Origin of the sequence: Cohnella sp. GCM10012308 (genome assembly GCF_042649185.1) — a bacterium.
Lineage (GTDB): Bacteria > Bacillota > Bacilli > Paenibacillales > Paenibacillaceae > Cohnella.
Window position 1 is genome coordinate 1 of the sequence record NZ_JBHRYU010000017.1, and the last position, 115,343, is coordinate 115,343.

General features: G+C 59.9%; 89 protein-coding genes and 1 pseudogene (1 of these 90 running past the window's edge). 15 read left to right on the forward strand and 75 right to left on the reverse strand.

Features of this window, described 5'->3' with window-relative positions; translation table 11 throughout:
* Positions 1-232: pseudogene (locus tag ACFOTD_RS18340) on the forward strand (transposase); the annotation flags it as partial.
* Between the two features lie 257 nt (positions 233-489).
* On the opposite strand, the gene ACFOTD_RS18345 reads toward ACFOTD_RS18340, so the two are convergent.
* From ACFOTD_RS18345 to metH, 13 genes are all read right to left on the reverse strand, one after another.
* Complete coding sequence (locus tag ACFOTD_RS18345; protein WP_378121274.1) at positions 490-1,839, reverse strand: sensor histidine kinase; 1,350 nt, start codon at positions 1,837-1,839, stop codon at positions 490-492.
* On the reverse strand, positions 1,836-2,531 hold the full coding sequence (locus tag ACFOTD_RS18350; RefSeq protein WP_282908547.1) for a response regulator transcription factor: 696 nt from the start codon (positions 2,529-2,531) through the stop codon (positions 1,836-1,838). The genes ACFOTD_RS18345 and ACFOTD_RS18350 overlap by 4 nt, the downstream gene beginning before the upstream one ends.
* A 175-nt stretch (positions 2,532-2,706) precedes the next feature.
* A complete protein-coding gene (locus tag ACFOTD_RS18355) occupies positions 2,707-4,320 on the reverse strand; it encodes a serine/threonine-protein kinase (RefSeq protein ID WP_378121275.1) in 1,614 nt (537 codons plus the stop codon).
* 203 nt (positions 4,321-4,523) lie between these two features.
* Complete coding sequence (locus tag ACFOTD_RS18360) at positions 4,524-5,543, reverse strand: 23S rRNA (cytidine(2498)-2'-O)-methyltransferase RlmM (protein WP_378121277.1); 1,020 nt, start codon at positions 5,541-5,543, stop codon at positions 4,524-4,526.
* A gap of 1 nt (position 5,544) precedes the next feature.
* The gene (locus ACFOTD_RS18365; RefSeq protein WP_378121278.1) at positions 5,545-6,318 is read right to left on the reverse strand and encodes an ABC transporter ATP-binding protein; all 774 of its coding nucleotides are present in this window, start codon (positions 6,316-6,318) and stop codon (positions 5,545-5,547) included.
* Positions 6,305-6,646 carry a thioredoxin family protein gene (locus tag ACFOTD_RS18370; RefSeq protein ID WP_378121280.1) on the reverse strand — a complete coding sequence of 114 codons (342 nt, stop codon included), beginning with the start codon at positions 6,644-6,646 and terminating at the stop codon, positions 6,305-6,307. Before ACFOTD_RS18370 ends, ACFOTD_RS18365 begins: the two co-directional genes overlap by 14 nt.
* Entirely contained in the window at positions 6,643-7,002 is a 360-nt protein-coding gene (locus tag ACFOTD_RS18375; RefSeq protein ID WP_378121282.1) for a cyclic-phosphate processing receiver domain-containing protein, read from the reverse strand. Before ACFOTD_RS18375 ends, ACFOTD_RS18370 begins: the two co-directional genes overlap by 4 nt.
* Positions 6,995-7,846 (reverse strand): deoxyribonuclease IV, encoded by an 852-nt coding sequence (locus ACFOTD_RS18380; protein ID WP_378121284.1) that lies wholly within the window; start codon positions 7,844-7,846, stop codon positions 6,995-6,997. Before ACFOTD_RS18380 ends, ACFOTD_RS18375 begins: the two co-directional genes overlap by 8 nt.
* Position 7,847: 1 nt before the next feature.
* Positions 7,848-8,666, reverse strand: coding sequence for an Fpg/Nei family DNA glycosylase (locus tag ACFOTD_RS18385; RefSeq protein WP_378121286.1), 819 nt, complete (start codon positions 8,664-8,666; stop codon positions 7,848-7,850).
* Positions 8,667-8,759: 93 nt separating this feature from the next.
* Positions 8,760-9,620 carry an HAD-IIA family hydrolase gene (locus ACFOTD_RS18390; RefSeq protein ID WP_378121288.1) on the reverse strand — a complete coding sequence of 287 codons (861 nt, stop codon included), beginning with the start codon at positions 9,618-9,620 and terminating at the stop codon, positions 8,760-8,762.
* Positions 9,621-9,752: 132 nt separating this feature from the next.
* Positions 9,753-11,222: a ribonuclease H-like domain-containing protein gene (locus tag ACFOTD_RS18395; RefSeq protein ID WP_378121289.1), complete on the reverse strand. Its 1,470-nt coding sequence runs from the start codon at positions 11,220-11,222 to the stop codon at positions 9,753-9,755.
* Positions 11,219-13,513, reverse strand: coding sequence for a DEAD/DEAH box helicase (locus ACFOTD_RS18400; RefSeq protein ID WP_378121291.1), 2,295 nt, complete (start codon positions 13,511-13,513; stop codon positions 11,219-11,221). Before ACFOTD_RS18400 ends, ACFOTD_RS18395 begins: the two co-directional genes overlap by 4 nt.
* 396 nt (positions 13,514-13,909) lie before the next feature.
* On the reverse strand, positions 13,910-17,359 hold the full coding sequence (gene metH / locus ACFOTD_RS18405) for a methionine synthase (RefSeq protein WP_378121293.1): 3,450 nt from the start codon (positions 17,357-17,359) through the stop codon (positions 13,910-13,912).
* 176 nt (positions 17,360-17,535) lie between these two features.
* Here metH and ACFOTD_RS18410 point away from each other — a divergent pair, with 176 nt between their 5' ends.
* Positions 17,536-18,075: a cupin domain-containing protein gene (locus tag ACFOTD_RS18410; protein ID WP_378121295.1), complete on the forward strand. Its 540-nt coding sequence runs from the start codon at positions 17,536-17,538 to the stop codon at positions 18,073-18,075.
* A 55-nt stretch (positions 18,076-18,130) separates the two neighbouring features.
* Here the strand turns inward: ACFOTD_RS18410 and ACFOTD_RS18415 are convergent, their stop codons facing one another.
* From ACFOTD_RS18415 to ACFOTD_RS18430, 4 genes are all read right to left on the reverse strand, one after another.
* Positions 18,131-18,931 (reverse strand): HAD family hydrolase, encoded by an 801-nt coding sequence (locus tag ACFOTD_RS18415; RefSeq protein WP_378121297.1) that lies wholly within the window; start codon positions 18,929-18,931, stop codon positions 18,131-18,133.
* Positions 18,932-19,026: 95 nt separating this feature from the next.
* Positions 19,027-19,545: a hypothetical protein gene (locus tag ACFOTD_RS18420; RefSeq protein ID WP_378121298.1), complete on the reverse strand. Its 519-nt coding sequence runs from the start codon at positions 19,543-19,545 to the stop codon at positions 19,027-19,029.
* 121 nt (positions 19,546-19,666) lie between these two features.
* Positions 19,667-19,864, reverse strand: coding sequence for a DUF896 domain-containing protein (locus tag ACFOTD_RS18425; protein ID WP_378121300.1), 198 nt, complete (start codon positions 19,862-19,864; stop codon positions 19,667-19,669).
* Between the two features lie 161 nt (positions 19,865-20,025).
* On the reverse strand, positions 20,026-20,475 hold the full coding sequence (locus ACFOTD_RS18430) for a LysM peptidoglycan-binding domain-containing protein (RefSeq protein WP_378121302.1): 450 nt from the start codon (positions 20,473-20,475) through the stop codon (positions 20,026-20,028).
* Positions 20,476-20,639: 164 nt separating this feature from the next.
* Here ACFOTD_RS18430 and lexA point away from each other — a divergent pair, with 164 nt between their 5' ends.
* Positions 20,640-21,263 (forward strand): transcriptional repressor LexA, encoded by a 624-nt coding sequence (gene lexA / locus ACFOTD_RS18435; protein ID WP_378121304.1) that lies wholly within the window; start codon positions 20,640-20,642, stop codon positions 21,261-21,263.
* Between the two features lie 87 nt (positions 21,264-21,350).
* Here lexA and glnA read toward each other — a convergent pair whose 3' ends face one another.
* The 30 genes from glnA to ACFOTD_RS18585 all read right to left on the reverse strand — a co-directional run bounded on the left by glnA (position 21,351) and on the right by ACFOTD_RS18585 (position 62,483).
* A complete protein-coding gene (glnA, locus tag ACFOTD_RS18440; RefSeq protein WP_378121306.1) occupies positions 21,351-22,679 on the reverse strand; it encodes a type I glutamate--ammonia ligase in 1,329 nt (442 codons plus the stop codon).
* Between the two features lie 33 nt (positions 22,680-22,712).
* The gene (locus ACFOTD_RS18445) at positions 22,713-23,132 is read right to left on the reverse strand and encodes a MerR family transcriptional regulator (protein ID WP_378121308.1); all 420 of its coding nucleotides are present in this window, start codon (positions 23,130-23,132) and stop codon (positions 22,713-22,715) included.
* A 126-nt stretch (positions 23,133-23,258) separates the two neighbouring features.
* A complete protein-coding gene (locus ACFOTD_RS18450) occupies positions 23,259-24,563 on the reverse strand; it encodes a methionine gamma-lyase family protein (RefSeq protein ID WP_378121310.1) in 1,305 nt (434 codons plus the stop codon).
* 40 nt (positions 24,564-24,603) lie between these two features.
* Positions 24,604-25,905 carry a GTPase HflX gene (gene hflX, locus ACFOTD_RS18455; protein ID WP_378121311.1) on the reverse strand — a complete coding sequence of 434 codons (1,302 nt, stop codon included), beginning with the start codon at positions 25,903-25,905 and terminating at the stop codon, positions 24,604-24,606.
* Positions 25,906-25,968: 63 nt separating this feature from the next.
* Complete coding sequence (locus tag ACFOTD_RS18460; protein ID WP_378121313.1) at positions 25,969-26,988, reverse strand: AAA family ATPase; 1,020 nt, start codon at positions 26,986-26,988, stop codon at positions 25,969-25,971.
* 89 nt (positions 26,989-27,077) lie between these two features.
* The gene (locus tag ACFOTD_RS18465) at positions 27,078-27,734 is read right to left on the reverse strand and encodes a YdcF family protein (protein WP_378121315.1); all 657 of its coding nucleotides are present in this window, start codon (positions 27,732-27,734) and stop codon (positions 27,078-27,080) included.
* Positions 27,731-28,291 carry a ribonuclease FAU-1 family protein gene (locus ACFOTD_RS18470; RefSeq protein ID WP_090112617.1) on the reverse strand — a complete coding sequence of 187 codons (561 nt, stop codon included), beginning with the start codon at positions 28,289-28,291 and terminating at the stop codon, positions 27,731-27,733. Before ACFOTD_RS18470 ends, ACFOTD_RS18465 begins: the two co-directional genes overlap by 4 nt.
* 121 nt (positions 28,292-28,412) lie before the next feature.
* A complete protein-coding gene (locus ACFOTD_RS18475) occupies positions 28,413-28,853 on the reverse strand; it encodes a GNAT family N-acetyltransferase (protein ID WP_378121317.1) in 441 nt (146 codons plus the stop codon).
* Between the two features lie 100 nt (positions 28,854-28,953).
* A complete protein-coding gene (locus ACFOTD_RS18480; protein WP_378121319.1) occupies positions 28,954-31,584 on the reverse strand; it encodes a transglycosylase domain-containing protein in 2,631 nt (876 codons plus the stop codon).
* A 159-nt stretch (positions 31,585-31,743) separates the two neighbouring features.
* On the reverse strand, positions 31,744-31,986 hold the full coding sequence (gene hfq, locus ACFOTD_RS18485; RefSeq protein ID WP_340513656.1) for an RNA chaperone Hfq: 243 nt from the start codon (positions 31,984-31,986) through the stop codon (positions 31,744-31,746).
* A 52-nt stretch (positions 31,987-32,038) separates the two neighbouring features.
* Positions 32,039-32,992 carry a tRNA (adenosine(37)-N6)-dimethylallyltransferase MiaA gene (gene miaA, locus ACFOTD_RS18490; protein WP_378121322.1) on the reverse strand — a complete coding sequence of 318 codons (954 nt, stop codon included), beginning with the start codon at positions 32,990-32,992 and terminating at the stop codon, positions 32,039-32,041.
* A complete protein-coding gene (locus ACFOTD_RS18495; RefSeq protein ID WP_378121324.1) occupies positions 32,989-33,771 on the reverse strand; it encodes a class I SAM-dependent methyltransferase in 783 nt (260 codons plus the stop codon). The genes miaA and ACFOTD_RS18495 overlap by 4 nt, the downstream gene beginning before the upstream one ends.
* Positions 33,768-35,873 carry a DNA mismatch repair endonuclease MutL gene (mutL, locus tag ACFOTD_RS18500; RefSeq protein ID WP_378121326.1) on the reverse strand — a complete coding sequence of 702 codons (2,106 nt, stop codon included), beginning with the start codon at positions 35,871-35,873 and terminating at the stop codon, positions 33,768-33,770. Before mutL ends, ACFOTD_RS18495 begins: the two co-directional genes overlap by 4 nt.
* 36 nt (positions 35,874-35,909) lie before the next feature.
* The gene (locus ACFOTD_RS18505; protein ID WP_378121328.1) at positions 35,910-37,346 is read right to left on the reverse strand and encodes a S41 family peptidase; all 1,437 of its coding nucleotides are present in this window, start codon (positions 37,344-37,346) and stop codon (positions 35,910-35,912) included.
* A 2-nt stretch (positions 37,347-37,348) separates the two neighbouring features.
* Positions 37,349-40,099 carry a DNA mismatch repair protein MutS gene (gene mutS / locus ACFOTD_RS18510; protein ID WP_378121330.1) on the reverse strand — a complete coding sequence of 917 codons (2,751 nt, stop codon included), beginning with the start codon at positions 40,097-40,099 and terminating at the stop codon, positions 37,349-37,351.
* A 288-nt stretch (positions 40,100-40,387) separates the two neighbouring features.
* Positions 40,388-40,630, reverse strand: a complete 243-nt coding sequence (locus tag ACFOTD_RS18515) for a hypothetical protein (RefSeq protein WP_378121332.1) — start codon at positions 40,628-40,630, stop codon at positions 40,388-40,390.
* Positions 40,631-40,732: 102 nt separating this feature from the next.
* Complete coding sequence (locus tag ACFOTD_RS18520) at positions 40,733-42,262, reverse strand: putative amidoligase domain-containing protein (protein ID WP_378121334.1); 1,530 nt, start codon at positions 42,260-42,262, stop codon at positions 40,733-40,735.
* A 249-nt stretch (positions 42,263-42,511) separates the two neighbouring features.
* Positions 42,512-43,069 (reverse strand): outer spore coat protein CotE, encoded by a 558-nt coding sequence (locus tag ACFOTD_RS18525; RefSeq protein WP_090112635.1) that lies wholly within the window; start codon positions 43,067-43,069, stop codon positions 42,512-42,514.
* A 119-nt stretch (positions 43,070-43,188) separates the two neighbouring features.
* Positions 43,189-44,178 carry an aromatic acid exporter family protein gene (locus tag ACFOTD_RS18530; RefSeq protein WP_378121336.1) on the reverse strand — a complete coding sequence of 330 codons (990 nt, stop codon included), beginning with the start codon at positions 44,176-44,178 and terminating at the stop codon, positions 43,189-43,191.
* 221 nt (positions 44,179-44,399) lie between these two features.
* A complete protein-coding gene (locus ACFOTD_RS18535; RefSeq protein WP_378121338.1) occupies positions 44,400-45,461 on the reverse strand; it encodes a Gfo/Idh/MocA family protein in 1,062 nt (353 codons plus the stop codon).
* A 69-nt stretch (positions 45,462-45,530) separates the two neighbouring features.
* Positions 45,531-49,346 carry a malectin domain-containing carbohydrate-binding protein gene (locus ACFOTD_RS18540; RefSeq protein ID WP_378121340.1) on the reverse strand — a complete coding sequence of 1,272 codons (3,816 nt, stop codon included), beginning with the start codon at positions 49,344-49,346 and terminating at the stop codon, positions 45,531-45,533.
* 33 nt (positions 49,347-49,379) lie between these two features.
* Positions 49,380-50,369, reverse strand: coding sequence for a Gfo/Idh/MocA family protein (locus ACFOTD_RS18545; RefSeq protein WP_378121342.1), 990 nt, complete (start codon positions 50,367-50,369; stop codon positions 49,380-49,382).
* 15 nt (positions 50,370-50,384) lie between these two features.
* Positions 50,385-52,034: an extracellular solute-binding protein gene (locus ACFOTD_RS18550; protein ID WP_378121344.1), complete on the reverse strand. Its 1,650-nt coding sequence runs from the start codon at positions 52,032-52,034 to the stop codon at positions 50,385-50,387.
* Between the two features lie 46 nt (positions 52,035-52,080).
* Complete coding sequence (locus ACFOTD_RS18555; RefSeq protein ID WP_378121346.1) at positions 52,081-52,971, reverse strand: carbohydrate ABC transporter permease; 891 nt, start codon at positions 52,969-52,971, stop codon at positions 52,081-52,083.
* A 33-nt stretch (positions 52,972-53,004) separates the two neighbouring features.
* Positions 53,005-53,904, reverse strand: coding sequence for an ABC transporter permease (locus ACFOTD_RS18560; protein ID WP_378121348.1), 900 nt, complete (start codon positions 53,902-53,904; stop codon positions 53,005-53,007).
* Between the two features lie 300 nt (positions 53,905-54,204).
* Positions 54,205-56,031: a cache domain-containing sensor histidine kinase gene (locus ACFOTD_RS18565; RefSeq protein WP_378121350.1), complete on the reverse strand. Its 1,827-nt coding sequence runs from the start codon at positions 56,029-56,031 to the stop codon at positions 54,205-54,207.
* Positions 56,028-57,284: a response regulator transcription factor gene (locus ACFOTD_RS18570; protein WP_378121352.1), complete on the reverse strand. Its 1,257-nt coding sequence runs from the start codon at positions 57,282-57,284 to the stop codon at positions 56,028-56,030. Before ACFOTD_RS18570 ends, ACFOTD_RS18565 begins: the two co-directional genes overlap by 4 nt.
* Positions 57,285-57,373: 89 nt before the next feature.
* A complete protein-coding gene (locus ACFOTD_RS18575) occupies positions 57,374-60,154 on the reverse strand; it encodes a glycoside hydrolase family 38 N-terminal domain-containing protein (protein WP_378121354.1) in 2,781 nt (926 codons plus the stop codon).
* A 221-nt stretch (positions 60,155-60,375) separates the two neighbouring features.
* On the reverse strand, positions 60,376-61,557 hold the full coding sequence (locus ACFOTD_RS18580) for a GntR family transcriptional regulator (protein ID WP_378121355.1): 1,182 nt from the start codon (positions 61,555-61,557) through the stop codon (positions 60,376-60,378).
* A gap of 152 nt (positions 61,558-61,709) precedes the next feature.
* The gene (locus tag ACFOTD_RS18585; RefSeq protein WP_378121511.1) at positions 61,710-62,483 is read right to left on the reverse strand and encodes a phytanoyl-CoA dioxygenase family protein; all 774 of its coding nucleotides are present in this window, start codon (positions 62,481-62,483) and stop codon (positions 61,710-61,712) included.
* Between the two features lie 128 nt (positions 62,484-62,611).
* Here ACFOTD_RS18585 and ACFOTD_RS18590 point away from each other — a divergent pair, with 128 nt between their 5' ends.
* A complete protein-coding gene (locus ACFOTD_RS18590) occupies positions 62,612-63,505 on the forward strand; it encodes a helix-turn-helix domain-containing protein (protein ID WP_378121357.1) in 894 nt (297 codons plus the stop codon).
* A gap of 81 nt (positions 63,506-63,586) precedes the next feature.
* On the opposite strand, the gene ACFOTD_RS18595 is transcribed toward ACFOTD_RS18590, so the two are convergent.
* Positions 63,587-65,116, reverse strand: coding sequence for a carboxypeptidase M32 (locus tag ACFOTD_RS18595; RefSeq protein ID WP_378121359.1), 1,530 nt, complete (start codon positions 65,114-65,116; stop codon positions 63,587-63,589).
* 114 nt (positions 65,117-65,230) lie between these two features.
* On the opposite strand from ACFOTD_RS18595, the gene ACFOTD_RS18600 reads away from it, so the two are divergent.
* Both ACFOTD_RS18600 and ACFOTD_RS18605 read left to right on the forward strand, forming a co-directional pair.
* Positions 65,231-65,578 (forward strand): iron-sulfur cluster biosynthesis family protein, encoded by a 348-nt coding sequence (locus ACFOTD_RS18600; protein WP_378121361.1) that lies wholly within the window; start codon positions 65,231-65,233, stop codon positions 65,576-65,578.
* Positions 65,579-65,593: 15 nt separating this feature from the next.
* Positions 65,594-66,193: a beta-class carbonic anhydrase gene (locus tag ACFOTD_RS18605; RefSeq protein ID WP_378121363.1), complete on the forward strand. Its 600-nt coding sequence runs from the start codon at positions 65,594-65,596 to the stop codon at positions 66,191-66,193.
* Here ACFOTD_RS18605 and ACFOTD_RS18610 read toward each other — a convergent pair.
* Positions 66,190-66,744: a DUF309 domain-containing protein gene (locus tag ACFOTD_RS18610; RefSeq protein WP_378121365.1), complete on the reverse strand. Its 555-nt coding sequence runs from the start codon at positions 66,742-66,744 to the stop codon at positions 66,190-66,192. The genes ACFOTD_RS18605 and ACFOTD_RS18610 overlap by 4 nt on opposite strands.
* A 144-nt stretch (positions 66,745-66,888) precedes the next feature.
* Here ACFOTD_RS18610 and ACFOTD_RS18615 point away from each other — a divergent pair, with 144 nt between their 5' ends.
* Complete coding sequence (locus ACFOTD_RS18615) at positions 66,889-67,335, forward strand: hypothetical protein (RefSeq protein WP_378121367.1); 447 nt, start codon at positions 66,889-66,891, stop codon at positions 67,333-67,335.
* 6 nt (positions 67,336-67,341) lie between these two features.
* On the forward strand, positions 67,342-67,632 hold the full coding sequence (locus ACFOTD_RS18620) for a DUF2653 family protein (RefSeq protein ID WP_378121368.1): 291 nt from the start codon (positions 67,342-67,344) through the stop codon (positions 67,630-67,632).
* 55 nt (positions 67,633-67,687) lie between these two features.
* On the opposite strand, the gene ACFOTD_RS18625 is transcribed toward ACFOTD_RS18620, so the two are convergent.
* From ACFOTD_RS18625 to fur, 3 genes are all read right to left on the reverse strand, one after another.
* Positions 67,688-70,135 (reverse strand): EAL domain-containing protein, encoded by a 2,448-nt coding sequence (locus ACFOTD_RS18625; protein ID WP_378121370.1) that lies wholly within the window; start codon positions 70,133-70,135, stop codon positions 67,688-67,690.
* A gap of 207 nt (positions 70,136-70,342) precedes the next feature.
* Positions 70,343-71,320 carry an aldo/keto reductase gene (locus ACFOTD_RS18630; RefSeq protein WP_378121372.1) on the reverse strand — a complete coding sequence of 326 codons (978 nt, stop codon included), beginning with the start codon at positions 71,318-71,320 and terminating at the stop codon, positions 70,343-70,345.
* 361 nt (positions 71,321-71,681) lie between these two features.
* On the reverse strand, positions 71,682-72,161 hold the full coding sequence (gene fur / locus ACFOTD_RS18635; RefSeq protein ID WP_378121374.1) for a ferric iron uptake transcriptional regulator: 480 nt from the start codon (positions 72,159-72,161) through the stop codon (positions 71,682-71,684).
* A gap of 187 nt (positions 72,162-72,348) precedes the next feature.
* Here fur and ACFOTD_RS18640 point away from each other — a divergent pair, with 187 nt between their 5' ends.
* Positions 72,349-72,711, forward strand: coding sequence for a helix-turn-helix domain-containing protein (locus ACFOTD_RS18640; RefSeq protein ID WP_378121375.1), 363 nt, complete (start codon positions 72,349-72,351; stop codon positions 72,709-72,711).
* Here the strand turns inward: ACFOTD_RS18640 and ACFOTD_RS18645 are convergent.
* The gene (locus tag ACFOTD_RS18645; protein ID WP_378121377.1) at positions 72,683-73,309 is read right to left on the reverse strand and encodes a phosphatase PAP2 family protein; all 627 of its coding nucleotides are present in this window, start codon (positions 73,307-73,309) and stop codon (positions 72,683-72,685) included. The two genes, ACFOTD_RS18640 and ACFOTD_RS18645, sit on opposite strands and share 29 nt — an antisense overlap.
* Complete coding sequence (locus ACFOTD_RS18650; protein WP_378121379.1) at positions 73,306-75,366, reverse strand: sensor histidine kinase; 2,061 nt, start codon at positions 75,364-75,366, stop codon at positions 73,306-73,308. The genes ACFOTD_RS18645 and ACFOTD_RS18650 overlap by 4 nt, the downstream gene beginning before the upstream one ends.
* A 120-nt stretch (positions 75,367-75,486) precedes the next feature.
* Here ACFOTD_RS18650 and ACFOTD_RS18655 point away from each other — a divergent pair, with 120 nt between their 5' ends.
* Positions 75,487-76,224, forward strand: a complete 738-nt coding sequence (locus ACFOTD_RS18655) for a response regulator transcription factor (protein ID WP_378121381.1) — start codon at positions 75,487-75,489, stop codon at positions 76,222-76,224.
* Positions 76,225-76,260: 36 nt separating this feature from the next.
* Positions 76,261-77,130 (forward strand): class I SAM-dependent methyltransferase, encoded by an 870-nt coding sequence (locus ACFOTD_RS18660; protein WP_378121383.1) that lies wholly within the window; start codon positions 76,261-76,263, stop codon positions 77,128-77,130.
* A gap of 56 nt (positions 77,131-77,186) precedes the next feature.
* On the opposite strand, the gene ACFOTD_RS18665 is transcribed toward ACFOTD_RS18660, so the two are convergent.
* From ACFOTD_RS18665 to ACFOTD_RS18695, 7 genes are all read right to left on the reverse strand, one after another.
* Positions 77,187-78,122 (reverse strand): MBL fold metallo-hydrolase, encoded by a 936-nt coding sequence (locus ACFOTD_RS18665; RefSeq protein WP_378121384.1) that lies wholly within the window; start codon positions 78,120-78,122, stop codon positions 77,187-77,189.
* 724 nt (positions 78,123-78,846) lie between these two features.
* On the reverse strand, positions 78,847-80,076 hold the full coding sequence (locus tag ACFOTD_RS18670; protein WP_378121386.1) for a VWA domain-containing protein: 1,230 nt from the start codon (positions 80,074-80,076) through the stop codon (positions 78,847-78,849).
* 3 nt (positions 80,077-80,079) lie between these two features.
* Complete coding sequence (locus ACFOTD_RS18675; RefSeq protein WP_378121388.1) at positions 80,080-82,458, reverse strand: DUF5682 family protein; 2,379 nt, start codon at positions 82,456-82,458, stop codon at positions 80,080-80,082.
* Positions 82,455-83,546, reverse strand: a complete 1,092-nt coding sequence (locus ACFOTD_RS18680) for an ATP-binding protein (RefSeq protein WP_378121390.1) — start codon at positions 83,544-83,546, stop codon at positions 82,455-82,457. The genes ACFOTD_RS18675 and ACFOTD_RS18680 overlap by 4 nt, the downstream gene beginning before the upstream one ends.
* Positions 83,522-85,339 (reverse strand): HEAT repeat domain-containing protein, encoded by a 1,818-nt coding sequence (locus tag ACFOTD_RS18685; RefSeq protein WP_378121392.1) that lies wholly within the window; start codon positions 85,337-85,339, stop codon positions 83,522-83,524. Before ACFOTD_RS18685 ends, ACFOTD_RS18680 begins: the two co-directional genes overlap by 25 nt.
* 13 nt (positions 85,340-85,352) lie before the next feature.
* Complete coding sequence (locus tag ACFOTD_RS18690; RefSeq protein ID WP_378121394.1) at positions 85,353-86,795, reverse strand: SWIM zinc finger family protein; 1,443 nt, start codon at positions 86,793-86,795, stop codon at positions 85,353-85,355.
* A 276-nt stretch (positions 86,796-87,071) separates the two neighbouring features.
* Positions 87,072-87,539, reverse strand: coding sequence for a MarR family winged helix-turn-helix transcriptional regulator (locus ACFOTD_RS18695; RefSeq protein ID WP_378121396.1), 468 nt, complete (start codon positions 87,537-87,539; stop codon positions 87,072-87,074).
* 212 nt (positions 87,540-87,751) lie between these two features.
* Here ACFOTD_RS18695 and ACFOTD_RS18700 point away from each other — a divergent pair, with 212 nt between their 5' ends.
* Positions 87,752-87,928: a hypothetical protein gene (locus ACFOTD_RS18700; protein ID WP_282908478.1), complete on the forward strand. Its 177-nt coding sequence runs from the start codon at positions 87,752-87,754 to the stop codon at positions 87,926-87,928.
* Between the two features lie 168 nt (positions 87,929-88,096).
* On the opposite strand, the gene gyrA is transcribed toward ACFOTD_RS18700, so the two are convergent.
* The 13 genes from gyrA to leuC all read right to left on the reverse strand — a co-directional run bounded on the left by gyrA (position 88,097) and on the right by leuC (position 111,447).
* Positions 88,097-90,574, reverse strand: coding sequence for a DNA gyrase subunit A (gyrA, locus tag ACFOTD_RS18705; protein ID WP_378121398.1), 2,478 nt, complete (start codon positions 90,572-90,574; stop codon positions 88,097-88,099).
* Positions 90,575-90,590: 16 nt separating this feature from the next.
* Positions 90,591-92,564, reverse strand: a complete 1,974-nt coding sequence (gene parE, locus ACFOTD_RS18710) for a DNA topoisomerase IV subunit B (protein WP_378121400.1) — start codon at positions 92,562-92,564, stop codon at positions 90,591-90,593.
* A gap of 238 nt (positions 92,565-92,802) precedes the next feature.
* On the reverse strand, positions 92,803-93,789 hold the full coding sequence (locus tag ACFOTD_RS18715) for an ABC transporter permease (RefSeq protein WP_378121402.1): 987 nt from the start codon (positions 93,787-93,789) through the stop codon (positions 92,803-92,805).
* The gene (locus tag ACFOTD_RS18720) at positions 93,773-94,816 is read right to left on the reverse strand and encodes an ABC transporter ATP-binding protein (RefSeq protein WP_378121404.1); all 1,044 of its coding nucleotides are present in this window, start codon (positions 94,814-94,816) and stop codon (positions 93,773-93,775) included. The genes ACFOTD_RS18715 and ACFOTD_RS18720 overlap by 17 nt, the downstream gene beginning before the upstream one ends.
* Before the next feature lie 17 nt (positions 94,817-94,833).
* The gene (locus tag ACFOTD_RS18725; RefSeq protein ID WP_378121406.1) at positions 94,834-95,658 is read right to left on the reverse strand and encodes a GDSL-type esterase/lipase family protein; all 825 of its coding nucleotides are present in this window, start codon (positions 95,656-95,658) and stop codon (positions 94,834-94,836) included.
* Between the two features lie 195 nt (positions 95,659-95,853).
* Entirely contained in the window at positions 95,854-97,653 is a 1,800-nt protein-coding gene (locus ACFOTD_RS18730) for an ABC transporter ATP-binding protein (protein WP_378121408.1), read from the reverse strand.
* The gene (locus ACFOTD_RS18735) at positions 97,650-99,434 is read right to left on the reverse strand and encodes an ABC transporter ATP-binding protein (protein WP_378121410.1); all 1,785 of its coding nucleotides are present in this window, start codon (positions 99,432-99,434) and stop codon (positions 97,650-97,652) included. Before ACFOTD_RS18735 ends, ACFOTD_RS18730 begins: the two co-directional genes overlap by 4 nt.
* Before the next feature lie 284 nt (positions 99,435-99,718).
* Positions 99,719-103,420 (reverse strand): dynamin family protein, encoded by a 3,702-nt coding sequence (locus ACFOTD_RS18740; RefSeq protein ID WP_378121412.1) that lies wholly within the window; start codon positions 103,418-103,420, stop codon positions 99,719-99,721.
* A complete protein-coding gene (nth, locus tag ACFOTD_RS18745) occupies positions 103,417-104,091 on the reverse strand; it encodes an endonuclease III (protein WP_378121414.1) in 675 nt (224 codons plus the stop codon). Before nth ends, ACFOTD_RS18740 begins: the two co-directional genes overlap by 4 nt.
* Before the next feature lie 801 nt (positions 104,092-104,892).
* Positions 104,893-107,601 carry an S-layer homology domain-containing protein gene (locus tag ACFOTD_RS18750; RefSeq protein ID WP_378121416.1) on the reverse strand — a complete coding sequence of 903 codons (2,709 nt, stop codon included), beginning with the start codon at positions 107,599-107,601 and terminating at the stop codon, positions 104,893-104,895.
* 44 nt (positions 107,602-107,645) lie between these two features.
* Positions 107,646-109,175 carry an N-acetylmuramoyl-L-alanine amidase gene (locus ACFOTD_RS18755; RefSeq protein ID WP_378121418.1) on the reverse strand — a complete coding sequence of 510 codons (1,530 nt, stop codon included), beginning with the start codon at positions 109,173-109,175 and terminating at the stop codon, positions 107,646-107,648.
* Between the two features lie 223 nt (positions 109,176-109,398).
* A complete protein-coding gene (gene leuD, locus ACFOTD_RS18760) occupies positions 109,399-110,007 on the reverse strand; it encodes a 3-isopropylmalate dehydratase small subunit (protein ID WP_378121420.1) in 609 nt (202 codons plus the stop codon).
* 18 nt (positions 110,008-110,025) lie between these two features.
* Positions 110,026-111,447, reverse strand: coding sequence for a 3-isopropylmalate dehydratase large subunit (gene leuC, locus ACFOTD_RS18765; RefSeq protein WP_378121422.1), 1,422 nt, complete (start codon positions 111,445-111,447; stop codon positions 110,026-110,028).
* A 123-nt stretch (positions 111,448-111,570) separates the two neighbouring features.
* Here leuC and ACFOTD_RS18770 point away from each other — a divergent pair, with 123 nt between their 5' ends.
* Complete coding sequence (locus ACFOTD_RS18770) at positions 111,571-112,473, forward strand: LysR family transcriptional regulator (protein WP_378121424.1); 903 nt, start codon at positions 111,571-111,573, stop codon at positions 112,471-112,473.
* 32 nt (positions 112,474-112,505) lie between these two features.
* Here the strand turns inward: ACFOTD_RS18770 and ACFOTD_RS18775 are convergent, their stop codons facing one another.
* Positions 112,506-113,309: a carbon-nitrogen family hydrolase gene (locus ACFOTD_RS18775; protein WP_378121426.1), complete on the reverse strand. Its 804-nt coding sequence runs from the start codon at positions 113,307-113,309 to the stop codon at positions 112,506-112,508.
* A gap of 217 nt (positions 113,310-113,526) precedes the next feature.
* On the opposite strand from ACFOTD_RS18775, the gene ACFOTD_RS18780 reads away from it, so the two are divergent.
* Positions 113,527-114,705, forward strand: coding sequence for a pyridoxal phosphate-dependent aminotransferase (locus tag ACFOTD_RS18780; protein WP_378121428.1), 1,179 nt, complete (start codon positions 113,527-113,529; stop codon positions 114,703-114,705).
* Between the two features lie 410 nt (positions 114,706-115,115).
* Positions 115,116-115,343: the 5' end (the start) of a glutamate 5-kinase gene (proB, locus tag ACFOTD_RS18785; RefSeq protein ID WP_378121430.1), read on the forward strand. Its footprint extends 891 nt past the window's final position; 228 of the gene's 1,119 nt are visible here — the first part of the coding sequence; the start codon lies at positions 115,116-115,118; its stop codon lies off the right edge, out of view.

A 115,343-nucleotide genomic window follows, 5' to 3' on the forward strand; every position in this document is an offset into this window, starting at 1 on the left:
ATACACTGCACCTGGGCGAGGCAGTGAAAAGTTCCATCAATTATTTAAACAGCGGACCGCGGTTGAGCGTGTCTTTGCCTATTTAAAACTTTATCTGGAATTAGGCACGACGCGAAAGCTTAAAAGATGTGCATTCGTAGATATGGACTTAAGTTGTCTCACATACAATGTATGCAAACTTGCAATAGACAAATTAAACAAGCGCATCCGCGAAGCAAAACCAGCCGCTTAACCTCAAAAAAAGCACTTCCCCAACATTGGCCTCATGCTTGGCTCCATGACCAAATTAATTATGAAATTGACTTTATATGCAGGTTTTGAGGGTCCGCCAACCATCCGAAAAGCCCCCGAACGCCGAATGCGCGCCTAACCGGTCGCGGATCGCCGCCGATTTTGTAGGTTCTTTCATAGGAACAAAGCCTTCGGTCTCCGCCCCGCGCGGAAACACGAAGGCTTTGTTGCGCGACCTTTCGGCAACGGCGGAAGCGCTCACTTGTACGGAAGCGCAATCGCGATGGTCGTGCCGCTGCCGGGCTTACTGAACACTTCGACCGTCCCGCCATGCAGATCGATAATTCGCTTGGCAATGGACAGGCCGAGGCCGCTGCCGCCCGTCGCGCGATGCCGAGCCTCGTCGACGCGGTAGAAACGTTCGAACAGGTATGGAATCTCGTTCTCCGAAATGCCGATGCCGTAGTCCGTCACTTCGATGCGAACCGTGTTTTTCTCCGACCGGACGCGTACGTCGATCGGTTCCTTGCTGTATTTGATTGCATTGTCCAGGAAAATCAGGATCATCTGGCGGATCTTGTCCTTGTCTCCGACCATTAGAACCGTATTCGAGCCTGCATGAACCCGGATATGCCGCAGGAACGTAGCGCGCAGCACGCCGGACAGATCGTTGACGATCGACACGATATCGAACCGGCTCTTATTCAGCCAATCGTCCTGCTCGGCCTCCGCCAGCGTCAGCATCGAGAGCGTCAGCTTCTTGAGCCGTTCGGTCTCGCGCGCGATAGCCTCGATTGCCTCGTCGCGCACGGTGACGTCGTCCCGGCCCCAGCGCTTGAGCATGTCCGCATAGCTGCCGATGACGGTGAGCGGCGTCTTGAGCTCATGCGAGGCGTCCGCTACGAATTGCTTCTGCCGCTCGATCGTCCGATCCAGCCGGTCGATCATCTGGTTGAACGCGCGAATGAGCTGCTGGAGCTCCACCGATTCCTCCCGGCCCATCTTCACCCGCTGTAGCTTGCCGCTCCGGTCGATCTCCCGCATCGTCTGAACCATCTGCCCGATCGGTCCCGTCAGCCGGGACGTGAACCAGTAGGTGCCGAGGATGGCGAAAATGATCGCGCCGACGCTGGTCACGCTAAGTGCGCCGAGCAAGATCTGCAGGTAGCCGTCGAGCGCGGTCAAATAGCGCGCGCTGTCAATCTGCCCGATCAGACGATGATTGTCGTAGATCGGCACGGACCAGGTCAGTACGCGGTGACCGTCCACCTTGATCGTGTCCGAATGCGAGACCGTGCGGACTTCTTTGGGCAGAGCGAGCAGCTGCTTGTCTACCCCGACCGAATTCACGACCCGCGAATCCGGCGTGACGATGCGCATCATCTCATTGACGTTGTACATGTCCTTGAGCAGCGCAGCGTCGTCGATGCCGGCCATCTCGTTTTTGCGGAGCGTCTCCATGACGAGATCGGCCTTGCTGGATAGCAGCTGCAGCTCGCCGCGCGTCGTCACCTTAATGACGAAGTAATAGACGAACACATTGTACAGAATCAGTATGAAAATCAACCAAAAAACGGTAAAAAGCGTGAAGCGAAGCCTCAGCGTCATACTTCGGGCTCCTTGAGCATGTAGCCTACGCCGCGCACGGTGTGAAGCAGCTTATGCCTATACCCCTTGTCCATTTTTTGGCGCAAATAACGGATATACACGTCGACGACATTCGTATCCCCGATATATTCGTAGCCCCATACGTCCGACAAAATCTCGTCCCGCGTCTTCTCCGTGCCCTTGTGCCGCGCCAAATAAAGCAGAAGCTCGAACTCTCGCGGCGTCAGGTCGATGCCGTGGTCCTTGCGATACACCTTGCGCGTGATCAATTCGATCGTCAGGTCCCCGATCTTGAGCGCATCCTCGCTCTCTCCCTCGCGCGAAGCCTTGAAAATCCGCAGCAGGTTCCGCACGCGAGCGAGCAGCTCTTCCATTGCGAAGGGCTTGGTCACATAGTCGTTGGCGCCATGCTCGAAGCCGCTGACCTTGTCCGGAACGGTGTCACGGGCCGTCAGCAGGATGACGGGTACCGCGTTGTCGTTTTGCCTGAACCTGCGGAGCACCTCGACGCCGTTCAAGCCGGGCAGCATCACGTCCAGCAGAAGAAGGTCCCATTCGCCGCTCAGCGCCATCTCCAGGCCCGTGCGGCCGTCGGCCGCGCGGCCGACTTCATAGCCTTCATGCTTGAGCTCGAGCTCTAATATGCGCGCAATGCCGTCTTCGTCCTCTATGATCAATATACGTTCGCTCATGATCGTCCACCTCTGTCTATACGTACTACGGAATCTGGAATAAGCGTCTGAATCCGCTGACATCTATTGTACCATGACGACCTTGCGAGATCGAATGGATGAAGCATACATTCCCGGAAACCGCTGGTCCGACGCCCCATTAAGCGGCGCGGCACCTCAAATGTCGGCTGGCGGTTCAGGCCAGCAGTCGGGCGCAAAAAGCATCCGCAGCGGCCGCGAAATGCCGCGGCAGCGCGACATCGCCGCCTTGCCACAGCCACGCAACCGCGTCAGCAGGCGGCAAGTGCGGCACCGCGAGCACCGGCCGCTCCGGAAACAGACCGAGCCATTCGCCGCGCCCGGGAAAGTCCATGTCGCGGTTCGCGATCCAACCCGTCGCCGCGCCGGCGCTCGACGCAGCCGCCAGCAGCTCCGCGCAGCCATGCTGCCGTCGCTCCGTCCACTTGACCGGCAGCGGATCGGCCACCGCGAATAACGCATCGGCATGCATCGCTAGCCAGGCCGACACCCGCGCATCCTGCCAAGCGCCGGATACGTCGAGCAGCACGAGCGGCACGCCGATCGCGCCCAGCCAGGCGGCGAAGCCCGGCTCCGGCGCTCCGCCAGGCGGCTCGTCCGGACGAAGCGGGTAATATTCGGCATGCCCCTCGCGCCATGACGGAGACACGGAGCGAGCGCCGGACGGATCTGCGAAAGCCGCTCGGCCCGGCATGCGCCGCCCGCCGTCCAGCCAGCGGTACAGCTCGGGCTCGACGCCCGGGCTCTCCGTCAAGGCGTGCGCGACGCCGAGACCGTTTAGCCTGGACGACAGCAGCCGCGCCAGAAATGTCGCGCCCGCGCCGGGGTAGGCCGACAAGATCGCAGCGATCCGGACCGCTGTGCCCCGGCGGCCGGTTGCAGCGTTCCGGCTTGCTTGAGCATGACGTTCTTGCTGTCTTGTCGACGGCCCGCCCAGCGCATGCGCTTCCGCGGAGGCGGCATAATCCTCCCAATCGCGAACGACGTCAGACGCGCTGTCCGGCCGAGCTTCGGGGCGCTCGGACAGCAGCCGCTCAACGGACGCGACGAATCCCGGCGGCGCGTCGCGCTGCCAGATCGGCCGCCTGCTTGCGCCCTTACGGTCGCAAAAGCCGCCCCCCGTCAGCAAATAATAGGCAATGGCGCCGAGCCCGTACAGATCCGTCCGGGCGTCGCTTTGCTCGCCCCGCAGCTGCTCCGGCGCCGCGAACGCGGGCGTGCCGAGCATCAGCGTATCCTTCGCCGCGCCGGGCTTGAACTCCCTGGCGATGCCGAAGTCGATCAGAATCGCGTCGTCCCTGCTGTCGATCATGACATTCGCCGGCTTCAGGTCCCGGAAAACGACGAGCGGACGCTGCGCATGCAAATATTGCAGCGTCCGCGCCAGCTGCAGCAAATAGCGCAGCGCCTTCCCGAACGGCAGCCGCATCCCGTGCTTGCGCATGCGATCGGCGAGCGTCTCGCCTTCGACATAGGTCATGACGATCAGCGCCAGCCCCCGTTCGTCCGGCGGCTCGTAATCGACGATCTCCGGCAGCCCCGGATGGCGCAAGGCGCTCAGCAGCCTCGCCTCGTCGATAAATCGCTGGGCATCGTCGTAAGTGCGCGTCAGCTTGAGCGCCAGCAGCCTCCCGCCAAGCTTCAAGTCCTCGGCCAGATAGACGCGGGCCATTCCGCCCCGGCCCAGTCCGCCGGCGATTCTGTACCGGTTCGATACGAGCTGGCCCAGCTCGAATATAGGCAGCGGATGTCGCTCTTGTTCTCCATTCATGCCCCGTTCCTCCCTTCGCTGCAAACGCGCGGACGCAATAAAAACAAAAAAACGCGCCAAAACCGGTAATCCCAAAGGGATTCGGTTCGGCGCGGGATGCTTTCCCGTGCTATGTCGATCATATCGGTCCGATTATAGCATGCTGCGATCGCTAATGGAAGGCTGATCTTAATTCCTGACCGCGAAGCAACCCGCAAACGCGGCTACTTGCGCATCCAGACCGTCGCTTCGTCCCGGTTGTGGAACAGCTGCTTGACCCTTCGGATATCGAAGGTCTCCTCGTACGACCCGAGCAGGTCGGCGATCGTCTGCATCGGCTTTTTATACATGAGCTTGAGCGTGACGATGACGGATGCGCCTGCAGACAGCGCCGGCGCCAGCTGTTTCACGATCCGGGCCGTATGGTGCGGGTCCCAGCTCATGTCGCACACGAGCAGGTCGAACGTCCCCGGCGGGAAAGAAATGTCCGCCGCGTTCTGACGCATGTGACGCAGCCTCGGATGTCCTGCGAGCGACTCGTCCATCTCCGCAGGATCGACCGCCGTCACGCGAAGGCCGCGCTCCAGAAGCACGGACGCCCAGCCGCCAGGCGCGGCGCCGAGGTCAAGCGCGTTCGTAAATCGTTCGAACGGCAGGTCGAACGTCTGCTCCGCTTCGAGCAGCTTGAAGGCCGCGCGGGAGATGAGTCCTTCCTCTCGGCGGAAACGTACGGCGCCTCCCGGCCAATCGGACAGGTTGTCTGCCGGCGCGGACAAGCCGAGATAAAGAGTCCGCTTCGCCGCGTATACGGATACGATCCACTTCGCTCCTCGGGACACGGTCTCCGCTCCAGATTCCAGCAGCGCCGGCACCATGAGGTCGCGGGCTTCGGCCGACGAAAAGGGGAACGGACTGTCCTGGGACTTGCGTACCTGAACCGCGACCTTGACGCCTTTGACTTCGTCGGCCAGCGAACCGGCGAAGCGGACGAGGGAGGATGCGACCTCCTCCGCGTGCTGCGGAATGTCGAGCTCCTCGCGCACCGGAAACAGGTGACGCAAGAAGATAGGTTCGTCCATACGAAGTTGGCGGACCAGCTCGCGATCTTCCGTGCCGGCGACGACAAGCTTGAAGGTCTCGCCGGGCGCGAGGCCCGACAAGGAAACGTCCGGCCAGCGCCTACGCATCTCTTCCATCGCGAAAGGCGCAAACCCGGGGTTGCTCGTTCCTATGAATGCCGACACGTTACCCCTCCTTTTCAACCGTGATCCACGGTCTGTCTTCGACCCAGCGTACGTTGACCGGCACCTCGTAGGCGTCGCGCAGCAGCTCCGCCGTCAGCACCTCTCGCTTGGGACCGGCGGCGATGATGCGACCATCGGCCATAAGCGCCACATGCGTAAACAAAGGCACGATCTCTTCGATATGATGCGTCACGTACAACATGCCCTCGACGCGCCTGGACAGCGATTCGAGCGAATCCAGAAACTTTTCCCGCTCGAAAAGGTCAAGTCCGGCGCAGGGCTCGTCCATGATCAAAAGCTGCGGATCGGCCATCATCGTCCGGGCGAGCAGCGCCTTTTTGCGTTCGCCCTGGGACAGCGTCCCGAACGGCTGCTCGGCGCGCGAGCCGAGCCCGACTCGATCGAGCTCCGCCAGCGCTCTTTCCTTTATTTCGTCGGATATTTCCTCGTAAATACGCAAGTAAGCGTTCATCCCGCCGACGATGATCTCCCATACCGGGTCGCGGGGGATGAGCTTTTCGATGAGTGACGGTCCGATATTCCCGATTCTTTTGCGCACTTCGCGCACGTCGACGCGTCCGTATCGGTTGCCGAGAACGTCGATCGTGCCGCTCGTCGGGAATAAATAGCCCGTAATCATTTCGAGCAGCGTAGATTTGCCGCAGCCGTTGCGGCCGAGCAGCACCCAGCGCTCCCCGGCTTTGACCGTCAGATCGACGCCGCGCAAAATCTCCCGATCTTCGCGGCGCCATACGATATTTTTAAGTTCGATCATGATCGTTTCCCTCTCCCCTGAACGATTCGACGAGCCGCGTCCTGACCTCCACGACCGATCCGAATCGGTATACCTTGTTCCACGAGCCGTCCGCCCTCCGCATTAGCAAGCAGGGAACGCTCTCGATCTGAAAAGTTTCCGCGAGACCCGGCATTAAATTGATGTTAGCCGAGGCGATTCGAACGTCCGTAAGCGACGCCTCGGCCACCTCGAGCATTCGCCTCGCGAGCGCGCAAGTGCCGCAAAGCGGCGTATATACGAACAATGCGAGCGCGCCATCCGTCTCTTCGATTTCTCGCCGCCAGGTCCTGGCTTCCCATTCGGTCACGGCGTTTCGTCCTTCTCTCCGCCGGCGCCTTTGGCCGCCGCCTCGAGCACCGCCGCCGGCATCGGACCGTCATGCACGATCAGGCCGGCGATGCCGGCATCGCGCAGCCCTTTTACCATCTGGGCGCGGCCCATCATGCTGGAGGAATGAACGTACACCTCTCTCGGATGCGTGCCCGCGGCGATGAGTCCGGCCACGACGGCAAACCCGTTGGGCTCCCCGTATCCAAGCTCGTAATCGAGCGACAGGATATCCACTTCGTATTCGCGGAGCAGCAGCAGGCATTGCTCTGCAGTATGTGCCGCGACAAAGCCGGCGGGACAAGGCCGCACATCGTCCAAATAAACGTTAATCAAGTGAATCGTCTCCCTCGCGCAGCAGCTTGAGAACACGGGCGATCTGTTTTTCGTGCGTGCCGTCCGCATCGGGCGGCGTCTCCATAACGATGGGCACCCGACGAATCTCGGGCGAGGCGAGCAGCTCTCGAATACTGTCGTCGCCGATATAGCCCTCTCCGATCGGCGCATGCCTATCCCTGCGCGAGCCTGAGGGATAGCGTGAATCGTTCAAATGCACGGCCGCGAGATGCTCCCAGTAGCCGAGCTTCGAAGCCCGCTCTTGAAATAGAGCCCAATCGGCGCCGTTCCACTCTCCGCTGGCGTACAAATGACACGTGTCCAGGCAAAAGCCGATTTTGTCCGGATAGGCGGACAGCGAGCGGATCTGGACCATCTCCTCCGGCGTCTTGCCGGCGTCGCCGTGATTGCCGGCCTGATTCTCCAGCAGCAGCTTCGCCTTCCCTTCCCAGCGGGCCAGCGTTCTGTCCAGCCAGGCGATCATGTCGCGATAGCCCTTAAGCGGATCGTCGCCGCGGATGACGCCGAAGTGAATGACCGTGCCGATCGATCCGCAAGCCTCCGCGATCGCAAGATCGCCCAGCACGCATCGCTCCATCTGGGAGGCGGAGTCGCCCGTCGCGGCTGGATTGATCGCATAGGCGGAATGGCCCAGCGAGACGATGCCAGCTTCCTGGCAGTACGCCGCGCAGCGGGATGCGTCCGCCTCGTCGACCGGCTTGGAGAAGAGCGTGCGCGGATTCGACGGGAAATACTGGAACGCATGGCCGCCCATTCGATTCGCGGCGCGCGCCGCTTCGTACAAACCCCGCCGCGTGCTCACATGGCTGCCTACAGCCGGCATGTCAAGCTTCCTTCTGGCACGCCGGACAATAGAACATTTTTCTTCCCGCCAGCGTTTCCAATACGATCTCGTCTCCTGAGCGGGGGCATGGCTCGCCTCCGCGATCGTAAATCAGCAGCTTGTCCAAAAATCCGCCTGTCGTCTCGTCTTCCGCCGTCAAAGGATGCTCCATGTATCCGCCGCCGTCGGCCGCTTCCGTCAGCACTTTGCGCATGGAAGCGTAAAGCACGGAGATCTGCTCTTCCTTTAGCGCCGAAATTTGCGAGGCAGGGTGGATCATGGCGTCAAAGCAAATCTCGTCCGAATAGCAGTTGCCGATTCCGGCAAGAAACTTCTGATCGGTCAGAACGGGCTTGAGCCTTCCCCTGCGCTTTTTGAGCCGCGCCGCAAACGCGGCTTCGGTAAGGCGCGAATCCATCGGATCCGGTCCCAAATCGTGCAGACGCTCCAGCACCGCTTTGGCGCTCAGACGGTGAAGAAATCCGAGCCTGAGTCCCGCGAAAAACAACCGGTTGCCGTCGTCCAGCGTCAGGATGACTTGATAGTGATCGTCGCTCTTCGGCCCGTCTTGGCCGTAGAACATCCAGCCGCCGAGCATCAAATGCAGCAAAAGCCGGTTGCCGTCGTCCAAGTGGAAGAGCAGGTGCTTGCCTTTGCGCTCTACGAATAATATTCGCTTGCCCTTCAACGCGTCTATGAACGTTTCCGGAGGTTCGTTAATCGTCTTTTCGCGGTTCACGACAACCTCCCGGATCATCTGCCCGCATACGAGCGGCGACAGCAATCTTCGATAGGTGTCCATTTCCGGCCATTCCGGCATGTTCGTCCATCCCTTCTCCAGCCATCTCGCGGATGGTCTGTTCTCGTCTAACGTTCGTCGAGTCCGCAAAGCGTTTATGTATCTGCCGGTTCGTTAAAGAGCTCCAGCCCTCGAAATCAACGCACGTACGTCATCCGGACCCGCGCATACCGCATCCGGCATCGCTCCCGCTTGCTCGCAGCGCCGGCGCCAGTCGACCGGACCGCATATGCCCGTCAGCACCAGCACCGTCGGACAACCGGCCGCAAGGCCCGCAGCGAGATCCGTGTGCGGGTTGTCCCCGACGACCCAGGCTTCAGACGCTTCGATACCCGCCAGGTCCAGCGCATACCGCATCATAATGCCGGACGGCTTGCCGATGACGACCGGCGAGATGTCGCTGGCCGTCTCCAGCAGCGCGGCCAGGCTTCCCGCGCCGGGCAGAAAACCGTCGCCGACGGGCAGCCGTCGATCCGGATTGGTCAGCAAGTAGTCGGCGCCCGACAATAAATAACCGAGCGCCTCGGTTAATTGTCCGTAGTTCAAGCTCCGGTCGAGGCCTTGCACGACAAGATTCACCTTCGCGCCTTGGGCCCGCTCGGCTTCGTCCGGCATCGCGATGCCCGCTTCCGCAAGCGCGCTCTTCAGGCCGTGCTCGCCGATGACGTATGCGACCGCGTCAGGATGGCACTGCTTGGCGTAATGCGCCGCGGCAGCCGCGGACGTAATAACGCGCTCGGCATCGGCCGGGATGCCGAAGCCGCGAAGATGATCGGCTACCTGCTCGGGCGTGCGCGTCGAATTGTTCGTCAAGTACCAGCAGGCGATGCCCGCTCCTTCAAGCTCCCCGACCAACTCCGGAGCGCCGTCGATCGGCGTCTCTCCTCTGTAAAGCGTGCCGTCGAGGTCGAGCAGCACCGCCTTCGGCCGTCCGGCGAAACGGTCTTCGCGGAGCAGCGCGATTTGTTGCGACATTCATTTTCGGCTCCTTTGACGCTGTCTTGCACTTCATGATGCTGCCAGCTTTTATATGAATCACAATACCCTTTTGTCGAGTCGTGTGCAACCATCAAGGCATAGAAAGAAGCGACAGCCCGGCCCGGAATTTTAACCGGGCCGGCCTATCGCTTCGATCTTGCGGCGAAGCCGAGCCATTCGGTGCCTGATCGCATCGAGCTCCGCCCGCATGCGATCGCTCTGGCGCAGCGAAGTTCGCCGCTGCAGTAGCTCAAGCGCGCGCACGGCGTAATCCAGCGCGACGGCCGGCTTCCTGCATCGATGCTCGTAGTGCATCGACAGCTCGATATGCGCTTCCGCGGTCGGCAGCAGCCGAGATTCGGCCAAGCTCGCCGCCCGCTCCCACAGCTCGGCCGCCTCGCCGTGCCGGCCGAGCTTCTTGAGGCGCGCGGCGGCCGGCAGGAGCCACCGGCCGCCTGGCGTGCCCTCCGCGATCAGCGCCGCGAACAGCCGCTCCGCATGCCGCTCGCCGCCGTGATCGGCCAGCCAGGCCGCCGTGCGGAACAGCTCTTCCGGCTCCTCGGGCAGCGCCCACTCGGCGCCGAGCCGACCCTCGAGCACGCCGCCGAAGTGCACGGTCAGGGTGACCAGCGTCAAAATATCCCGTTCGTTGTGAATATAGACGCCGCGCAGATGAGAAGCGTCCCCGTCGCTCAAATACTTCATATACAGCTCCGGCGCGAGCGAGCCCGGCACGTCTTCCCCGCGCACGATACCGAGCCGATCTTCCTCGATGCGGCTTAGCTTGCAGGATGGCAGCGTGTTTTTCCACAATGCGCGGGCAGGATGCAGGAAATCCAGATGCCCCGGCTCGACGCCGCTCGGCCGCCACCCGTTCAGCACGAAGCGGCTCGTCAGCACCGGCCAGTCGAACGAACGTCCGTTGTAGGTGACCAGATGCGTGACCCCCGCGAACTTGCCGAGCAGATAAGCCAGCATCGCCCGCTCCTCGCCCGGATGACGGATCAGCAGCTGCTCCACCGTAAAGGTCCCCGCTCCGCCGTCGGCATAACCGAATCCGATCATAAAGGGCAAATTGCCCGTGCCGACGCCGAGTCCGGTCGTCTCGGTATCAAGGAACAAAAGCCGCTGCGCTTCGATGTTGTCCGGCTCGGATGAGGCGTCTGCCGCATGCGGCCCCCGCTTCCGGTTCTGACGCGCCGTGATCGGCTTCAGCTTGCCGGCGCAGGACATCAGCTCGGACAGCACGTAGTGGCCGTGCCGGTGCTCGAGGGGGTAGACCGCGCGACGCCGCAAAAAGCTGCCGAACTCGCCGTCGACTTCCTCGACGTTAAGCGCGGCGAATGCCGGATGGCGTCCGTTTTTCGCTTCTGCTTCGTCTTGAGGATCGGTGAATGCGGTCTCTTCGCCGGCTAATGCGCGGACGCCGGCTTGTTCGCCGGTAAAGCTGTCCTCCGTCCCCTTGTTCACCCTTAGCGGCTCGGGGCCGCCTTCGATCGTCGCCTCCGCAGCTGCGCCTACGGCCGACGCATCGGCCGTTGCCTTGGACGAAGCCGAATGGGCCCGCAGCCGGGTCAGCCGATCGCGCAGACTGCTCATCCTGCAGCACCTGCCGTTCTTTGCAGCAGCCCGAGCGCCAGGTCTTTGCCGAGCAAGCCGACTTCCTCGATCGGCCCGACGCAGGCCGGACAGCCGCTCAGGCATCCGCATCCCTCGATGAGTCGTCCAGCCTCCGCGAGCAGCTCGTCATGCTTTTCGTACAAGCGCTGGCTAAGGCCGATGCCCCCCGGATAACGGTCGTAAAAGTAAATCGTCGGCTGCTTCGTATGCACGGCCTTCACCTGCGGCACGACGCAGATGTCCATCGGATCGCACATCAGATGCAGCGGCGCGAGATGGACGAGCACGTTGGCGAGCCCCAGCAAGGCGGATTGCATATCGTTCGCGCTGCGGACGGCGGCGGCTTCCTCGGAGAAGGAAAACCAATAGCCGCTCGTATGCAGCTCCTCTTCGGGCAGATGGATCGGACCGGAGCCGATGTTTTCGTGCGTGCGCAATCGCATTTTTTTAAAAATCGTCGGTTTGGCCGTCACCATCAGCTCCCCGTATTGGCGTACGATGGCTCCCCCCGGCGATTCGCGCTCCTTGTCTACGTGCAGCACCTTCAGCTCTACCGCGAGACTCGCGTCCGTGAAGTAGTCCACGTTAACCTCTCGCACGTACGCTTTTTTTTCCGGGTAATCCAGCTTCTCGACCTGATATTGAACGCCCTCGTGCAAATAGATCGCTTCTTCGTGGATAAGCGTCGGCGCGCCGAACCGGTCCACCTCGCCGAGCACGCGATGGCCATCCGTCATATCGATAATGACGAAATTTTCCTGCGCCGCGGAGCGCAGCGAGATGCCGTGCGCCGGAAACGCCTGCTCCATCCAGTACCAGCGGCCGGCATTCTCGTGCAGTACCTTCTCCTCCGCAAGAAATTCGAGCAGGTCGACGAGCTTCTCCCCGCCGAACGTATCTCCCGCCTCGAAAGGCAGCTCGTACGCGGCGCACTTGATGTGATCGAGCAAAATCAGCAGGTTGTCCGGGTGGATGCGCGCTTCCTCCGGCGGACGTCCGAGAAAATACTCCGGGTGCTGGATCAAGTATTGATCGAGCGGGTTGCTGCTGGCCACGAGAAAGGTGACGGAGCTTCCATGCCGGCGTCCCGCTCGTCCCGACTGCTGCCACGTGCTCGCGATCGATCCGGGGTAGCCGTTAAGCACGCAGGCTTGCAGCTGGCCGATGTCGATGCCGAGCTCGAGCGCGTTCGTGCTGACGACGCCGCGAATCTCGCCGCTTCGCAGCCCCTTCTCGATCTCCCGCCGCAGCTTCGGCAGATAACCGCCGCGGTAGCCGCGAATCGACTTAGGCCCGAACTCGCGCCTCGTCAGCTCCTGCAGGTACGTGAGCAAGATCTCTACGCGGACGCGGCTGCGCGCGAAGACGATCGTCTGGATGCCGCTTCGGAGCAGCAGCGCCGCCAACTTTTGCGATTCCAGCACGCTCGAGCGCCGGATGCCGAGCTGCCGGTTGACGACGGGCGGATTATAAAAGACGAGATGCTTTTCCCCGGCCGGCGCGCCGTTGTCGTCGACGAGCGTAAACGGCTCCTCGATCAGCCGCTCGGCATGCTCGCGCGGATTGGCGATCGTAGCGGAAGCGCACAAAAACTGCGGATCGCTGCCGTAAAACCGGCAAATTCGCTTCAGTCTGCGGATGACGTTGGCCACATGGCTGCCGAAAACGCCGCGGTACGCGTGCAGTTCGTCGATCACGATATATTTGAGGTTTTCGAACAGCTTGACCCACTTCGTATGATGCGGCAGGATGGCCGAGTGGAGCATATCCGGGTTCGTCACGACGATATGCCCGGCGTTGCGGATGACCTGGCGGACGGTCGGCGGCGTGTCGCCGTCGTACGTATGCGTCTTGATATCGACCTCCATCGCATCGGCCAGCTCCTGCAGCTCGGCCACCTGGTCCTGGGCGAGCGCCTTCGTAGGGAACAGGTAAAGCGCCCTCGCGCTCGGATCGGTCAAGAGCCGCTGCAAGACCGGCAGGTTGTAGCAGAGCGTCTTGCCCGACGCCGTCGGCGTGACGGTCACGACGTGACGGCCCGCGCGGACCGACTCGAAGGCCAATGCCTGGTGCGTATAGAGCGAAGCGATACTCCTTGCGCCGAGCGCGGCGGACAGCCTCGGGTCGAGCTCCGGCGGAAAAGGCGCGGTCCGCGCGGGACGGGCAGGCTGCGTATGCCAGTAGGTCACGTTTTCCATGATCTCCCGGTTCAGCTTCAGATGCTCCAGCCATTCCTCCATCGTCGCCGCTTTTCCCGTCAAAGGATTCATGCCGCATCGCTCCATTCTTTTGCGTATCGATCGTTTGTGTCTCGTATTCCTCATTGTACAGAATGTACGTTCGTACGGCAACGGCTAGCTCGAACGTACGGCATGATCATTTCTTATTTCCCCGATGCCGGGAAATGGTTGTTGAACCGGTTATGCGATCATTTGTGTGAATTGTCGCGCAATTGCAATAATAGTGTCGAACGAAAGCGCTATCGGCGGAGTGCAGTCGAAATTAGCGCTTAATGCCGTGCGATTCGCGATACTCATTGTCGCATCCTGCGCTTTCCGGGGAAATGATCGTTCATTGCCCGCTGGTTGCGGCAACGAAAAAAGCCGACCCGACCGCAAACGCGACCGGGACAGCTCTTCATTAAAGGCTTGTCGTTCAGGCATGGTTTAAGCCTTGTCCACGTTAAAATACCTGGCGTCCGGATGCGCGAATACCATCGCGGACACCGATGCTTCCGGCTCCATCATGAAGCCTTCGGTCAGTTGGACGCCGATGTCCTCCGGCTTCATCAGTTCGAACAACGGCACTTGGTCCTCCAGGTCCGGACATGCGGGGTAGCCAAACGAAACGCGGATTCCCTGGTACCTGGCGCCGAAGCGCTGCTTCATCGTCATATCGGCCGGGTCCGGGAAGCCCCAATTATCCCGCATGATCTGATGCACCCGCTCCGCCATGCCTTCCGCCACCTCGAGCGCCGTAGCGAGCAGCGCGTGCGAGCGCAGGTAGTCGCCGTTTTCCTTCCACCGCTCCGCCTGCTCGCGCGTGCTGCCTCCCGCCGTCACCACGAGGAAACCTACGGTGTCCATGACGCCGCTCTCTACGGGCTTCAGGAAATCGGCCAGGCACAGGAACGGATCCACCGCCTGCCGCGGAAACGTAAACTTCTTGATCACCGTCTTGCGGTCGGCCGGATCGTAGATCAGGATGTCGTTGCCGTCTCCCTGCGCGGGGAAGTAACGGTACATCGCCTGGGGCTTCAGCCAGCCGTTCGTCTGCGCGTCGGCCATGATGCCGTCGATCGTTTCCTTAAGCTGCGTCGTACGCTCGTCTCCAGCCTTGAGCAGCTCATCGACGTTGCCTTTGAGGCCCAGATGGTGACCCATCAGCATCTGCAGGTTCACGTAAGGCAACACGTGCGCGAGCGGATAATCGCGAAGCACGTGGCGATCGTAATCCGGCGGCGTGAACACGGGCGCGTCCGGCGACACGCTGGCGCTGCGGGCGCGCGTCGGCGCGGGCATCGCAGGCTTCTCCTCCTCGCGCTCGAGCGTGGCGAGCGCGGTCCGATGCTCCTGCTCGATCACGGCCCGCTGGGCGGGATCGCTCAGCTTGTTGGCGATGTCGAGCCCGTCCATCGCGTCCTTGGCGTAGAGCACGACGCCGTCGTATTCGGGCGCGATCCGCGTCTTCGTGAACTTGCGCGTCAGCGCAGCGCCGCCGACGAGAATCGGGGCGTCGATGCCGGCGTTCTTCAAGTCCTGCGCGGTCAGCACCATCTGCTGCGCGCTTTTGACGAGCAGCCCCGACAGTCCGATCGCGTCAGGCTTCTCCTCGCGGAAAGCGGCGATCAACTGGTCCGGCGGAACCTTGATGCCGAGGTTCACGATTTTGTAGCCGTTGTTCGAGAGGATGATCTCGACGAGGTTTTTGCCGATGTCGTGGACGTCGCCTTTGACCGTCGCCAGCATGATCTTGCCCTTTACGGCGGAGTCCGCTTTTTCCATATGAGGCTCCAGATGCGCGACGGACGCCTTCATGACCTCCGCGCTCTGCAGCACCTCGGCGACGATCAGTTCGTTGTTGTTGAACAATCGTCCGACCTCGGACATGCCCGCCATGAGCGGTCCGTTGATGATGTCGAGCGGCGCATACTTCGCCAGCGCTTCGTCGAGATCGGCGTGCAGACCTTCCTTGCTGCCTTCGACGACATAGCCGGCGAGACGCTCTTCCAGCGGCAGGTTGTCGGCCTTGACCTTTTTTTCCACCTTTTTATCCCGGAAAGCGGCGACGAACTCGGCGAGCGTCGCGTCGTTCGTATTGTAGAGCAGCTCTTCGGAAAGTCTGCGTTCATGCTCGGGAATGGAAGCATAGCGCTCGAGCTTTTCCGTGTTGACGATTGCGTAATCGAGTCCCGCCTTCGTGCATTCGTACAGAAATACGGAGTTCAGCACCTCGCGGCCGGACTCGGGCAGACCGAATGAAATGTTGCTGACGCCGAGAATCGTCTGGCACTTCGGCAGTCGCTCCTTGATAAGCCGGATGCCTTCGATCGTCTCCTTGGCGGAGCCGATGTATTGCTCGTCCCCGGTGCCGACGGGAAAAACGAGGGCGTCGAATATCAGATCCTCCGCTTGCAAGCCGTATTTGTTCACCAGTAAATCGTGCGAGCGTATTGCGACCTCGAGCTTGTCTTCCCGCGTGATCGCCTGTCCGCGCTCGTCGATCGTGCCGACCACGACGGCCGCGCCGTACTTGTGAAGGATCGGCACGACCTTTTCGAACTTCTCTTCGCCGTCCTCGAGATTAATGGAGTTAATTAATGTCTTGCCCTGAATATACTTCAGCGACATGTCGATGACATCCGGATCGGTCGTGTCGACCATCAACGGCGCCTTGACCTTTTTCGTGACGAAGTCGAGGAACTTCTTCATGTCCTCCGTCTCGTCGCGGTCGGGATCCTGCAGGCAGACGTCGATGACATGCGCGCCGCTCTTGACCTGGGCGCGCGCGATTTCGGACGCTTCCTCGTACTTGCCCTCGGCGATGAGCCGCTTAAACTTGCGGGAGCCGAGCACATTCGTGCGCTCGCCTACCATATAAGGACGATTCTCGCTCTCGATATAGACTGTCTCGATGCCCGAGACGGCGGGCGGATGCTCGCCGTTCTGAGCGCGCGGCGCGATATCGGCCATCGCGTCCGCGATCGCCTTGATATGAGCCGGCGTCGTGCCGCAGCAGCCGCCCGCGATGTTGATCCAGCCTTGTTCGGCGAAGGCGCGCAGCTTGCGTGCCAGCGATTCGGGCGACTCGTGATAATGTCCGTTTTCGTCAGGCAATCCGGCGTTAGGATAGCAGCTGACGCCTGACTTCGCGATCGCGGACAACGTGCGAATGTGATCCCGCATGAACTCGGGGCCCGTCGCGCAGTTCAATCCGAACGACACCGGGTTCAGGTGCTCGAGCGAGACGTAAAAAGACTCGATATTCTGGCCGGCCAGCGTCGTTCCCATCGGTTCGATCGTGCCGCTGATCATGATCGGCAGCGTCCGTCCCATTAGGTCGAACGCCGCCCGGACGCCGATGCTCGCCGCCTTGACGTTAAGCGTATCCTGGCAAGTCTCGATCAGGATCGCATCCACGCCGCCTTCCATAAGCGCGACGACCTGCTCGCGATAATCCTCGACCAGCTGATCGAACGTTACGCCGCCCGTAACCGACAACGTCTTGGTCGTCGGACCAAGCGCGCCTGCGGCATATCTCGGCTTGTCCGGCGTCGTATACTTGTCGCAAGCTTCTCGGGCGAGCCTTGCGGCGGCCAGGTTGATCTCCCTCGCCTTTTCGGGTATGTCGTACTCTGCCAGCACGACTGAAGTAGAGCCGAACGTATTGGTCTCGATAATGTCGGAACCCGCCGCGAGATATTGCTCATGAATGCCTTGAATGACGTCCGGACGGGTCAGCACGAGCATTTCGTTGCAGCCATCGAGCTCTTCGCCTCCGAAATCGTCCGCGGTCAGGTTCGCCTGCTGAATCATCGTGCCCATAGCGCCGTCGAGGATCAGGATCCGCTTCTTGAGCAGCTCTTGCAATGGGGCTTTCGTATCGGTTAAAGTCATATTTAGACGTATCATCCTTTTCCGGGTAACTTCATGGGTAAAATCATTAACCTCTATAGTAGCAGAATGTTTTATTCACGAAAAGATCAGGTTGGATGTGTCGACAAATGGCGTGGCAACGATTATAATCTAGTCAACTAATACTTAAATTCATAGTGGGAAAGAAGGAATAGCAAATGGCAAAAGTTCGCGTCCGCAATACGAACGAGCTGATCGAAGGAGAAGACAACGTCCGTTCCTTTCTTGACACGCAAGGCGTGCTCTACGAGCACTGGAATCCTTCCAAACTGCCTGAGCGCCTGCAGGAGAACTTCGACCTGAACGCAGACGACAAAGCCGAGATCCTGTCGACCTTCGACGCCGAGATCCGCGACCTTGCCGGACGCCGCGGCTACAAGACCTGGGACATCGTCGTATTGTCGGAGTCCACGCCGAATATCGAAGAGCTGCTTAAGAAGTTCGAGCAGATCCATACCCATACCGAAGACGAAGTCCGGGCGATCACGGCCGGCGAAGGCATCTTTATCATCCGCGGCGACGAAGAGACCGGTTACTTCGACGTCATCCTGAGCGCCGGCGACGTTATCTCCGTGCCGGAGGGCAGCGTTCACTTCTTTACCTTGACCGACTCCAAGAAGGTTGTCGCCGTCCGCCTGTTCATCGAGACCGAAGGCTGGATCGCCCATCCTTTCGAGGATCCGGCATTCGTTAAATAATTTCCTTGAACGCAAAGAAGCGCCGAATCCCGCCATCTGGGATCCGGCGCTTTTGTCATTCCGCGGAAAGCTTGTTAAGGAGCGGCTGCAACTCGGTCAAGCTGGCAATCTCGAAGCTCGGCACGATCTCGTCGCCGCGTACGGCTCCGTGACGGTTGATCCAGATCGAGATCATCCCGACGCCGTTGGCGCCCTTGATGTCGGTCGTCAGCTTGTCGCCGACCATGACGCAAGCCTCCGCCTCGAGTCCGAGGCGCTGCAGCGCGTGAGCGAACAGCCTCGGCGACGGCTTGCCTTCCCCGAACTGTCCGGAGATGACGATCTCGTCGAAATAAGGGATCAACTCCGGCGTCATCGCAAGCTTCTCCTCCTGCAGATCGGGAGACCCGTTCGTCAAGAGCAGCAGCTTGTAATTCCCTTTGAGCGCGTCGAGCACCTCGAACGTTTCTTCATAGGCGAGCGGCAGCTTCCGGCGTTGGGCTGGAAACATCTCGGCAAGCTCGGCCCCCAGCTCCGGATTGTCCACGCCAAGCGTCTTGAGTCCGCGCGTCCATGCTTCGCGCCGATAGTCCGGGACGATGGCTTCCATCCGTCTGAACATTTGATGTTCCCCGGCCTTAAAGTTCCCCCACAAACCCTCGAAGGGGTTGATCCCGATCATTTGCGTAAAAGAAAACGTCTCGTAAGTCTCATAAAGCGCACGCGCCTCGCGTCGAACCGCTTCTTCCAACGCAGCTGTATCGACGCCCGCTTCCCTTGCAGCGTGCTCGCAAGTCGCTTCGAAGGCTTGTTTGACGCTGCGGTCATCCCATAACAGCGTATCGTCCAAATCGAACATTACCGCTTGAATCTTCATCTGACGTCCATCTCTCCCGTGCGCGATAGTTCAAATCCCGAATATCATTGGTTTATCCGCAAAAAACGTACATATAGAAAGCGAAAGTCCGCGGTTTATTTAGCACGCGTTTCCCACTCGATCTGATGCTGCCCGGCAAACTCCTTGAGCCGAACGGACATCGCATCCAGCGGATACCGGTTCATCAGCTTGGAGAACACCCAGTTGCCGCCTTTGATCGTCTCTACGACGATATAGCCGGGCATCTGGACGATTTTGCGAATTTCAAGCGGCTTAAGCGTCTTGTATCCCGCAAATTTGCGCGTCTCCAGCCTGTCCTTCGAGACGGCTAAATAAGGCCGGCGGAGGAAGTAAAATACGGCGAGCAGCACATAACAGCCGACTGTCGCCCAGAACATGCCCGCGCTCTGTTCAAAGCTCGCGGACCATGGTTTAAACAATAGAATGTAAAATACGATCAGAAGCACAAGCGTGAAAGGCATAATAAGGCTCCGGCCTTTGAATCGATCGATCTGCACCGAGGGAGCGGACAAGCTCTGCTTGCCCTCTTTTTTGCGGCGTTTGTTGATTTGCTTCGAATTGCGCTGTACGGCGCGTTCCCATGAACGTGACACTGCATACCCTCCTATGTATAGGCAAAGCCGGCTTTAAGCCGGCTTTGCCGCGTTGCCGCATGAATAAGACCGTTCATACCATCGTTTAGGACATTAATTATCGGACCTGCATCCGGGCAAATCAATGCTTGACCGTATCTTCGGGCGGTTCGTCCGTCCATTCGATCTGATCGAGCTGTTGCCTGAAGTTTCGCTTGAAGTTGTCCAGATAATCCTTGCGCAGCTTTTGCCGTTCGACAGTTTCTTCCTCGGTTAATCCGATCGTTTTGTGCTTATGTGCCAACTCGTTAATCCGAGCGATCAACTTGTCGAATTCCATAGGGTCACCTCCCGTGTTGCCTCTTCTAATTTGACATTATCGCAAGGGGAATGTCAAGGCGAGGCTAAAGCAAAAAAGACCGATATGCATCGGTCGATTAAGGATAGTCTATTCATGAAAGATTCGTAGTGCGAATATTGAACGAACAGGAATGTGTGTTCCTAGTCTGCTTTATCCGATAGCTTGGCCGGCAGGACCAAGCGTTGACCGGAAGCGATGGTGGATGACGTCAGTCCGTTGCGCTTCATGATCAGGTGCACGGCCGCGATCGTCTTCATGCCGGCAGGCTTGGCACCCTCGGCGATCGACCAAAGCGTATCTCCGCTGTCGACCGACACGGTCGCTTCCGATGCAGCAGCCGGACGGACGGAATCGGGCTCGGCCGATGCAGTCATCATGGACAGTCCCGCATAGATCAGCAGTGCGACGATCGGAATCAAAATTAGCCGCAGTCCCTTAAAGGAGACGATCGATTGAAGAATGCCCGTCGACGACGCACTCCTGGTCCGTGCAGACGAAGCGAATGCTCGCCCCGTCCCGCTCTCCATCTTCATATATGTATATTCATTAGCCTTCATGGAATCCGAACCGAGCAGCTGTACTTGTACCATCTCATCCACCCCAAACGTTTGTTCTGATATGAGAATATCACGAACATATGTTTGAGTCAACACTTTTACGAACACAAGTTCCCTAAGAACGAATGTTTGTACGAACTCCGGTTCTGTGTTATAATTTGTCATATGAATTTTTAAGTCAGTAGGAGGGCTTCGAGGTGTCGAAGATGTCCAACCGTCAATCCGCCATATTGGAATTTATTAAGAATGAAGTCAAGGACAAGGGTTATCCCCCATCCGTGCGCGAGATCGGCGAAGCCGTCGGACTCGCTTCGAGCTCTACCGTACACGGTCATCTAGACCGTCTCGAAAAGAAAGGCCTCATTCGCCGCGATCCGACCAAGCCGCGCGCGATCGAGATTACTGACGGCGAACAGGATCCTGTCATTCAGTTCGCGCAGTCCATTCGTCAGGTACCGCTCGTGGGGAAGGTCACGGCAGGCGTGCCGATTACCGCGACGGAGAATATCGAGGAGTACTTCCCGCTTCCCGCCCAGATGGTCGGCGAGCAGACGGTGTTCATGCTTTCCGTCAGAGGCGACAGCATGATCGACGCCGGCATTCATAGCGGCGACTACGTTATCGTGCGCCAGCAGCAGACGGCTACGAACGGCGATATCGTCGTCGCCATGACCGAGGAAGACGAAGCGACGGTCAAGACGTTCTACAAGGAGCGCGACCACATTCGCCTTCAACCGGAGAATACGACGATGGAGCCTTTGCGCTTGAACAACGTCAGCATTTTGGGCAAAGTCATCGGTTTAATCCGCAGCATTCGATAATCGCTTTTTTTCATCAATCGACGGCAACGACAAAGAATCCTCGGCATCGCTTAGCGATCGCCGAGGATTCTTTGTTGTTGCCGAGTATTAATAAGTCGTCAAATACTGATCCCGCTCCCATTGGTGGACCTGGGTGCGATAGATGTCGTATTCGATTTCCTTCATTTCATAGAAATGCGTGAGCGCGTGATCGCCGAGCGCCTCGCATACGATCTCGTCGCGCAGCATCTCGGACAGCGCTTCGCGAAGATTCAGCGGCAGGCTCGGGATGCCTGCGTCGATACGTTCTTCTTCGCTCATCACATAAATATTGCGGTCGACAGGCGCGGGCAGCGCAGTCTTGTTGCGAATGCCGTCGAGGCCCGCCTTCAGCATGACTGCAAGCGCCAGATACGGATTGGCAGCCGGGTCCGGATTGCGGACTTCGACGCGCGTGCTGAGGCCGCGGGACGCAGGAATGCGGATCATCGGACTGCGGTTGCTCGCCGACCAGGCGACATAACAAGGCGCTTCATAGCCGGGAACGAGCCGTTTGAACGAATTGACGGTCGGATTCGTAATGGCCGCCATGCCCCGTGCATGCTGCAGGATTCCCGCCATATAATGACGCGCCACCGTGCTGAGGCCCAGACGGTCGTTCGCATCATAGAACGCATTTTCCGAGCCTTTGAACAGCGACTGATGGCAGTGCATGCCCGAACCGTTCATGCCGTACAGCGGCTTCGGCATAAATGTCGCGTGCAGTCCGTGCTTGCGCGCAATCGTCTTGACGACGAGCTTAAACGTCTGGATCTGGTCGGCCGCCTTGATGGCGTCCGCATATTTGAAGTCGATCTCGTGCTGTCCGGGTGCGACCTCGTGGTGGGATGCTTCGATCTCGAAGCCCATTTCCTCGAGCATAAGCACGATATCGCGACGGCAATTCTCGCCCAGATCGGTCGGCGCAAGGTCGAAGTATCCGCCCTGGTCGTTAAGCTCTGTCGTCGGATTGCCCTTCTCGTCGGTCTGGAACAGGAAAAACTCGGGTTCGGGACCGACATTAAACGACGTATAGCCAAGCTCCTCGGCTTCCTCGAGCGCACGCTTCAAGATACCGCGCGGATCGCCTGCGAACGGCGTGCCGTCAGGCATATAGATGTCGCAGATCAGGCGCGCGACTCGATCTTCCGTGACCCATGGGAAAACGACCCATGTATCGAGATCCGGATACAGATACATGTCGGACTCCTCGATCCGAACGTAGCCTTCGATGGAGGAACCGTCGAACATCATTTTGTTATCCAACGCCTTTTGGAGCTGGCTTACGGGGATTTCCACGTTTTTGATGATGCCCATCAGATCGGTAAATTGCAAACGAATAAAACGTACGTTCTCTTCCTTGGCAATCCGAATGATATCCTCGCGCGAGTAGCTCATGACAGCCTCCTAGAATGGTCGTTGTAGGTACAGCTACTTGTTCTTGTAAAAGCGGGACAGCTCGCCCTGGATGAGCGATACTTGGCCCGGACGCTTGTTGCCCGACATGATCTGCTGCTTGAGCATGCGGTGAAGCTGAGATTCGGACATCTCGCGTCGCTTGACCTCGGACATCTCGTTGATAATCGTTCCGTCGTCCGCGCTCTCTCCGACCGGGTTCATCACCTGCTTGATGCCGGCGATGTTGACGCCCTTCTCGATCAGCGCTTTGATCTCGAGCAGACGCTCGACGTCGTTAAACGAGAAAAGCCGCTGATTGCCCGCCGTCCGGGCGGGTTGAATCAGTTCATGTTGTTCGTAATATCGTATTTGCCGGGCAGTCAGATCGGTCAGCTTCATGACAATGCCAATCGGGAACAGCGCCATATTTCTGCGTATTTCGTCGCCAGCCATAACGTATCAACCTTCCATCTGGGCGCGGAATTTGCAACCACTCCCATTGTAGCCCGGGCCGCAAAACATGTCAAGGAATGTAAGGTTTAATTCCAATGAGCATACGCAGCCATTCGGCAGGCTCGGCTATTGATTCCGCCGAACTGACATCCCGGAGAGCATGCCCCGATCGCGCAGCGACTCCCAAGCTTCCCGCACTGCCAATTTTACGTGCGCATACGTTAATCCGCCCTGCATGTATGCGATATAAGGCTCGCGGATCGGGGCGTCCGCGGACAGCTCCAGACTGCCGCCTTGTATAAAAGTGCCCGCCGCCATGATGACCGGATGCTCGTAGCCGGGCATGTCCCACGGCTCGGGCACGACATGGGCGTCTACCGCGGCCGCGCGCTGCACGGCTTGGACGAAGGCGATCAGCGGCGCTTCCGAGCCGAAGGCAATCGCTTGGATGAGGTCGGTGCGCGGCTCGTCCCAGCCCGGCTTGGTCTCGAAACCAAGCTGTTCGAACACGGCTGCTGCGAATATGCTGCCGCGGACCGCTTGCGAGACGAGCAGCGGCGCCAGAAACAACCCCTGGTAGATCGACCGCGTCGTGCCGAGCATGGCGCCGACTTCCGCCCCGATGCCCGGCGCGGTCATGCGGAAGGCCGCCTGCTCGACGAGCTCCTGCTTGCCCGCGATATATCCGCCGCTGGCAGCGAGCCCGCCGCCCGGATTTTTAATGAGCGAGCCGGCGATCAGATCGACGCCGACTTCGCATGGCTCGCGATCTTCCGTGAACTCGCCGTAGCAATTATCGGCGAAAATGACGGCGTCCGGCTTGATCTGCCGCAAACGGCGGACCATCTCCGCGATCTGGTCGATCGTAAACGAAGACCGCCACTCATACCCCCGGGAGCGCTGGATCGCGAATACCCGCGTACGGGGCGTCGCCGCCGCGGCGACCGCGGCAATATCCACGCTGCCGTCAGACAGCAGCGGGATCGACTTGGCCTGGATCCCCCAGTCGGCAAGCGAACCGATGCCGTCTCCCGGCTTGCCTACGACCTTGCGAAGCGTATCGTACGGTTCGCCTGTCACGAACAGCAGCTCGTCGCCTGGCCGCAGCACGCCGAACAGTGCCGTCGAGATCGTATGCGTGCCCGAAGCAAAATGAGGCCGCACCAGTGCGGCCTCCGCTCCGAATACATCCGCATATACGAGATCCAGCACCTCGCGTCCCCTGTCGTTGTAGCCGTAGCCCGTCGAAGAGGCGAAGTGGTAATCGCTCACTTTATGCTTGCGGAAGGCGCGAATGACCTTCCAGTTATTCCTTTCGCCGATCCGGTCCGTCTCAGCAAAACGGCTGGCAGCGAGCGTCTCCGCCCGTTCGGCCAGCTGCTGCCATTCCAGTTCCGTTGCTTGAATGTCCCTGCCTTCGTTTGCCTTCATGTTTCCCTGCTCCCATTTCCGAACCGGTTCGCGCTAACGATCAGACCGAATTCATGTTTTCTACGAAATAGTTCTCAAGCGATCTCCCGTATTTCTCCAGATCCGCCGGATTGATACGAAGCTTTAACAGCAGGCGGTCCTCGTCCGTGCCTTGCTCCAGCACTTCGCCTACGCGATAGGCGAGCGCGGCCAATTCGCCGCGTTCTGCAGGGAGCGACAACAGCCTTACGTCGCCCAGGAGCTTGTCCTCGATGCGGCGCACGAGCATATCCATGTCCCGTCCGCTAAATGCGCTGACGCGAATCGCGTCCGGGCCGCCTGCAAGCAATCCGATCGCCGCGGGCGGACATTCGTCGATCTTGTTGTAGACGAGCAGCGTCGGCTGGCCGCCCGCACCGAGCTCCGCCAGCACCTCATCGACAACCATCCGCTGCCGGTCCCGCATCGGAGACGAGGCGTCCACAACGTGGAGCAGCAAGTCCGCTTCATTAACCTCTTCGAGCGTCGCCCGGAACGCCGCTACCAGATCGTGCGGGAGGTTCTGGATGAAGCCGACCGTATCGGTGAGAAGCACTTCCTTGCCGCTCGGCAGCGACAGCGCGCGGGAGGTCGGATCGAGCGTGGCGAAAAGCTTGTTCTCCGCGAGAACGTCGGCGCTCGTGAGCTGCCGAAGCAGCGTCGACTTACCGGCATTCGTATAACCGACAAGCGCAACCTGTACGATGCCGTTTTTTTTGCGGCGTTCCCTGTGCAGCTTGCGATGCGCCATCACGCCCTCGAGCTGGCGCTTCAGCTCGGTGATCCGATTGCGGATATGACGGCGGTCCGTCTCAAGCTTCGTCTCGCCCGGTCCGCGCGTTCCGATGCCGCCGCCGAGACGGGACAGATTTTTCCCTTGTCCGGACAGTCTCGGCAGCAGGTACGACAGCTGAGCCAGCTCCACCTGCAGGATGCCTTCCCTCGTCTTGGCCCTGCCCGCGAAAATATCGAGAATCAGCTGGGTGCGGTCGATGATCTTCACGTCCAGCTCTTCTTCGAGATTGCGTACCTGCACGCCGGACAGCTCCTGATCGAAAATGGCCGTCGTCACCGCTTCTTCGGCGATCCTCGCCTTCAGCTCCTGGGCCTTGCCCTTCCCGACGAACCATCTCGTGTCCGGAACGTCCCGGTTTTGCATCATGCGCCCGACGACCTCGACGCCGGCCGTATCCGCGAGATTCGCGAGTTCGTCCATCGAATGCTCCGAATCCGCGCCCGATTGGCGCACGGCGTCGGTAACCAGACTGACGAGCAGCGCGCGCTCGCCGCGGTCTGCCCCCGTATCGTAAGAACTTGGCTTCATCCTCTATCGGCTGCCTCCAGTGCTTCGTATCGTCACCCTATACTATACCCGCTAGAAGGCACTCTAATTGAAGCCCCACCCAAACGCAGGTCCCGTCGGCGCCCCCGCCGCAGGCAACGGCTTCAAATCCTCGGGCCGAATGCCCACCAGCTCCTGTCTTGACGGCGAAGCCGACGGATATTGTTGAAGCAACCGCACCGCCTGGTTGCGAATCGCTCGTTCGAGCATATTGCGCACGTAACGGGCGTTGCTGAACGGATGCGCCGCCGCTTCTTTTTCCTGCAGCACGTTCTGCTTGAGCTTGGCGACCGCCTGGGGCAGCAGCACGTAATCGCGCTCCCTCGCCATTCCCTCGGCGATCTGCAGCAGCTGATCCACGCTGAAGTCCGGAAAATCCATCTGGATCGGGAACCGCGACGGAAGTCCCGGGTTCGTCATCATAAACATGTCGATCTCCATCGGATATCCCGCCAGGATCAGCACGAACTGATTGCGATGGTCCTCCATCGCCTTGACGAGCGTATCGATCGCTTCCTTGCCAAAGTCCTTTTCCCCGCCGCGGGCGAGAGAATACGCCTCGTCGACGAACAGCACGCCGCCGAGCGCCTTCTTCACGAGATCCCGCGTCTTCTGCGCGGTATGGCCGATATATTCGCCGACCAGGTCGGCGCGTTCGACCTCGACCAGATGGCCTTTGGTCAGAAGTCCCATGCTCTGAAAAAGCTTGGCTAGGAGCCTTGCGACCGTCGTCTTGCCCGTGCCCGGATTGCCTCTAAAAATCATATGATAGACGTGCGCCTGGCTATGAAGTCCCGCATCGCCCCGGTACTGGGCGATCTGCAGCAGCGCGTAAATCTCGTATACGAGCTCCTTGACATTATCGAGCCCGACCATGCGCTCCAGCTCCTGCTGCCACATGGCCCAAGGGCCGGAAGACGGCAGGCCGCGGCCGGCGGCCAGCGCCTCCGTGCTGGCTGCCGCGCCGGACGGCGCCGCGTCCTGGTTGCGAAGCACCACGTTGATCTGTCTGGCGGGCCTCGCCGCGGCGGCGCTGTCCCGCTCGCCCTGCGCTCTAGCGTTCATGAATGGCTCACACCCCGCAGACGAAAAGTCGGCGCGAACGCCGCACTATCAGTCTATTCGAGCCAACCGGGCATCATGCAACCGCACGCTCAGAGCCACTTTTGGAGCAGCCACTTGGTGTAGGCAAGCACCTCGCGCGTCCGGTGATAAGCCATGTTCATCACCTTCGAATCCGTCACGCTGACCTGCGGACGCTCGTAATCCAGCGCCTCTGCGATGTCGAGCGATCTTGACCCGTGATATTGATGCGTGACGATTACCGCCGTATGCCATCCGTTCGCCTGCATAATCGCTTTGGAAAATTTCAAGTTTTCGTACGTGCTCGTCGCCTCGGGCTCAATAAAAATCGCCGGAGCAGGCACGCCCCGCTGCAGCAAATAATCGCGCATGCCCTCCGCCTCGGTCAGTACGGCACCACCGGCGTCCAGTCCGCCCGTAACGATAAAACGGCTGAATACGTTCGCCTTATAGAGCGATAAAGCCTGATCGAGGCGCTCCTGTAAGCCCGGACTCGGCTTGTTGTCCCACAAGGACGCGCCAAGCACGATCCCGACATCGGACTGCGCCGGAAGTCCCTTCGCGGGTTCGCCGCCGAATCGTCCGATAACGACAAACAGGCTGCCGCACCAAAGAAAAAGCGCCAGCACGCCGGCGCTAACGATATAGGCGGCCGCCCGAAGACGCCTTCGGCGCAGAAGGACGACAGATTCGGCCGCGCTTGGCCCGGGATTCCGGCCCCCGGTCACGGCGTACCGCTCTCCCAGCCGAGACGCTCGAGAAACAGCTTGCGGTGCTTAAGGCTCATATCGAAATAAGGAAACTTCTTCTGCCGGATCAGAGACAACAGGCGCTGCGCAGTCCGGTGGGCCATCGCAGAGTCGCGCGGCGTGATATGGCCGTCGTCTAAGGCTTCCTCAAGCTCGTCCTCGTCCAGAAGCAGCGTCTCGCCGGTCGGCAATACGACGATGTCGAGATACAAGTCGTCGAACCAGGGCACTTGCTGATCGGTCAATCCCTGCGTTTTGCAAATATCGATGTACCACTGTACGACCTGGCCTCGCTGATCGAACATCGTCGTCACGACAAAATGCTCTCCGCGCGGGTAATGCTGGGTCCACAGATACCCTTTGTCCGCGAGGCACATCCGCTTCCCGTTGTACTCCTTCCATAGCGGGTCGCGCAAGTCTTGAATCCGGTACAACGTCACAAACCCGCGGAAATAAGGTTCGTCCATGGGGATGCAGGCATAGTTTTTTTTCAAGATGCGGCGCCAGTTGGCCCGGTCGGAAAATTTTCGTTTCATAAATCCTCTCTCGTTCACGATAATCAGGTTTACACAAAGCTTACCACAACTTGCCTTCTTGAACCAGTTAAGCCCTCTCTGCGCAACGGCAAACCTCATCCGGCCACGACTGCCGGTAAGTTTATCGCAAGTTCTTGCTCATCCTGACATGCAAAATGCCGGCATCGTAAAACGGTTCAGCAGATATCGTCGCATAGCCCAGCTTCTGGTAAAAGGCTTCCGCGCTGCACTGCGCGTCCAGGATCGCGGATTCGTATCCAAGCTTGGCGGCGTCTTCCTCCATGGCCGATACAATGAGGCGACCGATCGAGCGGCCGCGATAGGGAAGTCTGACGGCGATGCGCTGCAGCTTGGCGATTCCGGGTTCAAAGGTTTTCCAGCGGGCTGCGGCTGCGGGCCTCCCTTCGTCCGTCACCAGGAAGTGTCTGCAGGCAGAAGGGGAAACGTCATATCCGTCCACCTCTTCGTCGGGAGAAACGCCTTGTTCCTGCACGAATACTTCCATGCGCACGGACAATCCCATCTCCAGTTCGCTTTGCTCGGTTACCAGTTTGCATTCCATTCCTATTCCTCCTGCCGATTTCTCTCTATAATGAACCTATTTTGTACAAAAAACGAAAAAAAGACAAGCGCGGATGCGCCTGTCTCTAAGCGAAATTTGATTAAGGAGCGACCGTCTCCGTGGAATCGGCCGCAACCTCTGAATTGGGTTGGTTTTTATTGTTTTTATTGTTTTTATCATTTTTCTTGCCTTTCTGGTCGGCGGCGTCCGTCTGCGTCGGCAGCACGCTCGGCGTGGCCGTCGCGCGCGCGACCGGGCCAGTGGACTCTGTCGATTGGGGAGTCGACGACGGCGTCGGAGACGGGGTCGTCGTCTGCGAAGGCGGCGACGTATCGGTCGGCTGCCCGCCGTCCGGCGTTTGTCCGCCTTGATCTCCGCCGTTTCCGTCGTCCGGTACGTCCGTGCTTTCCGGCGGGAGCGATTCCGTCGGTTCGCCAGGCGTCTCCGAAGGCGTCGGAGTCGGCGTAGGCTCCAGCTCGGAAGTCACCTCTACCGTAACGCGATTGGATTCGGCGCCCTCCGCGTCGGCGTTCGGATCGTACGGCTTCACGTAATATGTGTAAGTCAAGTCGGGCAGGATCGAAAGATCGTCCGCCGTCGGCGTTACGGACTCTACGAGCAGCTTGAACTGACTCTCGTCGCTTCCCTTGCGATAAATCTTGTACGTGATATCGTCTCCCGGCACCGCGGTCCAGTTCAAAGTCACCGACACTTGCTGAGAGTCGTAAACGCCGGTCAGATCCGTAATCGACTGATCCGCCGTCGGCGTCGGAGTCGGCTGCTCCTGCGCCTGATCCGGCACGGGGAACGATTGCTTCTTTTTGCCCTCTAGCGCTTTCGTCATGATCTTGGAGAACAGCGCCGCAGCTTGGCCGCTGCTCTTCTTGACGTAATGATCCTTGTCGGTCTTGTCGTAGCCCATCCAGACGGCTGCGGTATACTCCGGCGTGAAGCCGACGAACCAGACGTCGCGGTTGCCGCTGGAGCTCACGCCTTTGAGCCCGAGCTGCGTCGTCCCCGTCTTGCCGGCTACGGTCCGTCCGCTGATCTGCGCCTTCGTGCCCGTGCCGCCGCTTACGACGCCCTTCATGATCTCGGTCACGTAGTACGCGGTTAATGGCTTGATCACCTGATTGTCGCCGGGCGTTTTAAACGAGTAGACCGTTTTTCCCGAAGCGTCGTTGATCTTGAGTATGGCATGCGCGTCCTGAAGCTGGCCGCCGTTGGCGAAGGCGCCGTAGGCACGGGCCATCTGCACGGGCGTCACGCCGTTAGTCAAGCCGCCGAGCGCGATCGCCAGATTGTGCTTGTCTTCGTCGCCCAGCTCGATGCCCAGCTTGCCGGCGAACTTAACCCCCGTCGAGAGGCCGATCTCGTTAAGCAGCCAGACGGCCGGCTGGTTGCGCGACTCGCGAATCGCTTCCTTCATCGAGACGGCGCCGATATACTTCTTCGCATTGGAATCCGTCGGGCAATACGTGCCGTTGCCGTAACAGGTCTTGTCGTCGCGGAGCGTCGAATCCGGCGTATAATTGCCCGTCTCGAGCGCCGGACCGTACGAGACGATCGGCTTGAACGAGGATCCCGGCTGACGACGGCTTTCCACGCGGTTCAGTCCGCTCTTCTGGTAATCCCGTCCGCCGACCATCGCCTTGAGCGAGCCGTCGTGCTGGTCCATAATGACCATCGCGCCCTGGATCGGCGTATCGTCCTCGCTTTTCTCGAAGTTGGCGTCTTTGGAAAATTCGCTTTCCATCGCGCTTTGGGCGTCCGTATCGATCGTCGTATAGATCGTGTAGCCGCCCGCCAGCAGCTCTTCTTCCGTCAGATTCAGCTTTTGGAGCGCTTCGTCGATCGCATAATCCGTAAAGCTGGCGAACTTGCTCGTGCTTGTCATCGCCATTGTCGGCTTGTAGACGATCTCCGCAGCCGCTGCGCGTTCTTCCTCCGTAATGAGTCCTTGATCCGTCATCAGCCTCAGGACGACGCCGCGGCGTTCCATGGAATTGTCCGGATGCTTGTATGGATTGTAGATACTCGGCCCCTTCGGAATCGCGGCAAGCGTAGCAATCTGCCAGGTCTTCAACTGATCGAGATCGCCGACGCCAAAGTAAAACTTCGCAGCCGTCTTGATGCCGTATTGACCGTTGCCGAAATAGATCCGGTTCAAATACAGCTCTAAAATCTCTTCCTTGGTCTTGTGCCGCTCGAGCGCCAGCGCGATCGACGCCTCCGTGCCTTTGCGGAACCAGGTTTTGTCCGCGTTAAGGAACAAATTGCGGGCAAGCTGCTGGGTAATGGTGCTGGCGCCTTCGACCATGCTGCGGGCGACGACGTCCTTGGCGAGCGCGCGGCCGATACCGAACAGGTCGACGCCGCCATGCTCGTAAAACCGTTTGTCCTCTACCGCGACAAAGGCATCGGCCACGGCTTTGGGAATATCCTTGTATTGCACGTATTCGCGGTTGCCGCCCGCGATCGATATTTTGGCGATCTGATTGCCGTTCGCGTCGGCGACGATCGTCGAACGGTCGAGATCGAGCTTGTTGAGGTTGGCCGACAAAACGCGTTCGCCGTTCAAAATGACGAGCAAGTACGCGACCGCCGCGGCGAGAACGGCCAGGACGGCGAGGCAGATGATCCAAATGAGCGCGACTTTGCCGCGCCCGCGCTTGCGCGGCGGCTTGCCGCCTTTCCCGCTGCGGGACGATTTCGGTGCTGACTGAGCCAATGGCTTTCTCCCCTTTTACAGTACGTTTTTTCTCTGTCTATACCATACCCGCTCAAAAGAAGAACAACCCAAGTCTTGGGTTGCCCTGTGGCCTGGCTATTCAATTAGACGCTTAAGGGGGGTGAAAGGTTTCGTTTTGGAGCTACGCGCGCCTAAGCGTCAAGCGTTGGCCCCGGTGTCCTGCTGCTGAAGGGATACGTTGCGCTGCGGCATAAACGTGCTGATGGCATGCTTGTAAACCATCTGCTGCCGGCCGTCGCTGTCGATGACGATCGTAAAGTTGTCGAAGGCGCGGACGACGCCGCGGATCTGAAAACCGTTGGTCAAGTAGACGGTGACGGGCACGCTATCCTTGCGCAATTGATTCAGAAACGTATCCTGGATGTTTATGGACTTGTTCATTACCGGTATCCCCCATCGCCATTAATTTCTTTTATAAGCTTATATTCAAAGCTCATTTTAACTTTCCTGCTATTATAGCATAGATCATTGGCAAAAGATCGGTGATTTTTGCGGCGCCGTCCGTATCGATCCAGACCAGGTCCTGCATGTGCCGGAACCAGGAGAGCTGGCGCTTGGCGAAGCGCCGCGTATCCCGCTTGAGCATCGAAACGGCGTCCTCGTAAGGTGTGCGCCCCTCGAGGTAAGCGGCCATCTCCTTGTATCCGAGCGCCTGCATGGAAACGGACGACGAAGGCAGGCCCGCCGCGAGCAGACCCCGTACTTCCTCTTCCAGCCCTTGTGCCAGCATATCGTCGACCCGCCCGTCTATGCGTGCGTACAGCTTGGCCCGATCCATATGAAGTCCGAGCAGCACGAGATTATAGGGCGATTCCTTGCGGTCTCCTCGCGCCTCGCCGAGCTGCTCGGACGCGGGACGCCCCGTCGTCGCATGAATCTCCAGCGCCCGAATGACGCGTCTTACATCGTTGGGATGCAGTTTGGCCGCCGTCGCCGGATCGACGTCCGACAGCTTCCGATGGAGCGCTTCGGCCCCTTCCGAGTCGGCGATCGCCTGCATCGACTCACGGTAAGCGGAATCGCCGCCCGTCGGCTGGAAGCGGAACCCGTAACATACGGACTCGACATACAGGCCCGTGCCGCCGACGATGAAGGGGATTCGCCCCCGGCTGTGGATGTCGCGGATCGCATTCTCGCAGGCTGTCTGAAAGTCCGCTGCCGAAAAGGGCTCGGTCGGCTTCTTGATATCGATCAGATGGTGCGGTACGCCTTCGCGCTCCGCGAACGGCAGCTTGGCCGTGCCGATATCCATCCCTTTGTATACCTGCATCGAATCCCCGCTGATAATCTCGCAATCGAAGGTTTTGGCGATCGCAAGGCTCGCCGCGGTCTTGCCGACGGCCGTCGGTCCGACCAGCGCGATCAGCGGAGGCTTGTTGTTCGTCATTGAATTTCAATCACTCCATAGTCCACGGCCGAGTAGGAAGTCCGGACGCGCCGGAACCCGTGCCGTTCGAATTCGCCGCTCGTCTTGTGGTCCTTAAGCACGACGGCGCGGCGGGCTACCCGGCTCGCCTCCGCGATCGCTTCTGCGGCGAGAGACCGATCCTCCGCATGCGCCCGAAGCGGCCTCAAGGAGGCCGAGTCCTGGACGGGCTTCGCGAACATCGGATCGAAGTACACGATGTCCGCGCTGCGATCCGGCATGCTCCTCAGCGCCTGCAGATGCTCGCCAAGCCGCATGCTCACCCTGCGCATCGCCTCGTCGAGCTCGCTTAGTCCGCTACGGTAAGCTTGCAAGCCTTCTCTTACGATGACGTACAGGATGCGCGAAGCTTCAATGGCCTTAACGCTGCCTGCGGCGCCGGCGGCGTACGAGAGGACGAGCGCATCGGCGCCCAAGCCCGCCGTGCAATCGACGACGACGTCGCCCGGCCGCACGCCGGCCGCGTCTACGAGCGCGTCGCCGCCGCCCTCGAGCAGGCGCTTGACTCTGATCAGCGCCATGCTCGGATGGTAAAATAGCGGATCCTTGCCGTCCGCGGCATACTTCAAGCCTTGCGGCGCCGCGATCAGGATGCCGTCCGCGGCTTCCGGGAACTTCCGGGCTAGGCCTGCCAGCGTCTCGCGGCGGCGGTCGGCGAAGCGGCAGCCAAGCTCGCCCGCCAATCCGCGCGCGTACGCGGTAAGCGCCGCGTCCGGCTTCTCCGCGGTCGTTACGATCAAGACATCACCCGCTTGAACATTTTCTCGAGCTCGTAGGTCGTGAAGCTGACGACGATGGGCCGTCCATGCGGGCAAGTATAAGGCTGCTTGCAGGCGGCTAGCCTGCGAAGCAGCATCTCGCCCGCTTCGCGCGTCAACGCCTGGTTCGCCTTGATCGAAGCTTTGCAGGAGCACAGAATCGCCGCTTTCTCGCGGATTTTGTGAAGATCGATGCCCCGCTCCTTCAAGATCCACTCCGCCATCTCCCGCACGATGTCCGACTCGTCCCCCTCCGGAAGCCAATGCGGTACGGCCCGTACGATAAAGGTATTGCCTCCGAAATCTTCCAGATATACGCCCGCGAGCTCGAACCAGGGGAGCTTGCCGCGAATGGCCGCGTATTCGTCGGGCGCGAAGGACAGCGTGACCGGGAGCAGCAGCTCCTGGCTCGCGGCTGCCGGATCGCCGAACTTCTCGTAGTAAATCTCGTAATGGATGCGCTCGTGCGCGGCATGCTGATCGATCAGGTACAAGCCGCTGTCGTTCTGGGCGACGATGTAAGTTCCATGAAGCTGGCCGATCCAATAGAGCTCGGGAAATTCGGGCTTCGTCTCCGCGGCCGCGGCGCCGAACGCCGCCCGCCACACTTGATCGGGCAGCTTGCCCGCTTCCCGCCCCCCGCTTCTATCGCTCCAAGGATCCCGCGCCGGCGCTGCGTAGCTGCCGCCGGAAGGACGCTGTTCGCGGACCGTATCCTGACGGACGTTGGACGACTGATTACCGGAAGCAGCGGCGTAAGACGGCCGGCCGGGGACGCTATCCCGTTTTCTTTCCCCGTATCCCGGCAATATTGAATCCGCGTCGTGGGAAGAAACTGAATATCCGGCTGTCCGAGGCTCAGGAGAAGGCGCTTCGGATTCAGCGGCGACCGCCGCTTCGCTTGATGCGTGAGCCGGAAGCCGCGAAGTTTCTGAATCGCTGTCCGGCTGTGCGATTGCTGTATCGCCGTCCGGCTGCGGCTCGCTTTGCCTGGGACCAGGTTCCGCCTCGACCGGCGGCAGCTGGAACCGGATTTGCTCTTGCTGCCAGGTCTCGGGCTTCGGCTTGCGGACGGCCGTTCCCGAAGGGATATAGGCATAGGTTTCGAGCGCCTCCTTAACGGCGGCCTCCACGAACGCGCGCAGCTCGGTTTCTTTGCTGAACCGCACCTCGAGCTTGGCGGGGTGAACGTTCACGTCCAAAAGAGACGGATGCATCCGCAGATGCAGCACAGACAGCGGATAGCGGTTGATCGGGAGCAGCGTATGGTAAGCCTGCAGCAGCGGCTGGACGACGGCGGGGCTGCGCACGAACCTTCCGTTGACGATGATCGTCACCGCGCTGCGGCTGGCGCGCGTCTCGATCGGCATGGCGGTCAGCCCGGACAGCGAAAAGTCCGGTCCGTCCGCTTGGATCTCCAGCATCGCTTTGGCGGGTCCAGAGCCGTATATTGCCGCGACGACCTGCCTTAGATCGCCGTTCCCCGGGGTTCGCAATAGCACCGAGCCGTTGTGGGAGAACGTAAACGCGACGTCCGGGCGCGCAAGCGCCTGCCTGTAAACGACGTCGGACAGATGCGACAGCTCCGTCTGGATCGTGCGCATGTATTTGAGCCGTGCCGGCGTGTTGTAAAAAAGCTCTTTGACGGACATGTCCGTGCCTCTCGGCGCGCCCGCGTCCTCATGGCGCTTGACCGTGCCGCCTTCGATCTCGAGCAGCCGGCCGAGGCCGCCGGATTCGGAGGCGCTCAGGCACCGGACTTTGGATACGGACGCGATACTCGGCAGCGCTTCGCCCCGGAAGCCCAGCGTCGAGATTTGGAACAAGTCGCGATTGCTTGCGATCTTGCTCGTCGCATGGCGCTGGAAGGCGATGAGCAGGTCGTCAGGCTGGATGCCCGCTCCGTCGTCCACGACCCGAATCAGCGACAGGCCGCCTTCCTCCGCGGTAATGTCGACGTGCCTTGCGCCGGCGTCGACCGCGTTCTCGATAAGCTCCTTCAGCACGGAAGCCGGGCGCTCGACCACCTCGCCGGCCGCGATCTGATTCGATAGATGCTCGTCCAGCTGGATGATGATTCCCATGGGCTGTTCCTCCTTCCTGACTCCTGGCTGACGGCGTCAAGCCGCCGTATCGTACAGCGTGACCGTTCCGTCTCCCACGGCTGCCCAGGTCAGGTTGGCGAACCACTTGGACAGCAGACGGACGTCGATGTAGCTGACGCCGTTTTTGACGATGACATGACTGTCCGAGGCGGCAAGCCGGTGCGTGATTCCATCCTTAACGAGCACGATCTGCCGGGCTTTGGCATCATAGCTAAGCTTAGATTCCGAGGCGACGGCCCCCAGCTTGGAGCTGATGTACCAGACGCCGTTTTTCTTGATGACGGAGCCGGAATCCGCCGTGCGGATGCCGTTGACGACCAGCGCGCCTCTGCCGACGGTAAGCCGAACGTCGCCGCCACCGGCAAGCCGGTAAGCCGCGAGCAGCTGCTGAAGGCCGCCCGTGACGGTTACGTCCGGCGTCAATCCGACCTTGTCCACTTTTTTGCCACCCGGCGTCGTATACTCCTGCACGGTCACCTTAAGCGTGCCGCCCGATTCGACGGGTATGAGCTGCTGGATGACGCCTTTTCCGTACGTTTTCGTGCCGACCAGCTTCGCGATGCCGTACTCTTGCAGCGCGCCCGACAAAAGCTCGGTCGCACTGGCGCTCCCGCCGTCGACGAGTATATAAACGGGATAGCTGCGGCTCACGCCATGCAGCTCGATCGGCGCGTCCTTGCCGTCGCGGTCCGATACGTGCGCAAGGATGCCGTCTTTGACGAACAAAGCCGCGATCTGCTGGGCTTGATCCACGTAGCCGCCGCCGTTGCCGCGCAGATCGACGATGAGCGACGACATGCCTTTCCCTTCGAGCGATTGCAGCTGCGACTTGAACTTGGCGCCGGCATCGGCCGAAAAGGAATCGAGCCGCAGGTAACCGACGCCGCTGCCCATCAGTTTGGAAGTTGCGACAGGCAGCTGTACCGCGGTCCGTGCCACCAGAAATTGCAGCTTGACCATTCCCCGCTTGACGCCGATGTTGACGACGGTCCCTTCCGCGCCGGCCGCCATGATCTGAATGGCGTCGATCGTTTTGCCGGCGGTTAGCTCGCCGTCGATCGAGACGAGCGCGTCGCCCGGCATCAGCCCGGCCTTAAACGCCGGGCTGTCCGGTACGACGTCTTCAAGATAAACGATGCCGTCGTCCTGCGACATGACGATGCCGATCCCGACAAAAGACTGATTGATTGCGTTGGAGAAGCTCTGAAGCTCCTCGGGCGAAAAATATTGGGTATACGGATCGCCCAGCGCATCGATCATCGCCTCGATGCCGGAATCGCTCAGCTTGTCGTCCGTCGGCTTGCTGATATGGTATTCTTCGAGCAATTGGCGCACTTCGTTGACTTGGTCCTGGGTAGCGGCACCGGCGCCGACAGGCAGCCACAGGACCGACAGGGCCAGACACAACGCCGCCTTCAGCAGCAGGCTTGCCGTTTTTCGTTGTCCTCTCAAGTTCAGTCCCCTTTTCCGATCAATTGGTTGCGCGCGTCGTTGAGCCATTCCAGCGCCTGCAGCGGCGTCATCCGCATGACGTCTAGCTTGCGCATCTTGTCGAGCAGCTTGTCCGCCTCGGGCGTCCTCGCCTTCGCCGCCTTCGCTTCGGCGGCAGCCGCCGCTTCCTCGAACATCGACAGCTGCTGCACGCCGCTAGCAGGCGTTGCGGCAGCAGGCGTTACGGCTCCGGATTCCCGCTCTGCGACGATCTGCTCCACAGCTTGTAGCGCCGATGTCCGAGTGGCTGCAGCGGCGTAAGTCAGTCCCGGGTTCGTGGAAGCTTCGGCGCCGGCAATCCCGCCGGTTGTCCGGACCGGTGCCGCGCCGGCGGCTTCAAGCAGGCCGTAAGCTCTCGACACGATCGACTCCGGCAGCCCGGCGAGCTGCGCGCAGTAAATCCCGTAGCTGGAATCCGCCGCGCCGGCTACGAGCTTGCGGAGGAAGGTAACGCCGTCCCCGCTCTCCTTGACGGCCATGCAGCCGTTGCGAAGTCCGCCCAGCGTCTCCTCCAGATGGGCAAGCTCATGGTAATGCGTCGAGACGAGCGCTTTGCAGCCGATCCGGTCGTGCACGTATTCGATGACGGATTGGGCGATGGCCATGCCCTCGTCCGTCGACGTGCCGCGGCCGAGCTCGTCGATAATGACAAGGCTGCGCTCCGTCGCCTGCTCCGTCATGATCTGGATATCCTTCATTTCGACCATGAACGTGCTCTGTCCGCCGACGAGATCGTCTGCCGCGCCGATCCGCGTGAAAATGCGGTCGACCATCGGCAGCTCGGCCGTCGAAGCGGGCACGAAGCAGCCGATCTGGGCCATGATGCAGATCATCGCGACCTGCCGCATGTACGTGCTCTTGCCCGCCATGTTGGGACCCGTGATGAGCAGGATCGGTCCGCCTTCGCGCGTCAGCGAAGCATCGTTCGAGATATAGGCGCTTCCTTCGGTCACGGCCTCCACGACGGGATGCCGGCCGCCCGTCACGTTCAGGTCGAAGCCGTCGCTCCAGGTCGGCCTGACATAGCGCCGCTCCGCGCTGACCTCGGCCAGCGACTGCAGGGCGTCGAGGCTCGCCACGCTCTCGGCAAGACGCTGCAGCCGGGGAATATGGAGCGCGATCTCGTCGCGCAGGGCGGCGAACAGCTCGTACTCCATATCGATCATGCGGTCCTCGGCTTCGAGGATGAGCGCTTCCTTTTCCTTTAACTCGGGCGTCACGTAGCGCTCGGCGTTGGCGAGCGTCTGCTTGCGCTCGTACCGGCCCTCCGGCAGCGTGCCCAGATTGGCCCGCGTCACCTCGAGATAGTAGCCGAACACTTTGTTGAACCCGATCTTCAGCGACTTGATGCCCGTCGCCTCGCGTTCCCGCCGCTCAAGCTCGGCGATCCAGGTCTTGCCGTTTTTGCTTGCCTCGCGCAACTCGTCCAGCCGCTCGTGAAAGCCCGCACGGATCAGTCCGCCCTCGCGGACCGACACCGGCGGCTCGGCAGCGATCGCGTCCACGATCGCCAGCGCCAGATCCTCGCAGGCGTCGAGCGACTGCGCCATGGCGGCCAGCGGTCCGGAGCCGAGCTCCGCGCAAATGTCCTTGAGCGCCGGAATGCGCGAGAGCGAAGCGCCCAGCGCGTTGAGGTCGCGCGCGTTGGCCGTGCCGTAGGCAATTCGCCCGACCAACCGCTCCAGGTCGTAGATCTCGGATAACGCAGCGCGCAGATCCTCGCGCAGCATCCAGTTGCCGTGCAGCGCCTCGACCGCGTCGAGCCGCCCGTCCGCCGCCGCCCGGTCGAGCAACGGCTGGTCGATCCAGCGCTTGAGCTGGCGCGCGCCCATCGCCGTGCGCGTGCGATCGAGCAGCCAGAGCAGCGAGCCCTTGCGGGCGCGGTCGCGAACGGTCTCGGTCAGCTCGAGATTACGCCGCGTGAACGCGTCGAGCGCCATGAATTGCTGCGGATCGTAGCTCTTGACCGCGCGAACGTGGGCGAGCGAACGCTTCTGCGTATCGCCGAGATACTCGGCGAGGCGCGCTACGGCAAGCTTCCTCACCGGCTCGTGCCTGTCCCACCGCTCCTCGGGGAATTGCGCGGCGAGCCGCTCGCCCGGGTCCTGCGTCTGCGCCCTGACCGTCGTAACCAGGGACCTGCCGGACGCCCGGGACGCCTCGTCCAAGATCGCCAGCGCCCGCTCGTCGCCGACGGCCTCGGCCGGATGGTATACGTTCAGCTCGTTTTTAACCGACTCCGCGGACGCCGCGAACGATGTCACGTACATCTCCCCGGTCGTCAGATCGCAAGCCGCCAGCGCGAATCGGCCGTCCTGCTCGGCGGCGCCGACGATAAAGTTGTTCGAACCGCCCGCGAGCGACTTCGTTTCCATCACCGTGCCGGGCGTGACGATGCGCACGATCTCGCGCTTTACGACGCCCTTGGACGCCTTGGGATCCTCCACTTGCTCGCAGATCGCGACCTTGTAACCCTTGTCTACCAACTTCGCTATGTAACCTTCTGCCGCATGATAGGGAACGCCGCACATCGGGATGCGCTCTTCCAGTCCCGCACCTCTGCCGGTCAGCGTAATCTCGAGCTCCCTGGAAGCCGTCAACGCGTCGTCGAAAAACATTTCATAGAAATCGCCCAGCCGGAAGAACAGGAGCGCGTCCTTCGCTTCTTCCTTAACGGACAAATACTGCTGCATCATCGGGGTATAGCCGGCCATAGAATCCTCCATTTGTCGCACTGAACTCATCCATCTATTATACCAAGCTTTGCGAGGTTCGTCGTGCCCGGCAGGGAAACTGGCATAAACTAGAGCCTTATGCGTGCAAGCGCATGAAGCAAAACGGTCTGGGAAGGTCCGGGATTACCGTGAAAGTCTTTTAAATTTGGCGGCTATTCAAAAATCTTCGCGGAACGCCTATCGTCGGCTCATCCGACATCTGCTCCGTCGGGCCGGCCGATCGTCGACCGCATCGTGTTATTGCGAAATACCTGCAAATATACATCTTTACTCGCCGATGCCGCCCCATTTGAGAAGAAAAGATGCAAAGGTGCAGGTATTTTCTTCCTTCATCATGGCTGCCGGCTTGTGCGATGAAATTACCTGCGCATTTGCAGGTATTTCATCAAACAGCGCCGGTCGGCTGAAAATACATGTATATTGGCAGGTTTTAGACCCGTCAAGCACCGGAAACTCTCCCGGTAAGCCGCAAGCCCGCGTGGCAGCCCGCAAAAAAGCGGCTTCGCGCATGCCGCTAGCCGCCTTCCGCTACTGCACTTTCCGCTATTGCGCCGTCCACTTCTGCAGTTCCGCTGCTGCACGCTCCGCTATCGAACATCCGCTTCTCCGTCGTCACTCCAGGATCCGCCATTTGCGCCGGATATCCCCGCTCTCGTCCCACACCTTGCCCGCCTCGATCGCGTCGAAAATAAAACCGATCGCTTCGCCGTACCGCGCGTAAGTCGGCAGCGATTCCAGCGCCCCGCGCACCGCCGCGGCCGCCCTCCGCAGCGGCGCCGTCCGGCCTTCATAGAAGGCGTCGCGCAGCCCGTCGTCGTCGAGCGGGCGGCTGGCGGACAGCTCGCGCGCATGCTCAGCCGCGAGCTTCGCGAGCGACAGGACGCCGAGCGCGAGCCGCGGCGACACGAGCCAGCTCGGCGGCGTCCGGTATTCGAAGCCGCCGTGCGACTTCGTCCTGAAGTCGCCGAGCGCGCCGTAGCGCGGCCTGCGGCGGCCCGCGCCGTCCGGCTCGAGCAGCCGCAGCGGCAGCGCGAGCGCGTTGTCGAGCGCCCGCAAGCGCTCGGCCGTAAGGGCAAGGCCGCTGAAGTGCAGATGCCCGCCCAGCGGCAAGCCCTTGACCGGCGCGGCGCCCGCGCGCCAGCGCAGCTCCGCGCCGGCCGTTCGCGCGGAAGCGTCCTGCAGCAGGCGCCGGATTCGCTGGGCCAGCACGGCCGGGTCCCGCGCCGGCCGGGGCCGCAGCTCGGCCAGCGGCCAGCGCTGCACGCCCCTTACGACGACCGAATCGCTCCCTGTCCGCTCGCCCGGGCCGAAGTACCGCGAGGCCGGCACGATCCGCCCTGCTTCGTCAAGCATGACAAACTCCGGATCCGCGCCGATGAGCGCTTCCGGCCGGCCTCCCGTCCTCTCTTCCGACCATAGCGCGGCAAATTCGGAAGCGGCCTCCGCGAGACTGCGTCCGTCCGCCTCGTCAAGTTCGCCGATCGCCGCGGCCAGGCCGACGATAACGCCTCGGCGGCCGGATCCGTCGACTTGCCAGGTCACGGTGCCGAGCTCGAGCCCAAGCGCATAGATCGCGCGCGCGGACGCTCGGCACAGCCGGCGGGCCAGCTCGCGCCCATAAGCATGGTCGCCGGGCGCGGGACGAACGATCGGCGCGGCCAGGCCGAAGACGGTGACGACGTACGTTCGCGACGGGGCGCGGAGCGCGCCCCGCGCCCCGTCTCCCCGTCGCCAGCCCGCGTTCCCGCCTGCGGCGTCGCCGCTTCGAATCGCCGCGGACAATCCTTCGCGCGCGAGCCGCCGGTTGAGCTCCGCTGGCGCCAGCGAACCGACCGCCTCTGCCGCCTCGTTCCAGATCCAGGCCCCGGCATGTCCGTCAGCGGCGCTTGCGTCCGCGCGGGCGTCATCCGCGCCTCCGCCCGACAGTCGAACGATTACGTCCGATGGGCCCGGCCGACTGCCGGCCGCCATACGCTTCAAGCCTGTCAACGCAAGCAGCTCGGCGACCGGGCATTTCCCGTCGACCCACACCGCTGCGCGCACAGCTTGACTGTTTTCCGCGAAGCGCTCGCAAGCCGTCACTGAAACGCTGCCGACGGCCTCGGCGTCGTTAATGCCTTGCTTGGAGCCGGATCCCCCCATCGCCTTCCCCCCGAACAACACGGGAAGGGCCGTCCCGCCGACGGTTGTACGTCGAAGCCGGATGACCCTTCCCTGATTCTGTCCCTGCCCCTGCGCCGGGACCGCCGCCGGAATCGCCTTCGGGCTTAGGCCCGAGCGATCCGCGCGATTTTTCCGGCATCGGGACGATTTTACCGAACGAAGCAGGCATCCGCCCTCGACAATTCCGTCGCTTCTGCATAGACATAAGTACCGGCCGCAGCGGGCCGCTTACAGATCGTCTTCAAGCAGATCGGCATCGAGGTCTTCGTAATCGCCGTCGTCCAGTGCAAAGTCCGCATCCTTGCCGTCTTCGAAGTAGTTCGGATCCACGACCACGCAAACTTTGGTCTCCGCGACCATCTCGACCGCGTATTCGCGCTCCACGCGAATAAGCACGGAAGTACCGCCTCCGCCGATCAACGCTTCCACGCAGTTCGGTTCCTGCGTCGCATCCGCAGAGACCTCTTCCGTGGAGCTGCGATGGCGAGGGTCTACATACGAGAGCGGCACGAGCTCCGAATACGAGACCGTCTCCTTGGCGACGTCGGTCTGGGAGTTCTTGTCGTACGAATACCAGATGTTGATATCGTAAGACCCGACCACCTCGATGCCGTCACCCGAACGAACCGCTTCGTACTGGTGATTGATGATCCATGCCCCGAGAATGCTGGTGGGATGGTGCGGCGGCGTGACCGAATGGGTAATCGTCGAGAATTTGCGGCCCTTGCCGCATACTGCCTTCGTGATGATTTCCCTTCGCTGCAGCCGTTTATCCGCGAGCGTCATGCAATGACCTCCTCCATACAATCAATTCAATTAAAGTCTATGCAGGACATTCGTCTAGAGTGACAAAAACGTATCCTTGCATTGACGCTTCGTCTCTATGATTGTATGCCGGTCCTTGTTCATGAAGACCTGCGCATTTTCCCTCTTCTGCCGACGGTCAAATATCTGCGAAGCTCTCTGCACAAATGCAGCAGCGCCGCCCGGATCTCGAACTCCTCCCGCGTCGACGGCAGCGGCATCGCCTTGAATTCGCGCTCGAGCGCGTCCAGCGCGCGTTCGGTCTTGCCCTCGTAAAATTCGGACCGCACATCGTGCGTCAGCCGGTCGAACAAAGAGGCGATCGCCTCGGATTGCGGCACGCTCGACGATACGAACGCGATGTTTTCCATCATCAGCTGGATCATGTCGAGCTGCTCGCGCCGCATGCCGAAGTATAGCAGCCAGGGCTCGTCCTGCCGGCTCAGCCGATTTTCCTGCGAACGCTTCGCCGTCTGCAAGCCCTCCTCGATCGCCGCTTCCGCCCGGAGCAGCTCGTCGCCGCCCCACACGGCCGCGGGGTCCCGCAGAAACTTGGCCAGCTCGCCCAGCATCGCGACGAACATATCCTCGGTCGTCTGGCGCAGCGATTCGAGCGATTTGCGCTGCTTCGGCATATACACGAGGTTGAACGCCGTCGCCGAGCCGAGTCCGATCGCAAGCAGCGCCAATTCCGTCCCGATCGCATGCCAGGATACGACGCCGCTGTGAAAGAGATGAAAAACGATGACCGCCCCGGTAACGATGCCTTCCTTCATCTTAAAGCGCGTAAGCAGCGGGAACGCGATCACAATGTAGAGCGCGAGCGTCCACACGTAAAACCCCGCCAGGACGAACACCGCCGAAGCGACGGCCAATCCGATGACGGATGCCGCGAATCGCGCGTATACCGTCATAATGCCGCGCCACCGGGTCGTATCGACGCCCAGAATGGCGAGAATGCCCGCCGCCTGCGGATTGTCCACGTGCAGCAGCATCGCGACATAGATCGCCGCTACCGTAGCGAGCGCCGTCTTCACTGTTCGCAAGCCGACAACGCGTTTGAGCGCGTTCGCCCCTTTCGTCACGTTCATGCCCATTTCCTCCGATGCTCGCGCGCGATCGCCTTTTCACCATCGTACCCGTTATGCGCAAATGCGTCAAAATACGCGGCATTGGCCGCTGCGTCGCGCAGCGGCGCGGGATGCGCGGACGATGACAACGTTAAAAAGCAAAGGAGCCGCCCTCCGTCATTTTCATGACTTCGGGCCAGCCCCTATGATTCTTGCGTATGCCATCGCCGCTTGGCGGATGCTTAGTCGAACACGATTTCCTTGCCCAGCTCGGCCGATTCATAGATGCCGCACAAGATTTTCATCATTTCGACGCCGTCTTGAACCGGACTGTCCGGCGTGCGGCCCTCCCGGCAGCAGGAGATAAAATGATCGATCTCGTTCTGGAACGCCTGGTCCGCATCGAAGGACGCATGATCCGTCTGCGGCGACACCGTGACGATCGTATCGGACTTTTCCGTGACGAGCAGCACTTCGGGGTCGATCTCGATCCCGCCCTTGTCTCCATACAGCCGGACTAGACCTTCGTCTTTGCGCGCATGCAGCGTGAAGCTCACGTCCACCATGAGCGAGGCGCCGTTTTCGAAGCGAATCAAGGCGTTGGCCATGTCCTCGACCGTATTCGAATTGGCATCGTAGTCCGCGGATTTGTAAAAGGTGAGGCCTTTGACATGGCTGCGCTGGCCGAGTTTTTTGTACGTATTGCCGCTGACCGACTTCACCTTGGGCCGCCCCATCAAGTACCAGCACAGGTCGATGATATGCACGCCCAGATCGATGAGCGGACCGCCGCCGGATCTCGTCTTGTCCGCGAACCAGCCGCCGGGATTGCCGAGCCGCCGCAGGCTCGATGCTTTGGCATAATAGATGTCGCCGACTTCTCCTTGGGCGATCCATTGCTGCAGCATCTGCGCGTTCGGATCGTACCTTCTTACGTAGCCGATCTGGAGCACCTTACCGCTTTTGACGACCGCCCTCTCCACTTCCAGCGCCTGCTCCACCGTAATGCACAGCGGCTTTTCGACAAGGACATGCTTGCCCGCCTCAAGCGCCTGGATGGCAAACGGCGCATGCGTGTTGTTCCAGGTACAGATGCTGACCGCGTCGACCTGCGGATCCGCCATCATGGCCGCATAGTCGGTATAGACGGCCGAAGCGCCGAAGGACGCTGCCGTCGCTGCCGCACGTTCGCCGTTGACGTCGCATACGGCATAGATTTCGACGTCCGTATTTTTCTGGTATGCCTTCAAATGATACTGGGAAATGGAGCCCGTCCCGACGATCCCGATTTTCGTTTTTCCCATGACGATCTCCACCTTCGTAAGCCGCTATTTAATGTAGGCTGTTAATGTAAGCTGCGACAACACCGTCCGTCAGCCGGTCCGCACCACCTGGATCGCATTGACGGCCGCCGCGTCGGTCAGTGCGCTGAAGTCGATATCGAGCACGCCGTCCGTTACGGCGATCTTGCTGAATTCGTACCTGCGGGCCTTGTCGTGTCCCAGCGCGGCCGCGAAGAGATCGTAGCCGGTCAACATGTTGACGCCTTCGATGTCGACATTGAACGACCGGCTGCCGCCGGCGTTATAAAAAATTTCCGCGAAGTCAAGCGTTACCTTGTAGGTGCCGTTCGAAACGTTGAACTTGTAAGCGAACGGATTGCCGCCCCCTCCGAACCGCTGCGTGCGATAAAGCGTCGGATCGTCCGTGCCTGCGATCGTATCGCTCGTCGAATCGACGGAGGTCGTGGACGTCGTATAGCCCCAGGTATTGGTGCCTGAATAAGGCTGATCCGCGGCCCACACTTTGCCGTTCGCATCCGTGTACGCTGCCGTCGCTCCGACGTCTACCCGCTGCTCGTAGCCGCTCACGACGTTGATCGTCCACGTTTTTACGGTGCCGAAGGTCGCGACGCCGTCCTGAACCATGCCTGCGCTGAGCGTATAAGTACCCGGCGTCGAAGGCGCTTGGATGCTGAACGAGAAGCCCTTGCGCTGGCTTGCGGCGATCGTCTCCGCGCTTGATAAAAAGATGCGCTGATTGGCGGCGCTCAGGCTATAGCCGCCGACGCCGAAGTCTCCCCAAACGAACTGATTGGTCGGACCCGAATAAAGCCTGTACAAATCCGATTGCATCCAGCTGTTCGCTCCCGCATTTTGCACGTCGATACTAATGTTAGCCTTGGTTCCCGCAGCCATGACCGTCGGCACGTCCCATGCCGTGAATTTGGCGTCACGCGATGCGGCCACATTGACCGTAAATGTCTTTACGGCGCCGAAGCCCGAGGTGCCGTCGTTCATTTGCATCGAGAGCGTATAGGCGCCCGGCGTCGTCGGCGCGTTGATCGAGAAGGAGAAGGTTTTCGCCTGCTCGTTTTTGATCCGCTCCGATGCCCGCATATACACTTTTTGATCGGTTGCGCCGGCGCTCGTGCCGCCGTACGGGAAACCGCTCCAGGTCAATTGATTGGTTCCCGCGCTTTTCAGCGTATAATTGCCTGCGCGCGTCCAGTCGTTCGTTCCCGTGTTTTTGAACGTCACAGATACGGGCACCGCGGCGCCAGGTACCACGTATTCGGGAATGTCGTCGTTAAAGCTCACCGCGTCTTTGGCCGCAGCCCCGCCCGGCGTTACCCGGATATCGTAGACGCCAGTGTCGCCGAACAGAGAAACGCCCTCCTTGATCATTTCGACCGCGAACGTGTAAGTTCCTCTTGTGCGCGGCGCCGCAATCGAAAAATTGAATGTTTTGCTCGCGCCGGGCGCGATGCTGTCCGTGCTGCTCAGGTAGGCCCGCTGAATGCCGGCGCCGCTGCTCGATCCGCCGCTGGCGAACGCGCTCCACAGCACCTCGTTGCGGTCCGGAATCGCGGCGAGCCGGAAATTGTCCGCAGCCGTCCAGGTGGCGGTGCCGATATTTTTTACCGTAACGGATACCGTCGATAGCTGCTCCTCCGTCATGGCGGACGGTACCGTGACCGCGGTGATCCGCGCCGCATGAGCCGGCGCCGCGACGACCTGGACCGTCTTCTTGCGGTTGTCTCCGAATACGGCCGTTCCGTCCTTGATCATCGACGTTCCGAACACGTAATTGCCCGGTGTCGCGGGCGCCTGCACCTGGAAGGTGAACGTCTTGGTCTGCTGCGGCTGGATGCTGTCCGCTGCTGCGAGGAATACCCGCTGATTGCCGGTAGCCAGGCTATAGCCGCCGTCCGGGAAGTCGCTCCAGGTCAGCGTATTGTCCGTGGTCGCGGCGAGCCTGAACAGATTCGCCTCCGTCCAGGCGGCGGTTCCGACGTTGCGGACCGTAACGCTGGCCGTATATTTCTGACCCGCGATCATCTGGTCCGGAAGCTGGGCGTCCAAAATAATGGCGTCATTGGCCACGCTGCCCTTGACCTTTTGCCGGATCAGCGAAGCGTACGTATACGGATCGACCGCCTCAAAGTTGTACTCCGGATGCTCGGCGACGATTTTTTTCATCACCTGACTGATATATTCGACGGATGAAAACGCCGGCTTGATGTACAAGAAATTCGGCGTCGTGCCCGGGCTCGCAAGCGTCGCCGTCACGTTATAGATGTAAGCGGCCTGCCCGTTGACATCGTTGTTGGCGATCGGCACGTTGTCGCCCATCACGACCATATTCGTGCTGCGCACATCCGGCTTGGGCGAGCTCAGATTCGGATTGTAAAAAAGCGACATATCGTTGGAGAACCAGCGATACGCTTCCTCCGAGGCGGACGTGACCGGTCCGGCGTTGCCGTTCAGGACAAAGCCCGACATCGTATACCCCGTCGACCGGTAGAGCCGCTCGTTCCAATTGCGCCACACGGACGCGTCATGCACATAATCGGGATTCGCGTAACCTGCCGCTCCCGCGCCGGCGACGAAATAGTCGTTCGAGGTCGCCGTATCGTACAGGAACTGCATCAGATCTCCCGCATTCCGGGAGCCCGGCACGATATTCCAGGCGATCGGCGTCTTGCCCCGGGCCGGATCCGAATTCCATACATAAGGGAACTGATAATGAACGGTCGATTCGTCGTGATCGCCCATTCCCCAAAGAATGTACGTCTTGTTGGCCAGCGTGGGACGGCTGCCCGCTTCGGAGGACGGCAACAGGTTCGTCGCGACCGGCGCCCACCAGTGCACCGACATGTTGGCATCGCCCATCGTGTCGATGACGCTGACGATGGCGGCGTTATATTTGGACAGGTGCTCGACCGTCTTCCATTCGCCCTCGAATTCGGTATGGCTGCCCTTGCCGCCATAGGTTGAATATTTGTCCCACCAAGGGAAAAAACCGTAAACCTCGATCATGTTATTGCTGCCGTAAATCGTATACGCCGATTGCAGGATGGCGAGGAAGGTGTCCAGATCCTTGCCCAGCGTCTGATTGGGCGCGTCGAACGCCCGCTCGTCGCCCCATGGGCTGAGGTCGAACACGAATGCCTTGCGCATGACCAGGACGTCCCGGACCGAAGTGTATTCCTGCGAATGCGTAATCGGCTGTCTCGCATACGCATCTTCGATGTAGCCTAGTACGCCCGCGTTCGCCAGCCCCGTATCCAGGAACTGCTGCTTCGCCCATACGTAAGCATCCGTCTTGGCATTATTGCCTGCGAACTGCCCGACCAGGTTCCGCGAGACGGTCAGACTGTTGGGCGCGGCAGTCAGCCTGGCATACAGCCGTCCGCCGCCCATGACCGCCGGCGTCCGCTCGATGCCCGCGATCGTCGTCGCGACGTTGGCGGTCGCGTCCACCTTCGGGTCCCAGACGGCGAGCCCGGCCAGATCGGACCTGAACGTACTGACCAGCGCTTCGATCGACGCAAGCGGCGTGACCGTGTATTCGCTTAGCCACTGCCCCGGCTTACGGAAGGCGTCCAGCCATTTCTCGTCGATCTGCATCGCCTGGGACGACGTGATGGACGGCGTCTGGACGTAGAAGGAATTGTATACGTACAGCCGCGGTCCCTTCTGGTTGACGATCCCTTGCAGCGTCGACACGAACAGCTTGATATCGTAAGATTCGGCCGTATTGAACGTCCCTGACACCTGCCGCAGATCGAACGTATAAATGACGGGAAACGCCGCGGCCGCAGCCGGTCTGGCCTGGAACCCCGACCAGCCGGATATGGCGAGCGCGAGCATAAGGAACATCTTCAGCAATCGGTTCATCTTCATGGGGCAGCCTCCGATTCAATCGAATGAATGGCTTTATCTAGCGGTTTCCAATTGCCCGGATTCGCTGGATCTGCGCGCCAGCAGGACGGCTCTGGCCGAGGCGACGCAGTCGGCGGCGGACAGAATCTGCGGCTGCTCGCCGCGGATTCTGCGTACGAAATCCAGGCATACGCTGTCGTGCTCCCGAACCTCTTCCATTACATTGCGGTGATTCCGGCCGTGCGTGCAGAGGATGACTTCGCCCGACTTGGACAGCACCTCGATCGTGCCGTCCGTGCCGACGATGAACATTCTGCAATCCCAAGCCGTATTCCGTGGCGTCAGCCAGTCCGCTTCGATGTGGACCGTGACGCCCCCTTCCAGGACGAACAACGCCTGTGCGAAGTCTACATAGTCCGGCTTGTCCTCGAAAAAGCGGGTATGCAGCGAGCGTGCCGTCACTTCGCGGACTTCGCCGCCGCTCATCCATAGTGCCAGATCGATATCGTGTATCATCAGATCCACGATCAGCCCGCCGTTGCGCGCGTTCTCGTACATCCACGGCTCCTCGCGCTGGGCGGTCGACTCGTGCGGCCGCATCATCATGCAGCCGGCGATCTCGCCGATCGCGCCTTGATCGATCAATTCTTTGGCTTTGACGTACAGCGGGTTAAAACGCTCGGTCAACAGGACCGCGCACTCGGCGTCCGAAGCCGCGATCTGCCGCTCCAACCGCTCCAGCTCTTCTTCGGTAATCGAGACCGGCTTGTCCGAGATCGTATGCTTGCCCCGCTGCAGACATTCGATGACGGCATCGGTCTTCAGGTCGTTCGGCAGGCAGACGATGGCCGTATTGCAGTCGACCTCGTCCAGCATGCGCTTAAAATCCCGGTAAAAAGGAACGCCGTAGCGTTCCGCAACCGTGCGCCAGCGTTCCTCCGTCTCCATGATGGCAACCAAACTGACGCCTTCCGCCTTCAATATTTCCTGGATCGCGTATTCTCCGTGAATCCGCAGTCCGATCGCGACGACTTTTAACTCCATTTTTATCCGTCCGCCTTACTGCTTATTTTTCTGAACATATTCGTCGATCAGCTTCAGCTTTTCGGCCGTTACGACCGGTTCGCCGATCTTTTTAAAGTTTTCGAGCATGTCGCTTGTAATCTTGCGGACTTCTTCCTCCGAGTCGGCGAAGATCGCCTTCGCTTCCCACTTGCTGATCTCCGGCCACAGATCCGGCCAGTGCTTATCCCACTCCGGTCCGGTGCCGGAGAAGTTGAACGGCACGTTCTGCTCGCCTACGGCCGGCAGCCAGGTTTTCTGCGCCAAGATGAACTCATCGGTGCCAGGCATGACGGTAACGCGTGGAATGACGGGCGCGTTCAGCAGATTGTAATAGTTAATGCCCGTAGTGGTCTCGAAGCTTTTATCAGCCTTGTCCTGCTGCGCCTTTACCTCGGGCTTGGGCTCAAGCAGCCCATCCGCGTTTTTGACATAGTACTCGCCATCCGGGCCCGTACTCAGAATGGTGGCGCCTTCGGTGCTGACGCTCCAGTTGAGGAATTCCATCAACCGCTCCATATTGCGCGTATTTTCGGCGAATTTTTTGGAGACGGTCAATGCCTGAGCCATCGCAAAGCTGGATTCCTGGTAGATCGGCATCGGCAGTCCCGGCACCTGGATCGGCGGATTCGGGATAAAGCGCTTGGCCGGATCTTCGGCCTTCAGCACGCCGTTGGCCGTATCCATCGGACCGTTCGTATTGAGCGTGAAGCCTACGCGTCCCGAGCTGAGCTTGGCCTGGTACTGCGCAGGCTGCTGCGTAATCGTTTCCTTGTCGAGCAGGCCGTCCTTATAAAGCTTGTTCATGAACACCATGTAATCTACGATGTGCGGATTGTTGAACCACCAGTTCAGCGTTTTGTTGTCGTCGGACAGGTTGAACCAGTTTTTGGTCCAGGAGTACATAAACAACTGGCGAAAGTTATCGAAGGATGCCGGGATGATCGGCTTGCCGTTCACGTCAGGAATTTTTTCTTTAAACGCTTTCAGGACGGCATACAGTTCGTCCGTCGTCGTCGGCGGCGCCATGCCCACTTGCTTGAGCCAGTCCTCGCGGATCATCGGACCGATGACCATCTGCATGACGTCTTTGTTCGCGGCCGGATTGCCCGGAATCATATACATTTTGCCGTCCTTCTTGCTGGCATAGGTCACCTTGTTGTAGTCCGGGTCGGTATACTTCAGCAGATCCGGGTACTTGGACAGCCACGGGTCGAGATCGACGATATATCCCGCTTCCGCCCATTTGTTGGCGATGCCGTTGTTGATGTCGTCCGTCAGGATGCTGACGACATCGGGGATATCTCCGCTGGCCAGCATCGTGTTCATCTTATCCGCCGGCGTCTTCGTGTTGGCGGACGTGATCTGGATGTCGATGTTTTTGTTTTCCAGCAGCCATTGATGCATTCTATTGTCCGCCTTGGGCGCATTGTCGAAGGTGTGCATAATCAAGACGTTTACCTTGAGCGGATCTTCCTTCGGCGGCGCTTCCGATGCCGATGCCGAAGCTGATGCGGAGGAAGACGCGGAAGCCGATTCCGTAGATTTGTTATTTGCGGCGCCGTTGTCTTTGGCGCATGCGGCGAGCGAGGCGCCGATCATCGAGACGGACATCAGCGTCGCGAGCAGTTTTACTTGTTTTTTCATGTTGACGACAACCACCCTTGTTTGAATTTTGTTCGAAGCCGATTCCCTAGCCTTTTAACGAGCCGATGATCACTCCCTTCACGAAGTAGCGTTGGAGGAACGGATAGACCGTGAGGATGGGCAGCACGACGACGATGAGCATGGCCATCTTGACCGATTCGGCCGTGACGGTCCGTCTCGAGTTCTCGCTTAAGTTCACGACACCGTACGCCAGATTTCCCGCCTCGTTTTGATTGATGTTCATCACTTTCATGAGCAGCGTCTGAAGCGGCAGCAAATGCTCGTTCGTCGTGTAAATGACGGCGGTCAGGTAGTCGTTCCAGTGTCCGACGGCGGAGAAGAGCGCCATCGTGGCGAATATCGGCAGACTGAGCGGCACCGCGATTCGCGAAAAGATAGTCAAGTCGCTTGCGCCGTCAAGCTGAGCCGAATCCTCCAGCTCCTGCGGCATGGCGCGGAAGAAGGAACGGAAAATAAAAACGGTGGCGGCGCCGTAAAGCGAGGGAACGATGTAGACCCAGAAGGTGTTGAGTAGATGCAGCGACTTGTACAGCATATAGGTAGGGATGAGCCCGCCGCTGAAAAACATCGTCAGGATCAGCATCACGTTAATGACGCCGCGGCCCTTCAGCCGCTGCTTGGACAGGCCGTATGCCATCAGCGAGACGAGGGCGATCGAGAGCAGCGTCCCGATGACCGTCCTTCCGATCGAGATGGCATACGCGTTCATCATATCGCTTCTGGAAAAGACGGCCGCAAAGTTGTCGAGCGTGAACTTGCGGGGCCAGAAGTTGATGCCGCCCCGCGAGGCGTCCAGTCCCTCGTTTAACGAGAGCGCCGCGATTCGCCAGAACGGAAACAAAAAGGTAAAGCAGAGAACGCTCAAAAACAAATAGTTGAACCATTGAAATGCTTTCTCCCCGCGCGTTTGCTTCATGGTGACCTCCTTGAATCCTTCGACTGAATGGCTCTAAAATACCCCGTCTTCCCCGAACTTCTTGACGATAAAATTGGCGGAGACGAGTAAAATCAAACCGATTATGGACTTGAACAATCCGACGGCCGTCGCGATCTCGTAGTTGGCGCGGAATACCCCGACCTTCATGACGTACGTATCGATAATTTCCGCCCGGTCGAGAACCATGTTGTTCTGCATTGCGTAAATCTGCTCGAAGCCCGCGTCCAGGAAATGCGCGATATTAAGAATGAACAGCAGAACGATCGTCGCGCGGATCGCGGGAAGCGTAATGTGCCACACTTGTCGCGGTCGGCTGGCGCCGTCCACGACCGCCGATTCGTATAGTTCCGGGTTGACCGACGTTATCGAGGCCAGGAAGATAATCGTCCCGAACCCGATGCCTTTCCAGATGTCGGAGGCAAGAATCATGCCCCAGAAGTAATTGGGGTTGCCGAACCAGAATATCGGCTCCTTGATGATCCCGAGGCTTGCCAGCATCTGATTGACGAAGCCGCCGTCGACACTGAACAGATCGTACCAGATGCCGGTAATGACGACCCAGGAGACGAAAAAGGGCAGATAAGAGATGGTCTGCGCCAGCCGCTTGAACATCCGGCTGCGCACCTCGTTCAGCAGCAGCGCCAGCACGATGGGCGCCGGGAAGCCGAAGAGCATCTTCAGCACGCTGATCGCGATCGTGTTGCGCAGCAGCACCTCGAAGTTCGGACTGCCGAACAGCTCCCTGAAATGAGCCAGCCCGACCCATTCGCTGCGGAAGACCCCTTTAATGATGTCGTAGTCCTTAAAGGCGATGAGCACGCCGTACATCGGCTGATAGGCAAATACGAGAAACCAGACGACGCCAGGGAGGACGAACAGATAAAGATAGCGGTTGTTCCATACGCTCTGCAAATCGACACTCCCTTTTTCTGTAATTGCGCCTTGCGCTTGATGTCTCTAAGTATATAGGGGGAGCTGCCGGTGAAAAATCCAGGATTCTACGGGAGTGGTTTTAAAATTCTACGCTCTTTGTATCCGCTTGCAATCGAAAAAAAAAGCGCTGTACAGCGCTTCTTTGCGGGACCGAGCGGTCTTCCGGGGCAAAGAAACGCCGTACTGCGCTACGTTGAGGGACAGATCGGTTATCCGGGGCAAAAAAGCGCTGTACAGCGTTACATGGCGGGATAGAGCGGTCGTCCGGGGGAGTCGTCTTTATTCATCGCTGACGGCCGGGATGCGGATCGTCGCTTTTGTCCCGACGCCTTCGGCGCTCTCGATCTTCACGCCGTATGCCGGCCCGTAATGCAGTCTGATGCGTTCATGGACGTTGCGGATGCCATAGCCTTTGCCGAACGGGATCAAATCGGCCGCGGGCGGTGCGGGCATGCCGACGCCGTCGTCCTCGATCTCGAACATCAGTTCATCTTTCGCGCGGTACGCGCGGATCGTGATCGCAGTCGTGCCCGCCTTCTGCTCCGCGCCATGCAAAATCGCGTTTTCCACGAACGGCTGGAGAATCAGCTTCAGCGTCATGCACGATTCAATGTCCGCCTCCACTTCGTAAATGACGATGATGCGTTCCTCCAGCCGAATTTTTTGAATTTCCGTGTATGCCTGCAGATGACGGATTTCCTCCCTCACGGCGAGCAGCGGCAACCCGTTGTTGAGAGAGAGTCGATAGAAGGTCGCCAGATGGTTGACCATCCCGATAATTTTGTCATGCTGGCCGCCCATCGCCATCCAGTTAATCGTCGCCAGCGTGTTGTACAAAAAATGCGGATCGATCTGCGTCTGCAGCGCCTTGAGCTCGGACTCCCGCTGCGTCTGTTGGCTTGCCGTCAGCTGCTCGACCAGCTCCCTGATCTTGCGGATCATCCGGTTATAGCTCCGGGCCAGCGCGCCGATCTCGTCGCGGCCGTCGATATCCACCTTAACGTCGAGCGTGAGATCTTCGACGCTCTTCATCTGGCCGGACAGCACCGACAGCCGGCGTGCGATCATTCTTGCCAGCGCCAGCGCGAGCAGCAGACTGATCAGCAGACAGAGCGCTCCGACGGCAATCGTAAACTGCTTGACCGTCTTGGCGCCCGAGAACAGCCGGTCGTACGACAGCACGCGGACGTACAGCCAGCCGGAATCTCCGCCTCTCTCGTACAACACCATTTTGTCGGCGCCGTCCAGTTTCATCCTGAACTTGCCTGACGCCTCTCCGCCCGCCCGTGCGGCGGTTTTCTCCGCCAATGCGGCCGTGAGCGCATCCGGGCCGGCCGCCCTCTCTGCCAGGCTCGCATAGACGGTCTGCCCTTTGTCGTTCGCGACGAGCATATAGTCGTCAGGACCGGTGCCGGCTGCCGCGAAGTCCCCGAATATGCGGTCGTAACGAACGAACAGCTCGAACACTCCGGACAGTTTTTCAAAATTATAGATGACCGGTTTAATGATCCCGACCCGCTTCTCTCCGGGCAAGCCGCTTTTTTCTCCGGACAGCCTGTAGTCGGGTTTGTTCATCTCGTCCGTAACGATCCAAAATTTGCGCTTCGACAGCGCGATATAGTCGTTGATCGTATATTTTTCCATATGCGAGAAATATTCTTTGTACCAGTCGGTACGCAAAATATAGTCGATATCGATCAGCACGTCTCCCGATTCGGGCAGCGTCGGATTGTTTTTGTATAAAATAATCGATTCGATGCTGTTGTCTTGCTTGCCGACCTCGAAGTACCGCGAGATCGTATTCAGATAAGCGTAGGAATAATCGCCCGGAGACGTATACGCGAACGATACCGCGCCGACGAACTTCGAATCCGAGACGAACTGATTAAGCAGCTGATCGTAGTTGTTGAGCTTGTATTCCGTATTCAATACAACCTGCGACAGTGTCTGGCGATACGATTCGCTCGCTTGCTGGTACACATACTTTTGCATGCTGAAATAAAAAGCGGCCCCGAGCGCGACGATGGACAGCAGGACGAGCAGCCCGTAGCTGAACATCATTTTGTGCTTGATCGAGACGTCGTGGACGCGGAGCGGCATCCTCATTCGGAGATCCGCTCCTTCAGCGACTCTCTGAATTCCTTGGGGCTTACGCCGTACGTATTTTTAAAAACGACGCTGAAATAAGACGTGCTGTTGAATCCGGTGCTCTCGGCAATCTCGTAAATTTTGCGGGTCGGATCGGCCAGTTGATTTCGGGCATGACGCAGCCGCACGCCGGTCAAGTAATCGATGATCGTCTCCCCGGTTTGTTCTTTAAACAAATTGCTGATGTAATTGGGCGAAAGAAAAACCATTTTGGCCAAATCTTCGACCGAAATCGGCCCCCCGTAGCGGGTCTCGATATACGCGATGATCCGCTGCACGGGCACCTCCTTGTTCAGGACGCGCGCGCCTCCAAGCCTAACGGTCTTGTTCAAATCATGGTCCGACCGCCTCGCCAACTCGGCGGCGGCACGCCGGTATAATTCTGAAAACCCGCCTGGATCGTTTATTCCGGTGCCGACGCAGGCAGCAAGATTCATCCCCAACTCGCCGTTCGCATAAACGCGAAGCGCGTCCAACACGCGAATCGCTTCTTCTTCTCCGGCTGCCGCGATCCAGACCAGCTCGTCGCCGTCCGACCAATACGACTCGAACCACCGCAGCCCCCGGCCGATGCTGGCCAGGTTTTGTGCGAGACTTGTTCCGCTGACTCCCTTTTCCTTGACGCCGTTTCTGCCGTCATCCGCCCTGATGACCGCAATCGCGAATTCATCCGACGCCGGCATACCGGCGTCCCGCATTTTTTCTTCGATCGCGTCCGGATCTGCGAGACGTCCCTGCAACAGATCGCGAAGCAGCTGGCGCGCGGCCAGCGGCTTGGTTTCTGCCATCCGGCGCTCCAGTTCGAGCCGCTTCTCTTCCTGCCTGGCCTCTTCCTCGCAGACGGACGCGACATTTTGAAGCGTTTCCAGCAATGCGCCAAAATCAAGCGGCTTGAGTAAATATGCGGTAGCGCTCAGCTCGATCGCCGTACGGGCATATTCAAAATCGTCATAGCCGCTTATAATGACGATTTTCATGCGCGGATTCAGTTCCCGCGCATGCTTCGCCAGCTCAAGGCCGCCCATCAGCGGCATTTTAATATCGGTGACTAGAATGTCGGGCGGCGCGGCGCGCATTTGTTCCAACGCTTCTCTGCCGTTTGCCGCCGTACCGGCCATGACAAGCCCCATCTGCTGCCAGGGCACATGCATGACGATGCCCTCGCGCTGAATCCGTTCGTCGTCCGCGATCCATACGGTCCATGTCAACACAAGCGCCTCCCTCCGGTTCGTTTATCGCAATCGCGAAGGATTGATTCGACAGCATGAGCTACCATTCGACAGTACGTACGGCTTTTCCTTCATGCCTCCGCCGATTCAGGCTCTCCCCATACCAACCCGATCGTTACGATCTGACGGGGTCCGGCTTTGACGGCGATTCCGCCTCCATCGGATTCCAGCTGTTCCTGCACTTCCTCATTCAGGTTAAGCAGCTGGGCTTCGGCAATTTCTCGCCCGCAAGTCAGTCTGCCGCTCGCCTCCCGGTCGGTCGTATTGAAAATCCGTACGATCCAGCGGTTATCGCCCTCCTCGGCGGCTTTGACGGCGCTGATCAGCAGCCCTTCGCCCTCGATACCGAGAAAAGATGCCGAGAGCGGCAAATTTGCTTCTCTGCGATACGGCAATTCTCTCCAGACGCGGCCTGCAGGCCGTTCCGCGGTCCGGATACCGGCCGCATAGCGCTGATGGGCCAACCAGAGTCTGCTCTCGAACTGTTCCTCGACGGGAAACGGCTCGATCGCAAACTCGAACGTCATCGTCCTCAACTGCTGTCCGCCGTCGCCCGGATCGGTGCCTACCTCCTTGGCCGTGCTTCGGAAAAGCGTCAAGCCGAGCGCTCGGTCCTCGTCGGCGCGCAGGCATGCCTCGTAGAGACCTTTGCTGTAAATCGCGAGACCAACCTTGCCGTCGCTTGCGGCGAGTATGCCGTTGTGCGGAAAAGCTTCATAAGGCTTGCGCAAATAGTCGGACCTGTCAGGCTCTGCGAAGGGCCGCTTCACCAGATCGAACGGCGTACTGGCCGCATAACTGTCCGTATCGAGCCCTGTCGGGAACCAGACGCCGAACCGGTGGTCGCGGACCGCGTTATCGACGACAGTCCGGCAATATACCTTTGCATCGCCTTGCAGCAGCGTGACGAACGTCGTGACGGAGAAGTCAGTCCATGCGTCGCTTCGCTTCGCTCCCGAGAAGTCGGCGCCCGCCGGTAATCGCAGGCTGGATTGAATCCGCATGCAGGTGGCGTACGGACCGTCGTACACGACGGACAACTGCGCAGAAGACCCGGCGGAGGTGAAGCGCTCGTTGCCGATCGGCGCCATATGCGTCCAGCCGTCGCCGACGTCTCCCTCGTCCTCGAAGCGCAGCAGGCCGCGGAACGTATGGCCGGTCTGAGCTTCGGTGATGTCGAGCGTGCCGTCCGGCTGCACCTCCAGCTGGATCCGGCCATTGTTCCATGTGCGGGCGCGAATCTTTTGGGTGCCCGGAAGGCGGACAGGCGCGATGAGCTTCGGCGCGCTGAATTCGAGCGGTCCGTGCCAATCGAGCTCGAAGGGCTCGACCGTGTAGGCCGTATAGCCGAACGAAGGCACCTTCGCATGTAGGGCCAGCCGGTAAATATCGCTGACGCGGCCGCGCGGCAGCTCGCGGTACGGCCGGTACATTTCCGTATGCTCGCGCTGCACCGACAGCACCTGATAAGCGATCTCGCGCCGTTCCCCGTCATAAATCCGGAAGGAGGTGCCTTGCAGATTATGGCTGGCCATTCGAAGCGACGCGTCCGATCCGGCCGGCAGCGAGAGCTCGACTTCTACGATGCCGTCGATCTTGGTTTGCGACATGTTAAACACGGCCAGTACCTGTTTGCCGTCCACCCGGCCTTCATCCAAGTGATCGACGATGTAATGCACGCTTTCCTTTACTAGCCCGTCGCCGATAAGCCTGGCTTGATCGAACCGGTAGATCATATCCCGATGGACCTGGTCGATGGAACAGCCGCAGATCGAATCGTGCGGATGGTTCTGCAGCAGATGCGTCCAAGCCTCGGTCAAAAAGCCTGCCGGGTAAGGCTTGCCCATCGCCGCGGTCATGACGCCGAGCGGTTCCGCCCATTTCTCAAGCAGATTTTCTGCGTGCTGGTTGTGCTGTTTGAGATGAACGCGCGACGACAGCACGTTTTCCGGCACCCAGTTGTTAATGCCGCTGAAGCCGAGCGCGCGCTGCTCGCCTTTGTGCACCCTCAGATCTTTGATTTTCGACCGGAGATCTGCCGTATATTGCTCGATCGTGGCATGGACGAATTCGACGCCCGTCTCCTCGGTTAACGTGCGCAGCAGCCAAGTCAGCTGCGGTTCGATCTCGACATGGTCCACGCCGTCCATCCCGATCGCGATATCGGTGGTAGCGCGTTCATTCTTGTATGAAAGGAACTGCTTCGCCCGCTCGACCAGCTCCTCCGCATGGCCCGCGTAATCGTCGTCCCGCTCGAAAAACGGCCAACGCACGGCAAAGTAAAAATCGCTGTACGCCCGATCCTCGTCGAGCTTGAGCCCCAGCACCCGGCTGCCGTCCGCGCCTTCCCACCACAGCTCCGACGGATCCTCGTCCCCATGGAACCCTCTGAACATGACGGCATGATCGATGCCGAACCCTTGAAGCAGCTGCGGCATTTGACTGTTATGGCCGAAAATGTCGGTTACATAACCGGAGCGTACAGGCTCGGCTCCCCATTTGCGGGAATCGCGAATGCCCATGAGCAAATTGCGAATCAACGACTCGCCGCTGACCAGGAATTCGTCCGGCATGACGTACCAGGGTCCGATCTGGATCCTTCCGCCCGCGATCAGCTTCGCAAGACGATCCCTGCGCTCCGGCCGGATGCGGATGTAATCCTCCAGGATAATCGTCTGTCCGTCCAGCATGAAGTAGCGATATGCTTCATCGCTTTCCATATGGCCGATGAGTTCGTCCATCATATGGACGAGGCGCAAGCGAAAGCCCTGGAAATCCTGGTACCATTCCCGATCCCAATGCGTGTGGGACAGCACGTACATCTTATTGATCTTCTTCTTGTTATCGCTCAATTTAGAACCCCCTCAAATGATTGAATCATAAATGATCAAATAATATATCATTATAAACATCAAAAGAAAGGATCGCAATAATATGTTATATCATTTTTCGATCGAACTGCCGCTTGAAGTCTGCAACCGTAAAAAACGTTTTTCGCGAAACGGCGAACGCAAAGAAGCCGTCTCGAAGTCTGCGAACAGGACTTGGGGACGGCTGGTTAATGATAATCGCATCAATCAGAAATGATTGTCGAGGGAGGCACTCCCGTTGACTCGCGTATTACGAGTGACGTATCCAGCTGCTTGCCGGCAATAAGGATACCGTCGCGAATGAGCCGGATGAGCGAGTCTGCGGCATTCTCTCCCATTTCGTAAAAGGGCTGACTGACCGTCGTCAGCGGTACCTCCAGATATTCGGTCATGGCGAGATTGTCGAAGCCCGCCACGGACAGCGCTTCGGGAACGGCAATGCCTGCGAGCAGGGCCGACTTGATCAGATGGATGGCCAACAGGTCGTTGCCGGCCAACAAGGCGGTCGGCCGGACGCTCCCGGACATCCATCGCTTCAACAGGGCGTCCGCCTCCTGGTGAAGCACTTCAGGCTCTGTGCCCGAAGCCCAATCCGCCGATACGATCCATTCCGGACGCACGGTAAACCCCGCTTCGACAAGCGCGCGGCAGTATCCTTTGTACCGCTCGCGGAATGCCGGATGGATATACAGCCCCGGCGCGACAAACGCGATCCTTTCATGTCCCATTTGAATCAAATGCCGGGTCATTTCGTAGCTGCCGCGTTCATTGTCCGGCGAGAACAGCGGCACTTCGATGCCTTCCAGGGGATGATCGATGACGACATACGGAAAGCGACGGATCGTCATCCCGCTGAAAAGGTCGATATTATCAAGGCCCGCGCAGGGATACACGATGATTCCCCTGGCATCTTGCGCCAGCTTCTCCAGCAAGCTTCGCTCAAGGAGCGGGTCCATCATCGCATTGTGAAAGCTAACGTAGTAGCCGTGCTTGCGCGCCGCATGTTCGATGCCGAGCAGAATATCCTGGCCCGCATGCTCCAAGTCGCTCATGACGACCGAAATTAGCGGAAGTTCCGCTTTCGCAGCCACTTCTGCGTTACCTAATGCGGCTTCCGATCCGGCACCCGCATTAGGATTCGAAGCCTCGTCGTTCCGGCTGTCCAGATCCTCGCGAACGAATGTCCCCTTGCCCTTCACGCGATACAGCAACTGCCGATGCTCAAGCTCCCGCATCGCCCGGATAACGGTTATCCGGCTCACGCCGAACTGCTCGGCAATCTCGAGCTCCGTCGGCAGCCTGTCTCCCGCCTTTAACCGCCGTTCCGCGATTTCATCAAGGAAAAACGAGAAAATTTTGCGATATAACGGCGTCTCCTGCGTCATTTGATCTCATGCCCTTCATTGTCGATGCATTCATTATATCAAATGACATATCATTCGGCCAAATCTAATGGCGAATCCGCTAAAATAGACCTGCCGCCCTGGATGGACGGCAGGTCTACGTTCGAATCGATAGAAACGCTTGGCGCAGTACGTTATTTCAAAGCGTATTCGGGCTGGTAAGACTTATAAACGGGATTCTCCCCGCAAACCATGAGTCCCTGCCCCCAGTTCACGTGCACGTCTTCGGTCGGCAGGTCCGTCGGATCGCGGTACTGGAACAGCACGTTGCGCCGGTTGCGCGTACTGCGATTGACGTCGGAGCCGTGGATGGTCAAATAGTTGAAAAACAGCACGTCGCCCGCCGATGCCGGACAAGGCGTCGCCGCGGACAAAGGGTATTCGCGGTGATCCAGATAATAGCGCCCGACGTGAGGCAGCAGGCCTTGCTTGTGGGAGCCCGGAATAACGCACAAGCAGCCGTTTTCCATGTCCGAATCGTCCAGATGGACGCTGGCCGCGAGCATCGTATGGTCGGCATGCGGGAAATAAGGCGTGTCCTGATGCAGCGGGAAGGCGGCGCCTTTTTCGGGCGGCTTGACCAGCATCTTGCTGTGGTGAAGCTGAACGTTGGGACCGATCAGCTGCGACAAGACGGCCGTCATGTTCGGGTGCACGGCTGCGCGTGTAAACGAAGCATCGTGATAATGAACGTCGTGGAAGCCTTTGAGCACCAGCTTCTTTAATTCTTCAGGCGGCAGATAGTCCCCCTGCCAGGTCGCGTTGCCGTCGAACTTCGACTTGGCGGCGCGTTCGATGATGCCGGTCACGGCGCTTCGCATCTCCTCCACTTCCGCGGACGAGAATACGCCGCGGACGAGCAAATACCCGTTTTCCTTGTAAAATTGTACGTCCTCTGCTTTAATCAGCTTATCCATTCCAAATATCCTCCTTCGATGTAAACGCTAAGAATACGATCAGTATAGGAAATTTTAAGACGGCTGTATTTGCAGAAGCCGGACGTCCGTTTGCACAATCGCGCCATGAGGTGACAGCAATGACAGAAGAGAATTTTCTTTTCGTGACCCGGATCTTGAACGAGAACAACAGAAGGTGCACCGGCGGCGACGGCGTCGTTTTTCAAATCTATAACTGGGGGCTCGACTGGCAGCATTACGACAACCCCGTGCACCGGCATTCCTTTTATGAAATATGCTACGTGCTCGACGGAATAGGCGAATATGAGGACGACGATATCACGTACAAGCTCGAGTGCGGTTCTTTATTCGCATCGCTGCCCGGCCATTGGCACCAGATTCGCAGTCAGTCGGGCCTGAAGCTGTTTTTTGTGGCGTTCGAGGTCGTTGCGGCAGCTTCGTCGCCCGAGGCAAGACAGTATGAGACCGAGCTGCTCGGCAGTCCCTCGCCTGTTATCGCAGACCCCGAAGGGGTGACTGCGTTAATATGGCGCGCGCTGTTCCGGCATGTGCTGCAGCATCAGGCGGACGGCGAGCCGCGGACGAACACTTTGTGCGCGCTGCTGCTTCGCTCCTTTTCCGGTACGTTCGGACGTCAGGACGGAACGCCCTTGTCCAAGGCGACGGCATCCTCCCGCTCCCGCACGCATCTCGTACAGCTTGCCAAACGTTACATTCACGACAACCTCGCGGGCTCGCTCGGCCTCGCGGAGGTGTCCGCCTACCTGAATATTTCCGCGCGCCATTTGTCCCGCATCTTCAAGGAGGAGCTCGGCCAATCGCTCGTGGACTACGTTACCCGCGAACGAATGCTCACCGCGGAAGGTTTGCTCAAGACGACGCTCTTCAATGTCAAAGAAGTCGCTGACGCCACGGGGTATCAGTCCGTGCACTACTTCACCCGCGTATTTTCGGATCGCTTCGGCATGCCGCCCGCAGAATATCGCAAGGCGACATTGCCTGCCGGCGAGTAAATCCGCGCTTTAAATTCTGAGACGCAAAAAGGGATGAGCAGGTTCCCCCTGTTCATCCCTTTGCCGTCGCATACCCGACGATTAAGACAGCCGATAGATCTCTTTGTACTTCTCTTCTAAGTAATCGCACAGATAATCAGACCGCAGCGGCTCGCCGGTGATCCGCTCGATGATCTCGCTCGGCTCGAGCATCTTGCCGTGCCGGTACACCTTCTCGGTGAGCCATTCCTTGAGCGGCAGCAGGCGTCCGTTGGCGATGTCCTCGTAGAGGCCCGGCAGCTCGCGTTCCGCCGTCTTCAGCATCTGCGCCGCATACATGTTGCCCAACGAATAGGACGGGAAGTAGCCGAACATGCCGCCCGACCAATGTACATCCTGAAGGACGCCTTCGCCCGCCGTTGGCGGCTCGATGCCGAGCGCCTCCTTGTACTTCGCGTTCCATACTTCTTCGAGCCGTTCGGGATCGAGATTGTCGTTGAACAGCATCTTCTCGATCTCGTATCGGATCATAATATGGATGTTGTAAGTCAGCTCGTCCGCCTCGATACGGATCAGCGACGGCTCGACGACGTTGATGCCGCGGTAGAACGCCTCCGGGTCGACGCCTTCGAGCTGCGCGGGGAATTCTTTTTTGAGCTCCGGCAAATACCGGTCCCAAAACCCGCGGCTGCGCCCGATCATATTTTCCCACAAGCGCGACTGCGATTCGTGAATGCCCATCGACGTGCCGCCGCATAGCGGCGTGCCGTTAAGCTTCGGGTCCACGTTCTGCTCGTACAGCGCATGACCGCACTCATGGATGGTGCCGAACAGCGCGCTCGTCAGATCGTCCTCGAGGTACCGCGTCGTAATCCGCACGTCGCCCTTGCTAAGACCGGTCGCGAACGGATGCACGCTCTCGTCGAGTCTGCCCGCTTCGAAGTCGTAGCCCATCTGGCCGAGCGTGTACAGGCTGAAGCGCTTCTGCGCGCCTTTGTCGAAGTTGCCCTGGAGGAAGGCCGTATCCGGCTTATCTCCCCGTCGCGCGATGTCAGCGGCAAGCGGCACGAGCCGATTGCGCAGCTCGCCGAACAGCCGGTCCAGCTCCGCCGTGGTCGTACCCGGCTCGTACATGTCCAGCAGCGTGTCGTACGGCGTTCCCTTCACGCCCCAAAGCGCGATGAAGCGGCGGTTGTAATCGATGATTTGCTTCAAATATGGGAGAAATCCTTTAAAATCGCTTTTGGCCTTGGCTTCTTCCCATTCGGTCTCCGCTTGGGAGGTCAGCACGACGTATTCTCGGTACAGCTCAGGCGGGATCTTGAGGTTACGCTCGTACTCCTTGCGCGTCTCCTTGATCAGCTTGCGATCCACGTCGGTCAGCCCGCCGTCCGAATCAGCCCCGTCCAGCTCCGCGAGCAGCTCGCCCATCTCCGCGGACGTGGACAGCCTGAACATCTCCGAGGATAGCGTTCCGACGGCCTCGGAGCGCTGGGGGATGCCCTTGCGCGGCGCTCCTGTCCGCATGTCCCAATAGACGACGCCGAGCAGCTCTTCATAATGCTTGATTTGGGTCGTCAGCGCACGAAACCGGACGATCGCCGAATCCTTTGCTGCGGCATTATCACTCATCCCGATCTCATCCTTCCATTTCCTATTGTATAGCAGACCCCTTGATCATACCTGCCCCGATCTCTATAATCAACATAACGGTCTTATAACGCTAGCTAAAAGGAGCGAAGAGCGATGAGAATCGAATGGACGAACGAGGCAGCCTCTGCGCTGCAAGCGAAGTTCGACCCGCCGGTCCGAGTCTGGAAGCTGGTATCGGACAACGAAGGCTGCGGCTGCGCCGTGAACGGCGTGCCGTTTTTATGGGCGGTCGACGAGCCGGCCCCGGGCGACCTTCGCGCGGACAGCGAGCCGGTCGAGCTTTGGTACGAGCCGCGCCATGCGGTTTATTTCGATGAAGTTCTGCGCGTCTCCTATAATAGCGCGACCCGAAGCTTCAAGCTGTCCAGCGTCGGCCAGATCTACACGAACGCGCTGGGCACCGTCGATTTGAGAACTTCCGCAAGCACTCATACTCGCTGACAGGAGCCATTAGAGATGACCAAATTGGAAGAAGTGCTGAGCTACAACCGAGAGTTCGTCGCCAACAGCGAATACGAAAAGTACACCAACAACAATGCGCCCGACCGGCGTCTTGTCGTCGTCACTTGCATGGACACGCGTCTGACGGAGCTGCTGCCGAAGGCGCTCAACATCCGCAACGGCGACGCCAAGATCATCAAAAACGCTGGCGCCATCATCACCGCGCCGTTCGGCAATATTATGCGCAGCGTCATCGTCGCGCTCTACGAGCTCAAGGGCGACGAAGTGATGATCATCGGCCATAAAGATTGCGGCATGACGGGCATCGATCCGAAGGTCGTCGTCGGCCATATGATGAAGCGCGGCATCCGTCAGGACACGATCCGCATGCTGCACAATTCCGGCGTCGACTTCAACCGTTGGCTGACCGGCTTCGAAAACGTCAAGAGCAGCGTGGAAAACAGCGTCGAAATCGTCCGCAACCATCCGCTGCTCCCGCCGGGCACGCCGGTTCACGGTCTCATCATCGACCCCGTGACGGGCGAGCTCGAGCTGGTGACCGACGGCTACGATTTTCTGTCGGCCCAGCACGACGCAAGCGCCCTGATCGACTAATCGGCGCCTCCTTGTTTCCGGTCCTTTTGCCGGCTGCGGATCGAGGCTTCTCTTGCTTCGACGACTTCCGTGCGGTCCCTCGCGAGATGGCGGTGGACGACGCTCTCGTCCGCCAGCTGTCCGGGGGACAGCCACGCAGCGCCCAGCGCTTCGGCCCGGCTTACGGCGGCCTCCAACAGCTCGCGGTCCGCAATCGGAAGGTTGAAGTCGTCGTAGACGACGTTATGTCCGTCCATCCAGCGCTCTCTTCTGCGGGCCAGCATTTGCTTCAACCGCCGGCCGTCCAGGCCGAGCTCGTCCATGCGGTCCGGCTCGATCTCTGATTCGGCCTTCGCGAGCAGCTTAATGGCTCCGCTGCCATTGCCCCTGCGCGCATGGTACTGCATGACCGCGATCCGGATCAGCACCAGCCAGCTGCCTTCATAGGCGGCTTCTTTTTTTTCCTTCCAATATTCCTCCATAATTTCGTGACACTCAAAATAATCGCGGGTGCCGTGATATTGCGCTAAATAATGTACGAACGGCTCGGGAATCGGGAATAATGACATCATGTCGGCTGAGCGCTCCTTCCTTCCATGCAAGTTCCAAAGTTCCGATAGCAACTAGCATACGAAAAAACGCGAAAAAATGAAACCGCTCGCGATTTTCACCGTATTACTGAACGCATCTTATTCACACAGGAGGAATCGCAACGTATGTGGAAAAAATTGTTGCTCGTGTTCACGCTATTCGCGTTCACGGCGGCTGTCGTCATTCCTGCCGACGCAGCGGACGCCGCTCGCAAGGGATTCAGCTCCAGCAAGCGTTCGTTCACGAAGACGCCGGCCAAGGCGCAGGACAACGTATCCAGCAGCACGAACAAAAGTTCCGGAACGACGGCGGGGGCCGGCGCAACGACGCCTAAGCGCGGATTCACGAGCGGTGGCGGCTTCATGAAAGGCCTGATGATCGGCGGTATCGCCGGCATGCTGTTCGGCGGCATGTTCGGCGGCATGGGCTTCTTTGGAGACATTCTGGGCCTGCTCGTCAATCTCGCCGCGATCTTCTTCGTCATCGTCCTGATCATGGGCATCGTGAACTCCTTGCGTCGTCGCAGACAGCATCAGCCGCAAGGTCCTAACGATCCCAACCGACGCTGGTAATCCGCTATGAGGCTGACCACGGACGAGATCGTAAATGCCGTATGCTTGCATACGTCGGAGCGGCAGCAGGTCCCCGTCGCTTCCGTTGAAGTCGAGCTCTTCTGGGACGACGAGCAAGGCTTCACCGCCGAGATGTGGGTCGAGGGACGAAGCCGCTACCTGATCGAAGCCAATCTCAAGGAAGCGATCGTACGGTACATGCTGTCCGAGTACGGACGCCGCGTGTATCCCTCCTCCATCACGATGGTGGCGGACGAGGAGCTTGAGGAAATATTCGCGGACGTCATCGAAGAATAACGCTCCATGCAGAAGGGCCGGCGGTCATTGACCGCCGGCCCTTCTGTCGTCTGCGTCAGGCTCTCAGCTTGCTGTCGCGCAGCGGCTCGAAGAAGCTGCGTTCGATCTCGCGGGCCGGAATCGGCTTGCTGAAGTAGTAGCCTTGAATCTCTCTGCAGGATTGAGCGCGAAGAATATCGAGCTGCTCCTTGGTCTCGATGCCCTCCGCGATGATGTCGAGCTTGAGATGCTCGGCCATCGAGATGATCGTCGCGACGATCGCCCGGTCGCTCTCGCTCACCGTGATGTCGCGGATGAAGGACCGGTCGATCTTCAGCTTGTGGATCGGGAAATGCTTCAGATAGCTGAGCGAGCTGTAGCCTGTCCCGAAATCGTCCAGACTGATGCGTACGCCGAGCGCGCTGAGACGGTTCAGAATCGCCGTCGACACTTCCACGTCCATCATCATGCTTTCGGTAATTTCCAAGTCGAGATACTGCGGATCTAGCCCCGATTCGGACAAGATGTTCGCGATGTGCTCGTCCAGATTGGACTGATAAAACTGCTGCGAGGACAGGTTGACGGACACCGGCACGAGCGGCCCGCCGGCCAAATGCCATTCGCGCATCTGACGGCATGCTTCTCGGAGCACCCAGTCGCCGAGCGGGCCGACGAGCGCGATCTCTTCGGCAAGCGGAATGAACACGCCGGGAGAGATCATGCCCTTCTGCGGGTGATTCCAGCGTACGAGCGCCTCCACGCCGATCATGACCCCGTCCGAGGAACGCACCTGCGGCTGGTAAAAGAGCTCGAGCTCGTTGCGCGGCAGCGCCTGCCTGAAGTCGCGCTCGAGTTCAAGCTTTTCGGTCAGCTTGTCGTTCAGCTCGGGCTGGTAAAAGCGGAAACCGTTTTTACCCTGCTTCTTAATCTCGTACATGGCCAGATCCGCATGCCGGAGCAGCTGGTCGGGCTGTTCGCCGTGCTCCGGACAGACGGCGATGCCGATGCTCGCAGTCACGTAGTAATCCTGGTGATGCAGCGGATAAGGACGCTGAATCTGGTGGACGATCTCCTCCGCCATCTCGGACAGCGCCTCCCTGCTGCAGGTATCCATGACGAGGATCGCGAACTCGTCGCCGCCGAGCCGCGCAAGCTCCGCGCCGCTGCCCTCGAGCGCCTGCAAGATCCGCTCCGATACGTCCTTCAGGAACTGGTCGCCGTATTGATGCCCGAGCGAATCGTTGATCAGCTTGAAGCGGTCGATATCGAGCACCATGACGGCGAAGCAGCTGCGGTTGGTGCCGAGCTCCGACGCGGTCGCGGCCAATCGCTCCTGCCATTTGCGGCGGTTCGGAAGGCCCGTAAGGTCGTCTTCGTACGCCATTTTCCGGATATGTTCTTCCTTGGATTTGTCCTCGGTCACGTCGCGCAGCTTCATATACATGCCGACGGCGCCGTCGCCGGAGCGGACGGTCGCGATCGAGACCCTCAGGCTCAGCTCTTCGCCCTTGGCGTTCACGATGGTCGACTCGTACTGCTGGCGCTTGCCGTCCTTGGCCAGCACGAGAATATGCTCCAGCTCCTCCGAGCGTTCGGAAACGGCGACGCGCAGCAGCTCCTCGAGCGGCATTCCGATGAGCGTGGCTTGCTGCACGCCGACGATACGCTCCGCCGACGGATTAAGCCCCGTAATTTTCCGGTCGAGGCTGAGCGTAATGATACCGTCGGTCATGCTGTCGTAGATCGCCTTGTACCAATTCTGGCTCTCTTCGATCCGCCGCTGCTTGGCGGCGAAACGCTTGGCGATGACGATACCCGCGAGCGACAGCCCCAGCGTCAGCAGCGTACCGACGACGACGCCGTAAGCCATCATCCGCTGGTTCGAAAACATGCCCATACTGCCGTGCATGCTCGCATGGTCCATCTCGAAGGCGGCCGCGCTCATGCCCGTATAGTGCATGCCCGCTACGGCTGCGCCCATAATCAGCCCGCTCGCCAGCTTTTTGCGGATCGCGTAGCGTTTCTGCTGACGGTGGTAGACGAAGGCGAGCCACAACGCCGCGACGGACGCAAGCAGAGCGATGACAACCGACAACGTCACGATGGTCGGCGAATAAACAATCGGCATCTTCATCGCATCCATGCCGATGTAGTGCATGGCGCATATGCCCGCGGCCAGCGACACGCCCGCCGCCAGGAGGCGACGGTAGCCCAATTGAGGCTTGGCCGCTAGAAATAGCGCGACGAAGCAGCCTGCGATTGCGGCGGCAGCCGAGACGACGACGAGCAAGCTGTCGTACTTGACGGCCATCGGCAGGCGCAGGGCGAGCATCCCGACAAAGTGCATCGACCAGATGCCCATGCCCATGATCGCCGCGCTGAAGCCGATCCACAGCGTTTTGTAACCGGAGCTTGCGGTGCTGATGCGGCCTGCGAGGTCGAGCGTCGTATAGGAAGCGAGAACGGCGATCAAATAAGAGAGCAAGACGAGTAAGAGATCATAGGATCCGTGCGTGTGTGTCATGGCGGTCCTCCTAGCCAAATCCTGCGCTGTACGCTAGCGTCGCGCTTTTACCCATTATACGTGGAATCGACGCATAGTACACCCAATTCTTGGCGCAAATCATCATAATTCATCGATATTTGTCGATCTGGCGGTGAGGGCTATGCGATTAGTCACAAAAAAAGCCGCTCGCGATCGCGAACGGCTCCCACTTCGTTATAGCTTCTATTACCAGGCATAAGCGCGCGGCGCTTCCCCGGGTCCCGGGAAAATCTCGTCGAGGCGCTTCAGCGTCTCCTCGCCAAGCTCGATGTCGACGACGCGCAGCGCGCCCTCGAGCTGCTCCATCGTGCGAGGTCCGATGATCGGCGCGGTCATCGCCGGATGCGCCAGCGTCCAGGCCAGCGCCAGATTCGCTTCGGATTCGCCCAGCTCCGCCGCAAGCTTGGCAAACGCTTCGAGCTGCGGACGATACTTTTCCACGCGCGTCTGGTCGCTGGCACGCTTCGAGCCCGGCGCCGGATTGAGCGCATGTCCGCTCAGCAGACCTCCGTCCAGCGGACTCCAGGCGATGACGCCGATTCCGTGCTCGTGCGCGGCCGGCAGCACCTCAAGCTCGGGAAGGCGCGTGATCAGGCTGAATTTGTGCTGCTCGGACACAAGGCCGAGCATGCCCTTCGATTTTGCTTCGTATTGGGCTTTTACAAGATCGCGGCCCGCGAAATTGCTCGAGCCCACGTATCCGATCTTGCCTTGATATTGGGCGATGCGGAAAGCCTCCCACAGCTCGTCCCAAGAAACGTTGCGATCGACGTGATGCATCTGGTAGAGCTCGATATGATCCGTCTGCAGCCGGCGCAGCGAGCCTTCGAGGTGGCGGCGCAGCTTGTATGACGACAAACCGGCTTGGCCGTTAGGACCGTCGTGCGCGTCGCTCATATCGCCATAGAACTTGGTCGCCAGCACGACGCGCTCTCTCCGTCCTCCGCCTTGCGCGAACCAGCGTCCGATAATTTCCTCGGTGCGGCCCGCATTTTCGCCCCAACCGTAAATATTCGCCGTATCGAAGAAGTTGATGCCAGCGTCAAGCGCGGCGTCCATCATCCGGAACGCGTCCTTCTCGTCCGTATCTACGCCGAAGTTCATCGTCCCGAGGCACAGCTTGCTGACTTTAAGGCCCGATTTTCCCAGTTGACTGAATTTCACTAGCGAATCTCCTCCTCGAAATGAATTCCTCTCTATTGTAACCGATCATATAACAGTTAGGCTAATCCCGTCCGGTTCGCAGCGTCTGTAAACGCCATCCAGCTGCATAATTGCGCGGGACGGGTAAACATTAACAGAAACGGAGGTGCAGCCATGATTATCACATACACGCTCATGTTCATTTTATTGATCGTCGCCGTCGGATGGCTGATGTTCCGCGCAAGAGACCTGAAACGAAAATCGGACAGGCGATAGCGGCCCGTCTTCGACAGACGCGCAAACAGCCCCCGCAAGCGAAGCGGCAGCTTCGCCTGCGAGGGCTGCATTCAATAAAAACTATTGCGCGGCAAACGTAATGTGCTTAAGAGACCGCCTTGCTCGCCCTTTTGCAGCCTTCCCGCTGGCAGCTTGCGTAGGTGCCCGTGAATTCGAGACGGTGGTCCGTCACGAGAAATCCGTATTCCCGCGCGAGACGCTGCTCCAGCTCTCCAAGCCAATCCTCCTTGATCTCCTTCAAGCGTCCGCAAACGGTACAGATCAGATGATGGTGCATGTGCGCATTCTCGTCGCTTCTGAGGTCGAATCGTGCAACGCCGTCGCCGAAGTTCATTTTCTCCACGATATGAAGCTCGGCCAGAAGCTCCAGCGTACGATACACAGTCGCAAGGCCGATGTCCGGATGCACTTCGCGCACGAGCATGAACACTTCTTCCGCGCTCAGATGATCCTGCTCGTATTCGAGCAATATGCGCACCGTCGCCTCGCGTTGCGATGTCAGCTTATAACCTTTGCTGAGCAGCTGCTTATTTATTTTAGTCAATTGATCTTCGAGTACCGTCATCGGGATTGCCCCCTTCGTCCGCATAACGCTCTTTTCGCCATGCAGATTATAATGATTCTAATCTATTATAACCGAAGACGATGATAAAAGAAATCACCGCGTTTTATTGAAAACGCTTGACATGATACATATTGTATCATACAGTTATAAACAAATAGTCCACTATATATAGCAAGGAGATATCGCGATGAGCATGGGTGACCGTCTACGCCAGCTTCGCCTCGAACGCCATTTGTCACAGGAGGAAGTGGCTCGCCAGGTCGGCATTACGAGATCTGCGTACAGCCATTACGAGATCAACAACCGTCATCCCGTTTACGAAACGCTCATCAAGCTGGCGCATTATTTTAACGTTTCTTTGGATTACATCATCGGCGGCGCTGGCACGAAGCGTAACGAGCATTCGGCCGAGCCGCAGGAGCACAAGATCCTCGAGCTGTTCAAATCCATGGATCAGGAGCAGCGTCAGCAGTCGATCGGCCTCCTTCTCGGCATTGTCGAGGGCGACCGGAAAAAGCCCGCTAGGTCCGTCGCCAAAAGCAAATCGTAGCGGCAGCCAGCGCGCACAGCCCGCCCACGCAGAAGCCGGCGCAGACGTCCGACAAATAATGGACGCCGAAGTAAATCCGACTCCAGCCGGTCGCCGCTATAAGCAACACGGCGAGTGCGCAGACGGCGATTTTCCAGAAGTGCCCGCGCAATTCAAGCCATCCAAGCAGGATCCACCAGCCGTACAAAGCGGCTGCGATCGTCGCGTTACCGCTCGGATATCCGTAGCCGTCATGCGCAATGCCCCATGCGTCGTCAGGACGCTCGTAGCCGAACGCGGACTTGAGTGCCGTCTGCAGGACGTATGCGATCAAGACGACGCCGACGAACGAGACGGCGATTTTCCAGGAGCGCAGCCGCCACCAGCACGCAGCGGACAGCAAGGCGACCGCGGCGATGCCGGCCGAACTGCCCATGTCGTTTATCGCCCGCCACAAGCTCGTCCAGCCGGACTCTCGGATATCCGCAGCAGCATCTGCAGCAAACCTGTCCCACCCGGCATAGCCGCCGGCCCTCAAGGACGTGATCGTCGCGAACAGCAGCGCCATTAAGGCGACCGCGATTAAGATCGTTCTTTTTTGCGCGTTGTTAAGTGTCATTGCCCTTCCTCCGTATTCATTCGTTTGGCGATCGGCAGCGTGATTACGAATTCGCTTCCGCCTTCCGGCCGAATGCGCGCTTCGATCCGGCCGCCGTGCGTCTCCACGATCTCGCGAACGATAGCGAGGCCAAGCCCGCTGCCGCCGGACGAACCGTTTCTCGACTTGTCGTTTTGGTAAAATCGTTCGAAGAGCTTCGGCAGGTCCTCGGGCGTAATGCCCGCGCCGTTGTCCAACACCGCGATCTCCGCTTCGTACGGTCTCGCGCCCCGTCTCGCTTCGATGCGAATCTCGCCTCCGCGGGGCGTCGCCTGGATGGCGTTATAGATCAGATTGGACATAACCCGGTCCATTCTTCGCTCGTCGATCTTCAGGTTGACGCTCTCCGTTCCCGGCCCTTCCGTCCGGCAGACAAACGCGATTCCTTTGGTGAGCAGCTCCATGCCGTAGTTCTCCGCGAGGCGGTCGACCCATGCGGGCAGCGGCACGAGCTCATAGGACATTTGGGCTTGTCGAGCCTCGAGCATGGACAGGTCGAACAGGTCCCGGATCAGCTCGTTTAGGCCCTCCGCTTTTTTGAGCATGGCGCCGATGACCGCGTCCCGCTGGCCCGGATCGGAGATCACGCCGTCCCGCAGCGCCTCCAGATAGCCTTGAATAAGCGTCATCGGGGTGCGGAGGTCATGCGAAATATTGCTCACGAGCTGCCGTCTCGACTGCTCCGCGGCGCGCAGCGCTTCCGTCCGCTCCTCGATGCGCGCTTCGAGCTGGCCGTTCCATCTGCGCAGCTCCGCCGACAGCTGCTCGGCCTTGGCGAACGTCCTGGAGAACCGTAGCGAAATGAGAAACGAATTCATGACGACAAGGAACAGCAGCCCGAACGGAACCATATCGGGCGCGCGCCACCAGCCGTTGTAAAAAAAGATGTCGCTGAGCACGGTGCCGACGAGTCCGGCCACGCCGATCAGCGAAAGGGCCGCCCCCTCGCGGCCCCGGATCAACGCAACGATAAGCAAGTAAAGCGACGCGACGCTTAAAACGACGACGAATGCCTGGTAGAGCAGGATCAGCGAGCTTGACCGAAGCAGCGGCAATCCCCAGGTGAGCGCCATTAATACGCCTGCGCCCGCGCAGGCGGCAAAGGTCCAACTGCGCGTAATCTCCTTGCTGTAAGTCCGGCGAAAGTACGCGAAGCCGCAAAGCGCGCTCAGCACGAAAAAGCTGTATTCGAGGCGGCCGGCCGCCGTCCACGTCAACTCCGGCACCAATCGGGGCAGCAGGCCTTCTCCGATAACGCTCATCCGTCCGGCGACGCAGATGCAGAGCATCGCGAACAACAGATTGTCCAGCTCTTTCCGACGAAGGGCGTACAGCCCGATATGATAGATGCCGATCATGAGCAAGCTGCCGAGCACGACGAACTCCCTGGCTTCATGCCCGAAGGCAATGCTTTTGACCTGCTCGGGCGTGCCGAGCACGAGCGCGCTGCGGATGCCGCCAGTCCGGTGGTGAAAGTTCGCCAGCTCCAGCTCCAGCGTGACCGAAGCGCCGGCTGGGTGGAAAAACACCGTATCCGGCATTTGGTAAGGCGTCGTCAAAGCCTTGGTCGCTCCGGTTACGCCCTTCGATCCGACGAGCGCGCCGTCGACATACAGCGCATAGGCCGTCGATAAATTCGGCAGGCGGATGCCAAGCATGGGATTATTGGCAGGCAAATTCCGAAGCGCCAGACGGTAGGTGCCGTAGCCTTGGCTGGGCAGCAGGTCCCCGTTGCCGTCCGGAAGCCCGCCCCAAATGCCCGGGACGCGAATCGTCCGGTCGTACCCCGCACCTGGTCGTAGCGACTCCCGGGAAAAGCGCCATTCTCCCGCCAGCGGAACCGTTCCGCTTTTCTCGAAGGAATAGCCGTTCAGATCGATGATGCCGTCCTTCGCGACAGGCTTGCCGCCCGGATCTCCTCCTCCTAGCGAGAGCCCGCCGGCCAACCCTGCGAGCGCCATCGCGAAGACGAAGACAAGCAGCGCTCCCTGTCCCCGCCTCATTTTTATCGCCTTCATTTTCCGATCGCTCCTGCCTTGAAACATTGTCCTCATCGTAAACGCGCATTGCTTATGCGTCAACGCTTTAAGTATAATAAGGTACAGCCGAACGTTGACATGGCATGGGAGGGAATTACCTTGAGCAAACCGATTGGCACCGTTCTCGTCGTCGACGACGAGCGCGAGATCACCGAACTGATCGGGTTGTTCCTGACTAAAGAAGGCTTCGCGGTGCACGCCGCAGAGGGCGGACAAGACGCGCTGCGGATCGCGGAGGCGCTAAGCCCGGATCTCGTCATTCTCGACGTGTCTCTCGGCGACATGGACGGCATCGAGGTGTGCAGGCGGCTGCGCGAAGGCGGCTGCGCGGACGTCCCCATCCTCTTTCTCAGCTGCAAGAGCGAGGATGCGGACATCGTCCTGGGTCTGTCCGAAGGCGGCGACGATTATATTACCAAGCCGTTCAGTCCGAGGCAGCTCGTCGCCCGCGTGCAAGCCCATATCCGCCGCAGGCGCCAGCGCGAGCGGCCGCAAGCGGACGAGCAGTACGGCTTGATGGCGTACGGCAGCCTTGCGATCGATCCCGGCCGGTTCGAGGTCCGGCGGGACGGCGAGACGGTACCGCTGTCCGCCAAGGAGTTCGAGCTGCTGTGCGTCCTCGCGCGCCAGCCCAACCGGATCTTCGCGATGAACGAGCTGTACCGGCTCGTCTGGCACACGGACAGCATGGGCGATACCCGGACGCTGATGGTGCACATCAGCAATCTGCGCAAGAAGATCGAGCCCGATCCGTCCAAGCCGGTATACATCCACACGGTTCGCGGCTTCGGCTATCGCTTCCTGGCGGAATGCCAGTCGTTCCCGGACGCGCGCTGACGATTAATTCGAATAGTAAAGGAAGTTAAACGGAACATGAGAATGGCTACCGACTGGCAAGACTACGAACTCATCGACACCGGCGCGGGGGACAAGCTGGAGCGCTGGGGGGACGTGATCCTAAGGCGTCCCGACCCGCAGATCATCTGGCCGCTCGCCAAGGAAGCCGCCGATTGGCAGCGTCCGGACGGCCACTACTTCCGCAGCTCCTCCGGCGGCGGCCAATGGCAGTTTAACAAGCAGCTGCCCGAGCGCTGGACGATCTCCTACGGCCCGCTCCGCTTCCATATTAAGCCGACCAGCTTCAAGCACACGGGGCTCTTCCCCGAGCAGGCGGTCAACTGGAGCTGGATGATGAAGCGGATCAAGGAAGCCGGCAGGCCGATCCGCGTGCTTAATCTGTTCGCTTATACCGGCGGAGCGACCGTCGCAGCGGCTGCCGCAGGCGCCGAAGTGTGCCATGTCGACGCAGCCAAGGGAATGGTTCAATGGGCCAAGGAAAACGCGGCCCTCTCCGGCCTCGAATCCGCCCCCGTCCGCTACATTACGGACGACGTATTCAAGTTCGTACAGCGCGAGCAGCGCCGCGGCAAGCAATACGACGCCATCATCATGGATCCTCCCTCCTACGGCCGCGGCCCCGGCGGCGAGACCTGGAAGCTTGAGGACAACCTGTATCCGTTCCTCGAGGAGTGCAAGAGCATCCTATCCGACAACCCGCTGTTCGTGCTCGTCAACTCGTACACGACCGGCCTCTCGCCGACCGTGCTGCACAATCTGCTGCACATGTCCATCGGCCGACGTCACGGCGGCAAGATCGATTGCGGCGAGATCGGCCTGCCGATCACGCGCAGCGGCCTGACATTGCCTTGCGGCATATACGGTCGTTGGGAAAGCGCGGAATAAACGATAAAAAGCCGAAAAACCGCCCCTAGCCATAGGCAAGGGCGGTTTTCGGCTTTTTAAAAGCTCGTTTTGGCGGCGGACCATAGCTTCGTTTGGCCGTGCTCCATCGTCCACCGTCTGCCTTCCGGAAGCCCCAGCCGTTCCCATTCGGCGTTCAGCCGATCCAGCGCCTCCCTGGGCGTGTCGTCGGCCAGCCGGAATGCTCCGTAATGCATCGGTACGAAATAGCGCGCGCCGACGTCCGCAAAAGTCCGTAATGCTTCTTCGGGCGTCATATGCGAGCCCCCCATGAACCATTCCGGTTCATAAGCCCCGATCGGGATGAGCGCGACGCGGATGTCTCCGTACTTCTCGCCGATCCGGCGGAAGGTGCCGTCGTAGCCGCTGTCGCCGGCAAAATACAGGCAGTCCGAATCATGGCGCATCACCCAGCCGCCCCAATGCGATGAATTGGTGTCCCATGGCGTCCGCCTCGTCCAATGCTTGGCCGGCACGAAGCCGAACGTTACGTCGCCGACGCGCGTTTCGGACCACCAAGAGAGTTCTTGGACACGCTCGAAGCCCTTGCGCCGGAACCATCCGGCCAGACCTTCAGGCACGAGTACGACAAAATCGCCGGGCAGTCGGCGCAGACTGCCCAAGTGAAGGTGGTCGTAATGCGCATGAGAAAGGACGACGACGTCGATCGGCGGCAGCGAGCCGATCGGCAGACCCGGAGGCGACAGCCGCGGAGCGAAACCCATACGCGACGCCCAAACCGGGTCCGTCACGATATTAAGTCCGCCGAGCTGGACGAGAAAGGTCGAATGACCGACGAACGTCACGGTCGGCTCGCTGCGGTTCGCGGTAAGCAAGGCCAGATCCGGATCGGCGCGGGACACGACAAATGACAAATCTTTCTTTTTCGACCGGCGTTCCTTTTGCCACTGGCGCAGCTCCGCAAAGGATTTAACGTTCGACGAGCCGTCGGCATTTTCGTACTTTTTTACCATCGTATCTCGATGCTCCTTTTGGACGCGTCCTACTTTTATACTATTGTAGCAATCACGACGGCAACGTGCATAGTCGAGAGGAAATTTGTCCGTCATCGTTAACAAAGACCGGCAAGGAAAATCTCCCTGACGGTCTCTTTAGTAGCTTGGCTTATGACGAAAACTTGATGTTTTTCGGAAATCCGTTCGACGGCTCATCCGTCAACCGTTCCGATGGGCCGCCGAGTATTGTCGCCAGCGTCGTTCTTTTACCGTATCGCCTGCAAATCTACATCTATTTAAGCCGATGGCACCCCTTTTTAACCGACTAGATGCAAATATGGTTACTACTTAGGAACACCTTGGCGACTCATACGCATGACTGGCCGAAGTTGTTCCTACTTAGAAACTTCCAAACTTCCATAAGCCAGGTCGGCCGGGATATGTTCCTACTTAGAAATACCAAGGCGCCTCACACGCAAGGCCGGCCAAATTTGTTCCAGCTTAGGAACACCCAGACGCTTTATAAGAATCTTTTCATAAAGTGTCGTGCATCGACACTGAACACATGTACAAATGCAGGGTTTCGCACACTCTGCATTCGAAATGCACCTGTACGCCCAAAGTGCGCTTACCTGTCCACGAATCGCCGCCCATTTTTACTTGCTGATCTTTCAAAAAAGACGGCGCCTAATCGGCACCGTCCCGAATTGAACGCCGGCCATTCCCTGCGCTCGCGGGTCAATCAATTTTTCGCTTGCTTGACGCGTTCCGCAAGCTGCATCAGATCCATCCCTTTTAAGGCGCCCTCGATGAGCTCCGGCAATTTGTCGGGGGAGCAGCCGAAGCAGGGAATGCCATATTGGGAGAGCTTGCGGGCGACGTCCTCGTCATAAGACGGCGCGCCGTCGTCCGAGAGCGCGAGCAGGCACATCGTCCTCACGCCGGATTCGTGCATGTCGCGCAGCCTGCGGATCATCTCCGTCCGATTGCCGCCTTCATAAAGATCGGAAATGAGCAGGAACAAGGTTTTTTTCGGCTCGGTTACGAAGGATTCGCAATAGGCAACCGACTTGTTGATGTCGGTGCCGCCGCCCAGTTGAATGCCGAACAGCAGATCGACGGGATCGTTCGCGCACGCCTCGCTCAGGTCGACGACTTCGGTATCGAACGCGACGACGCGCGTCTCGAGCGAAGGCATGCTGGCGAAGATGGAGCCTGTGATGGACGCATAGATAACGGAATTCGCCATCGAGCCGCTTTGGTCGATATCGAGAATGACCGTCCATTCCTTGCTTTTGCGCGCGCGGTCGAAGAAATATACCTTTTCGGGTATGAGCAACCGGCGCTCGACGTCGTAATGCTTCAAATTGGCGCGAATCGTCTTGTCCCAGTCGAGTCCCGTCAGCGAGGGCAGCGGAGAATGGCGCCTTTTGTTCAGCGAACCGGTCACCGCGCGGGTCAATTCCTGGGCCATCCGCCTGACGATCTCGTCCACGACTTCCCGCACGAGCGTCCGCGCCGTTTCCTTCGTCCGCTCCGGGATTTGCCCGCGCAGCGACATCAGCGTCGCCACCATGCCGATGTCCGGCTTCACCTGGGAGAGCAGCTCGGGCTCGAACAGCAGCTTGGTCAGCCCCTTGCGGTGTACGGCATCCGCTTGAATGACGGACACGATATCCGACGGAAAAAAGGACCGAACGTCTCCCAGCCATTTCGCCAGTCTGGGCGCAGAGGCGCCGAGGCCGGCCGACCTCGGACCGCCGCCCGCCGTACCGGAACCCGGACCCGCTCCGCCGACTTCCCCTGACGTGCCGTCATAGATCGCGGCGAGCGCCTCGTCCATCAAGCGGCTCTCTTCGTCAAGCCGCGCGCCGCCGCCCGACGCGCCGCCTGCGGCTTCCAGCTTCTCCTCGGCAGCCGCGCCCAAGATCAGGCGCCACCGCTTCACTTGATCCGCATCCATCGTCGTCATCGGCTACAGATCCCCGAAATCAAAGTCGTTAAGCTCATCCAATCGCTCCTTTTCTTCGTCGTCCAGCGGTCGCTGCAGCGCTTCGCCCGATTGCTCGGCTCCCGTCCCCCAAATCTCTCCGAGCAGCTCGGCGATCGCCGCCTTCTCACGCGGCTCGAAGCCGCTGAACGCGCGCCGCAAAAAGACGAGCGAGCGTTTGAATGGTTCGGGATCCAGACCATGGATATATTCGTCCAGATGCCGCCATAAATAGTCGCGCGACAGCAGCGCGTACCGGTTGCGCATCGACAGGCCCTCGAACCATCCCGCGCCGAGATCGACCTCCATGCCCGGCGACAATCTGCGGGCGACCTCGCTTGAAAACGTATCTTCGCCCGCTTCGTTGCGCTCGAGCAAAATGGAAAACGCATAGCCGGACAGCCTCGGATTGCGATCGTCGCGAACGGCGAGCTCCTTGAGTTTCTCCAGCCAGAGCTGCTCGTCGACGTCGGCATAATGTTCCTGCGCGACCGCGTTCATGGCGTGAATGGCGGACATCATTTCCGTTGCAGCATCGTCGTTGCAGCCGGACGCTTCGAGCAGCGTCAAGCATCCGCGCAGGAATAACTGCCTCAAAATCGGGAGCAGCGGCTCTGTATCGATTCGGCGCACCGACCCATACTGCATGAGCACCGACAGCTCGCGCTGCGTTTGCGCGATTTGCGCGTAGCTACCTGCATCGACCGCGAGCCGCTGCAGCGCCGCGACAGCTTGGCCGGCGACCTGCGGAAGCCCGCATTCGCCCGCCTGCCGGATCAGTCTTGCGGCTTGCTCGATATCGTCGCAAGCGAGCAATTGCTCGTGGATGGCATAGGCCGCAGCCAGCTCCACCGTTTCGCCCTTGATCGTCGCTTCGACGATCTCGATCTCCGCTTCGGGCGACCACTGCAGCACCCAATGCTCGGCCCATGTCGCATCCGTCTGCCGCCTATGCTGCTTGCGCGCGAAACGAATACCCAGCATGGCCAGGCGGTGAAGCAGGATAGACCGGTTGAGATCGAGAAACGCGGAATCTACGGATTTGACGTTGCGATTTTCGCGAAGATCCAGCTCCAGATCCGCCGCCACCAGCGTTCTGTATTTGCCCAGCTTCAATCTGGCGAGCTCGCGGTTCAGATCGTCTTGAATCGGCGTCTGGCTGACGCCCTCTGGCAAGCTGCCGATCGCCGTGCCGATATCCGTCCTTGCCAGCGCCTCGGCGACGACGGACAGCTCGCCGTGTCCGAACAGAATCGTGGCCGCGTCCCGCAGATCCTTCCAGGTCGGAAGTTCGCCGCCCTGCATCGCGGAGAGCGCGCCCGCAAGCCGCACGCCTTCGATGACCGAAGCCGTCGAACGGTACGTGCCCTGCTCTCTCAATCTCGCCGCGACCGAGGATAAGTACAACGCCGGAAGCCGGTCCATCTCGCGCTGGCGCATGCATTGCCACATCAGCTCGAAGTACGCGGGCGCCGCGTTGCCCGCGCCGTATCCCGAATGCGAAGACAATTTGTAGTAGGAATAAGGCATCAACGTCATTTTGGTCGGTACGCGCGTCAAAAGCGCAAGCTCCTCGTCGGTCATCGCCGGCAGTCCAAGGTCCAGCGCCGACGTATGATAGGCGCCGGTCAGGACGACGATCCGCCCCGGATCGTGGCCGCCGTCCAGCGTCTCGCGAATTTTGCGCCGCATATAGGCTTCGCGGATCTCGTTGTATGCCGCTTCGCGCGGGGCGCGGCGCCGCTCCTCGCCTGCCGTCCATGCCCGCATTTCGTCGGAAAATTGCGAGATCGATTGCCTATAAGCGCCATGGCGAAGCCGATGCTCGAAATTACGCTCCCAGTAAGACTCGAAATCCGGTTCCCCGGAAAGCTCGGCGATGCGCGCGTAAAAGTCCCTCTGAAGCGACCTTGCGTCCGTCTCGTCAGGTATGCCTACATGGCTATCCTCCGTCGAAGCAGACTCGCCGTCGCCGTGACCGTCGGTCGCCTGCAGCGGATCCGCGTCTGCCGACCGCTCGTGCCGGAGCGCGTTCAGCGCCAGCGATATATCGGTCGGCAGGTCGATGAATTCGGCTTGGCTGCCATTGCGCGCCGCCCACCGCAGCGCCTGGTATTCGGGAGAGTACTCGGCAAACGGGTACAACAGCGTACGCACGGGAAGCTGCGCCGTATAGGCGAGCAGCGCGACCGGCGGCACGACGCCGCGCGCGACGAGCTGGCCAGCCAGCTCCCCCGCGTCGCCGGGGCCTTCGATCAGCACCGCCGTAGGTCTCACCTCGTCGAGCAGCGCGAGAAGATGGTACGAACCGGCCGGTGACAAATGCCGAATCCCGAAATAATGAGGATTCCGTGCCCCGTTCACCGATTCATCTCCGAACAAGCGCCGTACAAGCTCCGCCAGGAGGCTCCCCGCTTTTTCATGACGTTCTCCAAATACTCCTTCCAGGCGATGCGATCCTTCTCCTCGTCCTTCACGATCGCGCCCTGCAGGCCCGCGGCCACGTCCTCGTCGCTGATCCTGCCGTCCCCAAAGCTGCCTGCGAGCGCCATGCTGCCGGTCAACAGCGAGATGGCCTCGGCCGTGGAGATGACGCCCGTCGGCGGCTTAACCTTTTCTTTGCCCTCGAGCGTCGTGCCGCTTCGCAGCTCGCGGAAAATGGTAACGACCTTCCGGATCGTGTCGTCGTCCGGCTGCGCCGCCTTCAGCTCGTAGTTGGACGAGATCTCGCTCACCCGCCTGCGTACGATGTCGATTTCCGTTTCCAGGCTGGACGGCGCCGGAAGCACGACGATATTAAAGCGGCGCTTGAGCGCGGCCGACATCTCGTTCACTCCGCGGTCTCGCGTATTCGCGGTGGCAATAATGGAAAAGCCGCGCTCCGCCGCCGCTTCGCGGTTCAGCTCGGGAATGGCGATCGTCTTTTCCGACAAGATGGAGATCATCGCGTCCTGTACCTCGGAGGCGCAGCGGGAGATCTCCTCGAATCGGGCGATGCCGCCGCATTCCATCGCGCGGAAAATCGGGCTGCGGATGAGCGCCTGATCCGACGGCCCCTGCGCAAGGAGCATCGCATAGTTCCAAGAATAGCGGACATGCTCCTCGCTTGTACCGGCCGTCCCCTGTATGACCTTGGATGAATCGCCGTGGATCGCCGCGGTCAGATTTTCGGAAAGCCACGACTTGGCGGTGCCGGGCTCTCCGATAAGCAGCAGCGCCCGGTCGGTGAGCAGCGTCGCGATCGCCATCTCGACCAGTCGCCTGTTGCCGATATATTTGGGCTTGATCGCCGTGGTTCCCGCCTGGCCGCCCGTGATAAACGTAAGGACGGATTTGGGAGAGAGCTGCCAGCCCGCCGGTTTGGCCTCTTTGTCCGCTTCCTTCAGCGCTTCGAGTTCCTCCGCATATAGCCGCTCTGCCGGCAATCTCAGGACATCTTGCTTTTGAGCCATCCCCATAATCCCCTTCCGTTATCTTCTTCGGCCGATTCCGGCGCTTGTTCGATCTCTTCGATCTGCGTCATCCAATCGGTGCGCAGCGATTCGTACGTCAGCTTTTCCCCGAACGCCCGCAGGCGCGGCGCGTACGATTTGGGCATGCTGGCAAGGAGACGCCGCTGCTGCCCGTTCATATAGTACATGTTTTTCGCAGCGCCGCGTTCGAGCAGCTCCATGAATCGCTCCGGCGCTTCCTTGTACCGGATCCGGAACAACGTCACCAGCATATCGGTGGAATCCTTGACGCCCCACCGCGCTTCGCGCAGCTTGCCCGTCAAATAGGCCGTAACCTCTTTGTCGGCCCGCTGGGCGAACATACAAACGAGCATCGGCTGATCCAGCCGGACGAACAAGGAAACCCATCTCGGATCCCAGGCTTCCTCGCGCGCGACCGGCTCGTCATATCGGTCTTCGTCTTTGTCGTAGGCCTCCCGGTAAACGACCTCGCGAATGGCGCCGAGCAATTCCTTGCCCGCCTTGGACTTGCTGCCGTTCAATTGGCCCGCATAACGATCGTAGATCTCGGCCGGAGAAAGCGTGCGGAATGCCGCCCGGAAGCCGTATGGGATGAACGGTCCTTTGGCGCTGTTCCCGAGCTCGATGGCCAACCGGTCCGCTTCCGGCAGTTCCATCTCGAGCAGCAGCTCGGCAGCCGCTTCCTGCGCGTTCTCCGTCTCGGGGACGAGGTACGCTGCGGTAGTCAGCAGCTGCTGCACGAACGGAAACGCTGCGGCAGCTATTTTTTTGCCCGATCCCTCCAGCGCATGCAGCACGATCAGAAGCTGCTCGGACGCTTCCGTTTTTTGCTTGGCTTCGCCGTTCAAGTACTGCAATAGTGCCTGCTCGCCGTGACGGATCAAGCGCCCCAGCAGCTGCGGCGAACCGCTCCGTCTGATCGGCTCGACTACAATCGCGCCGTCCTTGGCGACGGCGGCTTCGTACAATCGGTCCAGCGCCGGCTCCGTGCCGATCCGAGCCAGCGCGTCGTAGGCGGCCGCTCGAACGTCCTTTCGCTTATCCCGGCTGAGTTCGAGCAGCAGCGGCTCTTGATCGGCATAAGCGCCCAAGATCGAGATCGCCGCCAGTTTGACCTCCGGCGATCCCGAGGAGGCGCCTTCCGCGACGAGCTCGAGCATCGCGTCGCCCAGCTGCCTGTGAAGAAGCTGCAATCTGCGACCGTCGCCTTTTCCGCCTTGCAGGCTTAGCTGGCTCTGCAGCACGGGGACTGCGCTCGCTCCGAAGGCAGGAATCAGCTTTTCTTGCACGAAATCGGGGATCTCCGCGTAGCTGTCTTCCAAGGCCGCGCATACGGCTGGCAGCGCGCGCAGATCCAGGAAGCTTCCGTCCTGGTATGAAACCCGGATTTGCTCCAAGCGTCCTTGGCCTTTGGTCGTCAACACTTCAATGAACGGATGGAGTTTACGATAAGGGCTATCCGTGGGAAGATCGATTCCGGCGCCTTGGACCGGCTGCGGTTCCCCTGCCATGTCCGTCTTGCCTTGCGTATAAAGAACCGCGACGAGCAGCGTCGACAGCTCGAGCAGCTTGGCTGCGCTGTCCTCCCTGCTTGCGGCGAGCAGCTCTTCGGCCGCAGTGGCCAGACGATTGAACACCGGCGCGGTTTCGCCCAGTTTTTTAAGCCCGGGCAGCAATTTATTCAACCGGAGATCGTTCGCCGCCATCGCGCTCCCCGCGATGAACAACCGGCGCGTCTCTTGCTGTAGCTCGAATAAAATGTCTATGCTCATAATCGATTCTCCCCTAGTAGAGCAGCCGAATGATCCGGCTGTCCGTGACGATGCTCATCAGCTGTACGCGCAGGCGGTTGTCGTCCAGGCGATGGTTGAACATGACCAGCGCAGCCTGGTCCTTCAGATCCTTTTCGTCAAGCAGCGCAATCAAGGAAGAAGTCTCTCTTCCGTTCGACTTCAAATCGCAGATCGGCAACAGCTTCCCTTGCGCATCCCGGAGACAGAAACCGTCCGCCGTATTGTCGATGGAACGGTAAGCGACCAGCATGACGGGCGTTTTATCACCCAGCGGATTTTTAATGATGTTTTTGACCTGCTTGACGACGTCCGCATACGACGATGCCGCCGTCTTTTTGACTTTGGCAAAATCGTCTCCGTCCGCATCCCGCTGAGTCGCCGCATCCCAACGCACTCTGGCGTTGACCTCGCCCGGATAGACGAACAGCTCCTCCGTCTGTATGACCGCACGTACGGTATCCTCTTCCTTGAGCGCCCGCGCGGCCCGGAACGGACGCAAATGGCGGGTGCTGCGCACCGTGCCGTCGCCAAGGTCTGCCCACCAGCCCGCATCCACGTACTCGCCTCGCGCCGCATCCGTGTAGGACTGAAACGAGAGCTGGAGCAGCTCGGCGCCCGGCTTCACGCGGCCGTATTCGCGGAGCTCCGCAAGCTGCCAGGCATGACCGAGCTGTTCCTCCAAGGAGGAATCCGTCTCCATCGGCAGCTCCGGATCGTCAATTCTTTTTTCCAAATAGGAGACGCCCTTCTTCACCAGCGAATGCATATATAGAAGCCGCTCTATCGCTTGCGAGTAGACCGCTTCGCGATCGCCTTCCGTTTGCAGCGTATGTACGAGTTCCCTGAGCTGGGCTTGCACGCCGGGAATATAATGGTTGCCAAGCTGTTTCGCCTGATCTTCGATCATCTGGACCGTTTTCTTGTCCGCGCTTCCGAGACCCGATTGGACGAGCTGCAGGACGAGCTTTTCCAGCAACCGAAGTCCTTCGAGCTGGCTGGCGAATTTTTTGACGAGCGCGGATTTGTTTACTTTACGTTTCGCCGCAGGCGCATTCCCTTCGGATTCCGCAGCATCCTTTTTCTTCTCTTCCCGCTTTTCTGCTTTGTCTCTTTTGTCTGCGATGTCTTGCGGGACCTCCGCGGTCGTAAAGGGGTTGCCCAACGCGCGAGCGTACAATAATCCGAGCGCATGCTTGCACGGAAATTGCCTGCTGGGGCAGGAGCAACGAAAGACAGGGCTCGCCTCGTTGACGAAATCGGCGGAGCATCTGTATGGCTCTTTGCCGCTGCCTTTGCACTCTCCGAAGAGCAGCGTTGCATCTGGACTTTCGTTCAGGACCGGAAAGCTGTTTTTCTTGACCAGGTCCCGGCCGTTCTTCATCGCGCCGGCGTTCGGCGCCAAGCTGTCGACGTATGCTTCCGTAATCGTGGGCATGGTTGACCTCGCAATCGGGATGGATGGCCGTTCTTTTCATTTCTATTCATAAAATGGCTGTATCACGCTATAACTACTTCTATTACCCTTTTAATTGGAAAATTAATCATAGCGCGATCGTTCAAGTCTAGCGGATAAGACGATAATCGGGCAAAAAAAAAAGCCGAATGCTCGGCTTGAAAATGGCGTTATGTTCGATTGGCAATGGCCTTTATTCTCGATCGGAAATTCGAGGTTATTCTTGATCGGAAAAATAACGTTCGGTATTCGCCGGCTTCAGGACGTCGCCTGAATGGCGGTCGGCGGTTCGCCGGAAGCGGCCAGCTTCTTGTCTCTCGTGCCCGATACTTTGCCGATCAGATATACGAGCAGCTGGCGGTTGTGGGCGGACAGCCGGTCGAGCGAGCGGTTCACGATATCGCTGCGGACGCGCAGCCCCCGTTCGCGCTCCGTATGTCCGAAGTCGGTCGTGCTGATCCACACGATACGTCGGTCATTCTCGTCCCGGGTGCGCTTGACGAGGCCATTGCGCTCCATCCGGTCGAGCAGCGTCGTCACCGCAGCCGGCGTCGTCTCCAAATGCGGCAGCAGCTCGGAAGGCTTCATCGGCTCGTTCGCCTGCAGCAGCTCCAGTACTTGAAGCTGCCCTCCGGTCAATTGGGGGGACATCTCCGCTTCCATCTGCGATTGCCAATCCTTCGATAGCTTCATCCAGCTCTTTACGAATTCTGCAGCCGGTTCCACCTATGGATCACCTCTCCTCTTCGGAATGATGCCGTTTTGCTCTACTTCTTTAATTATATTCAAACCCGATGTCGAAAGATAGATTAAGCGCATTAATGATTTAAGTCATAAATCCGCACGGTCTGGTACGGGACGACAGCCTATGACATATAATGCTGACAGCTGGCGGTACCGTCCGTCCGGCGTGCGGTTGAAAAGAAGGAGAGGTCTTCATGGCGGTGGAGGACGAACGCATACGGATGATCGGCATCATGGCGCGCGAAGCCGGTATTATAGATGATCCGGGGTGGCTGAGCCGGCTGACGGAGCCGGTCCCCCTGTGGGTCGTGTTGGAAATGATGCTGAAGTGGATCGACCGTTACGATCCCCAGGACGGTCCGTACGATTGAGGCAAGCAGACAGTTACAGCCCCGGTCGCGATGCGGCCGGGGCTGCTTCTACTGGCTATCTCGGGCGTTGCGTCTTACAGGGAGAGTAAGTTACACGGTTTTTACGGCTAACTCGCCTCTCGCATGCCGCTTCGCGCTCTGCCGCTGAAGCGACTACGACCCGTTAAGTCAATGCGTCTGCGGCGGCAGCGGCTTAAGGAACGTCTCGGCAAGCGGATCCGTCCGCTCGATCGCGCCTATCGTTCTGCCGGTGCCTCTCCGGTCTTCGAGCGGCGTGCTGTCGGAGCGGAATTCGCCGTACGTGCCGCCTGCCGTCACCGTTACGATGCCCACATCGTCCTTGACGTAATAAGCGGCGACAAGACGGGTTCCGTTCGGGCGAACGCGCTTGCCTTCTTTGATCTCGAACGTCTGGATGCCCTTGCCTCCGCGTCCTTGCGGCGGATAGTCGAGCAGCAGCGAGCGCTTGGCGTAGCCGTAGTCGGAGATGACGAGAATCTCGCCCTCGTCGCCGGAAACCTGGAGCCCGTCGGTCACCGCGTCGCCTTCGCGCAGCTGGATGCCGCGAACCCCGCCCGCTACGCGGCCCTGCAGGCTCACGTCGGCTTCCTGGATACGAATGCTGAGTCCCTGCTCCGTGACGAGCAGAACCTCCTGCGGCGTATCGCTGCGGAACGCAGAGCGGACCTCGTCGCCTTCCGCGACCTTCACGGCCGCGATCGCCGCGCTCCGGTTGGTCGCGTATTCGGCCATCAGCGTGCGCTTGACCTGGCCTCGCTTCGTCACGAATACGAGTGCCGGCCCCTGCTCGCCCTGATCGGCCAGCGCCTTCCATTCGCCTGCTTTGACCGGGATGACGGCCATAATCCGGTCGTCCTTCGGCAAGGCGATCAGGTTGACGATCGCCGTACCGTTTTCCTTCCACTTGAACTCGGAAATCTGGTGCACGGGCAGCTGGTAGTACATCCCCTTCTGCGTGAACAGCAGCAGCGAATCGAGCGTATTAAGCTGCAGGCTCCAGCGCAGCTGGTCGCCTTCCCTCAGCCCCGTACTCCCGAGATCGCCGCCGGAACGCGTGAACGAGAGCATGCTCGTACGCTTCACGTAGCCGTGTCGAGACAAAGTCACCAGCACTTCCTCCGCGGGTACGATCACTTCGAGATTGACCTTGAGCTCCTCGATCTCGCCTTGAATGACGGAGCGCCGGTCGATGCCGAACTTGCCGCGGATCTCGCCGAGCTCGTCCTTGATGACACCCATCAGTTTCTTCGGGTTGTTAAGGATGCCGCGCAGCTGGTTGATCTTTTTCATCGTTTCGGCATGTTCCTTCTGGAGCGAGTTGATCTCCAGGTTCGTTAGCCGGTACAACTGCAGCGTCAAAATCGCGTCGGCCTGGCGTTCGGAAAAATCGAACTTGGCGACCAAATTGTTTTGCGCGTCCAGGCGGTTTTTGGAAGCCTTGATCGTCTCGATGACGGCGTCGAGCAGGTTTAAGGCTTTGACGAGCCCTTCGAGCACGTGGGCGCGGTCTTCCGCCTTTTCGAGATCGTACTGCGTGCGGTTCGTGACGACCTCGCGCTGGTGAGCGACATAAGCGTCCAGCATCGCCTTAACGCCGAGCTGGCGAGGCGCTTTGTTAACGATGGCGACCATGTTGAAATTGTAAGCGACCTGCAGGTCGGTTTTTTTGAGTAAATAAGCCAGGATACCTTCCGCGTCCGCGTCCTTTTTCAGCTCGACTACGATGCGCATGCCGGCTCGTCCGCTCTCGTCGCGCACCTCGGCGATGCCCTCGACCTTCTTTTCGAGCCGCAGCTGATCGATGCTGTTGACGAGCTTGGACTTGACGACCTGGTAAGGAATCTCGGTCACGACGATCTGCTGCTTGCCGCCGCGCATGTCTTCGATCGCCGTCTTGGACCGCACGTAAATGCGTCCTTTGCCGGTCTCGTATGCTTCGCGGATGCCGTCCTCGCCCATGATCCGGCCGCCTGTCGGGAAGTCCGGGCCGCGCATGATCTTCATCAGATCGGCAACCGTCATATCAGGATTGTCGATGAGTGCAGTACAAGCGTCGATCACCTCGCGCAGGTTGTGCGGCGGAATCTCGGTGGCAAAACCGGAAGAAATGCCGCTTACGCCGTTGACGAGCAGGTTCGGGTAACGCGCCGGCAGCACGACCGGTTCCTTGGTCGTATTGTCGAAGTTGTCCTTGAACAAGACGGTGCGTTTGTCGATGTCCCTCAGCAGCTCCATCGCGATCGCAGACAGTCGGGCCTCGGTGTACCGCATAGCGGCCGGCGGATCGTCGTCCATCGAGCCCCAGTTGCCGTGGCCGTCGACGAGCGTATGCGCCATCTTCCATGGCTGTGCCATGCGCACCATGCCGTCGTAGATCGACGAGTCTCCGTGCGGGTGGTAGTTGCCCATGACGTCGCCGACCGTCTTCGCGGACTTGCGGTACGGTTTGTCCGGCGTATTGCCGGAGTCGAACATGGCGTACAGGATCCGGCGCTGGACCGGCTTCAGGCCGTCGCGGACGTCGGGAATCGCGCGGTCCTGGATAATGTATTTGGAATAGCGTCCGAAGCGGTCGCCAACGACCTCCTCCAGAAACGCCGGCAAGAAGTTCTCGAGCAAGCTCATATCGGTCTCTCCGTTCTTATTCCTCGTATTCCGTGAAGTCGACGTTGTCGATGATCCAGCGCTTGCGCGGATCGACCTTGTCGCCCATCAGCGTGGACACGCGGCGCTCCGCCTTCGCGGCGTCCTCGATCTGCACCTGCAGCAGCGTTCGGGACTCCGGATTCATCGTCGTCTCCCACAGCTGATCGGGGTTCATCTCTCCGAGCCCCTTGTACCGCTGCAGCTCCGCGCCTTTGCCGATCTCCTTGAGATAATTTTGCAGCTGCTCGTCTGTCCAGGCATACCGCACAGTCTCGAGCTTGCCCGATTTGCGCGTAAGCTTGTATAGCGGCGGCTGGGCGATGAACACCTTGCCCGCGTCGATCAGCGGCTTCATGTACCGGTAGAAAAACGTCAGGAGCAGCACTTGGATGTGCGCGCCGTCCGTATCGGCGTCGGTCATGATGATGATCTTGGAATAGTTGCATTCCTCGACGTCGAACTCGGGGCCGACGCCGGCGCCCGTCGCTGCGATGATCGCCTTGTATTCCTCGTTTTTAAGGATGTCGATCAGCTTGGCCTTTTCCGGGTTCATCGGCTTGCCCTTGAGCGGCAGGATCGCCTGGTACTTGGAATCCCGCCCCTGCTTGGCCGAGCCGCCGGCGGAGTCGCCTTCGACGATAAAAAGCTCGTTGCGCGTATAGTCCTTGGACTGCGCCGGCGACAGCTTGCCGCCGAGGCTCGCGCTCTCGCTGCGCTTCTTGCCGCTGCGGATCTCCTCGCGCGCCTTGCGGGCCGCTTCTCTGGCCTTGGAAGCCTGCACCGACTTGCGGACGAGCTGCTGGCCGACCTGCGGATTCTCCTCGAGGAAGACGGCCATCTTCTCCGCCACGATGGCGTCGACCGCGCTGCGCGCCGAGGCGCTGCCGAGCTGATCCTTGGTCTGGCCGACGAACTCGACGTCGGACATCTTGATGTTGATGACGGCCATCATGCCCTCGCGCAGATCGCTGCCTTCCAGGTTCTTTTCCTTCTCCTTGAGCTGGCCGATCTTCCGGGCGTATTCGTTCATGACGCGCGTGTACGCCGTCTTGAAGCCCGTCTCGTGCGTACCGCCGCCGCGAGTAGGGATGGCATTGACGAACGAAGCGATCGTCTCGGTGTAGCCATCGTTGTATTGCAGCGCCACCTCGACCTCGATATCGTCGCGCTCCGATGTAAAGTGGACGACGTCGTGCAGCACCGTCTTTTCTTCGTTCAGAAACTGCACGAATTGCTTGGCGCCGCCCTCGTAGTGGAACACGTCCTCCTTGCCCGAGCGCTGGTCCTTGACGGTCACCTTAAGACCGGAGTTCAGGAACGCGATCTCCTGCAGGCGCTCGGACAGCGTATCGTAATTGATCGAGACATTGCCGTGAAAAACCTTCGGATCCGGCTTAAAAGTTACCTTCGTGCCGGACTTGTTCGTATTGCCGAGCACTTCAAGGCCCGTGACGGGCTCTCCGACGTGCTCCTTGCCGTCCTTGTCCACCCAGGTCTCGAAACGCATCCGGTGCGTCTTGCCTTCGCGGTAAATCTCGACCTCGAGCCACTGCGACAATGCGTTCGTCACGGACGCGCCGACGCCGTGCAGGCCGCCCGACTTCTTGTAGCCGCCGCCGCCGAACTTGCCGCCCGCGTGCAAAATCGTAAAAACGACCTGCGGCGTCGGCACGCCGGTCTTGTGAAGGCCGGTCGGAATGCCGCGACCGTTGTCCTGCACGGTGACGGAGTTGTCGCCGTGGATGGTCACGTCGATCCGCGAGCAATGCTTGGCCAAATGCTCGTCGACGGCGTTGTCAACGATCTCCCATACGAGATGGTGCAAGCCCGAAGAGGTGGTGCTGCCGATGTACATGCCGGGCCGCTTGCGGACGGCGGTCAGTCCCTCGAGCACCTGTATGTCGTCCGCTCCGTATGTCGTACCCGCCTGCGCCGCGCTCTCCGCATACAGGTCTGTTTGTTCGGTCACGAATGATCCCCCTTGCTGCTTCTAGCGTCCGTCAAGGACGCGCCTTCCGTTCATTTTAAGCTAAAAGGCAGAAAATGCACAAGGCGTCCGTAAAGTAATGATGCCCCGCAAATAAAAATAACCGCCTGCGCGATGCAGAAACGGTCATCTATCCTGACGTTTAGATTCTAACTGGACTCGCGCTAGCTGGCAACGACGATTTTTTTAAGCAGCCTGATATCCGTCTCGCGGTTCGCTTTTATGCCAAAATGTCCTGTCTCGTGAAAACGGCGAACGATACCGCGATCGCGGCCAGCGACCAGACCCCCAGCACGATCAGGGAAAATCCGAGCGTCATGCCTTCGATCGGCGGCGGAGAGCCTTGCAAATATACGGACAGGTCGAGGTTGACGTTAAACAAATATTTGGCACTGTGCCAGGACGAGGCCATGTTGGCAAGGATCGAGCCGGAGATGACCGCCGCCATCATCGTAACGAGGCTCGCGGCCGTGCTGCGGACGAGCACCGACACCATGAAGGCAATGACCGCGACCGTCATCGCGGAGAACCAGACAAGGCCAAGCTGCATGAGCATATACGTTCCTTGCGCGATCGCATGGACGCCCGTCGTATCCATATCCGAGCCGCGCAGCCTGAAACCGACGAATACGGGCTCGCGCCACCCGCCGTAACCGAAGACGAGACCGGAAACGAGATAGCTGACGACGGCCGTGGTCACGAGAATCAGGGAGACGTACATCGTGAGCGTGACAAGCTTGGACGCCAAAATGCGCCACCTCCGTACCGGCCGGGTCAGCAGCATCTTGATCGTGCCGCCCGAACGTTCGGAGGAGACGATGTCCGATGCGACGGCAAGCACCATAAGCGGGATAAATAAGCCTACGGCGTTTTGCAAAAACGTATTCGTAAAACGCACCGCGTTCGGCGTGTTCGGATTGACGTCCCGGTCGAGGTAATATTGCAGCTGCTGTACGAGCGCGACGCGCCACTTCTTCCATTCCTCGGGAATCCTGTCGCTCGTGAGCGCGTTCGTATTGTCGGAGATGCGCTGCCGGAGCTCCGCCCGCCAGTCCGTGTATTTTCCCTGGCTGCTCTGCGCGATTTTCATCTGCGCGTACACGAATACCGGTACGAGCGCAAGCAAAATAAGGACAATGACGGCAAATCGTTTTTTCTTCCACACTTTAACCGTTTCGTTGCGGATCAGTTCAAGATCCCGACGCATCGCGTTCGCCCCCCGTCAGCGTGAGAAATAAAGACTCCAGCGTCGGCACGACGCGCTGCACCGCGAGCACGCCGACGCCGGCCGAAGCGCAGTGGGAGACGACGTCCGCAATGTCGTCCTGCCGCACGCGCGTAGGCACGGCTCCCGGGAGCGCGAGCAGGACCGACTCGTCCAGCAGCGCGCGGTCGCTGTCCGCGACCTCTACGCGCGGATCCTCCGACAGAAGTCGGCGTCCCGCTTCGGGATCCTCGAACAGCCACAGCGTATGCGCCTCCGCCTGCGCGATCATCTCGTGCACGTCGCCGACCGCGATCACGCGTCCGCCGTCGATGATGGCGACGCGGTCGCACAGGAGTTGAATCTCGCTCAGCAGATGGCTGGACACGAACACGCTCATCCCTGCCGCAGCGAGCTCGGCGATAAAGGCGCGCAGCTCCTTGATGCCCTTCGGGTCGAGCCCGTTGGTCGGCTCGTCCAGAATGAGCAGCTTAGGCGCGCCGAGCAGCGCCTGCGCGATGCCGAGCCGCTGCCGCATGCCGAGCGAGTACGTCTTGACCTTGTCGTGGATTCGCTCGTCCAGCCGCACGATGCGCGCCACCTCTTCGATGCGCGCATCGCCGATGCCTTCCTGCATGCGCGCGAACAAATCCAGGTTTTCCCATCCGGTCATATAGCCGTACATCTCCGGATTTTCGACGATGCAGCCGACATGCCGCAGCGCCCGCTCCGGATGCTTGTTCACGTCCTCGCCGCAGACGAGCACGCGTCCCGAAGTCGGCTTGATCAGATCGACCAGCATGCGAATCGTCGTCGTTTTCCCCGAGCCGTTGGGTCCCAGGAAGCCGTAGATCTCCCCGGCGCGTACGTCGAACGTGATATTGTCGATGATCTTGCGTCCCTTGATCGTTTTCGACAATCCTTCGACCGAGAGCACCGGCGTCCCGTGCCGGGCGCGAATCGCGCTTGCCGACCCGGTAATGCCTGAGGCATCGTCGCTTGCGCCTTCAACCTTCATATCCGTCCGCATCCCCTCTGCCCCTTCCGTCAATTAAGCGCCTGCGCCACGCGAACCGCGATGCGGGCATAGCCCGATCCGTTCGGGTGGAAATGATCCGAAGACAAATAGCGCGCGGATTGCGCCTGGAACAAATCGGCCGTCGGCACGACGACAATGTTGCCGTCGTCCTCGGCCAGTTGAACGGCATAACCGTTCCAGTCCGCTAAAATGGACGCGATCTGCGCCCGCAGCTGCGCAAGCTCGTAAAACGGATTGTATAACGCGACATAGACGATTCGGACGGATGGATTAATTGCGCGAAGCTTGGTAAACAAAGCCTTAAGCTGCTCCTCGGTCTTCGGCAGCCGCTGCTTCGCCAGCTCGGGATCGATGCCGCCGCCTTCCGCGATCGACCCGCCCGACTGCTGCGAGGAACGGAATAAATCATTGCCTCCGATCGTGAGCAGGACAAGATCGGCCCCGGCCACCGCGTCCTCCATCGCTTTTCCGTCGAGCAATGCGTTTAATTCGGCGGCTTCGAGGCCGCTGACCGCGAGATTGCCGTTCAATCTGACCGGCTTGCCCAATGACTTGGAGAGCTGCGAGAGACTGTCCTCCACATAGCCTTTGCCGGCGACGTCGCCCACGCCTCTCGTAAGCGAATCGCCGATTGCGATCGCCTTGATCTCCTGCCGGCTCGTCCAATCGCCGCTCTGCTGCGGCGGCGTCTGCGTAGGCGTTGGAAGCGCCAATCCGGAGGATGGCGCCCAAGTATCCTTCAGCGCCCAGCCGAATCCCAGCAGCAGAAGCGCCGTGCATAGCAGGCATACCGTTCCCAGTATCGGCCATAGCCGATCTTTTCTCCTTCTCAAGCCTCCCCCTCCTCTCCTTAACGCCGCGCTCTTCATGCGGCTTGCGGCGGCTTTGCCGTTTCCCTCAATTTACCGAATCGGAACCGCTTTTTCAAATCGAGGCGCGATTCGGCCGCGACACAGATACGGGTTAATCTTCGAGAAAGCGAAAAGCTCCCGCCCGATTCCCGGGCGGGAGCGCTGCTGCCTATTCAATTAAGCCGACAAAAAACGGTATTGCGCTTCGATCAGGTTGCGATAATGCCCCGGCCTGCGCATGAGCTCGTCGTGATTGCCCCGATCGACGATGACGCCGTGATCGAGCACGAGGATCAGATCCGCGTGACGGATCGTAGACAGCCTGTGAGCGACGATAAACGAGGTGCGGTGCTCGAGCAGCGTGCCGAGCGCCTCCTGAATGCGGACCTCGGTCTCGGTGTCGATGCTGGCGGTCGCCTCGTCCATAATGAGAATGCGAGGATCGGCCAGCAGCGCGCGGGCGAAGGACAGCAGCTGACGCTGTCCCATCGACAGCGCGGTCCCGCGCTCCTGTACCTGCGTATCGTAGCCGTCCGGCAGCTTGACGATAAACTCGTGCGCGCGCACCGACCGCGCGGCCGCTTCGACCTCGGCATTGGTGGCGTCCGGCCGGCCGTATCGAATGTTGTCGCGGATCGAGCCGGAGAAGATAAACGTATCCTGCATGACGATGCCGATCTGCCGGCGCAGACTGTCCAGCGTCGCGTCGCGGACGTCCATCCCGTCGATGAGCACGCGCCCGGAGGTCACGTCGTAGAAGCGGCACAGCAGGTTCACGATCGTGCTCTTGCCGGATCCGGTATGGCCGACGAGCGCGACCGTCATGCCCGGCTTGATATCGAAGCTCACATCCTTCAGTGCCAGGCGATCCGGATCGTAGCCGAAGACGACATGGTCGAATTGCACGCGACCGCGGACGTCGGGCAGCGCCTTCGCGCCTTCCTTTTCCGCCACGATCGGCTTCTCGTCCATATACTCGAAGATCCGCTCCGCCGAAGACATCGAGATGAGCAGCTGGGAGTACATCTGCCCGAGCCGGTTGATCGGCTCCCAGAAGTTGCTTACGTAAGTGATGAACGCGACGAGCACCCCGACGGTCAATTCATCCTGTTGGATCAGATGCGTGCCGTACAAGAGCAGGATCAGCGTTCCGATCGCCGAGGTGACCTCGATGACGGGCCCGAACAGCTGATTGAGCGCGGACGCGGTGTTCCACGAGCGAATGCTGCTGCCGTTCAGTTTTTCGAAGAAGCTCAGGTTTTCCTTCTCCTGCGCGAACGCCTGCGTCACCCGCATGCCCTGGATCGCTTCGTTCAGATGCGAGTTGATGCGGGACTGCTTGATGCGCACGGTCTGCCAGGCCATCCGCGTCCGCTTGCGCAGCGAGGAGGAAACGAAGATTAGCAGCGGCACGGTGATCATGACCGCCAGCGCCAGCTTCGGCTGCAGCACGAGCAGGATGACGACGATGCCCGCGAGCTGGGCGATATCGATCGCCGAATTCACGACGCCATTGGACAGCAGGTCCTGCAGCGCGTTGACGTCGTTGGTGATCCGCACGAGGACGGAGCCCGCCGGGCGCTTGTCGAAAAAGCGGAACGACAGCGTCTGCACGTGCTTGAACAGCGCCGAGCGCAGATCGAAAATGACTTTTTGCCCGATGTCGTTCGTATGCCGGATCGTATAGTTCTGCGCCCACCAACGGAGGCCGTACATGGCGACCATCACGCCGAACACGATCGACAGATACCCCATGCTCCCGCTGCCGCCGTCCGGATCGATGACCTTGTCGATCGCCAGGCTGATCAGATACGGAACCGCAAGCCTCGTCAGCATCCCGAACACCATCATGACGAATACGACTCGCGTTACCGCGCCTTTGTAAGGCTTCAAATAGTCGAAAAGCCGGGCCATCTGCTTCCAGTTGAACGACTTTTCGATCAGGACGTCGTCCTGATATTGAAACTGCCTGCTCATCCGCTCACCCTCCTGCCGCCTGCGGCGTCTTCGCCGAGTTCGTCCGGCCGGTCCGCATATTGCGTGCGGTACGTCTCCCGATACAGACCCGGCAGCCGCACCAATTCCTCGTGTCTGCCGCGCTGCACCACATGCCCCTTATCCAGAACGAGAATCTCGTCGGCGTGCCGAAGCGAGGAGATGCGGTGGGCGATGATGAACACCGTCCGTCCCGCCATGACCTGCCGCAGCGCCAGCTGGATCCGGTGTTCCGTCTCCATGTCGAGCGCGCTCGTGGAGTCGTCTAGGATCAGCACCTGCGGACGGATCAAAAATGCGCGGGCAAGCGCGATCCGCTGCTTTTGTCCGCCCGACAGCCCCATGCCCCGTTCTCCGACGATCGTATCGTAACCGCCGGGCAGCTCCATGATGAAGTCGTGCGCATCGGCCAGCCTTGCGGCCTCTTCAATCTGCTCCTGGGTGGCTTCGGCGCAGCCGTAGCTTATATTTTCACGGATCGTCGTCGAGAAAAGAAACGATTCCTGGAATACGATCGCGGTCCTGCTCCGCAGCTCGTTCAGATCGATCTGCCGGATGTCGGTGCCGTCAAGCGTGATCGCCCCGCTCGTCACGTCGTATGCGCGCAGCAGCAGCTGTACGACGGTAGACTTGCCCGAGCCCGTGCCTCCCAGAAGGCCGATGACCGAGCCGGGACCGGCGGTCAGATCGAACCCCGTCAGCGCGGACGGCTGATGCTCGTGGTTCGGATAGCGGAAGTTCACGTCGCGGTAGCGGATGAGACCGGTTCCTTCCGGCTTCGCCTGAACCGGATGCGCCGGAGGCTGCACGTCGACGTGCCGGTTAAGCAGCTCGAGCAATCGCTCGCCCGCCGCCTTCGATTGCGTATAGTTGTTGATCTGAAAGCCTAGCGTCCACAGCGGCGCGACAATCATGCCGAGCATACCGTTCAATGATACGAGATCGCCGAGGGTCATATGGTGATGGATGACGCGCCAGCCGCCTACGAGCAAAAGCAAGGCGATGCTGAAGCTGGCGACGAATTCGATGATCGGGAAGTATGTAGCCCATATCCCGGCGAGCGAAAGATTGTTTTCTTTGTACTGGCTGTTGCCTTCGTCGAACTTGCCGTACTCGTGGCTGGCGCTGTCGTAAGACTTGACGGTCCGTACGCCCATGATGTTCTCCTGGACGCTGGTCGTCAGCCGGCTGATCGCGATCCGGATCGAACGGAAAATCGGATGGATCTGCAGCTCGAAGCGGATGGCGAAGTAGCCGATGATCGGGATGATCGCAAGCGTCATGAGACCCATCGTCCAGTCGACGTAGAACATCAAGCCGAAGCCGAACAGAACCAGGAACAGCGTGTTCAGCAGCTGGGCGAAGCCGAAGCCGATGAAGTTGCGGATGCCCTCGATGTCGGCCGTCAGCCGCGACATCAGGTCGCCCGTCCGCGCTTGGTCGTAAAACGAAAACGATAACTTTTGAAGCTTGTCGTAGCTGGCGTTACGCATGCGGTAGGCGAGCTTGTTGCCAAGACGTCCGCCGCAAAAGCCGTGCACGTACTGAAAAGCCGACTTGACGACGATAAGCGCGACCGCGAGCAGCGCGAGCCCCATAATGCCGTCGAATTTCCTGGGCGTGATCACGTCGTCGATCAGCACCCTGAGGAGCAGCGGATACACGAGACCGATCGCCGTAGCGATCGCGAGTCCGAGTACCGAGCCCGTCAAAAAACCTTTGTCCGGCCAGAAAAATTGCTTGAGGCCTTTGAAAATATCCAAGCGACAGTCCTCCCCTGTGAGCATCCCCACGGAAGTGTAACAGGATTGTCACAACCGTTCAAACGCCATATGCCGCAAAGAGAAACGCTGAGTAGGTAGGAGAGCGATTAAGCATGGCAATGAGACCGATATCTCTTAAATCATCCTATTTAAGCCCTTACACCCGTATATGCATTAGAAAAATGAGGCAATCGGGAGCAAAAACAAGCAAAGACCCCTCCCGCATCGCGTGACGATGCGAGAAGGGCCGATATGCGGCGATACGGATCCGGTAAAAAATCGGCTTAAACGCCCGATTTTAGTCCTTGCCATTCGCTTTGCAGACGTCTGAGCGCTTCCTCCATGCCCGGCGTCTCAAGCGCGCGCCTGATGCCGTCCGCATAAGCGGCCAGCTCTGCCGACAGCCGCGCCGAGAAGGCTTGAAGCTCGCTTTCGAAAGCGGACGCAAGCCGGGCTGCCCAGGCTTCCCGGGTACCGGCGAGCCAGGCGTCGGCCGCCTGGAATAACGCGGCCTCCGCTTCATTCTTGAGCGCCGCGCTGCCCTCGCGCTCAAAGAAGTGCTTCGGGCTGCGGAACGCCTGCCACAGCTTGCGGCCGTCCCAGTCCGGGCCTGCGCCGAAGGGCGCCGGCACCGGAAGGCTGAGCGACGGCGCAGACGGCGCCTCCGTCTCGAAGCCGCCGAGGCCGGCCCTGGCGATCCCGTCTTCGACCTGCCGGCCAAGAAGACGTCCGAGCGCGGTCTCCATGCGGAGGCCGGCGGAGCGCAGCTCCTGCTGCAAGTCCTCGCCGACGCCGCGCTTCAGGTCCAGCCAGCAAGACACGATGAGCTTGCGCAGGTCGCGACCGTCGTCCTGAAGCACGGAAGGATGGAAGGCCGTCATGAAATGCTCGCCGAAACGATACTGTACCCTGCGGCGCAAATGGTACAGCTGCTCGCCCAGCTCCTCGACGAGCGGCTGGACGGCCGCATCCGGCGTTCCGGTCGTCCAGGCCTCCCGAAGCGTCTCGGCGGCCCGAAGCATGCCGGCGGCGGACGCCTGGCGGCTCGCCGCATCCTCGCTGGCGGAGCCGAGCAGACCGTCGATGCGAGAGCCGATCCGATCCAGCTGCTTGCGCGCGGAGGCGAGGGCGAGACTGCCCAGCTCCTCGTCGGCAAAACGCCGGAACGCAGCCTCGAAATCCGCGAGCCCCGAGCTCCGTCGTCCCGCCGCGTCGCCAGCCAGCTTGGCTTCGAGGCCTAGTAGACTTGAGACGGGATAAATGCGGGGCTGCCGGATGCCGTGCTTAAGCAGCTGCGTCTCGACGTGCGCGGCAACGCCCGCCAGCTCCTCTGCCGAAGAAGCAAGGTCCGCGGCATTGAGCACGAAAAACATCTTGTCGAGCTCGAAGGCGTCCTTGACGCTGCCGAGCTGATGAAGGAAGCTCCGGTCGGCTTCGGTGAAGGCGTGATTGTAATACGTGACGAACAGGACGGCATCCGCATTTTTAATGTACTCGAAGGCGACCCCCGTATGCCGCGCATTGATCGAGTCCGCTCCGGGCGTATCCACCAGCACCGCCCCGCTGCGGGTCAGCGGCGAGTCGACATGCAAGTCTGCCGAGGCGACGAAGCAGGATGCTTCCTCGTCCGCCACGTAGCGGCGGTAATCGGCTCCCTCCGCCGTAAACGAAGTGCCGAGCAGCGGACCGTAGCGCTCCCAGCCGCGCGAGGCAGCCCGAAGAAACGCCAGATGCGGCCTGCCTCGCGGGTGGATATCGTCCGGCGACATGCGCGCCGCCAAGGCAAACAGCTCCGCCGGTCCTGCCGCGGCGTCGATGTCCCGCTCCCGAACGCCGAGACGCGCGAGCGAATGCGCCAGGTCGCTGCGCATATCGTCCGCTTCCTTCATATAGACGCGGGCCGTTCCGTGAGGCGCATCCTCCGCCGGCGCTACGATCCGGTTGATCGTCGCCGTCGTCGGATTGGGCGATACGGGCAGCGCCGGCTGTCCGACAAGCGCGTTGGCGAAGGAGGACTTGCCGGCGCTGAAGGCCCCGAACAGCGCGATCGTGAAGCGGCTGTCGCGCAGCTGCGCCGCTTTGGCGGACAGCGCATCGCGCTGCCGCGCGAGCTCGGGAAACGGCGTCAGCATCGCGGCGCCCTGCTCGAGGATCGCGGCGGCGCCGGCGGAAGCGCCATAGGAGGCGCTCTCTCCGGCCTCGGCCGCCTCCTCTGTCGCAGCTTCGCCGCTCCCAATCGACAGGTTGACAGACGGTGCGGCATCCGCCGTTATCGTCAGCGACGCGCTCCGCTCGCCAAGCGGAGCCGGCGCCGGCAGCTTAAGCTCCGCGATATCGGCCGCGCCCGCCATTGGCAGTATCCCTACCAGCCTTTGCTCCGCTTCGTCCGCCTCCGCGTCGAGAGCGCTCAGCCGATCCGCGGCATTTTGCCTGTCCTTCAGCTCGGCCATCGAGCCTTCGAGCGACGCGATCGCCGCGTCGCGCTCCGGCTGCCGGGTGGCGACGATTTGCTCGAATCGCTCCAGCGCCGTTTTGCGCACCTTTCTTTTCCATTCCCCGCTCAGCTCGGACGCGTACTGCAGCGTCGCATCGCCGCCGGCTCCCGCTCCCGGCTTGACGAGCGCCGCCAGCCACGCAGCGTCCGGCGCAGGGAAGGCCGCTTCCAGCGACGCCTCCCAAGCCGCATCGCCGATGCCGGCGTTTCTCGCCTCGCGGCGCAGCATCGCCCGCACGTGAACGTGCAGGTTCGCCTCCGCTTGCGCGGCAAAGTCCTGGGCGAGCTCGGCGAGCCTGCGCTCCCGTTCCGCCTCGGTCTTGGCGCCGCTGCCCAGCCAGCCGACTTTGAAGCCGTTTTGCCGGCTCTCCAGCACGGCCCGCGCCTTTTCGCGCGTCTCCGCCGGCGTGAGCCCCGCGTTCCCCAGCAGCTGATCGAGCTCGCGCTTCAAGCCGTCCAGCTGCCGCTCGCCCTCCGTCCTCGCCGCTTCCAGCTCGGCAGCGAGCTCGCCGCTCCGCTGCGCCAGCTCGGACAAACCGCTCTCTCCGCCAGCCTGCGCAAGCAGCGCATCCCGCTTTTCGCCCTGACGCTGCAGCAGCCCTTCCTTGTACTCGCCCGCCAAATGCCTGGCAGAGCGGTCAGCGCTGTGCCGCAGCAGCTTCTCCTTTTCGCCCTTAAGCGCCTCGATGACGCGCAGCAGCTCGCTCATTTGCGAGAGCGGGTGATCGGGCCGGCGCATCGATAGGAACAAGAGGCCCGCCAGTTCGATGCGCCAGGCTTCAAGCGCGCTCCCGAGTCCCTCCCGGAACGCTTCGAAGCGCACTTCGCTCTCGCGATGCTTGTCGATCTGGTTTACGATCAAGTACGTCGGCTTCCCCCATTGATGCAGCATGCGGAGGAACCGGAAGTTCACGTCGGACAAAACGTGGTTGTAGTCCGTCACGTAAAAAACGACGTCGGCCAGATGCAGCGCGGACTCCGTCGCGGCGCGATGCGCGCCGTCCGTGGAGTCCACCCCCGGCGTATCGACGAGCGCAAGCGATTGTCCAAGGAGCGGGATCGGGTAACGGACGTCGATCGCGGACACGCCCTCCCCGTCTACGGCAAGATCGCCCAGCCGATCGACGGATACGCCCGGTATTTCCTTCACCGTGCCGTCCTTGCCGACGAACTCGACCTTGACCGCCGGCTCGCCGTTGGCGATCGTGACGACGTTGGCGCTCGTCGGGATCGGCGACGACGGCAGCAGCTGCGCGCCGCACAGCGCGTTTACGAGCGTCGACTTGCCTGCGGAAAAGTGGCCGCAGAAAGCCAGCGTGGCGATGTCCAGCGACAGCTTGCCCGCCAGCTCCGCGAGCTTGCCGCCGATTAAAGCGTCTCCCGCCTCCGCGGCGGCTTGGGACATCTTCCGAAGCGCATCGCCGTATGTGCGCAAGTCGCTTTGCCCCGCAACAGGCCTTTCCGTCACGGTTTCCAATTTTCCCGCCGTCATGATGCTGCCCCTCCCCGCTTACGAACCGTCGTCGGCTTCATTCTTCGCTTTCCCTCCGGACAAATGTCCAGCAGCGGGCAAATCTCGCATTTCGGATTTTGCGCCTTGCAATGATAGCGTCCGAAGAAAATGAGACGGTGGTGCGTCAGCGTCCATTCCTCCCGCGGAACGAGCTTCATCAGCTTCTTCTCCACCTCGAGCACGGAGTCGTCCGGCTTCGCCGCGGCGAGCCGCTTGGACACCCGCTCCACATGGGTATCGACCGCGATGGCGGGCACGTCGAAGGCGTTGGACATGACCACGTTGGCCGTCTTCCTTCCGACGCCGGGCAGCTCGGTCAATCCCTCGTGGCTGGCCGGCACGTCGCCGTCGTATTTGTCGATCAAGATTCGGCTCAGCTTCTGGATATTGGCCGCCTTGTTGCGGAACAGGCCGATGCGCCGAATATCGTTTTCCAGCTCCTCGAGCGGTACGTTCAAGTAATCCTGCGGCTTAGTATATTTCTCGAACAGCGTGGCGGTGACGCGATTCACCGTCTCGTCCGTACACTGCGCCGACAACAGCACGGCGATCGTCAGCTCGAACGGGTTGCGGTGGTTCAGCTCGCAGTGCGCGTCCGGGAACATTTTGGCGATCTCGTCCAAAATATACCGCATCTTCGTTTTATTCATTGCTTGCTTCCATCTCCCATGCCTTGTTTCCCTATTTAAGCATTAACTTTCAGTGTAGCGGAAGTTCGGCGATTCGACAAGAAAAACGGCCTGGGGACGGATCCCGACGGTCCTTTTAGATCTGGCCCATATAAACTCGCGTAGCGCCTATCGATGGCTCAGATGAGAGCCGTTCCGGTAGCGCGGTCAATTTTCGCCCGCGTCGTTCTTTCGTCGCAATGCCTGCAGATATACATCTTTTTTTGCCGAGGCCGCCCCTTTTGAACAAAATTGATGCAAATGCGCAGTTATTTTTCTATCTCAGCCTGGTTTCCGACTGGTGCCTTTAATTTATCTGCACATTTGCAGGTATTTCATCAAGTGTCTTCGTTTCGATAGAAAATACATGTACAAAAAGTCAATTTCATAAACATTTTTTTCCAGTATAAATCCGAACTTTTAATACGAAATAGAATCTCTGAGATTCGGAAATAATCCCAAAACCGAACGTTATTCGCCAAATCTTATGAATAAGTTTGTTTGAACTTGCGATTTTTTGAATTATGAAATTGACTTCAAATGCAGGTTTTACGACTCCGCCGAACATCCCGAATACGCCCGCCCGCCGATCGCGCGCTTCCCTGTCCAACAAACGTCGCCGCCGGGTCGGGGAAAAGTGCGACGCCTCAATTCCGCTTCATTTTTCTAAGCCCGCAGACTTCATCGATCATAAAATCAAATTTGCGAAATCAACAAAAACGGCCCCGCCGTTAAGCGGAGCCGTCGTTTGGTCTAGCGGGCATTACCGGTAAAGGTCCAGCGTTATGGCTTCACGATCTCGATCGCCTTGCCGCGCAGGACGTATACGTTGATCGGATCGCCGAAGTTCAGGCTGTCCGTCGTGATCAGCGTATCGCCTTGGTGAATGTAAGCTTGCGGAGACAGCGCGACCGAATAGTTGTCGTCGTTCAACGATTCCTTTTGGTAATAGAACGTGTTCGTCGTCTTGTCGGTGCGCCAGTAGGTCTTGCTGATCGGCGTAACGACGTTCAAAATCGTACGGTCGTTCTCGTCCTTGCGCAGCTCGACGCGGTCGTCCAGCTGAATCGCGGACAGCGAATTCGACGAGACGCCGTTGCGTACGACGAGCGGCGTAACGCCGACCGTCTGCTTCACAGCGGCGCCGGTGCCGGTGCGAAGGTCGATCGTGCCTGCGGCCGTGTCGATCGCGACCACGCGTCCGAACGTCGACGGCACGATCTTCGCGAGCGTCGGCGTCGTACCTTGCAGCGTCACGTTCAGCAGCGTTCCTGCAGCGAAGCCGGACAGCTGCACGGCGTTGCCGCTTGCGTCCTGCAGCGCGAAGCCGGTGACGATCGTCCACTCGGCGACCGAACCGTCGGAAGCCTTGGCCTTGAGCTTGGCCGCAGCCGTGTCGACGGATGTGACTTCGAACTGAACGGTCTTCACGACCTGCAGTCCGACCGCGTAGTTTTGTCCGCCGTCGAGCAGCGCGACGATCTTGTCGCCCGCCTTGATATCCGCATAGGTGCGGTTCGTCTGGCCGTAAATCTCAACAGTTGGCGAAGTGTAAGGTACCGTCACGGTCGAGTTGTTATCCAGCAAGATCTGGAGCGTCTTCGTCGTCGTATTGTTAATCGACACCGTCCCCTTGTATTGGGCGACGAACGAAATGGACACGATGTTGCTGCCCGAGTAGCCGATATCGACCTTGCGGCCTTTGTAGAGCATGCTCGTGCCCGCGTCCGCGGTGATCGTCGTGCCGTTCAGATCAAAGCGCACGCCGGAGCCGAGGGTGAAAGTTTTGATGCTTCCTGCGGCATCTTTAAGGATGAGCACCTTGGCATCGGAATCGTAAGAAGATACGATCAGCCCGTTCTGAACCTGGACGCTCCGGCCCGTCGCCTCGACAGCGGTGACCTTGCCTTCCGCGTTCAGCGTGAGCGTGACCGCGTCGCCAGAATACAGATCGGCGAGCGTAGCGTTATTCAGTCCCGAAATTTTGACCGAGACGCCCGCGACGTATTCCTTGCCGATGATGTCGCTCGCGCCGGCGATCCGGTATTGGATCGTCTGCGCGGTCGTATCGATCTTGAACAGCGTGCCCGTCGCGCTGGCGGCGACGGCGCTCTTCGTGACCGTAACCTTTGTATAAAGGCCGCCTTTGATCTCGTAGGAAACCGTATCGCCGACCTTGATATCGCCGATGGCCGCAGGCACGCCGCTGACCGTGCGCAGCACCGCGTTGGCGTCAAGCGCGCGGGTCTCGGCGATCGACGTGGCGTTGTCCTTGACCTCAAGCTTGCGATTAGCCGTATCGACGCCGAGCACCGTGCCGGTGCCGGTCTTGGAGACGGCCGATTGGCCGGTCTTGACCGCAAGAATTTTGCCGGATTGCGTATACGTATCGATCGTCAGCGTTAGGTCCGCGTTTTCGGGCAGATCCGCCAGCGCCACCTTGTTGTTCTCCGCGTCCGTCGCGGACGGCAGCCTTGACGCATCGTAAGAATAAGACTGCACGTCTTCTCCGCTCAGCAGCGTGATCGAAGACTTGGACGCGCTAACGACGACAAGCTTGCCCTGCACAGTCTTGACTTGCGGAGTATCGCTCGCCTGTTCGACGTAAGCCGCGGAGCCGTCCGCGGCCGCGATGACGTTTACGGTGCCGTAAACCTTGAGCGCGTCCTGCGCCGTCAGCGCCTCGCTGTCAAGACGCGAGTATAGCGTGCCGGTTCCGACTGAATATGCGGTCGCCGTGCCGTTCGCTTGCAGTACGGTAACGCCGCTCGCGTCGGCGCCGAGCAGCATCCCTGTCGTTTGCTTCGGATAAGCGACCTGCTTCGCCGCTTCCGCGCGGCTGAACAGCGTCGCCGCGGTCGCCCGGGTCACAACGCCCTTAGGCGCGAACGTGTTGCCGCTCAGTCCCTTCACGAGATCCAGATCGACCGCGGCTTTGACGAAGCCGACCAGATCCTTGTCGATTGAAGCGTTGTCGGCGAAGGACGTAGCGCCGCTTGCCGCCGTCTTGCCGATCGTGCGGACGAGCAAGCGCGCGATCCACTCGCGAGTCGCAGGCGCTTCGCCCCAATTGACTTTGGGCGCCGCTTCGGCGAGCGCGAACTCTTCGTTACGGTTAAGCAGCCCTTCCTTCAGCGCGTAGCTGACGTAGAGGTTGGCATATGCACTGACGTTAAACGTGCTCGGGAAGGCGGCGACGCCGGAATCCAGCGCCTTTTGCTCAAGGCCGAGAAAGCGAATCGCGATGATGACCGCATCCTGTCGCTTGACGCTGTCGTTCGGCGCGAACAGGTTGGCGCCCTTGCCCGCGATCAGTCCTTGAAGCGCCAGCTTGGCGATATGTTTCTCCGCCCAGTGGCCGGCCACGACGTCGGTGAACGGCGTCTTCGAGGCCGCGGAGGCGGTTGACGTCGGCCCTACGGCTGCGGCGCCGGACCAGAGCAGTGCCAGTAGAAGAAAGGATAATAGCAGATTCCTTGGTTTGAACGACATCGTGCGATCTCTCCGATCATGCGGCAGGCCGGACTCGCCGGCCGTCACGCTAATTTAAGATAAGCTTTGACCGCGGCGGCAAGGCCGGCAGCCGTACGATTCTGGAAGTCTTCGGTGAACAGCTTCTTTTCTTCCGTCGCGTTCGACAGATATCCGGCTTCGAATAGCACGGCCGGCATCTTGGTCTCGCGCGTGACCGCAAGACTCTTCTGGATGACGCCGCGGTCCGTCAAGCCCGTTGCCGGCGTCGCGTATTGCTTCACGACGTTGGCGAAGGCGAGGCTCTCCGCGCGCGTGTAGTAGACTTCGGTTCCGCTGACCGTGTTCTTGGTGCTGCTGTTCGCGTGAACGGACAGGAACAGGTCGGCTTTGATCGAGTTGGCCAGATTGTATCTGTCGCTGAGCGACGGGAACGTGTCCCCCGATCGCGTCATCACGATCTTGATCCGTGGATCGGTCGCAAGCAGCGCCTGCACTTTCAGGATAACGGCCAGATTGAAGGTTTTCTCGTATTTGCCGCTGACGCCGATCGCGCCGGAGTCCGTTCCGCCGTGTCCGGCGTCGAGCACGACCGTGTACACCTTGTTCTGAGGATCGGTTACCGGCGGCGTAACCGGCGGCACCGCATCCGCGCTCAGCTTGATTTTGAGCTCGCCGGCAGACGCGTCGTTTTGGACCTCGTAGCCGTAAGCGCTGCTCAGGTCAAGCACGAAACGCAGGGCGTTCGGATTGGTCTGGAAAAGCGAATAGCGAACTTGCGTCAGCACCGGATGACCGGCGACCGGATAGGTGCCGCTCTTCGCCGTCGTGCCGTTCACCACAAGATTCTGAGCGAAGTCCGTGGCGAAGTCGGACTTGGGCACGTCTACCACGATGCGGTCCGGACCCGTCAGCGACGTGACGACCGGCTCTAACGTTCCCTCGTAGCTCAGTATCACCGTTTCGTTTTCGAAACGGATCCCGTGAATGTACGCAAGGCTCGTGTACGGGTCGGTGACCGTCGTGCCGTTGCCTCCGTCCGTAGAGGGCGGATCCTCGTCGACGACGCCGATCATGCCGCCGCCGGAAGCGTTGTCGCCGCTCCCGCCGACATTGCCCCCGCTCGTCCCGTCCGAAGTTCCGCCTGAGCTGGACTTCGACGTGTAGATGAACGCGGACTTCGTCTTGTTGTCCCAAACGATATCCGCGCCGAAGTTGTCCTTCACGAAGATGAGCGGAACCATCGTCGTGGCCGTCTGCGGCGTCGTCTGCTTGATGATCGGCGCCGCCTCGAGCTCGCTCTCGATGCCGTTGATGGTCGCCTTTTTGCTGCCGACGGTCATGACGATGACCGAATTTCCGTTCGAAACCGTTACTGTCTTGGTCGTATTGTCGAACTTGACGGTGTAGCCCAAGCTCTCCGTAACGGTACGGACCGGCAGCATGACGCGGCTATCGATTAGCGCGGGCGGTTCCTTGGGCATTAAAACGACGCCATCCAGAATCAACTGGGGCGTGACGGTCGCCGCGGAGGCGAGACCGGCGGCCGTTAACAGCATCGATACGACAAACAGCAGGGAAATCCAGTACCTCATGCTTCACCTCGGTGTCAATGATTGGGCCGTTCCAAAAGCGGCGCTTCCGTTAAAAAAGTCCTATGCAGACCTTTTTACCGGAAGGGGCGCTTTTTGGCTTGTCCACCCTAATTTAGACGCCGGGCAATGTCAAAAGTTGCGAGTTAAAGCGGAAAAAAAGGCCTTCTTTCCCGAAAAGTGTCGACCCGGGAAAGAAGACCCATATAGCGTTAGAAATCAATAATCAAAATACGTTCGCCAGTCTCTTTTCGTTCTTGGACTCGTATGCTGCGATATCGTCCGCGTGCTTCAGCGTGAGGCCAATATCGTCGAGTCCCTGCAGCAGGAACTGGCGGCGGTGCTCGTCGAGCTCGAACGGAATGCGCAGGCCTTGATCGTCGGTGATGACCTTGTTCTCCAGGTCGACGGTCAGCTTGTAGCCCTCGCTGGCTTCGGTGCGCTTGAACAGGTCGTCGACCTGCTCCTCGCTCAGCTTGATCGGCAGGATGCTGTTCTTGAAGCAGTTGTTGTAGAAAATGTCCGCGTAGGACGGCGCGATGATGACGTTAAAGCCGTAGTCGAGAATCGCCCAAGGCGCGTGCTCGCGGGAGGAGCCGCAGCCGAAGTTGGCGCGCGACAGCAGGACCGTGGAGCCTTGGTAGCGCGGCTTGTTCAGGTTGAACTCGGGAATGACGGCTCCCTGCTCGTCGAATCTCCATTCGAAGAACAGGAACTGGCCGAAGCCGCTGCGCTCGATGCGCTTCAGGAATTGCTTGGGAATGATGGCGTCGGTATCGACGTTGACGCGGTCGACCGGCGCGACGAGACCCGTGGATTTGATAAATGGTTGCATATGCGTATGTCTCCCCTCTTAAGCCGTCACTTCGGACTTGAATTCCCAGTTGCGGACGTCGGTGAACTTGCCCTTGATCGCTGCAGCCGCAGCCATCTCCGGCGATACGAGGTGCGTGCGTCCGCCGCGGCCCTGACGGCCCTCGAAGTTGCGGTTGGACGTCGAAGCGCAGCGCTGGCCGGGCTGCAGGACGTCCGGGTTCATCGCAAGGCACATCGAGCAGCCCGCTTCGCGCCATTCGAATCCGGCGGCGGTGAAGATCTTGTCCAGGCCTTCCTTTTCCGCCTGGATCTTGACGCGCCCGGAGCCCGGGACGACGATCGCGGTAACGTTCGGGCTCACGCTGTGCCCGCTCGCCACGGACGCGGCTGCGCGAAGATCCTCGATCCGGCCGTTGGTGCAAGAGCCGATGAACACGTAATCGATCGGAATCTCGGACATCGGGGTTCCCGGCGCCAGATCCATGTATTCAAGCGCCTTTTCGGCAGCTTTGCGTTCGTTCTCGGTCGGCAGCTGCTCCGGATAAGGCACGATCGACGTGATGCCGGTGCCCATGCCCGGGCTCGTACCCCAGGTGACTTGCGGCACGAGCGTCGCGACGTCAAGATCGACCTCGGTGTCGTATACGGCGCCTTCGTCCGTCGTCAATGCCTTCCATTGCTCGACGGCGCGGTCGAAGTCTTCGCCTTGCGGCGCGTATTCGCGTCCGCGCAGGTAGTTGAACGTCGTCTCGTCCGGCGCGATCAGGCCGGCGCGCGCGCCGCCTTCGATGGACATGTTGCAGACGGTCATGCGCTCTTCCATCGTCAGCCCCTTGATCGATTCGCCCGTGTACTCGATGACGTAGCCGGTCGCGAAGTCGGTGCCGTACTTGGCGATCAGGCCGAGAATGAGATCCTTCGCCGTGATGCCGGCCGGACGCTTGCCGATGAAGTTGACCTTCATCGTCTTAGCCTTCGATTGCTGCAGACACTGGGTCGCGAGCACGTGCTCGACCTCGCTCGTGCCGATGCCGAACGCCAGCGCGCCGAACGCGCCGTGCGTCGAGGTGTGGCTGTCGCCGCAAACGATCGTCTTGCCCGGATGAGTCAGGCCCAGCTCGGGACCCATGACGTGCACGACGCCCTGGTCGATCGTGTTGAGGTCGTACAGCTTGACGCCGAACTCGGCAGCATTGGTCGTCAGCGTGTCGATCTGCTGCTTGGAGATCGGATCGGCAATGTTGAAGCGGTCTTTGGTCGGCACGTTGTGGTCCATCGTCGCGAACGTCAGGTCGGGACGGCGAACCTTGCGGCCGGTCATGCGCAGGCCTTCGAACGCCTGCGGGGACGTAACCTCGTGAACGAGGTGCAGGTCGATATACAAAATGCTAGGCTTGCCTTCTTCCGAATGAATAACGTGATTGTTCCAAATTTTCTCGAACATCGTTTGTTTGCTCATTTTACATTCACCCCGTGTAGATATCCTCGTCTAGAATGATTCTATAATAACATTGGTTCTATCATTGTTCCAAGATATAATATCTATAAAGTTGATAGTTCAGCCGAATAAGGAGATACGCCCATGGAGTTTAGATTGCTGCATTACGTCATCCAAATCGCCGCCGAGCGGAACTTCTCGCGCGCCGCCGAGAAGCTTCATATCGCGCAGCCGTCGCTTAGCCAGCAGTTGTCCAAACTGGAGAAGGAGCTCGGCATCCTGCTGTTCAAGCGTACGACCAACAGCGTCGAGCTGACCCACGCCGGAACGGTATTCGTCGAAAAAGCGCAGCGGATCGTCGATATGACCGAGCAACTGAGACGCGAAATGGAAGACATTGCAGACCTGCGCAAAGGACGGATCGTCGTGGGCACTTTGCCGATTACGGGCTCGCATATCCTGCCGCATGTGCTGCCCGCATTCCGCGAGGCCTACCCCGACATCGAAATCGCGCTCGTCGAAGAGGCGTCCGCGACGCTCGAGCAGCTGACCGCGAGCGGCGGCACGGACGTCAGCCTGCTCACGCTGCCTTTGATCGAGCCTGCGCTCGCCTACGATCCGATCCTCGAAGAGGAGATCTGCCTCGCGGTGCCCCGCGATCACCCTCTGGCGACGGGCGGCGCGTCCGAGGCGGACGTCGGCGCGCTCGCGGACGAAGCGTTCGTCATGCTGAAAAAGGGACAGGGCTTCCGCGCGATCGCGGTCGGCCTCTGCCGCAAGGCGGGCTTCGATCCGCGAGTCTCCGTGGAGAGCACCAATATTGAAACGGTGCAGTCCCTCGTCGCGGCCGGCATGGGCATCGCCTTCGTCCCTCAGATGATCACCCGCAGGGAGCACGACGGACTGCAGCCTTTCTACTTGCCGCTGAAGGGACGGCCGACGCGCACGCTGGTCATCGCCTACCGCAAAGGCAGGTATTTGTCCAATGCTGCCGAAGCCTTCATTGCCACGTTTCGGGATACGATGCGGAAGCTGGAGCCGTCATGAGCCATACGGTCGCCTCCATTTAATAGAGCGACTTAATAGAGCGTCGGCCTGCGGTCTGCGAATACCGGGATTCTCCCGCGGACCTCGTCCGTCAGCGCGAGGTCGATCTCCGCGCGCAGGATCGTCTCCTCCTCGTCCGCTTCGGCGACGATCTCGCCCCACGGATCTACGACCATCGAGTGGCCGAAAAACCGCGTCTCTCCGCTGATGCCGCTTCGATTGCAGGCGACGACGTACATCTGGTTCTCGATGGCGCGCGCCTGAAGCAGCGTTCGCCAGTGGTGCAGGCGCGGATGCGGCCATTCCGCCGGCACGAACAGCACCTTTGCGCCGTCCAGCGCAAGCTTGCGCGCAAGCTCGGGAAAGCGAATGTCGTAGCAGATCATCGCGCCCGCCGGCACGCCTTCGAGCTCGAACCGCCCTGCCAGCTCGCCCGCCTCAAGATGGAGATGCTCGTCCATCAGCTTGAACAAATGGATTTTGGCATACTCGGCGATCTGGCTGCCGTTGCGGTCGAATGCGTAAGCCGTGTTGGTCACCCCGCCGCCGAGCGCGGCGCGGCTGGCCGCGACGGAGCCCGCCACGACATTGACGCCGTGCTTGCGGCTGAACGAAGAAATAAAATCGACGGTGCGCGCGCCTTCGGGATCGGCAATCTCGCGAATGCGAGCGAGCTCGTAGCCGGTGTTCCACATCTCCGGCACGACGATGACGTCAGGCTTGTCGCCTTCGCCCACAGCCCGCTCCAACAGCGTCGCCAGGCGTTCGAAATTATCGTCCGGATGTCCGGCATGTATATCCATTTGGATGAGAGCCAGCTTCAGCTTGTCGTTCATTCCCAATCGCTCCTTTGCCATGTAAGACTCTTCTCGTGTGGCGAGCCTGCAACTAGCTCATCGTAACCGATTCCCTTTTGACGGACAAGAAGCGTTATTTCCCTCTTTTCCGATTGTCCTACTTGATTCCTTGTGCTATTGTCTACATAGATTGTATAGTCAACCTGATACCTTTATAAAGCAGTCTAATGAAAGCAACGGAGCGTGAAGCTGTCTCATGTCTATCTCCATTCAACCTGCGGACCGCATGTCCGGGCTCCCCGAGCAATTTTTCGCGGCGCTCGTCGGCAGGGCGAACGCCCGCGCAGCGACCGGGCGCGACGTCATCAACCTCGGCCAGGGCAATCCCGATCTGCCCACCCCCTCGCATATCGTCGACAAGCTGAAGGAAGCCGCCGAGAATCCGCTCTACCACAAATATCCGCCGTTTCGCGGATTCCCTTTCTTAAAGGAAGCCGTGGCGAAGCGATATAAAGAAGACTACGGCGTCGAGCTCGATCCCGCGACAGAGGTCGCGGTGCTGTTCGGCGGCAAGACCGGCCTCGTGGAGATCAGCCAATGCCTGCTCAATCCCGGCGACGTCTGTCTCGTGCCCGATCCGGGCTATCCCGATTACTGGTCCGGCGTGGTGCTGGCGGGCGCGAGAATGAGCCAGATGCCGCTGCTCGCGAAAAACGGCTTCCTGCCCGACTACGAAGCGATTCCGTCCAAGGATCTGGCGCGCGCAAAGCTGATGTTCCTCAACTATCCGAACAATCCGACGTCGGCCGTTGCGACGCCCGAATTCTATGCGGATACCGTGCGCTTTGCCGAGAAGCACGGCGTCGTCGTGGCGAGCGACTTTGCCTACGGGGCGATCGGCTTCGACGGACGCAGGCCCGTCAGCTTCCTCGAGACGCCCGGCGCCAAGGAAGTCGGCATCGAGTTTTATACGCTGTCCAAAACGTACAACATGGCCGGCTGGCGCGTCGGCTTCGCGCTCGGCAACAGCAAAATTATCGAGCTGCTCAACCTGATTCAGGACCACTATTACTGCAGCCTGTTCGGCGGCATCCAGGAAGCCGCCGCGCTAGCGCTCACCGGTCCGCAGCAGGCGGTAACGGACCTCGTCGCCGTCTACGAACGCCGCCGCGACGCGCTATACGACGCCTTGGCGTCGCACGGCTGGCACGCGCCTAAGCCGGACGGCTCGTTCTTCTGCTGGCTGCCCGTGCCCGAGGGACACGACTCCGCTTCCTTCGCCAGCCTGCTGCTGGAAGAAGCGGACATCGTGGTGGCGCCCGGGATCGGCTTCGGCACGCACGGCGAAGGTTACGTCCGTCTCGGCCTGCTTGCCCCGGAGGCCCGGCTTCGCGAAGCCGCGGACCGCATCGGACGGCTGGGATTGTTCCGCTGAGCCGGCAAGCCTAGCGGACGTTCGCTTCCTTTACAAGGTGTTGGGGCCGTGCTATTCTTAAACCAATCGGCATCGCCAGCAAGGGCGTTGCCTCCGTCCTCATTTAAACGCAATGACGGGAAACGAAGGAAATTCGCGCCGATCAGAGAGCAAATTCCATTGGCTGGGAGAATTTGCGCGGTCGCCCTCCTTCCCCCATCCCCGAGCGGCCGGCGAAGAGCCGGACAGGGCCCGCTGTTACCGGGCGTTCAAGCGGACGTTTCTTCGCCCTCGCGGCACGAAGCGTCAACGAAGGTGGTACCGCGGGAGCCAGGCTCTCGTCCTTTGAACAGGACGGGAGCCTTTTTGCTTGCGCTTCTTCGCTTAACGGTTGATTGTTGGATCATGCACACGGAAAGGAAGCGGTAAGGATGCGTCGCATCGTCGTCAAGATCGGCAGCAGCTCGCTCGCCGGCGAATCCGGAGGACTTAACCGGGAGAGCTTCGCCTACTTTGCTGCCGAAATCGCCGCTCTGCACCGTCAGGGCGTGCAGACCCTGCTCGTCAGTTCGGGCGCCATCGCGGCCGGCTTCCGGGCGGTCGGATACGAGACGAGGCCTAAGCTCGTTCACGAAAAGCAGGCGGCCGCCGCAGTCGGC

Excerpts from the sequence above, each read along its gene's own strand:
- ACFOTD_RS18580 (WP_378121355.1), bottom strand. The coding sequence starts at position 61,557 with ATGACGCAGGAGACGCCGTTATATCGCAAAATTTTCTCGTTTTTCCTT.
- ACFOTD_RS18740 (WP_378121412.1), bottom strand. The coding sequence starts at position 103,420 with ATGACGGCGGGAAAATTGGAAACCGTGACGGAAAGGCCTGTTGCGGGG.
- ACFOTD_RS18350 (WP_282908547.1), bottom strand. The coding sequence starts at position 2,531 with ATGAGCGAACGTATATTGATCATAGAGGACGAAGACGGCATTGCGCGC.
- ACFOTD_RS18445 (WP_378121308.1), bottom strand. The coding sequence starts at position 23,132 with ATGGCTGGCGACGAAATACGCAGAAATATGGCGCTGTTCCCGATTGGC.
- ACFOTD_RS18600 (WP_378121361.1), top strand. The coding sequence starts at position 65,231 with ATGAGAATCGAATGGACGAACGAGGCAGCCTCTGCGCTGCAAGCGAAG.
- ACFOTD_RS18780 (WP_378121428.1), top strand. The coding sequence starts at position 113,527 with ATGTCTATCTCCATTCAACCTGCGGACCGCATGTCCGGGCTCCCCGAG.
- ACFOTD_RS18565 (WP_378121350.1), bottom strand. The coding sequence starts at position 56,031 with ATGAGGATGCCGCTCCGCGTCCACGACGTCTCGATCAAGCACAAAATG.
- ACFOTD_RS18690 (WP_378121394.1), bottom strand. The coding sequence starts at position 86,795 with ATGCCCACGATTACGGAAGCATACGTCGACAGCTTGGCGCCGAACGCC.
- ACFOTD_RS18475 (WP_378121317.1), bottom strand. The coding sequence starts at position 28,853 with ATGGAATGCAAACTGGTAACCGAGCAAAGCGAACTGGAGATGGGATTG.
- leuD (WP_378121420.1), bottom strand. The coding sequence starts at position 110,007 with ATGCAACCATTTATCAAATCCACGGGTCTCGTCGCGCCGGTCGACCGC.
- mutL (WP_378121326.1), bottom strand. The coding sequence starts at position 35,873 with ATGGGAATCATCATCCAGCTGGACGAGCATCTATCGAATCAGATCGCG.
- hfq (WP_340513656.1), bottom strand. The coding sequence starts at position 31,986 with ATGAACAAGTCCATAAACATCCAGGATACGTTTCTGAATCAATTGCGC.
- ACFOTD_RS18385 (WP_378121286.1), bottom strand. The coding sequence starts at position 8,666 with ATGCCGGAATGGCCGGAAATGGACACCTATCGAAGATTGCTGTCGCCG.
- ACFOTD_RS18645 (WP_378121377.1), bottom strand. The coding sequence starts at position 73,309 with ATGACACTTAACAACGCGCAAAAAAGAACGATCTTAATCGCGGTCGCC.
- ACFOTD_RS18555 (WP_378121346.1), bottom strand. The coding sequence starts at position 52,971 with ATGAAGCAAACGCGCGGGGAGAAAGCATTTCAATGGTTCAACTATTTG.
- ACFOTD_RS18550 (WP_378121344.1), bottom strand. The coding sequence starts at position 52,034 with ATGAAAAAACAAGTAAAACTGCTCGCGACGCTGATGTCCGTCTCGATG.
- metH (WP_378121293.1), bottom strand. The coding sequence starts at position 17,359 with ATGACTTTAACCGATACGAAAGCCCCATTGCAAGAGCTGCTCAAGAAG.
- ACFOTD_RS18720 (WP_378121404.1), bottom strand. The coding sequence starts at position 94,816 with ATGCGGACGGATATGAAGGTTGAAGGCGCAAGCGACGATGCCTCAGGC.
- ACFOTD_RS18395 (WP_378121289.1), bottom strand. The coding sequence starts at position 11,222 with ATGAGCAGTCTGCGCGATCGGCTGACCCGGCTGCGGGCCCATTCGGCT.
- ACFOTD_RS18755 (WP_378121418.1), bottom strand. The coding sequence starts at position 109,175 with ATGAGGTACTGGATTTCCCTGCTGTTTGTCGTATCGATGCTGTTAACG.
- ACFOTD_RS18730 (WP_378121408.1), bottom strand. The coding sequence starts at position 97,653 with ATGAGCAGGCAGTTTCAATATCAGGACGACGTCCTGATCGAAAAGTCG.
- ACFOTD_RS18650 (WP_378121379.1), bottom strand. The coding sequence starts at position 75,366 with ATGAAGGCGATAAAAATGAGGCGGGGACAGGGAGCGCTGCTTGTCTTC.
- ACFOTD_RS18430 (WP_378121302.1), bottom strand. The coding sequence starts at position 20,475 with ATGGTACAAGTACAGCTGCTCGGTTCGGATTCCATGAAGGCTAATGAA.
- fur (WP_378121374.1), bottom strand. The coding sequence starts at position 72,161 with ATGACGGTACTCGAAGATCAATTGACTAAAATAAATAAGCAGCTGCTC.
- ACFOTD_RS18700 (WP_282908478.1), top strand. The coding sequence starts at position 87,752 with ATGGCGGTGGAGGACGAACGCATACGGATGATCGGCATCATGGCGCGC.
- ACFOTD_RS18515 (WP_378121332.1), bottom strand. The coding sequence starts at position 40,630 with ATGCGCGAAGCCGCTTTTTTGCGGGCTGCCACGCGGGCTTGCGGCTTA.
- ACFOTD_RS18605 (WP_378121363.1), top strand. The coding sequence starts at position 65,594 with ATGACCAAATTGGAAGAAGTGCTGAGCTACAACCGAGAGTTCGTCGCC.
- ACFOTD_RS18590 (WP_378121357.1), top strand. The coding sequence starts at position 62,612 with ATGACAGAAGAGAATTTTCTTTTCGTGACCCGGATCTTGAACGAGAAC.
- ACFOTD_RS18595 (WP_378121359.1), bottom strand. The coding sequence starts at position 65,116 with ATGAGTGATAATGCCGCAGCAAAGGATTCGGCGATCGTCCGGTTTCGT.
- ACFOTD_RS18540 (WP_378121340.1), bottom strand. The coding sequence starts at position 49,346 with ATGAAGATGAACCGATTGCTGAAGATGTTCCTTATGCTCGCGCTCGCC.
- glnA (WP_378121306.1), bottom strand. The coding sequence starts at position 22,679 with ATGAGCTACTCGCGCGAGGATATCATTCGGATTGCCAAGGAAGAGAAC.
- ACFOTD_RS18545 (WP_378121342.1), bottom strand. The coding sequence starts at position 50,369 with ATGGAGTTAAAAGTCGTCGCGATCGGACTGCGGATTCACGGAGAATAC.
- ACFOTD_RS18615 (WP_378121367.1), top strand. The coding sequence starts at position 66,889 with ATGTGGAAAAAATTGTTGCTCGTGTTCACGCTATTCGCGTTCACGGCG.
- ACFOTD_RS18400 (WP_378121291.1), bottom strand. The coding sequence starts at position 13,513 with ATGAATCCTTTGACGGGAAAAGCGGCGACGATGGAGGAATGGCTGGAG.
- ACFOTD_RS18610 (WP_378121365.1), bottom strand. The coding sequence starts at position 66,744 with ATGATGTCATTATTCCCGATTCCCGAGCCGTTCGTACATTATTTAGCG.
- ACFOTD_RS18640 (WP_378121375.1), top strand. The coding sequence starts at position 72,349 with ATGAGCATGGGTGACCGTCTACGCCAGCTTCGCCTCGAACGCCATTTG.
- nth (WP_378121414.1), bottom strand. The coding sequence starts at position 104,091 with ATGAATAAAACGAAGATGCGGTATATTTTGGACGAGATCGCCAAAATG.
- ACFOTD_RS18660 (WP_378121383.1), top strand. The coding sequence starts at position 76,261 with ATGAGAATGGCTACCGACTGGCAAGACTACGAACTCATCGACACCGGC.
- ACFOTD_RS18775 (WP_378121426.1), bottom strand. The coding sequence starts at position 113,309 with ATGAACGACAAGCTGAAGCTGGCTCTCATCCAAATGGATATACATGCC.
- ACFOTD_RS18520 (WP_378121334.1), bottom strand. The coding sequence starts at position 42,262 with ATGGGGGGATCCGGCTCCAAGCAAGGCATTAACGACGCCGAGGCCGTC.
- ACFOTD_RS18450 (WP_378121310.1), bottom strand. The coding sequence starts at position 24,563 with ATGAAGGCAAACGAAGGCAGGGACATTCAAGCAACGGAACTGGAATGG.
- ACFOTD_RS18380 (WP_378121284.1), bottom strand. The coding sequence starts at position 7,846 with ATGCCGGCTGTAGGCAGCCATGTGAGCACGCGGCGGGGTTTGTACGAA.
- leuC (WP_378121422.1), bottom strand. The coding sequence starts at position 111,447 with ATGAGCAAACAAACGATGTTCGAGAAAATTTGGAACAATCACGTTATT.
- mutS (WP_378121330.1), bottom strand. The coding sequence starts at position 40,099 with ATGGCCGGCTATACCCCGATGATGCAGCAGTATTTGTCCGTTAAGGAA.
- ACFOTD_RS18665 (WP_378121384.1), bottom strand. The coding sequence starts at position 78,122 with ATGGTAAAAAAGTACGAAAATGCCGACGGCTCGTCGAACGTTAAATCC.
- ACFOTD_RS18750 (WP_378121416.1), bottom strand. The coding sequence starts at position 107,601 with ATGTCGTTCAAACCAAGGAATCTGCTATTATCCTTTCTTCTACTGGCA.
- ACFOTD_RS18525 (WP_090112635.1), bottom strand. The coding sequence starts at position 43,069 with ATGACGCTCGCGGATAAACGGCTGCAGCGAAGGGAAATCATCACGAAG.
- ACFOTD_RS18415 (WP_378121297.1), bottom strand. The coding sequence starts at position 18,931 with ATGAAGATTCAAGCGGTAATGTTCGATTTGGACGATACGCTGTTATGG.
- ACFOTD_RS18670 (WP_378121386.1), bottom strand. The coding sequence starts at position 80,076 with ATGACGACGATGGATGCGGATCAAGTGAAGCGGTGGCGCCTGATCTTG.
- ACFOTD_RS18535 (WP_378121338.1), bottom strand. The coding sequence starts at position 45,461 with ATGGGAAAAACGAAAATCGGGATCGTCGGGACGGGCTCCATTTCCCAG.
- ACFOTD_RS18460 (WP_378121313.1), bottom strand. The coding sequence starts at position 26,988 with ATGAACGCTAGAGCGCAGGGCGAGCGGGACAGCGCCGCCGCGGCGAGG.
- miaA (WP_378121322.1), bottom strand. The coding sequence starts at position 32,992 with ATGACGAACAACAAGCCTCCGCTGATCGCGCTGGTCGGACCGACGGCC.
- hflX (WP_378121311.1), bottom strand. The coding sequence starts at position 25,905 with ATGAAGCCAAGTTCTTACGATACGGGGGCAGACCGCGGCGAGCGCGCG.
- ACFOTD_RS18715 (WP_378121402.1), bottom strand. The coding sequence starts at position 93,789 with ATGCGTCGGGATCTTGAACTGATCCGCAACGAAACGGTTAAAGTGTGG.
- ACFOTD_RS18680 (WP_378121390.1), bottom strand. The coding sequence starts at position 83,546 with ATGGCTCAAAAGCAAGATGTCCTGAGATTGCCGGCAGAGCGGCTATAT.
- ACFOTD_RS18410 (WP_378121295.1), top strand. The coding sequence starts at position 17,536 with ATGGCAAAAGTTCGCGTCCGCAATACGAACGAGCTGATCGAAGGAGAA.
- ACFOTD_RS18345 (WP_378121274.1), bottom strand. The coding sequence starts at position 1,839 with ATGACGCTGAGGCTTCGCTTCACGCTTTTTACCGTTTTTTGGTTGATT.
- ACFOTD_RS18355 (WP_378121275.1), bottom strand. The coding sequence starts at position 4,320 with ATGAATGGAGAACAAGAGCGACATCCGCTGCCTATATTCGAGCTGGGC.
- ACFOTD_RS18470 (WP_090112617.1), bottom strand. The coding sequence starts at position 28,291 with ATGAAACGAAAATTTTCCGACCGGGCCAACTGGCGCCGCATCTTGAAA.
- ACFOTD_RS18365 (WP_378121278.1), bottom strand. The coding sequence starts at position 6,318 with ATGATCGAACTTAAAAATATCGTATGGCGCCGCGAAGATCGGGAGATT.
- ACFOTD_RS18685 (WP_378121392.1), bottom strand. The coding sequence starts at position 85,339 with ATGAGCATAGACATTTTATTCGAGCTACAGCAAGAGACGCGCCGGTTG.
- ACFOTD_RS18390 (WP_378121288.1), bottom strand. The coding sequence starts at position 9,620 with ATGTCGCAACAAATCGCGCTGCTCCGCGAAGACCGTTTCGCCGGACGG.
- ACFOTD_RS18530 (WP_378121336.1), bottom strand. The coding sequence starts at position 44,178 with ATGAACGTGACGAAAGGGGCGAACGCGCTCAAACGCGTTGTCGGCTTG.
- ACFOTD_RS18425 (WP_378121300.1), bottom strand. The coding sequence starts at position 19,864 with ATGGAATTCGACAAGTTGATCGCTCGGATTAACGAGTTGGCACATAAG.
- ACFOTD_RS18620 (WP_378121368.1), top strand. The coding sequence starts at position 67,342 with ATGAGGCTGACCACGGACGAGATCGTAAATGCCGTATGCTTGCATACG.
- gyrA (WP_378121398.1), bottom strand. The coding sequence starts at position 90,574 with ATGAGCTTGCTCGAGAACTTCTTGCCGGCGTTTCTGGAGGAGGTCGTT.
- ACFOTD_RS18770 (WP_378121424.1), top strand. The coding sequence starts at position 111,571 with ATGGAGTTTAGATTGCTGCATTACGTCATCCAAATCGCCGCCGAGCGG.
- ACFOTD_RS18625 (WP_378121370.1), bottom strand. The coding sequence starts at position 70,135 with ATGACACACACGCACGGATCCTATGATCTCTTACTCGTCTTGCTCTCT.